This window comes from Nocardiopsis sp. FIRDI 009 (assembly GCF_003386285.1).
Classification (GTDB): Bacteria; Actinomycetota; Actinomycetes; order Streptosporangiales; family Streptosporangiaceae; genus Nocardiopsis.
This window is the reverse complement of record NZ_QPNC01000006.1, coordinates 57,672-173,014: the sequence shown is the minus strand read 5'-3', so window position 1 is coordinate 173,014 and position 115,343 is coordinate 57,672. Positions and strand designations below refer to the sequence as shown.

Here is a 115,343-nt window from a genome sequence, read left to right as displayed (position 1 = left end):
ACCCGCGCCGATACCGATGGTCGGGATGCTCAGCTGCTCGGTGATCTGGGCGGCCAGGTCGGCGGGGACGCACTCCAGAACGACGGAGAACGCGCCCGCGCGCTCCAGCTCCTTGGCGTCCTTGAGCAGCCCGGCTGCGGCCTCCCCGCGCCCCTGGACCCGGTAACCGCCGAGGGTGTTCACCGACTGCGGGGTCAGGCCGAGGTGGCCCATCACGGGGATCCCGGCCGAGACGAGCAGCTCCACCTGGGGGGAGACCGCGTGGCCTCCCTCCAGCTTCACCGCCTGGGCCCGGCCCTCCTTCATGAAGCGGGTCGCCGCCTCCAGCGCCTGCTGGGGCGACCCCTGGTAGGCCCCGAAGGGCAGGTCGGCCACGACCATGGCCCGCCGGGTGGAGCGGGACACGGCGGCGGTCAGCGGAACCAGTTCGTCCATGGTCACCGGCACCGTGGTGTCGTAGCCGTAGACGACGTTGGCGGCGGAGTCGCCGACGAGCAGGACGGGAATCCCCGCCTCGTCGAAGATCCGGGAGGTGAGGGCATCGTAGGCGGTCAGCATCGGCCAGCGCTCGCCGCGCTTCTTGGCCGCGGCCAGGTCGCGGACGGTGACGCGTCGGCTGGTGACCCCGCCGTACAGGGTCTTCCCGTCGGAGGGGGTCTTGGTCGAGGTGGTCATGGTGTGTCTTCCTCCGTTGTCTCGAAGCACCGTGTGGTGTCCCCGGACGTGTGGATGAGATCGTCCCGCGCGGGCGCGCGGGGAGGCCCCGGGGGGCCGGGCGGTCCCGGGCGGGACCGTACCTGCGCGGCAACGGGGAGCCGCACCACCGTTCGGTGCGCGACCGGTACCGCACGCCAGCATCATCGCATGCCGCCGTTACGCCGTATTCCTCGGGATACAACCGGTTCGCGTCGTGGGATCATTCCCTGGAACCCTGGCACGGAGGTGGGATGTTGGACTCGCGGACGGCGTACCGGCGTAGGTGGGGCGCGCTCGCCGTGCTCATCATCTGTCTGTTGGTGATCGTCGCCGACAACACGATCCTCAACGTCGCGCTGCGCACGCTGTCGGACCCCGAGGCCGGAGTGGGGGCCAGCCAGTCGGAGCTGGCGTGGGCGATCAACTCCTACACGCTGGTGTTCGCCGGCCTGCTGTTCACCTTCGGGGTGCTGGGGGACCGGTGGGGACGTCGCCGCCTGTTGGTCTGCGGCCTGGTGGTGTTCGGCGCCTCGTCGGCGGCCTCGGCCTACTCCGGCTCGCCCGAGCAGCTCATCCTCGCCCGCGCGGCCATGGGCCTGGGCGCGTCCATGGTGATGCCGCAGACGCTGTCGATCATCACCCACGTGTTCCCGCCCGAGCAGCGTGGCCGGGCGATCGGGATCTGGGCGGGCTCGGTGGGCCTGGCCCTGGCGATCGGACCGACGGCGGGCGGCCTGCTGCTGGTGAACTTCTGGTGGGGGTCGATCTTCCTCATCAACGTGCCGTTCGTCCTGCTGGGGCTCGCCCTGGTGTTCCTCCTCATCCCGGAGTCGCGGGACCCCGACCCCGGGCGGCCGGACGTGCTGGGCGTACTGCTGTCCGTCCCCGGACTGGTGCTGCTCATCTACGGCATCATCACCGCGGGGGAGCGGGCGTCCCTGACCGACGTGGACGTGTACGGCGCGCTCGTCGCGGGGGCGGCCCTGATCGGGCTCTTCCTCCTGCACGAGTCGCGTACGCCCGACCCGTCACTGGACGTCCGCTTCTTCCGCGAGCCCCGGTTCAGCGTCGCCATGGCCATCATCATGGTGCTGTTCTTCAGCATGGCCGGGATCATCTTCTTCCTGAGCTTCTACTGGCAGAGCGTGCGCGGGTTCACGCCGTTCGTCGCCGGGATGCTGGTGCTGCCCTCCGCCGTGGGGCAGATGATCATGGCGCCGCTCAGCCCCACGCTCGTGCGCTGGGCGGGGCCGCGCAGGGTCGCGGCGGCGGGTGTCCTGGTGGCCTGCGGAAGCTTCCTGTTCTTCAGCCAGCTCAGCCAGGACACGCCGGTGCCGCTCATCCTGGTGGTCTTCTTCCTCCAGGCCGCGGCGATGGCGGGTGTGCTGACCCCCGCCACGGACGCGATCATGTCCGCGGTCCCGCCGGAGCGGGCCGGCGCGGCCTCCGCGGTGCAGAACACGGTCCGCCAGGTCGCCACCGCGATGGGGGTGGCGACCCTGGGGGCGGTGCTCTCCACCCGCTACCGCGCGGAGGTCGGTCCGGCCCTCGACGCGTTCGCGGAGGGGGAGGGGGCCTCCCGGGTCGGTTCGGAGGAGCTGCACGCGGCGGGGGAGTCGATCGAGGGCACCCTGGCGGTGGCCCGGAGCGTCGGAGAGGGCGGGCGTCAACTCGTGGCCCCGGCCAAGGAGGCGTTCATGTCGGGGCTGCACCTGGCCGCCCTCATCTCGCTGGGGATCAGTCTGCTCGGCCTGGTCGTCGTCCTCGTCTGGATGCCGCGTGAGGCGGGGCGGCACCAGCCCGCCGAGGGGCAGCAGGCGGTGGCGGGCGGTGACCGCCGCGAGGAGGAGACCTCCGGCTGATCCGGTCGGGGCGGGGCCCGGCTACCGTGGGAGCATGCGTCTGACCGCCTTCACCGACGTCTCCCTGCGGCTGGTCATGCGGCTCGCGGTGGCGGGGGAGGGCGAACTCCTCACCACCCGGACCGCCGCGGGCATGCTCGCCGTGCCCTACACCCACATGGCCAAGGCCGTGGCCCGCCTGTCCGAGATGGGGCTGGTGGAGGCCCGCCGGGGCCGGGGCGGCGGCCTGCTGCTGACCGACCGGGGGCGCCGTGTGTCGGTGGGGGAGATCGTCCGGGAACTGGAGGGGGACGGGGACCTCGCGGGCTGCGAGGACGATCCGCCCTGCCCGCTGCGGGCGGCCTGCCGCCTGCGCGCCGCGCTGCGCGAGGCGCGGGGGGCCTTCTACTCGTCCCTGGACGCCGTGACCGTGGAGTCCCTCGTGGCGCAGCCGACCCACGATGTCCTGACCCTGTTGTCCGGACCGGACAAACCGCTCTGACCAGCTGATCTTCGTCTTCTCCGCCCCCGGTGCGGGAGACCGTTCCGGCGGATTTAATATGCATTTCAGATACCAATTATCTGTCCCGGGAGACCCTGTTCCCGGGTGAGGGAGGACGCATGCTCTCCACCGAGTCAGCGGCGACGGTGCGGGCCACGATCCCGGCCGTCGCCGGAGCGCTGGACGCCATCACCGCCCGCTTCTACGAGACGATGCTCAGCGAGCGGCCCGAACTCCTCGACGGCCTGTTCAACCGCGGCAACCAGGCCTCCGGCGAACAGCGCCGGGCGTTGGCCGGGTCCATCGCCGCCTTCGCCACCGCCCTGCTGGAACACCCCGACGAGCGGCCGGACGCCCTGCTCTCCCGGATCGCGCACAAGCACGCCTCCCTCGGCGTCACCGAGGACCAGTACGTGATCGTGCACAAGTACCTCTTCTCCGCCATCGCCCACGTCCTGGGCGAGGCCGCCACCCCCGACGTGGTCGCCGCCTGGGACGAGGTCTACTGGCTGATGGCCGGCGCCCTCATCGCCCTGGAGTCCCGCCTGTACGCGGAGGGCGGCCGCGCCGGAGGGGACGTCTGGCGTCCCTGGCGCGTGGTCGGACGGCACGCGCAGACCCCCGACACGGCCTCCCTCACCCTCGAACCGGAGGGCGACGACCCCGCCCCGGAGTTCCGACCGGGCCAGTACGTGAGCGTGCGGGTGCGCCTGGCCGACGGCGTCCGCCAAGCGCGGCAGTACTCCCTGACCGGCGCGGACGGACGGCGGCGCCGGATCACCGTCAAGCGGCTGCGCGCGGGGGAGGGGCCCGAGGGGGAGGTCTCCGCGTTCCTGCACGACACCCTCCGACTCGGGGACACCCTGGAGGTGTCCGCCCCCGCAGGAGACGTCGTCCTCGGCGCGGGGAACCGCCCGGTCGTGCTGGCCTCCGCCGGGATCGGCTGCACCCCCCTGGTGGCGATGCTGCACCACCTCGCGGAACGGGGCGGCGACCGCCGCGTGCTCGTCCTGCACGCCGACCGCTCACCGCGGGACCACGCGCACCGCGAGGAGACGGAGGCCCTCGTCGCCCGGATCCCCGGAGCCGAGCACCACGTGTGGTACGAGACCGGTGACGGGGAGGGGACCGCGCACCGGGGACGCATGGACCTGGACGGGATCACCCTTCCCGAGGACTGCGAGGTCTACCTGTGCGGTCCGCTGCCGTTCATGCGCGACGTGCGCGCGCGGATGCTGGCGGCCGGAGTCCCGGCCCGGGACGTCCACTACGAGGTGTTCGGCCCCGACCTGTGGCTGGGCGCCGACTGAGTCCCCCGGGGGCGGAGGCGGCCCGGCCCCGGGCCGCCTCCGCCCCCGGCACTCCGTACCGCGCCACCGACGCACCCGCCATACTGGGCGGCATGGTGGACCAGGAGCACCCCCCGGCCCTCGTGGGCAGAGACGACCACCTCGCCCGGCTCGCCGACGACGCACACCGCGCCCGCGAGGACGGCGCCCGCGCGGTGCTGCTCCGCGGAGACGCGGGGGTCGGCAAGACCCGGCTCATCGACGAGTACCTGCGCCGCACCCCGCTGGCCCGCACCGCCGTGGGCGGCTGCCTCGAACTGGGCACGGACGGCGTCCCCTTCGCCCCCTTCACGGCGCTGATCCGCCACCTCGCCCGCGGGGAGGGCGCCCCGCCGTCCGCCGAGCACGCCCGCGAGCTGTCCCGGCTGGTCCCCGAGCTCGGCGCCCGGCCCGACCCCGCCGACGAGAGCCGGGCCCGGCTCTTCGAGTCCGTCCTGACCTTCCTGGAGGAGCGCGCCGAGCCGGACGGCCTCGTCGTGGTCGTCGAGGACCTGCACTGGTCCGACGCCTCCACCCGCGACCTGCTCGTCTTCCTGCTGCGCAACCTGGGCGCGGTCCCCCTCCACCTGCTGGTGAGCGTGCGCACCGACGACCTGCACCGCGCCCACCCGCTGCGCCGCCTGCTCCCCGAACTTCAGCGCCTGCCCCGGGTCGGGCGGCTCGACGTCGGCCCCCTCACCCGCGACGAGGTCGCCGCCCAGGCGGCCGGGCTGCGCGGCCGCGCGCTCGCCCCCGACGACGTCGACCTGCTCTACGAGCGCAGCGGCGGCAACCCGCTCTTCGTCGAGTCCCTCCTCGCCGCCCCCGACCCGATCGGGGGCGGCCTCCCGGACGGACCCCGCGACCTGCTCCTGGCCACGGTCGAGACGCTGCCCGACACCGCCCGCCGGGTGCTGGGCCTGGCCGCCGCGGCGGGCGAACACGTCGAGCACACCGTCCTGGCCGCGGTGGCGCGGCGCGCGGGCACCGCCGAGGAGGAACTCGACCAGGCCCTGCGGCAGGCCACCGACGTCCAGGTGCTCCGACCGACCGCGACCGGCTACTCCTTCCGCCACGCCCTGCTCGCCGAGGCCGTCTACACCGACCTGCTGCCCGGCGAGCGCGTCCGCGCCCACCGCCGCTACACCGAGGCGCTCGAACGGGCCGTTCCGGGACTGTCCGAGAGGGAGAGGGCGATCCAGCTCGCCCACCACGCCCACGAGGCGCGTGACCAGCCGCTGGCGCTCACCTCGGCCTGGCGGGCCGCCGACCACGCGGCCGACGCCGCCGCCTACCCCGAACACCTGCTGCTGCTCGAACGCGTCCTGGAGCTGTGGGACCGGGTCCCCGACGCCGCCGCGCGCATCGGTCAGCCGCGCGGTGAGGTGCTGCGCCGGGCCGCCGAGGTGTCCCTCGTCGCCGGTTCGCTGCGCCGGGCCGTCGCCCACGCCACCGACGGCCTGCGCGAACTCGGAGTCGACGGCCACCACGACCCCCAGGGGCCCCGTCCGGCCGAGGGGGAGCTCATCAGCGGGCTCCGGCACGTCCGCGCCCAGGCCCTGAAGGAACTGGGGCGGGACGGCGCTCTGGAGGACCTGGCCGACGCGTTCGTCGTCCTGCCGGACGGACACCCGGGGCGTGCCGCGATCGGAGCCACCTTCGCCGCCACGCTGATGATGCGCGGGCACGCCGACCAGGCACGACGATCCGCCGCTCGTGCGCTGTCCCTGGCCCGGGACGTGGGCGACCGGCGCAGCGAGGCGGACGCGCTGATCACACTCGGCTGTGTCACGAGATTCGACGACCGTGGCGGTGGCCTCGACCTGCTGGACCGGGGCATCGCGCTCGCCCGCGAGCACGGGTTCGTCATGGTGGAGCTGCGGGGGCTGGTCAACAGGGGCGGCGCGCTCAAACACCTGGGGCGGACGGAGGACTCCTTCGCCAACGCGGTCGAGGGGTTACGGCGCTGCGAGGAGGCGGGACTGGCGCGCACCCAGAGCGGACCGTTCTTCTACGCGATGGCGGCGCTTCACCTGTCCCAGGGGCGGCTGGACGAGGTGGAGCCGTTCCTGGACCGGATCACCGGTGACTCCGTCGTCCAGGCCAGGGCGTTGACCGTGGCGATGGAACTCGCCTTCCACCGCTGGGACGTGGACCGGCTGCGCGCGGCCATGTCCGAGTTCCGGCGGTTGCTCCCCGAGAACAGCAGTTCGCCGACCGAGTACCTGCCGTTCCACCTGGCCACGGTGCGGCTCGCCGTCCATGAGGGACGCCCGGCGGAGGCGTTCGACCTCGCCAGGGATCTCCTGGACCGGGCGGTGGCCGGTCTGTGGCGGCTTCCGGAGGACCTCTACGCGGTCTCGCTTCCGTCCCTGGCGGAGTTCGCGATCGTCCTCGCCGAGGAGCCGGACCGGAGGGAGGCGGCGCTGGAGTTGCGCGCCCGGGTGCGCGAGGCCCTCGACCAGTTGCGGTCGGCGGCGGACCACCCCGGTCGGCGTCAGGTCGTCCAGCACCTGACGGGCCTGGTCGCCCAGGACCCCGAGGAGGCCCTGGCCGCCAGTGAGGCAGCTCTGCTTCTGGCCCGGGACCAGGGCCGAACGGTCATCCACGCCGAGATCCTGCTGACGGCCGCACGGGCCGCCCTGCGCGTGGGCGACCGCGACCGTGCCGCCGCCCACCTCGCCGAGGCGGACGCGGCGGCGGCACGGCACGGTCTCGCCTTCATCTGCCGTCAGGCGGCCCTGCTGCGGGTCCGCCACGGGCTGGCGGAGGAGGCACCGCCCGCCCTGGAAGCCGCCCCCGAGGCCGCCCGGACGCGTTCGCCCGCCGGGCTCACCCGACGTGAGACCGAGGTGCTCGCCGAGGTCGCCAAGGGCCGTACCAACCGGGAGATCGGCCAGGCGCTGTCCATCTCGGCGAAGACGGTGAGCGTGCACCTGACCAACCTCATGGCCAAGCTCGGGGTGTCCAACCGCAACGCGGCCGCCGTGCGCGCCCGCGACCTCGGTCTCGGCTGACCCCGTGCGCCGCCGGGGCGGTGGCCGACACCGCTCACGCGGTTCCGGCGGCCCGACCGGCGGCGCGGCCGATCCGCGCCAGTGCGGCCTCGACGTCGATCGCCTCGCGGGGCCGGTTGTAGGGCAGCTTCGTGAGCAGCGTGCCCATCGCGCAGGTGTCGGAGAGGGCCGCGAAGGTGAGCCCGGCGCCGATGAAGGCGGCGATCCACACGGCCGGGGGCCACCACAGGCTGGCGACCACGGAGGTCAGGACGATGCTCCCGGCGACCAGGCGGACCTGCCGCTCCAGGGCCCAACGTTCGCGACCGCGGACGACTGGGGCGCCCGCCGCGGTCCAGGCGGCCATGCCTCCGCTCAGGACCACGGCGTCGGTGCGCCCGGTCCCGGCGAGAACGGCGCGGCACCGCTCGGCGCGCGCCCCCGACTGGCAGACGAGGACCAGGCGTCCGCGGGCGGCCGTGACCCGATCCAGGTGGCGTTGGACCAGCTCCAGGGGCAGGTTGACGGATCCGGCGATGTGGGCGCTCTCGTACTCGGCCGGGGTGCGCACGTCGAGGAGCAGGGCGTCGGGTTCGGTGTCGACCAGGGCACGCGCCGACGCGACGTCGAGGGTGTCGGTCATGGGGTTCTCCAGGTCGGTGGGGTGTGGGGCAGGTCCGGGGCGGGAGAGGACGGCTCCCGTTCCGGAGGATGGATACAGGGGGGAGTGTGTGACGGGTGGGTGCGCGCCGCCCCTCCCTCGGTCAGGCGGCCACGAGTCGATAGCCGTTGTACCCACCGATCGGGTCGGACACGTCCCGGCGGGCGTGCGAACTCGGGCGGTGGGCGGCGACACCACGCACGCCCGGCGGTGTCGCGCACGGCGACCGCAGCGGCCGGTGCTCCCGCCTCCGTCGAGGCAGGAGGCCCGGGGGCGGCCCGGGTGGTCCCGGGCGAGGGCGCGGCGCCTCCTTCACGGTCATACACACCCGGGGGTGTATGCGGAAGGCAGGCGCACGCCGCGACACGTGAGAAGCAGGGGGTGGTGTCCGCCTCCGCGGACACCGGCCGGGGCGCTCCCGCCCGTCAGGCGAGGGCCAGGAAGAGCCGCTCCAGTTCCTTCTCGGTCATGGGCGGTTCCTCGCCGCGCTCGCGCGCGGCGTTGCAGTGGCGCATGCCCGTGGCCACGATCTTGAACCCGGCCCGGTCCAGCGCCTTGGACACCGCGGCGAGCTGCTGCAACACGTCGACGCAGTCCTCGCCCTCCTCGATCATCGAGATCACTCCGGTCAGCTGCCCCTGTGCGCGCCGCAGCCGGGTGAGGGCGTCCTTGATCATCTCTGGCTTGAGTTCCACTCTGGACCACCTCCGTTGGCCACAGCATACCCCCACCCGTACCGATAGGAGGAGTGCCACATGAGGGCCACCCCTGGCACCGGACACACCGGGGCCCGGCGGTCCCGCGGAACCGCCGGGCCCCGGTGTCAGGCGGCCGGGGACTCACAGCGTGGGCAGGTACCGCTGGAGCTCGTACGGCGTCACCTGGCGGCGGTAGGAGTGCCACTCCGCCTTCTTGTTGCGCAGGAAGAAGTCGAAGACGTGCTCGCCGAGCGTCTCGGCGACCAGCTCGCTGTTCTCCATGATGCGCAGCGCCTCGTCCAGGCTCTGCGGCAGCGGACGGATCCCCAGCGCGCGGCGCTCGGCGTCGGTCAGCGCCCACACGTCGTCCTCGGCGCCGGGGGGAAGCTCGTACCCCTCCTCGATGCCCTTGAGGCCGGCCGCCAGGATCACCGCGTAGGCCAGGTACGGGTTGCAGGCGGTGTCGATGGAGCGGATCTCGATCCGGCTGGAGTTGGACTTGCCGGGCTTGTACATCGGCACCCGCACCAGGGCGGACCGGTTGTTGTGGCCCCAGCAGATGTAGGCGGGCGCCTCGCCGCCGGCGCCGGCGGAGGCGGCCGGGTCGTCCCACAGCCGCTTGTAGGAGTTCACCCACTGGTTGGTCACGGCGGTGATCTCGTCCGCGTGCCGCAGCAGACCCGCGATGAACCCGCGCCCCACCTTGGAGAGCTGGTACTCCGAGCCCGGCTCGTAGAAGGCGTTGCGGTCACCCTCGAACAGGGACAGGTGCGTGTGCATGCCCGACCCCGGGTACTCGGTGAACGGCTTGGGCATGAACGTGGCGTACACGCCCTGCTCCATCGCCACCTCCTTCATCACGAGCCGGAAGGTCATGATGTTGTCGGCGGTGGTGAGCGCGTCGGCGTAGCGCAGGTCGATCTCCTGCTGGCCCGGGCCGCCCTCGTGGTGGCTGAACTCCACGGAGATGCCCATGGCCTCCAGCATGTTGATGGCGTTGCGCCGGAAGTCGTGCGCGCTGTTGTGCGGAGTGTGGTCGAAGTAGCCGCCCGAGTCGTTCGGCTCGGGGAACTCCCCGTGCTCGGGGAACTTCTTCAGCAGGTAGAACTCGATCTCGGGGTGGGTGTAGAAGGTGAACCCCAGATCCGAGGCCTTGCCCAGCTGCCGCTTGAGCACGTGCCGGGGGTCCGCCGACGACGGCGAGCCGTCCGGCATGAGGATGTCGCAGTACATGCGGGCGGTGCCGTGCGGCTCGTTGCGCCAGGGCAGCACCTGGAACGTCGAGGGGTCCGGCTGGGCGAGCATGTCCGCCTCGTACACGCGGGCGAAGCCCTCGATCGCCGAGCCGTCGAAGCCGATGCCCTCGGTGAAGGCGGCCTCCAGTTCGGCGGGCGCCACGGCCACGGACTTGAGGTACCCGAGCACGTCGGTGAACCACAGCCTCACGAACCGGATGTCGCGCTCCTCCAACGTGCGGAGCACGAATTCCTGCTGTCGATTCACGATCAACCTTCCTCGATGCCGGTCAGTCCCGATCCCGGCCCGCCGAGCGCGGAGCCAAGCCGGACGCAGTGTCCCAGACCCAGTCTGCCGTGCGCATATTTCCGGGGTATTTCCGCACGTGCCAGCCGGGGCGGTGACATCGCGCCCCCACACTCGCATTATGACCGCTCACGGAGCCGGAGAACCGTTGTCCACAGGCGTAACACACGGCGACTACCCTCGAAGACGTGGCACAGCTGAGAATCGCACTCGCCCAGATCAACCCCACCGTCGGCGATCTGGCCGGGAACCGCCGCCTGGTCGTGGCCGCCGCCCGGCGGGCCGCTGAGGAGGGCGCCCACCTGGTGGCCCTGCCCGAGATGGTCGTCACCGGATACCCCGTCGAGGACCTGGCGCTGCGCAACTCCTTCGTGTCCGCCTCCGTCCGGGCCACCCGCGAACTCGCCACCGACCTGGACCGCGTGGGCCTGGGCGACCTCCCGGTCGTCGTGGGCCACCTCTCCCGGCGGGAGGGGGCGGTGCCCACCGGGTTCGCACCGCACGGCGGGCTGCCCGCCGGAGCCCCGCAGAACGCGGTCGCCGTCCTGCACCGGGGCCGGTCCGTGCTCACCTCCGCCAAGCACCACCTGCCGAACTACGGGGTCTTCGACGAGTTCCGCAACTTCGTCCCCGGCGACACGCTCCCCGTCCTGCGCGTCCACGGGGTCGACGTGGCCCTGGTCGTGTGCGAGGACCTGTGGCGGGAGGGCGGACCGGTCGCCGCCGCCCGCGCCGCACGCGCCGATCTCGTGGTCTCCCTCAACGGCTCGCCCTACGAACGGCACAAGGACGACGTGCGCCTCGAACTGTGCCAGCGCCGGGCCCGGGAGACCGGCGCCGCGCTGGCCTACGTCAACATGGTCGGCGGCCAGGACGACCTCGTCTTCGAGGGAGACTCCCTGGTCGTGGACGCCGACGGCGAACTCGTGGCGCGCGCCCCCCAGTTCGACGAGACCCTGCTGGTCGCCGACCTCGACCTGCCCGACCGGACCGACCCCGGCGTGCCCGACGGCACCGAGGTCGACGGGCTGCGGGTGGTCCGCCACACCCTCTCCGACACGCCGGTCACGCCCTACCCGCCCCGGGAGAACACCGTCACGCCCCGGCCCGACCCGCTCTCCGACACCGGAGAGGTGTACCACGCCCTGGTCGTGGGGCTGCGGGACTACGTGGCCAAGAACGGGTTCGCCTCCGTCCTGGTCGCCGTCTCCGGCGGCATCGACTCCGCGCTGGTCGCGACCATCGCCGTGGACGCGCTGGGCGCCGACCGCGTCCACGGCCTCCTCCTGCCCAGCGCGCACTCCAGCGGGCACTCCGTCAGCGACGCGGAGGAACTCGCCAAACGGCAGGGGTTCGCCACCCGGACCGTGTCCATCGCCCCCGTGGTCGACGCCTTCGAACAGGCGGCGGCGGACGTCGGCGCCCCGCTGGGCGGACTGGCCGCCGAGAACCTCCAGGCGCGGGTGCGCGGCACCCTGCTGATGAGCCTGTCCAACCAGGAGGGCCACCTGGTCCTGGCCACCAGCAACAAGAGCGAGTCCGCCACCGGGTACTCCACCCTCTACGGCGACTCCGTGGGCGGGTTCGCCCCCATCAAGGACTGCTGGAAGACCCTCGTGTGGGACCTGGCGCGCTGGCGCAACGCCGACGCCGAACGCCGCGGCCAGGTTCCGCCGATCCCGGAGAACTCCATCGCCAAGCCGCCCAGCGCTGAGCTGCGCCCCGACCAGCTCGACAGCGACTCGCTGCCCGACTACGACCTCCTCGACGCGGTCCTGGACGCCTACGTCGGCACCGACAAGGGCGAGGCGGAACTGGTCTTCGCCGGGTACGACCGCGAACTCGTCCGCCGGGTCATCCGCCTGGTCGACCGCGCCGAGTACAAGCGCCGCCAGTCCGCGCCCGGGACCAAGATCAGCTCCCGCAACCTCAGCCGCGACCGTCGCCTGCCCATCACCAACCGCTGGACGGTCTGAGGGCCGGTTCCCCGCGCCGGCCGGATTCCGGATGACTTCCGGGGTTGCCTCCCCCCACCCGTAACGCCGCGCCGGGTCCGGACACGTGTGGTGGTGAAGGACGCACCACCACCAACGAAAGAGGGGCGCGTTGCCCCGACAGCACCCGGCCCGGTCCAGACACGCGGCCGTCGCGCGGTTCGAGCAGCTCTGCGACGCCGCCGCCGTGTGGACGCGGATCGACGACGTTCCCTCCGGCGACCAGGCTCGGCCGTGGGTCTTCGGCGTGGCGCGCAACGTGCTCGCCAACCACCGCCGCGGCGCTCGGCGACGCGACGCGCTGGCCGCCCGACTCCGGGCCGACCTGCGCTTCGTGCCCGCCTCGCCCACCGTCGTGGGCAACCTGGTGTACCTCGACTCCGACGTCACCAGTCAGGGAACGGACGACCGTGACGTGGAGGTCGTCGACTCCCCGGAGCAGTGCACCCTCCAGGGCGGGGGCCGCCCGGTCGGCGTGAGCATCCCGGAGGGCTACTCCGACCCGATCGAGCTGGTCTTCGGCCGTGAACCCGAACCCGGTGAGGCGTACGACACCACGAACTCGGCGACCGCGCCCGGCGAGGCTCTGGAGGGTGTCGACCTCACCGACATGACCGTCGGCGAGCTGCGCCGGATCCTGGCCGACCGGGACCAGGAGACCGTGGAGTACCGACAGACCGTGTCCGTCGAACCCCCGCCGTCCGAGGACGGCGACTCGGGGGTGACCGGCTCGGACGAGTCCCCGGCTCCGGCGGACGAGATGGAGTTCGGGCGGACCGACGTGATCGACGGCGACGAGGCCGGCGACGACTGGCTGGTCGAGCACGTGATCCTCTGGGCGCCCGGACAGGTCGCGATCAACGCGATTGAGCCGAGCTGACCCGATCCGGGCGGGGGCGGGCGTGTGCGTCGGCCCCGGCACCACCGTCCGGCGTGCCTCCGAGGAGCCCGGCGGGACGCGAACCGGAGGAGGCGGTGGGCGGCTCGCCGCCCACCGCCGCGTGTGCGGTCGACACCGGACCGTCAGACCAGGCCGAGTTCGCGGGCGCGCACCCCAGCGGCGGTGCGGTTGGCCACCCCCAGTTTGCCCAGGATGTTGGACACGTGCACGCTCGCCGTCTTGGGCGTGATGGACAGCGCCTTCGCGATCTGCGCGTTGGTGCCGCCCACGGCGAGCAGGCCGAGGACCTCGGTCTCCCGCGCGGTGAGCCCGGCCGGGGCGGCGGGCGGCGTCGCGGCGCCGCCCAGCGGAGCCCCGATCCGGTGCGCCAGCCCGGCCGCGGCCCGTGCCAGCCGGGCCGCGCCACACCCGACGGCCGCCGCGTGCGCCTCACCCACCCACGTGCGCGCGGTGGGTCGGTCGCCCGCCGTCAGGGCAGCCCGCGCGGCGTCCGTCCGGGCCGCGGCCAGGTGGAGCACCATGGGGGTGCGCTCCCACCCCGTGACCGCCTCGCCCCAGGCCCCCAGCACCCGCTCGGGCGTCCCGGAGCCCTCGGCCAACCGGGCCCGGACGGTGGATCGGAACGCCGCCTGCACCGGACCGTGGACGGGCATGGTGGCGAGGGCGTCGTCCAGCCGGGCCCGGACGGGACGCCCGGCGCCGGAGCCCCCGCCGGCCTCCCGGCGTACCGCCTCCGAGATGAGGTCCAGCACCGCCCACCCGTACCCGGGCGAGTCGGCGAGCGGCAACCGGTCGAGGACCTGGGCGGAGTAGTCCAGCGCGGTGGTGTCGTCCCCCTCGGCCAGGAGCAGATCGAGCCAGGCGGTCACCGACTGCTGTGCCTGGTCCAGGCGTTCCATGCTCAGCACCGCCGCCCGGTCCACCCGGGCGATGCCGGAGCGGGCCGCCGCCAGATCGTCGTGCGCCGATCCGGAGCGGGCGGCGGCGAGGTCGCCCTGGGCGATCGCCGCGCGGTTCCAGGGCACCAGGAGGAACACCCGGTGCATGGGTGAGGCACTGCGGTGCAGGGCCTCGTCCACGATGGAGCGGGTGCTGTCGAGGCGGCCGAGTTCGAAGTGGATCTCGGCGCGGTTCTGGTGCATGAAGCTGCTGTGCACCCCGCTCCGACCCCAGGCCCGGTGTTCACCGAGCAGCCCGTCCAGGAGTTCGAGCCCCTCCCGGTGCTCGCCCCGTTCCCGCAGGAAATGGGCGAGGTTGTTGACACCGCGCGCCTCCATGGCCGTGTCGCCGATCTCCCGCGAGACCCGGATCGACCGTTCGATGATCGCGCGGCCCTCCCGCAGGTCACCCCGGCTCATCCGGACGGACCCCAGGGTGACCAGTGCCGCCGCCTCGGCGGAGCGGTCGCCGGTCCGCTCGGCCACGTCGAGCGCCCGTTGGGCCAGGTCCGTGGAGGAGGCGCCCAGGTGCAGCTGTTCCCTCGGCCGGAACATGGTCTCCCGAGCCAGGATGGACAGCATCACACCGTATCCGGGCATGTGCGGGGGGTGGACGCGCAGGGCCTCCGCGAGGTCCTGGACCGCGCCCCTGTCCACGCAGTGGGTCCTGGCCTGACCGCGGCAGCGGAGCAGCACCGCGCGCACCGTCCTGGTGTGGTCGTCCTCCGCGTCGGGCAGATCGGCCAGGGCCTCGTCGCACAGCTCCCACGCCCGGCGCGGTCGGCCGGCCGCCAGGGCGGCCAGCCCGGTGGCCGAGAGCACCTCCGCCCGGGAGCGACCCCCGGTGCGCTCCACCGCGTCGGGTACCTGGTCCCACAGGCCCAGGACCCGCTCCAGCATCGTGAGCTGCTCGGCGTGGGCGAGGGACGCCCCCGCGCGTTCCGCGGCCGACCACGCGGCCTGCAGGGCCCGGGGCAGGTCGTGCGCGGCCTGGTAGTGGTGGGCCTGTTCGGCGGCGCGGCGGTCGGCGGGGACCGATTCGGGGGACTCGTCGATGAGCTGTGCGAAGCGTAGGTGGAGCCGGGCGCGCGGGCCGGGCAGCAGAGCGTCGTGCACCGCCTCCCGCAACAGGGCGTGTCGGAACCGGTAGCCGGTCCCGTGCACCCGGAGCAGGTTGGCGTCGACCAGGGTGTGCAGGGCCTCCTCGGCCTCGGTCTCCGCGAGGTCGCAGGCGTGGACCAGGGACGTGTGCCCGATCTCCCCGGAGACCGCGCCCACCGAGGCCACGCGCAGTACCCGGACCGCCGTCTCGGGCAACCCGTGCAGGGCGGCCAGCAGGAGTTCGCGGAAGTGGTCGGGTACCGCGTCGGATCCGATCGCGCGGTTCTCCCCGGAGGCGGCGAGCGCCTCGACGAAGAGGGGGATGCCGTCGCTGCGCTCGTACAGGTCGTCCAGGCGTGTGGAGGTGAGCGTGGTTCCGGTGATGGCGGTCACCTGCGCGGCCACCTCCTCCCTGGTGAGCGGCGCCAGCTCCAGGCGGGTGACCTCGGGCAGCCGTTCCAGCTCCGGCAGCAGCCGGCGCAGCGGGTGGGTGCGGTGCAGGTCGTCGGACCGGTAGGTGGCGATGATCTGGACACCCGGCAGGTCGAGGTTGCGGACCAGGTAGACGAGCAGGTCGCGGGTGGCTCCGTCGGCCCAGTGCAGGTCCTCCAGCACCAGCGTGACCCCGTGTTCCCCGGCGACCCGTTGGACCAGGCGCAGGACCTGCTCGAAGAGGATGCCGCGCGCCTCCTGGCGGCCCTCCGGCGGGTCACCCAGTTCGGGGAGGAGCCGGGAGAGCTCTCCGGCGCCGCCCGGGAACGACTCCTCGACGATGGCCTGACCGTGTTCGCGCAGGAACTGGCGCAGGAGCGCCGTGAAGGGTGCGTAGGCGAGTCCGTCCACGCCCAGTTGCAGACAGTTGCCGAGGAAGACGGTTCCGGCGGGGCGGGTTCCGGCGAACTCGGTGACCAGCCGTGTCTTGCCCACCCCGGCGTCCCCGCCGACGAGCACGGTCCCGGAGGACGCCGACCACGATCGCTCGACGTGTTCCGCCAGGAGCCGGAGTTGCTCCTCCCTGCCGATGACGACGGGACTGGTACCGGCGTGGTTGGACATGCCGTCCATTATGCCGAGCGGGGGACGGGTCTCCCGGCCGGAGGTCACGCAGCCCGACCGAAGCGTCCCCGGTGCCGCTGCCCGTTCGTGGAACGCGCCTGGCGCGCCCGGTCGCGTTCCTCCCGGCGTCGGCTCCGCTCCTCGGCGCGGGCCCGACGGGCGGCGTGCAGGTGTTCGGACTCGCGCAGCCGCTCCTCGGTCAGGGCCTGTGCGTGCGCGGTCATGAGTTCGCTGTGGAACACGGTGATCCTCTCCCTGTCGCGGCGGAACTCCCTGTCCCGCCGTCTGCGACCAACCATCGCGCTAAGACCCGGGAGGACACATGGGGAGGAATCCCAGTCTTGAACCCCCGGACGGGGGCGACCCGCTCAGAGATGCCTAAGACCCGGGACGGTACGGCTAAGAACGCGTCGGGAGCCGCGGGTCAGCCGCGTAGGCGTGTCATCCGATGTCCTTACGCGGTCGCTCGTAGTTGTCTTGTTCTGACAGTGCGTGAGAGCGGAGGGGGAGCCATGAGCGGTGTCGCGCGGGGGATCAGGGGGGTCGCGGCGGTCGCGGTGCTGGCGGCCGCGGGGACGGGGGTGGCGCCGGGATGGGCCGACGAGGGGGTTCCGGGCGCGGGGGTCGAGCCCGCCGTGGCCGGGCTCGACCGGTCGGGGTCGGTCGGCCTGGCGCTGATCGCCGACGACCGGAGTCCGATGCCGGGGGAGGAGGCCGTGTTCCGCGCGACCGTGGTCAACGACGGGGGGACCCGCGTGAAGGGCGCCCTGCTCGCCCAGCACGTGTCCGAGGAGCTGGAGATCGTGGAGGCGGGTGAGGGGGTCCTCGCGGGGGGTGTCGTGAACTGGCGGGTCGACCTGTCCCACGGGCAGGAGGCCGAGTTCGCGCTGCGGGTCCGGGTTCCGGCGGGGGCCGTCGCGGGGGACCGCCTGACGAGTACGGCGTGCCTGTTGCTGGACCGTGACGCCGATCCGACGTCGTGCGCGAGGGACACGCTGGTGGTGGGTGAACCGACCGTGATGTCCAGGGTGGAGGCGTTCGTGGGTGCCGGGTCGGTGCGGGTGGCCGGGGCGGCGCTCGGCCTGACGCTGGTCTGGCTGCTCTGGCGTGCGCGAAGGACGGGGTGCCCCTGACCGGGACGCTCGGGGTATCGTTACGTCGGTGTGTCATGAAAACGCGCTCGAAAACTACACGCCGTAGTAGTCTGGCCTCATGGACATCTTCTACTCCGCGCTCGTCTTCCTGCACATGATCGGCCTGGCCGGCATCGTCGCGGGCTTCCTCATGCAGGTCATCACCGGCAACGCCAAGTCGACGAAGGTGCTGCTGCACAGTTCCCTCCTCCAGCTCGTCACCGGACTGGCCCTCGTCGGCGTGGCCGAGATGGCCGGCGACCCGGAGATGAACCACGTCAAGGTGGGCGTCAAGCTCGTGATCGCCCTGGCCGTGGTGATCCTGGGGGTCCTCAACCTCCGCAAGCCCGCGAACCGGCTGGCCACCGCGGCCGGTGTCCTCGCGATCGTCAACATCGGCGTCGCGGTGTTCTGGTAGGGGCCGGGGCGGATCCGCGGCCGCCCCGATCCGCGCGGCCACCGGTGTCGGTGGGGTTCGACCCCCGTCGGCACCGGTTTTTCTTGCGTTTTCTCAGATCTCTTGCGTGAATCCTTCGCCCCCTTGCGAAGGGTCGACCCGCAGGTCAGGGCCCTCGTGTCCGAATCCACGCGTCCCGCCCTCTACCTGTCGTTCGCCCTGTTCTCGCATGTGAAAGCGGAGTTAATCGCACCGTGTGACAGCGGAAACGCGGAGGGAACCTCCCGTTCACAAGCGCCTGGGGTTCTGTTACGTTCGTCACCTCCACGCAAACTCTTGCGTAAAGTGCAAGAGCGTGACGGTGTGGCAGCGCGGCCCCACCGTGAAACTCCCCCAAGGAGCGCGTATGAGCTCACGACGACACAGGGCGGGCGCAGCGCTGTCGGCCCTCGTCCTCGGTACGACACTGGCGGCACCCGTGCTGTCGACGGCACCCGCCTCGGCGGCGGCCCCCCAGGCCCCGGTCCCCCACTCCTCGACCGCCACGGTCGAGGCCAACGGTGAGACGATCGTCCACCTCTTCGAGTGGACCTGGGACTCCGTCGCCACCGAGTGCGCCGACTTCCTCGGCCCCAACGGCTTCGGCGGCGTCCAGGTCTCCCCGCCCCAGGAACACGTGGTCATCCCCGCCGCCGAGGGGGCCGAGTACCCCTGGTGGCAGGACTACCAGCCGGTCTCCTACCGGATCGACAACACCCGGCGCGGCACCGCCGAGGAGTTCCAGGCGATGGTCGACACCTGCCGTGACAACGGGGTCAGGATCTACGTCGACGCCGTCATCAACCACATGACGGGACCCGGCTCCGGCGTCGGGAGCGCGGGCACCGACTGGGAGTACTACGACTACCCGGACCTGTTCGGTGACGGGTCGGCCGCCTACGAGCACGGCGACTTCGAGCCCTGCTACGACACCATCTCCGACTGGGGCGACAAGTGGGAGGTGCAGAACTGCCAGCTCCTGGAGCTGTCCGACCTCGACACGGCTGACCCCCGGGTCCGCGGGAACATCCGGCGGTACCTCAACGGCCTGGTGGACATGGGTGTGGCGGGCTTCCGCGTGGACGCCGCCAAGCACGTCCCCGAGGCCCACGTCCAGGACATCTTCGCCAACCTGAACGACGTGCCCGGGTTCGGGGGCAAGCCGGACGTCTACTACGAGGTCTACGGCGACGCGACCATCCCCTACACCCAGTACACCTTCGACGGCGGCCGCGCCACCAACTTCGACTACCAGCGCGACGTCGCCGGGAAGTTCGCCGACGGCACCATCTCCGGGCTGGCGAACCTGCCCGACTACGGCGGCCTCTCCGACGACCAGGCCACGGTGTTCATCGACAACCACGACACCCAGCGCTCGGCCCCCACTCTCACCCACAAGGACGGTGACCGCTACTACCTGGCCACCGCGTTCATGCTCGCCCACCCCTACGGGCAGCCGAAGGTGATGTCGAGCTACGACTTCCACGAGGAGGCCCAGGGGCCGCCCAGCATCGGTGAGGTCGACGGCAACCCCGCCGGATGGATCACCGAGGACGCCGACTGCTCCAGCGCCGCATGGATCTGCGAGCACCGCGACCCCGCCGTCGCCGGGATGGCCGCCTTCCGCAACGCCACGGGCGACACCGCCGTCATCCAGCGGGCCACCGACGGAAACTCCCGCCTGGCCTTCGACCGCGGCGACCGCGGGTTCGCCGCCTTCAACGCCGGCGCGGGCACCTGGGACCTGACCACCGACACCAACCTGCCCGACGGCACCTACGAGAACGCTGCGGGAAGCGGCGCGTTCACCGTCTCCGGCGGTCGGGTCACCGTGACCGTCCCCGCGAACGGCGCCGTCGCGCTGCACGTCGGCGGCGTGTGCGACGACCCCGAGGAGTGCGACGACGACGGAGGCGAGACCGGCACGCTCTCCGCCACCGTCCACACCGACTACGGCCAGGAGGTGTACGTCGTCGGATCCACGCCCGAGCTCGGCTCCTGGACCCCCCGGGACGGAGTGCGGCTGACCACCGACGAGAGCTCCTACCCCGTCTGGACCGGCTCGCCCGAGATCGCCTCGGCGGCCGAGTGGAAGCTGGTGAAGATCGACGGGTCCGGGAACGTCCTCTGGGAGGAGGGCGCCAACCGCGTCGGTCCCCCCTCCGGCGGCGTGACCTGGGGATCGAGCGACGACGGCGGCTCCACCTGCACCACGGTGGCCACGGAGTTCAACGTCCAGGCCGAGACCCACTACGGCCAGGAGGTGTACGTCGTCGGATCGATTCCCGAACTCGGCTCCTGGGACCCGGCCAGCGGTCTGCGGCTGAGCACCAACGAGACGAGCTACCCCTGGTGGGGCGGTTCCACCGGCCTGCCGGTCGGCACGGAGTTCGAGTACAAGTACGTCAAGATCGACGGGTCCGGGAACGTCGTCTGGCAGGAGGGCGACAACCGCGTCGCGACCGCCGAGGACAGCGGCGGTGACTGCACACAGGCGTTCACCGACCACTGGAGCTGACCCCCATCGGTGAACGTCCCCCGCGGGACCACTCCCCCCGGTCGGGGCACCTCCGCGCACACTCCTCCGCGCGGAGGTGCCCCTCAGTCGTCGTAGAAGACCCGCTCCATCACCGACCGCGCCCGCCGGGTGGTGCGCAGGTAGGTCTCCGTCAGCTGCTCGGCGGGCCCCTCCGACACCTCATCGCCGTCGTCCGTCTCCGCGCCGCTGCGGAACCCCATCGCCTCCGCCAGGGCGGCCCGCACCCGCAGGTCGGTCGGCAGCGAGTCGCCGCCGCGCCCGCGCACCAGCATCACCATGCCGCGCACCCGGGACGCCAACCGCCAGGCCCGCTCCAGCTCCGCCCCGTCGTCGGCCGCCAGGAAGCCGTGCGCCACGGCCACCTCCAGCGCCTTCAACGTCCCCGTCGTCCGCAGGTCCGGGAACTCGTGCGCGTGGCGCAGCTGGAGGAGCTGGACCACCCACTCCACGTCCGACAGCCCGCCCCGGCCCAGCTTCGTGTGCAGGGTCGGGTCGGCGCCGCGCGGCAGCCGTTCGGCCTCCATCCGCGCCTTGAGCTTGCGGATCTCCAGGACCGCGGCGGCGTCGATACCGCCCTCCGGGTAGCGGATGGGGTCGATCAGGGCGGTGAACGCCGCGCGCAGCTCCGGGTCGCCCGCGATCGGCCGCGCCCGCAGCAGCGCCTGGCTCTCCCACACCTGGGACCAGCGACCGTAGTACGCGGCGTAGGACTCCAGCGTGCGCACCACCGGCCCGCTCCGACCCTCCGGCCGCAGGTCGGTGTCGACCTTCAACGGCGGTTCCGCCGCGGGCATCTCCAGCAGACGCGCCAGCTCCCGCACGATCGCCAGCGCCTGGCGCGTCGCCGCCCCCGTGTCCACCCCGGGCAGGGGGTCGTGCACGTACATCACGTCCGCGTCGCTGGCGTAGGTCAGCTCACCACCGCCGAACCGGCCCATCGCGACCACGCACACCCGCGTGAGCGGCTCGTCCCCGGACGCGGCGACCACCCGGTTGCACGCGACCTTCAGCGCCGCCTCGATGGTGACCGCCGCGATGTCGGTCAGGGCCGCGCCCACCTCCTCGACCGACGACACCTCCAACAGGTCGGCGGCGGCCGTCCGCAGCAGCTCACGGCGGCGCAGCGCGCGCACCGCCGACACCGACTCCTCGGACCAGTCGTAGCGCCGCAGCGCGGCCTCGGCCTCCCCGGCCAGCACCTTCGGATCGCGGCGCGCCAGGTCGGCGTCGTCGGCCAGCGCCGCGACCGCGTCGGGGGCGCGGAGCAACAGGTCGGTGACGTACCGGCTGGTTCCCAGCAGCCAGGCCATCCGCTCGGCCACCCGTACGTCGTCACGCAGCAGCCGCAGGTACCACGGGGTCGTGCCCAGGGCATCGCTGACCTGGCGGAACCCCAACAGCCCCGCGTCCGGGTCCGGAGCGTCGGAGAACCAGCCGAGCATCACCGGCAGCAGCGTCCGCTGGATCGCCGCCCGCCGTGACACCCCCGAGGTCAGCGACTCCAGGTGCCGCAGGGCCCCGCCCGGGTCGGCGAACCCCAGCGCCTCCAGCCGCGCCCGCGCCTGGTCCGGCGAGAGTCGCGCCTCCTCCTCCGGCAGCCGCGCCACCGCGTTGAGCAGCGGCCGGTAGAACAGCTTCTCGTGCAGCCGCCGCACCTCGGCCGACACCCTGCGCCGCGCCTCGGTCAGCTCGCGCACCGGGTCGGCCATGTACCCCAGGGACCGCCCGAGCCGCCGCAACTGCCCCGGCCCGTCGGGGCTGGCCGGATCGGGCATCATGTGCGTGCGCCGCAACCGCTCCAACTGCAACAGGTGCTCCACACCGCGCAGGAACCGGTAGGCGTCGGCCAGACCCGCCGCGTCCCCGCGTCCCACGTACCCGTGCTCGGACAGGGCCGCCAGCGCGTCCAGGGTGTTCTGCGACCGCAGCCGCTCGTCCGTGCGCCCGTGCACCAGCTGCAGCAGCTGGACCGAGAACTCGATGTCGCGCAGCCCGCCCGGCCCCAGCTTGAGCTCCCGCTCCGCCTGGCCGGCCGGGATGTGCGCCACCACCCGGCGGCGCATCGCCTGCACGTCCTCCACGAAGTCCGGGCGGCCCGCGGCCTCCCAGACCATCGGCGAGATCGCCGCCTGGTAGGCCGCGCCCAGCTCGGTGTCGCCCGCGATCGGGCGGGCCTTCAACAGCGCCTGGAACTCCCACGTCTTGGCCCAGCGCTCGTAGTAGGCCAGGTGGCTCGCCAGCGGGCGGACCAGGGGGCCGTTCTTCCCCTCCGGCCGCAGGGCCGGGTCCACCTCCCACAGCACGCCCTCGGCGTCGGTCTCCGAGGGGATGCGCATCATGGCGGTGGCCAGGCGGGTGGCCGCGCGCATCGCGGCCTGTTCGTCCACCGGTTCCCCGCCCTCGGCGGGCTCGGCCACGAACACCACGTCGACGTCGCTGACGTAGTTCAGCTCGCGGCCGCCGCACTTGCCCATGCCGATCACGGCCAGACGGCACAGGGCGGCGTCCTCGGGGTGCTCGGCGCGCGCCACGGCCAGCGCGGCGTCGAGGACGGCGGCGGCCAGGTCGGCCAGTTCGGCGGCGACCTCCTCGACCCCGCACACCCCGGTCAGGTCCCGCCCGGCCAGGCGCAGGACCCGCCTGCGGTAGGCGACGCGCAGGGTGTGCCGCAGGCCGTCCAGGGAGCCCCCGTCGAACACGGCGGCGGTCGGAGCGGGCGAGTCGGGGTCGGCGCCCACGGTGTGCAGCAGGCCCCGGCGCAGCTCCTCGGGGCCGGGGGAGCGGGCGGCGTCCGCGCCGCGCAGCTCCCGCCAGTCGCCCGGATGCCGGACCAGGTGGTCGGTGAGCGCGGTACTGGTGCCCAGGACCGCGCACAGCCGGACGCGGAGGTCGGAGTCCTCGCGCAGGACCGTCAGGACCTCGTCGGCGTCCGAGGCCGCCTCCAGGACCCGGATCAGTCCGAGCAGCGCCTGGTCGGGGTCGGGCGCCTCCGCGAGGGAGTCGATGACGTCGGTGTCGGACCGGGGATCGAGACCGGCCGCCTCGACCAGTCGCAGGGCCCGGGTGCTGTCACTGAAGCCACGCCTGGCCAGCGCGCCTGCTGTCATGTTGGTCTTTCCGTCCCTTGCCACGCGTCAACGGTAGCCGGGTAGGCCCCGGAACCGGGTCGGGGCCGGTATCCGAGCGGATACCGGCCCCGAGGAAGGGGTGCGCGGGGGGAGCGTCACCCCTGGGAACGTCCCGACGACCTAGATGTCGTAGTAGAGCTCGAACTCACGCGGGTGCGGGCGCAGCCGCAGGGAGTCGATCTCCTCCGTGCGCTTGAAGTCGACGTAGGTCTCCAGCAGGTCCTTGGTGAAGACGCCGCCCTCGAGCAGGAACTCGTGGTCGGCCTCCAGGGCCTCCAGGGCCTCGTCCAGCGACGCGGGCACGGTCTTGATGGCCTGCGCCTCGGCCGGGGGCAGCTCGTAGAGGTCCTTGTCGACCGGCTCCGGCGGCTCGATCTTGTTCTTGATGCCGTCGATGCCCGCCATGAGCATCGCGGAGAAGGCCAGGTACGGGTTGGCCGACGGGTCCGGCACGCGGAACTCGATGCGCTTGGCCTTCGGGTTCGATCCGGTGAGCGGCAGGCGGATGCAGGCCGAGCGGTTGCGCTGGCTGTACACCAGGTTGATCGGGGCCTCGTAGCCCGGCACCAGGCGGTGGTAGGAGTTCACCGTCGGGTTGGTGAAGGCGAGCAGCGCCGACGCGTGCTTGAGCAGACCGCCGATGTAGTAGCGGGCGGTGTCGGAGAGCTGGCCGTAGCCGGACTCGTCGAAGAACAGCGGCGCGCCGTCCTTCCACAGGCTCTGGTGGCAGTGCATGCCGGAGCCGTTGTCACCGAACAGCGGCTTGGGCATGAAGGTGGCCGTCTTGCCCGCCGCGTTGGCGACGTTCTTGACGATGTACTTGTACAGCTGCACGCGGTCGGCCTGCTGGAGCAGCGTGCCGAACTTGATGCCGATCTCGGCCTGGCCGGCGGTGCCGACCTCATGGTGCTGGAGCTCGACCTCCAGACCGGAGTCGATGAGGGTGCGGACCATGTCGGAGCGCAGGTCGCTGTAGTGGTCGACCGGCTCGACCGGGAAGTAACCGCCCTTGTAGCGCGGACGGTAGCCGCGGTTGCCGCCCTCGATCGCCGAACCGGTGTTCCAGGCGCCCTCGATGGAGTCGATCTCGTAGAAGCCGGTGTTGGCCCGGGTCTCGAACTTGACGTCGTCGAAGATGTAGAACTCGGCCTCGGGACCGAAGAAGGCGGTGTCGGCGACACCCGAGCCGCGCAGGTAGGCCTCGGCCTTGCGGGCGACGTTACGCGGGTCGCGGCTGTAGGACTCCAGCGTGAGGGGGTCGTGCACGAAGAACGTCATGTTCAGCGTCTTGTGCTTGCGGAACGGGTCCAGCACGCCGGTGCTCAGGTCGGGGAGCAGCAGCATGTCGGACTCGTGGATGGCCTGGAAGCCGCGGATCGAGGACCCGTCGAACATCTGGCCATCGGTGAACGTCGACTCGTCGACGTTCTCGGTCGGGAGGGTGACGTGGTTCACGCCTCCGAACAGGTCCGTGAACCGGACGTCGAGGAACTTGACGTCCTCGTTTCGGATATAGGCGAGCACCTCGTCGACGCTGCTGAACAAAACGAACCTCCGTGCAGGTGGCTGAGGCGACCGGCTCCGATCCGCTCCGTCGCGGACCCCTCGGAGCGCACGCCGCCTCCCGGCTTCGTCATCGAAGCTAGGAGCGGGTGGTTTCCACGCCATGTCTCGATTGTTTCCTGCATGTTACGGAGCCCGTCGTTTTTGCAGACCAACCCGCGTTAACCGGTGATTCCACCACGCAACGGGAGGAATCAGGGCGCCCGCCAGGGGTTCTCCGTGACCGGAACCACTCCGGCGCGCCCGCTGGAGGCGGCCCGTCCTGCTCCGGTCCCGGCGCGGACGCGTGGCCCGGGCCGATACCGTGAAGGGTATGAGCGACGAGAGGCGCAGCGGCGCGGCCGCGCCCGAGGACGACTTCCGCTACCGGGGCAACCGCCTGGGCCTGCCGGAGAGCGGTCCCGGCTCGGTACCCGGTGTCGGCCGCCGCCTCGCCGGGCTGGCGCTGGACTGGATCCTGGCGATGCTGCTGGCCCTGGCCGCCTACCGTACGGGGCTGGTCGGTGCCGGGGCCGCCACCCCGGCGGAGATCCCCCCGCTGATCAGCAACACGGCCCTGGTCGTGTACGCCGCGCTCAGTATCGCGCTGCTCACACTGTTCGGCACCACCGTCGGCCGCCGTCTGGTCGGGGTCGGGATCACCGCGACCGGTGAGCGCTCCTGGCCGTGGTTCGTGTCCATGACCGTCCGCACGCTGCTGCTGTGCCTGGTCATCCCCGCCGTCATCTACGACCGCGACACCCGGGGGCTGCACGACCGCGCCGCGGGGACGGTCGCCACCCGTTTCTGAGGAGCCCGTCCGGGAACCCTCCGCGTCACCGCCCCGCGGCCCGGAACGGAGCGGGACACACCCCTTCTTAGCTGCTGTTAACATCCGTTCATTACCCTCCCTGGGAACATTCTTGACCCAAGGGCTCCATCGCCCCGCCCCACGACGGGTCGCAACGCACCATTCCGAAGGTTCGTATGGCTGGTAGACGCTCCGCCCCCCGCTCCTCGCGCGTGTTCGACCGTGGGCGACTGTCCTCCGGTCAGTGGGTGGCGTGCGTGGCCACCGCGCTGGCCATCATCGCCAGCCTCGGCGGATACGGCTGGTACCAGGGGATCGTCGGGAACATCACCACCCACCAGGTGAACACCGACGAGTGGGATCGGCCGGTGAGCGTCGAGGGCGTGATGAACCTGCTCATCATCGGCTCCGACATCCGGTCGGGGGAGAACGCCGACTACGGCGAGGCCGAGGGCGAGCGCCCCGACACGATGCTCATCGCCAGCATCAACGTCGACAACGGCACGGCGACCCTGGTGAACCTGCCCCGCGACCTGGTCGTGGACCTTCCCGGCTGCGAGCCGACCGAGGGCTACGAGGGGATGAACCCCCACACGGGCATGCTCAACTCGGCGATGACGTTCGGCGGCGTCGGCTGTCAGTGGAACACCGTCGAGCAGGTGACCGGCGTGCACCTGGACCACTTCGTCATGATGGACTTCACCGGTTTCAAGGAGATGGTGAACGCCATCGGCGGCGTTCAGATGTGCATCCCCGAGCCGATCGAGGACCCCAAGGCGCACCTCGAACTCGACGCCGGACTCCAGACGCTCAACGGCGAACAGTCGCTCGGCTACGTCCGTTCCCGCTACGGCCAGGGCGACGGCAGCGACCTGTCACGGATCGGGCGCCAGCAGCAGTTCATGGGCGCGATGCTGCGCGGCGTCCTCAGCAGTGAGGTGATGACCAGCCCGGTCACGATCACCAACTTCCTCGGCGCGGTGACCGACTCCATCTCGACCGACGAGGACCTGACCGTCGACACCATGACCGACATCGCCATCTCCATGCGCGAGGTCGACCTGGCCGACGTCCAGTTCCTGACCGTCCCCAACGGCCAGGCGCCCAACGACCACAACCGGCTCATCATGCGCCAGCCCGACGCCTCCGAGCTCTTCGAGGCGATCAACTCCGGCGCCGACCTGACCGGCGGCGACGAGGAGGAAGAAGCTGAGGGCTCCGGTGACTCCGGCGGGGACGAGGACGCTCCCGACCCCTCGGACATCACGGTCGACATCCGCAACAACACCGGGATCACCGGTCTGGCGGGCGAGGCACGGGTACAGCTGGAGGCGGAGGGGTTCGCGGTCACCAACACCGGCAACCCCCAGGTGCGCTTCCCCGGCGTCACCACCGTCTACCACGCGCCCGGCCAGGAGGCCGCGGCCTCCGTCCTGGCCGACGCCCTGGAGCAGGCCGTGACCGAGGAGGCCGAGGGGTTGGCGGCCGACCTCGAACTGGTCCTGGGCGCGGACTGGGGCGGCGTCGCGGGAGGCGGCTCCACCGAGTCGGAGCCCTCGATCACGGAGGACCTGGGCGGTATCACCGCGGAGGCGGCGGAGGACAGCCCCTGCTGAGCCGTTCCCCGGGCACGGCCTCGGGGAGGTCCCGGTGTTTCCGGTACGATCCGGGCCGACGCGTCCGTCTCCGCGTGTTCCGAGCACCGTGCCCCCGTCGGACACCCCCGCCTGACACAGAACGGATCGGTGCCCCTTGACCCGCGAGAAGACACCCTCCCGCCGCCGGGTCCGGCGTTCGCTCATGAGCGCGGGACAGTGGGCGGCCTGCGTTCTGACGGGTGTGCTCATCGCCGCGAGCCTGACCGCCTACGGCGCCTACGCGTCCGCGTTCGACATCCGGACCGAACAGATCGACACCGACACCTGGGGTGACCGCCCCGACCGTGTCGAGGGAGTCCACAACATCCTGCTCCTGGGCGTGGACACCGAGTCGGGGGGAGACCGTCCCGACGTCCTGGTCATCGTCAACGTCAACGTCGACGCGGGTGCCGTGACGATGGTGAACGTGCCGCGCGACCTCGTCGTCGACATCCCGGCCTGCGATCCGGTCGGTGATTCCCCCGGGTGGTCCGGCGGCCGGGACCAGATCAACCACTCGATGATGTACGGCGGGTTGAACTGCCTGGGCGACACGATGGAGAACACCACCGGCATCCACCTCGACCACATGGTGCAGGTGGACTTCGCCGGCTTCGAGGACATCGTGGACACCGTCGGCGGGGTGGAGATGTGCATCCCCGCGCCGATCGACGACCCCAAGGCCGACCTCCGTCTGGAGGCCGGTCGACAGCGGCTCGACGGGGCCGAGGCCCTCGGCCTGGCGCGGTCCAGGGCCAGCACCGAGTTCGGGAGCGACCTGGGCCGCATCCAGAGCCAGCAGCGGCTGATCGGCGCGTTGGCGCGGGAGGTGACCGGCGGTGAGTTCCTCTCCAGCCCGACCTCGGTCTACTCCCTCCTCGACTCGGTCACCGACAACCTGGTCACCGACGACGCGCTCACCGTGGACAGGATGGCCGAACTGGTCATCGCCGTGCGCGACGTGAACCTGGACCGGATGAACATGGTGATGGTGCCGGTCGTGGACTCGCGGGAGTTCGCGTACAAGGTGGAGGTCCGGGAGCCCGAGGCGAGCGAGCTGTTCGCGGCCGTCGCCGCCGGGGAGCCCCTGGCCGAGGAGGACGGGGGAGAGGACGACGTCGGCGACGGCGCGGCCGGGGAGGACGTCGACCCCTCGGACGTCTCCCTCCGACTGCTCAACGGCACCGCGACCGACGGCCTGGCCGGTGTGGTCCGGCCGCTGTTGGAGGCCGAGGGCTTCACCGTCACCGACATCGGCAACCCCGAGCAGCGACCCTCGGAGGTGACCACCGTCTACCACGGCCCGGGCCGGGAGACGCAGGCCCGGGTGCTGGCCGACGCGCTCGACACCGCCCGGGTGGAGGAGGCCGCCGACCTCGGCGACGAACTGGAGCTGGTGATGGGCGCCACCGACTGGAAGGGGCTGGCCACAGAGGGCTCCGGAGGAGACGGCGCCGACCCCGGGGACGGCGGCGATCCGCTCGACGGGCTGGAGAGCCGTTCCGCCGCCGACACCGTGACGTGCTCCTGACACCGCGGTCCGACGGCGTGGACGGCGGGGGAACACCGTCAGGGGGTGGACGGCGGGGGAGGGGGACCCCCGTCCCACGGGGACTCCAGGCCGGGAGCCGGATCTGCGGGCGCGTGGACGACCTGGGGCGCGGGGTTGCGCTTGACCATCAGCCGGAGGACGTCCGGGCGCGAGTAGCGCCCCACGGGATCGGCCGCGGACTCGGCGATCGCGATGAGTTCGGGGTCGAGGTCCGCGTAGAGAAGGCCCTCCTCGTCCTCGGGCGGCGGCTCGGCCAGCGATGACCCGTCCGGCCCGTAGACGCGGGCGGATCCGCCGCTTGGTCTCGGGCTCGCAGAAGAGCTCCCGCGCGCGGGCCCCCACCACCGAGCACGGAGCCACGACGAACGTCTGCCCCTCGACGGCGTACGTCAGGCTGGCGGCGGTGTTCACCTCCGGGCCGAGCGCGTGGGCCGACCCCCGGTACAGCGAGAAGGCGGGCCACGCGCCCACGTGGATCTCCTCGCCGAGCCCGTACATCGCGTACTTGGTGAGCGGCTGGAGAGGCTCCCAGCAGTTGAGGGCGCCGACCTTCCCGAGCGGGGTGTCGTGGACCTGGAGGTCGTTTCCGTCCCCCTCGCCGAACACCGAGCGCTCGACGTGGGTCGGCGTGAGCTTGCGCCGTACCGAGACCGGTTCGCCGGTGTCGGGCACGAACGCTTGGGCCATGTACGGACTCCCGCCCGAGCGTTCGCTGAACCCGAGGACGACGTGGATCCGGTGGCGTGCGGCCGCCCCGCGGATCCGGTCCATCTCGGCGCCGTCGCGCGTCATCGAGTTGGTCCGGTAGTCGGCGGTGAACGCCATTGAGGCGGCCGGGGAGTCCGACCAGATCCACCACGGGTACCCGGGGACGAACGCCTCAGGGGAGGCCACCAGCCGCGCGCCGCCGGCGGCGCGCGGCTGGTGGCCTTGTGGTGGCGCGCGATCATCGCACGGGGGCGCCGGACGAGGTGGCCGTGGGACGCCATGACGGACATCCCGATGTCGCCCGCCGACACGTGCTCGATCCTTCCGCCGAACCGCCCGTCGCCCACCGGGTCCGCGGCCAGACGCACGAACGTCGCGCAGATGATGTCCCGCCGGTACGCGAACGCGTCCCGGTCGGGCACGGACGCGGTGGTCAGTTCGGTGCTCGTGGGACACTCCGGCGGTGCGGACACGGGTCGAGCGTCCTCCCGCCGCCGCGCGGGAGCCAAGGCCGTGGGGCGTTCGACGACGCAGGGGTTATCGTTTATCGTTATTATCGAAAAACGATACGAAAGAGGTCGAACATGCCCACCCGCCCCCGCCTCGCCTGGTCCAAGGCGGACGACGTCGTCCTCCGGGGCCTCCTCATCGCGGGAACCGCGGCCACCGCCCTCACCGGGCTCTTCCTCCTGGTGTGGACCGCACCGCTCCTGCCCGCGGACGTCGTCGGAGATCTCACCACGATCACCGTCCACGCGCCCGCGGGCCTCCCCACGCCCCCGGTCGAGACCCCCGTCACCGGCGAGAATGTGGACGTGCGCGCTCCCGAGTCCCTGGCGATCACCTTCCACGACCCCACGCCCGCGGAGCGGCTCCTGCTGGCGCTCCCGACCCTGGTCGGTGTCGCGGCCACCCTCCTCGTGCTCGTCACCCTGCTGCGGATGGCCCGGACCCTCGCCCAGGGGGACCCGTTCGTCCCCGCCAACGTGCGCCGGATGTACGTCGTCGCGGCCACCGTCGCCGTCGGCTCCCTGGCCGTCCCGCTGGTGCGGGTCCTCACCGAGGCCGAACTCCAGTCCCGGGCACTGGACCCCGACGGCCTGGTCCTGGTCGAGTCCACCGTCGGACTCGGCGAGGTCCCCTTCCCCCTCCTGCTCGTCGGCTTCGCCCTGGCCGCCCTGGCCGAGGTGTTCCGCCGCGGCACCCGCCTCCGCGACGACGTCGAGGGGCTGGTCTGATGCCGCCCGAGGAGGCCACCGGCATCCGGATCCACCTCGACGCGCTGCTCAGCGACCGGGGGATGACCCTGACCGAACTCGCCCAGCGGGTCGGGGTCACCGTCGTCAACCTGTCGGTCCTCAAGAACGGTCGCGCCAGGGCCATCCGCTTCTCCACCCTGGCCGCCCTGTGCCGTGAGCTGGACTGCCAGCCCGGCGACCTCATCGGATACGAGCAGGACTGACCGCGTACGCGAGAGGGGCCGCCCCGACACCGGGGCGGCCCCTCGATCGTGTGCGGCGCGGCTAGCCCATGCGGCCGCGCATGCCCTTGGGCAGCTTCGCGCCCTTGGGCATCGGCCCCTTGGGCATCTGCATGGCGGCCGGGAGCGCCTTGAGCCGGTAGTTCAGCTCGGCGACGTCCGGCTTGTCCAGGAGCTTGGGCAGCTTGACCAGCGTGCGCTGGAGTTTGTCGATGGGCACCTGGCCGTCGCCGTTGCCGACCTTGTAGTCGTAGATGTGGATGTCGTGCGCCACGCGCGCGACGCGCTTCTTCTCACCGGCGATGAGCGGACGGAGGCGACCCGGGTCGCCCTCACCGACCAGGATCACGCCGGGACGCCCCACCACGCGGTGGACGACGTCCATCTGCTTGTTGGCGGCCACACCGGGCTCGACCACCCAGTTGCCGCGCATGTTCTCCAGGACCGCCATCCCGGCGCCGAGGCGGCCGTCCAGCATCTTGTACTGAACGCGCTGGGCCGACCGGGTGAAGATGATGAAGCCGACCAGGAAGGCCACCGGGAGGCCGGTGAGCGTCCACAGCAGCCACGACCCGGTCCAGGCGCCGATCCCCACGGCGACGGCGAGGATGACGACCGCGACGGCAGCGGCGATCGGGATACTGCGCGGGCTCTGCTGGTGGACGACCTTGGCGACCATGCCGATCTGCTTGAGCCGACCCGGCTGCTTCTCGTCCCGGCCCTTGGCGGGGGTCGTTTTCTCGGAACCCTTGGGCTTCTTCGCCATCGTGCTCTCAGGCAGCGAGCGCCGACTCCGTCGGCAGGGAACGGCGTCCCCGGGCTGCCTTGCCTCCTCTTCGCGGTCGACCTACGTGCGGCGCCATCCGGCGCCGCCAGCGGGGCGCCTCTCCCCACCAGGATAGGCGGGTCGCCCCACACCTGCGGAACGGTGACCCGAGGGCCACCGTTCCAGCTTGGTTACGACTGGGGTGTCATGTCCTGACGCGAGACGTTCACCCCGGAAGCGGCCTCGGCGTCCCGCTTCTCCCGGGCCTGCTTGTACAGGCGCCCGGCGCGGTAGGACGAGCGCACGAGCGGCCCGGACATGACCCCGGCGAAACCGATCTCCTCGGCCTCCTCGCCCAGCTCGGCGAACTCCTGCGGCTTCACCCAGCGGTCGATCGGGTGGTGCAGCTTGGAGGGACGCAGGTACTGGGTGATGGTCAGCAGGTCGCACCCGGCCTCGTGCAGGTCCCGCATGGCCTCGCTGATCTCCTCGCGGGTCTCGCCCATGCCCAGGATCAGGTTGGACTTGGTGACCAGACCGTCCTCACGGGCGCGGGTGATGACCTCCAGGGAGCGCTCGTAGCGGAAGCCCGGGCGGATGCGCTTGAAGATCCGCGGCACGGTCTCCACGTTGTGCGCCAGCACCTCGGGCCGCGACCCGAAGACCTCGGCGAGCTGGTCGGAGTCGGCGTTGAAGTCCGGGATGAGCAGCTCGACACCGGTGCCGGGGTTGAGCTCGTGGATCTTGCGGACCGTCTCCGCGTAGAGCCACGCGCCGCCGTCCTCCAGGTCGTCGCGGGCCACGCCCGTGACGGTGGCGTACCGCAGCCCCATGGTCTTCACCGAGTTGGCGACCTTGGTCGGCTCCATCCGGTCCAGCGCGGTGGGCTTGCCCGTGGCGATCTGGCAGAAGTCGCAGCGGCGGGTGCACTGGTCGCCGCCGATGAGGAAGGTGGCCTCCCGGTCCTCCCAGCACTCGTAGATGTTGGGGCACCCGGCCTCCTGGCAGACCGTGTGCAGGCCCTCCTTCTTGACCAAGGAGTGGAGCTCGGTGTACTCGGGCCCCATGTGCGCCTTGATCTTGATCCACGGCGGCTTCTTCTCGATGGGGGTCTCGCTGTTGCGCGCCTCCACGCGCAGCAGCTTGCGGCCCTCAGGAGCGACGGTCAACGTGAACCCGTTCCCTTCTGTGCCCCGTGACGGGGACGACTCCGCCCCTCGTGGGGGCACTGGGTCCCGGTGGGGGACCGGTGGCTGATGTGGGTGGTCATCCTCGGGCGGCGGCGTCGGCGAGGAGCGCGGCGCCGTCGGTGTGGCTGTACCCGTCCGCACCGAGGACGTCCGCCAGGTGTCGTTCCATGTGCGGCCGCACCTCGCCGACGGTCACGTCACGCCCGACCTCGGCCGTGAGCGTGGTGACGCCGGCGTCGGAGATACCGCACGGGACGATCCGGTCATACCACGACAGATCATTATCGCAGTTCAACGCGAGCCCGTGCATCCCCACCCCGCGGGCGATGCGGCAGCCGATCGCGGCGATCTTGCGTTCGATGAGCCCCCGCTCCGGCGCGGCGTCCAACCAGACCCCGGTCCGTCCCTCGACCCGCTTCCCGGTGAGGCCGTACTCCGCGATGGTGCGGATGATGGCCTCCTCCAGCATGCGGACGTAGGCGATCACGTCGATGGGGTCGCGCAGCCTGACGATGGGGTACACCGTCAGCTGGCCGGGACCGTGCCACGTGATCTTCCCGCCGCGGTCGATGTCGACGACGGGGGCTCCGGGGTCGGAGGTGGGACGATCCCACCTCCCGGTGCGCTTACCCGCCGTGTAGACGGGTTCGTGCTCCAGCAGGAGGACCGTGTCGGCCACCTCGTCGGCGACGCGGCGCTCGTGGAGCCGCTTCTGGAGATCCCAGCCCTGGTGGTACGGGACTGGCGAGTCGCCCATCCATGCGTAAACGAGATCACTCACACCCACACCTTACGCCCCGCCGCGGCGGGCGGGTCTGGCCAGGATGTCGGATAACGCACTGTCGATGGTGGGGAACGTGAAGGAATATCCCGCGTTCACAAGGCGTTCGGGAGCGGCTCGCAGGTCCAGCAGCGCGGTCTCCTCGGCGAAGTCCCCCAGGGCCGCCCGCAGCGCCGTCGCCGGGACGGGCAGCGGGGTGGGTCTGCCCAGCGCCCGCCCCAGCGCCTCGGTGAAGGCCGCGTTGCTCACCGGCTCGGGCGCGCACAGGTTCACCGGGCCGGTGATCTCGGGGCGCTCCAGCAGGAAGCGCGTCGCCCCGACATGGTCCCGCAGGGCGATCCAGCTCATGTACTGGGCCCCCGACCCCAGCCGTCCGCCCAACCCCGCCCGGTACAGGGGCAGCGCCGAGCGCAGCAGGCCGCCGGAGCGGTCCAGGACGACCGCCGTGCGCAGGTGCGCCACCGACACCCCGGCCTCCTCCGCCGGCGCGGTGGCGGCCTCCCACGCCTGGGCGACCTCGGAGAGGAAACCGGTCCCGGGCGGCGCGGCCTCGGTGGCCACCGTCCCCCCGGTGTCCCCGTAGAAGTTCATCCCCGAAGCGCTGAGCAGACGAGGGGGAGGGGTGTCCATGGCGGCGATCGCCCGGCACAGGATCCGTGTGCCGCGGACCCGGCTGCGCCGGATGAGCGAGCGCCTGCGCCGGGTCCACGGTGCGGTACCGATCGGCGCGCCGGCCAGGTGCACGACGGCGTCGGCGCCGTGCAGCGCCACGGTGTCCACCCTGCCCTGCTCCGGACGCCACTCCGCCTCCTCCCACCGGGTGGTGCGTTCCGCGCGCGGAGGGTGGCGCACCATCCGCACCACCGAGTGGCCGTCCGCCAGCAGGGACGCGGTCAACGCACCGCCGATGAGCCCCGAAGCTCCCGTGATAGCGACTCTCATGCCCTAGGGCCTACCCGCTGACGGTCACACGCGGACCACGGCGGACGCCCGCTCGGGCGGCCGGCGAATTTTTCCCGGCCTTTTTCGCCGAAAGTCCTGCGCGAGGTGCCGAGGTCTTCTAGGTTGAGGGTGGGACATGGAACTCCGCGTCAGCGCGAGGCTACCGTGGGCGACGCACCGCCGGGTCGGCTGTGCTCGCCCGTCCACAGACCTTTGATGATGGGGATCATCAGGGGATGGTGATTGGTGGGGTAAGAAGGCGGGGCGGTGCCATCGGCGCCGCCCCGTCCCCGTCCCCCGGGTTCCCCCGGACGGGCCGAGGCGAAGCGGAGGCCCGGAGCGGGCACGTCCTACGGACGACCGGGGTAGGGCTCGCTCTCCCTGGCGGCCCTGAGGGCCCGGGCCCACCACAGCAGTTCGTCGAACAGGGTGGTCACGGCCGCCTCCGCGCCGGACATGTCCTCCTTGGGGGAACCGTCGGCGGTGAACAGCGTCTGCGCGTTGTGGAAGCTCACGGTGTCACGCAGGGTCGCGGTGTGCAGCTCGCTGAAGACCAGCCGGAGTTGCTCGACCGCCCTCAGGCCCCCGGAGAGACCGCCGTAGGAGACGAAGCCGACCGGTTTGGCGGCCCACTCCCGACGGGCCGAGTCGATCGCCGCCTTGAGCGGGCCGGGGTAGCCGTGGTTGTACTCGGGGGTGAGGACCACGAAGGCGTCGGCGGCGTCGATCCGGGCGGCGAAGTCGGCCACCGGAGTGCCGTGGCCCTCGGCGCCCGCGAGGTCGGCCACGTCCAGGACGTCGAGTTCGGCGCCCCCGCGCCCCCGCGCGCGGTCGAGGAACCAGCGGGTGACCGCCGGTCCCGTCTGGCCGTTGCGGTTACCACCCAGGATGACCGCGATACGAAGGTTGTGCATGTACGTCCTCGTGTCCGCGGATCGACGGCACGCGCGTCGCGCACGGCCGCCGACCTCCGTGTGCCGGGCCGCCCCTGGGGGAGGGACGGCCCGGCCGCGTTCGTTCGTCGGGGGGAGTCCGTCCACGGTAGAACCTCGACCTGACTTGAGGTCAAGTCGGGGTGCCTCCCCCCGGACGTGACGACGTCGGGCCGGGCGCCGCGCTCGGCGCCCGGCCCGACGGGGCGGGAGAACGGGGTCTACAGACCCAGCTCGGACTCGAAGGCGCCCTCCTCCAGCCGCTCCTTGACGGCCTGGAGGAAACGGCCCGCGTCGGCGCCGTCGATCAGGCGGTGGTCGTGGGACAGCGACAGGTACACCATCGACCGGACGGCGATCACCTCGCCGCCCATCGCCGGGTCCTCCACCACGACGGGCCGCTTGACGACCGCGCCCGTACCGAGGATGGCCACCTGCGGCGTGTTGATGATCGGCGTGCCGAACAGGGCGCCGGTGCTCCCGGTCTCGGCGATCGTGAACGTACCGCCGCCGAGCTCGTCCGGGCCGAGCAGGCCGGTGTGCGCCCGCTCGGTCAGCGCCGTGATGCTGCGGGCCAGGTCGGTCAGGCCCAGGCGGCCGGCGTCGCGGATGACCGGGACGAGCAGGCCGCGGTCGGTGTCCACGGATATGCCGAGGTTCTCGACGTCGTGGTAGTTGACCTCGTCGTTGTCGCTGTCGATCACCGCGTTGAGCTTCGGGTTGGCCTTGAGGGCCTCCACCGCGGCCAGCGCGAAGAACGGGAAGAAGTCCAGCGCCACGCCCTCGCGCTGGGCGAAGTCGGCGCCCGCCTGCTCGCGCAGACGCGCGATCTTGGTGACGTCGACCTCGATGACCTGCGTGGTCTCGGCCGCGGTGTTGAGCGACTCGACCATGCGGTCGGCGATCGACCGGCGCAGGCGGCTCATCTTCTCGCTGCGGCCACGAAGGGAGGTGTCGGTGGCGCCCTTGCGCACCGTCGAGGACGGCGCGGCGGGCGCGGCGGCGCGCGCGGCGGCCGCCTTCTGCTCCTCCGCGGCCCGGAGCACGTCCTGCTTGCGGATCCGGCCGCCGACGCCGCTGCCCTTGACACGGCTCAGGTCGACCCGGTTCTCCGCTGCCAGCTTGCGGACCAGCGGTGTCACGTACGCCTCGGTGACGGCGTCGGTGCCGGAGGCCTGACCGGTGCCGCTGAGCGTCTCGATGTCCACCCTGGGGACGTCGGCCTCCCGCTCCGGGGCGGGAGCCGGGGCGGGCGTCGGAGCCGGAGCGGGCTCCGCCGCGGCCTCGGGCTTGGCTTCGGGCTCGGCCTGCGGTGCGGGGGCCTCGGGAGCGGCACCCTCGCCGCCGATGACCGCGATCTGGGCGCCGATGTCGACCGTCTCGTCCTCGTCGACGAGGATCTTGGTGAGTACTCCCGCGACCGGGGAGGGGATCTCGGTGTCCACCTTGTCGGTGGAGACCTCAAGGAGTGGTTCGTCCACCTCGACGGTGTCGCCCACGCTCTTGAGCCACTGGGTGACGGTGCCCTCGGTGACGCTCTCACCCAGGGCGGGCATCGTCACCGGGGTCTCCTCGCCGCTGGGCGCGGACGGCGCCTCGGTGGACGGAGCGGGAGCCGGGGCGGCGGGCTCCGTCTCGGGTTCGGCCTCCGCCTCGGGCTCCGGGGTCGGCTCCGGCTGCGCGGACTCGGCGCTGGGAGCGCTCTCGGCCTCGTCGGCGCTCTCCCCCTCGCCGCCGATGACCGCGATCTCCGCGCCGATCTCCACGGTCTCGTCCTCGTCGACGAGGATCTTGGTGAGTACTCCCGCGACCGGGGAGGGGATCTCGGTGTCCACCTTGTCGGTGGAGACCTCAAGGAGTGGTTCGTCCACCTCGACGGTGTCGCCCACGTTCTTCAGCCACTGGGTGACGGTGCCCTCGGTGACGCTCTCACCCAGGGCGGGCATGGAAACGGAAGTCGGCATGGGTTCCTCGTTGGATCTGGGCGCGGAATCTGCCCAACGCCTTGACTGGGCAGCGCGGATGTGGCGGGGGCGGGCCGCGTAGGCCCGCCCCCGGGTGGTGCGGTCAGTCGTGGACGTGCAGCGGCTTGCCCGCCAGAGCCAGGTGCGCCTCGCCCAACGCCTCGGACTGACTCGGGTGCGGGTGGATGAGCTGGGCCACCTCGGAGGGCAGCGCCTCCCAGTTGTAGATCAGCTGACCCTCGGCGATGAGCTCGCCGACGCGGCTGCCGACCATGTGGACACCCAGGACCGGGCCGTCCTTCTCGGCGATGACCTTCACCGCGCCCTGTGTCTGGAGGATCTGGCTCTTGCCGTTGCCCGCCAGGTTGTAGTTCATCTCGACCACGTCGTGGCCGCGCTCCTTGGCCGCCTTGCTGGTGAGGCCGACCGAGGCCACCTCGGGCTCGCAGTAGGTCACGCGCGGGACACCGTCGTAGTCGATCGCGGGCGGGTTGAGCCCGGCGATGTGCTCGGCGACGAAGATGCCCTCGGCGAAGCCGACGTGGGCGAGCTGGAGGGTCGGGATCAGGTCGCCGACCGCGTAGACGTTGCCCACACCGGTGTGCAGGTTCTCGTCCACCTTGACGAAACCGCGCTCCAGGGTGATGCCCTGCTCCTCGTAGCCGAGGCCCTCGGAGACCGGGCCGCGGCCGATGGCGACGAGCAGCACCTCGGCGTCGAGGGTCTTGCCGCCCTGGAGCGTGACGGTGACACCGGTGTCGGTGGTCTTGACCGACTCGAACGGCGTGCCCAGCTCGTACTTGATCTTGCGCTTGCGGAAGGCCCGCTCCAGCAGCTTGGAGCTGGACTCCTCCTCCACGGGGACCAGGTGGGGGAGGGCCTCGACGATGGTGACGTCGGCGCCGTAGGAGCGCCAGACGCTGGCGAACTCCACACCGATGACGCCGCCGCCCAGGACGATGACCGACTCGGGGACGCGGTTCAGGCCGAGGGCCTGGTCGCTGGTCATGACCTTCTCGCCGTCGATGTCCAGACCCAGGGTCTTGGGCTGGGAACCGGTGGCGAGCAGGACGTTGCGGCCCTTGTAGACGGTGCCGTCGACGGTGACCTCGTCGGGACCGGTCAGGCGGCCCTCGCCCTCGACGACGGTGATCTTGCGGGACTTGACCAGCCCGGTCAGGCCCTTGTGCAGGCCGCTGATCACCTTGTCCTTGTACTTGTGGACCGCGTCGATGTCGATGCCCTCGAAGGTGGCCTTGACACCGAAGTTCTCGCTCTCCTTGGCGGAGTCGGCGACCTCGGCCGAGTGCAGGAGCGCCTTGGTGGGGATGCAGCCGCGGTGCAGGCAGGTGCCCCCCAGCTTGTCTTTCTCGATCAGGACGACGCTCATGTCGAGCTCCGCCGCGCGCAGCGCCGCCGCGTAGCCGCCGCTGCCGCCGCCAAGGACGACGAGGTCGAATGTGCCGCCGCTCTCACTCACGGGAACGAACTCCTTGTTCAGTGGCTGGTGATTCCGGGTGGTGGGCCGCGGGACCGGCACGTGTGGGGGGACGGCGCCCGGTCCGCGGGGACCGGGGAGGGGCGGCGCTCCGGCTCACGGGACCGCCGTCCCTCCCCCGCGTCCTACTTGTTGGCGTACTCCTCGGCGATGCGGACCAGGGTGCGCGTGCCCGCACCGGTTCCGCCCTTGGACGTGTAGCCGTGTGGTCCGCCCTGGTTGAAGGACGGCCCCGCGATGTCGAGGTGCGCCCACTTGACGCCGTCCTCGATGAACTCCTTGAGGAACACGCCCGCGGAGAGCATGCCGCCCCAGCGCTCCCCGGCCACGTTGGCGATGTCGGCGACGGAGGAGTCCAGGCCCGCGCGCAGCTCGGAGGGCAGCGGCATCGGCCAGGCGGCCTCACCGGCGGCGCCGGCCGCGGCGACGACCTCGTCGCGGACGGTGTCGTCGTTGGACATGACCGCGAACACCCGGGTGCCGAGCGCGACGAGCTGGGCGCCGGTCAGCGTGGCGATGTCCACGATCAGGTCCGGCTCGTCCTCGTGGGCGCGGACGAGGGCGTCCGCCATGACCAGGCGGCCCTCGGCGTCGGTGTTGAGGACCTCGACGGTCTTGCCGCCGTAGATGCTCAGGACGTCGGAGGGGCGCTGGGCGGTGCCGCTGGGCATGTTCTCGGCCACGGCCAGGTAGGCCACGACGTTGACCTTCAGCTCCAGCGCGGCGATGGCGCGCATGGCGGCGAGCACGGAGGCGGCGCCGGCCATGTCGGACTTCATCCAGTCCATCGAGCCCGCGGGCTTGAGGGACAGGCCGCCGGAGTCGAACGTGATGCCCTTGCCGACGAAGGCGACGGTCTTGGCGGCCTCAGGGTGGCTGTGGGCCAGCCGGACCAGGCGGGGCGGGTTCGTGGAACCCTGGCCGACCCCGGTCAGACCGCCGTAACCGCCCTCGGCGAGGGCCTGCTCGTCCAGGACCTCGATCTGGAGACCGGACTGGCGGGCCGTGTCCTGGGCCACCGCCGCCAGGTCCTCGGGGACCAGGTCGGCGGGGGCGGTGTTGACCAGGTCGCGGGTCAGGGAGACGGCCTCGGCCAGGACCCTGGCGCGCTCCACCGCCTCGGCGGCGCCGGAGGCGGTGGAGACCACGGTCAGGGCGGTCGTCCCCTCGGCGCGCTTCTGCGCCTTCTCGCTGGTGCGGTAACGGTCGAAGGAGTAGGCGCCCAGCTGGGCGCCGAGCGCCACCGCGGCCGCCTCGTCGGCGGTTCCGGCGGGCAGGGCCAGGACGACGCGGCCCGCGCCCTCGGGGCGCGAGGACAGCGAGCGCAGGGCCGCTCCGGCGGCGCGGGAGAGGATGTCGGAGTCGACGGGACCGTCGGCGGGCGCCGGGCCGAGACCGACCGCGACGACGACCGGGGCCGTGACGGCTCCGAGGGAGGCAAGGGTGTGCACCTCCTCGGGTTCGCCGCTCGCTCCCAGGAGCGACAGGGTCGAGCCGAGGCCGCCGGAGAAGGCGGCGTCGACGTCACGAGCGCCCGACGCGGGCTCCGGAGCATCGCCTCCGGAGTGGTAACCGACGACAACCGCGTCGGCGTCGAGCGAACTGGGGGACTCCGTATGTACTGACAACGACGTGCTCACGCCCCCGATGCTAGTCGCCTCGTGAACACGGCGGCGACGCGGCACCCCGCACCCTCCCGGGCGCTGACGGGACACTCCGCGCGCGGCGGGAGCAGGGGTGTTCCCCGGGGCGGCCACACCCACCCCACGCTGGGAGGCGGGCTCTGGCCGCCGGTGGGGGGTGCCGTACGGGATCGCCCGGGGCGGTCGGTGCTGCCCACGCGGGCGGTGCGCGAAACTCCGTGTGAAAAAATGTGATGCTGGTGACATCGGCCCGTGGTCCGCTTGGAGATTGGTACGAGGTGGGGCCGGGCCACGGCCGGACCGGTCACGCCCAGGCGGTGACGGCCGCCGCCGTGACCAGTGTCGCCGCCGTCGCCGACTCCACCAGGGCACCCAACACGTCACCCGTGATCCCACCGAGGCGCCGTACCGCGCGCCGCAGCAGCGCGCCCGCCACGAGAAGGCCGGCCGCGGCCCCGACCGCGCAGCCCGCGGCCGAGAGGGGGGAGTGGAGCCAGGCCGCCGCGCACACCGCGGCGACGACCCCGCAGCCAGCCACGGCGAGGCGGACACCCACCGTGCCCGACACCAGCGCGCCCAGGCCCTCGGGCCGGGCCGAGGGCACCCGTGGCGTACACGCCAGGGTGACCGCCAGCCGCCCCGCCGCCCACGCGGCGGCCGCACCGGCCAGGGCGGCCCCGGGGGACGTCCCGACCAGTTGTCCGAGCGCCAGCACCTGCGCGGCCAGCACGACCACCAGGGTGACGACGCCGAACGGGCCGATGTCCGACCGCCGCATCACCTCCAGCGCACCCGCGGCGGGCCGGTTGCTGCCGAACCCGTCGGCGAGGTCGGCCAGTCCGTCCAGGTGCAGTCCCCGGGTGAGCAGCGCCCCCAGGCCCACGGCCAACAGCGCGGCCAGCGGGTCGGACAGGCCGAGGGCCGCGCCCGCCACGGCGACGGCTCCGAGGAGGGCGCCGAGCACCGCGCCCAGCGGCGCCGCCCAGAACATCGCCCACCCGGCGGCCGCGCGGTCCACCCGCCCCACGTGCACGGGAACGACGGTGAACGTGCCCAGGGCCATACGCGCGCCCGCGGCGGCGTCCCCGCTCACGGCAGGTCCAGGACGCGGCCCGCCGTCACCAGGACGACCTCCTCGGACTCGGCCCCCACCCACTGGTTGAGCCTGCCCAGGTGGTCGCGGAACAGGCGCCCGGCGGGCGTCGCGGGGACCACGCCCGCGCCGACCTCGTTGGTCACCGCCACCACGTAGGCCTGGGTGGTCCGCCACGCCTCCAGCAGGTCGTGGATCTCCGCCTCCACCCGTTCCGGGGCGTCCTGGCCGGGCGGGTCGGCCCACATCCCGTGCCGGTCCATGACGTCGGTCAGCCAGGTGCCCAGGCAGTCGACCAGGACCGAGCCGCGCACCCCCTTGAGCAGGCCCACCAGGTCGGAGGTCTCCTCGGTCCGCCACCACCAGGGACGGCGGTTGGCGTGCGCCGCGACCCGCTCCGCCCACTCGGGGTCCTCCGCCGGGTCGGGCACGGGGCCGGTGGCGGCGTAGACCACCTGGGGCTCGGCGAGCAGCCGGAGTTCGGCCTCGGTCGACTTGCCGGAACGGGCCCCGCCGGTGACCAGCACGCGGTGCGGGCCGCGCGGCCGGGACTCGGGCCACACGGCGGGCGGGCACGACATCACGTGACCGTCGCCGGGGGCGAACGCCCCCCACAGCCGCGCCCTGCGGGCGAACTCCCCGGGGGAGCGGACCCGGTGGTCACCGCCGACCGCCACGACCGCGGTGGTCACCCCGATCACCCCCGACCGCCGCAGCTCGCCGATGACCTCCGGCCGCTGCGCCACGTCGACGATCACCATGTCCACCTGCTGGGGCGGCGCCGCCGACGCGTAGCCGGAGGCGTCGTCGCGGTCGGACTCGACGGGGGGCACGCCCGGCAGCGGCCCCGGCGCGGAGCGCGCGAACATCAGACGTCCGCCGTCGGGCCCCTCGACCAGGACGCCGTCCGGGGTGCGCGTGACCGTGTACCCCGGGGGCACCGGTCCGGCCGCGCCCTCCGCCCGGAGCCGGAAGCGGTCGTCGACGGTCACGCGCAGCGGCAGGCGGCGCTCCGCCTGGGCCTGGTTGCAGGAGGCGCAGGTGCACTGCGGGGCCGGCCAGCCCGCGTGACCCGCTGTCCCGAGAAATCGGATACGCACCCGAAGAAGTAAACAACATGACGCGCCAAGCCTTGGTTAAGCTCGGGGCAGGAGCCGGTGACGGACACCGGGAGACCCGTGACGAAGGGCGGCCGGACATGGCGTGGACCTGGCGGTACATCGGGGCCGACGACGGTGCGCCCCGGGGCGCGGACCTGCCTGAGGAGGTCTTCACCTCGCGGGGCGACGCGGAGAGCTGGCTGGGGGAGCACTGGAGGGAGCTCTCCGAGTCCGGTGTGGAGCGGGTCGCGCTGATGGACGGCGACCGGGAGAGCTACGTGATGTCCCTGGACGAGGCCGGGTAACCCCTCCCCGCCACCACGTGGAGCTGCGCGGGAGACCTGCCCCGACGGGACGATCCGGTACCCGGCCTCCGCGTCCTCGCGGTGCCCGAACTCGTCGACCTCCCTCAGTCCGTCCCCCGGGGCGCGTCGACCGCTTCCGCTTCAGGCTCTCCCACCGGACCGCCCCGGCGCCCGTGTCGGGCGCCGGGGCGCGCGTCCGGTCCGGCTAGAGGTCGCGGACGTCCTCGGGGCTGCGGGTGAGCGCGGGGTCCCGTCGGACGCTGTCGCCCAGGATCTCGTCGATGCGGGCGACCAGCGCGTCGTCGAGTTCGACCCCGGACGCGCCGACGTTGTCGCGCACCTGCTCCGGCCGGGAGGCGCCGACGATCGCGGCGGACACGTTCCGGTTGCGCAGGACCCAGGCGACGGCCAGCTGCGCCATGCTCAGACCCGCCTCGGCGGCGAGCGGCTCCAGTTCGGCGACCTTCCGCAGGAGCGCCTCGTCCTCGGTCATGTCCCTGACGAAGTGGCTGCTCTTCGGGTCGGCCCCGCGCGAGCCGCTCGGCGCGGCCTGACCCGGGCGGTACTTGCCGGTGAGCACCCCGCCCGCGATGGGCGACCACACGATCTGGCCGATGCCCTCGCGTTCGCACACCGGCACGACCTCGGACTCGATGACCCGCCACACCATGTTGTACTGCGGCTGGTTGGAGACGATGCGGTCGAACCCCATCTCGTCGGCGATCTTCAGCGCCCGCTCGATCTCCTCGGCCCGCCACTCGGAGACGCCCACGTAGAGGACCTTGCCCTGGCGGACCAGGTCCTCGAAGGCCCGCATGGTCTCCTCCAGCGGGGTCGTGTAGTCGAACCGGTGCGCCTGGTACAGGTCCAGGTAGTCGGTTCCCAGCCGGCGGAGGGAGTCCTCCGCGCCGCGGATGATGTGCTTGCGGGACAGCCCCTTGTCGTTCTGCCCCTCGCCCATGGGCCAGAACACCTTGGAGAAGATCTCCAGCCCGTCGCGGCGCTCGCCCTTCAGCGCCCGGCCGAGGACCTCCTCGGCCCTGCCCTGCGCGTAGACGTCCGCGGTGTCGAACGTGGTGACACCCGCGTCCAGCGCCGCGCGCACGCAGGCGGCGGCGGTCTCCTCCTCGACCTGAGAGCCGTGTGTGATCCAGTTCCCGTAGGCGATCTCGCTGACGACCAGACCGCTGTTGCCCAGATGCCGAAACTTCATGCGGAGCACTGTAGCGGGGGAGCGCGCCGGTGTGCGAGGCCGCCGGAACCGGAGTGGGATCGCTCCCATGAAGGGTCGAGCGAAGGGCCGGCGCACGCACCGGCCCCGCTCACCGTTCGCGGCCGCCCGACCTCAGCGCGCGTGGCGCGGCGTGGGGTCGTCGCGGACCTTCAACCGGGGCTTGGGCAGGCGCAGGCGGCGGAACTGGATCTGCCGCATCGCCGCGTACCAGCCCGCGCCCTTGACCAGCGGGTCGTCGGGGAAGTACTCGGCGGCACGCTTCTTGACCGTGCGGCCCACGATGACGCCCTCGGTGACGATCGTGACCATCATGAGCACGAACAGCGGGTACACGGCCATCTGCACGAGGGGCACGCTCACCAGGGACAGCGCGAGGATGAGCACGGACAGCGGGAGGAAGAACTCGCTGACGCAGCGCCGGGAGTCGACGAAGTCGCGGGCGAAGGCCCTGGCCTCACCCATGTCCTGCTGGCGGAAGTAGCGCTCCTCGCCCTTGGGAGCGCCCGCGTTTCGGGCCTTGCGTCCACGCTGGCGGTCGAGGCGCTCCTGGTAGGCCCGGTAGGCCTCCTTGCGCGACTGCGGGACGTTGAGCGGCCTGCGCAGGTCACGTTCGGATTCCTTGCGCTTTGGGGTGGGGACACCCTTCTTAGGGGTATATCCCTTAGGTTGGGTGGCCTCAGTGGCCTCTTGGCTGGTGGATTCGGCACGCTTCGAATCCGTGGCTGCGGTGGCGGAGCGACGTCGGAACACACCTTCAGGGTAGCCGGTCACAGCTTTATGGCGACCGCGGGCCAGACCGCGTAGGGTTGGGCGAAGCGCCCGCTGGGAACAGCCGATGTACGCACCGAGAAGGGGACGGCCACGCCGATGAGCGTGTTTCAGCGACTTTCGATGATCTTCAAGTCCAAGGCCAACAAGGCCCTGGACTCGGTCGAGGACCCCAGGGAGACACTCGACTACTCATACCAGAAGCAGCTTGAGCTCCTGCAGAAGGTTCGGCGCGGCGTCGCGGACGTCGCCACCTCCCGCAAGCGCGTCGAGTTGCAGATCCAGCAGTTGGAGCAGCAGTCCGAGAAGCTGGAGAACCAGGGTCGCGCGGCTCTCGGCCAGGGCCGTGAGGACCTGGCCCGTGAGGCCCTGACCCGGCGCTCCGGTCTGGCGAGCCAGATCGAGGGCCTGCGTGAGCAGCACGCCAACCTCCAGGGCGAGGAGCAGAAGCTCACGATGGCGGCCCAGCGCCTCCAGGCCAAGGTGGACTCCTTCCGCACGCGCAAGGAGACCATCAAGGCCACCTACACCGCCGCCCAGGCCCAGACGCAGATCAGCGAGGCCTTCTCCGGGATCTCGGAGGAGATGGGCGACGTCGGCATGGCGGTGCAGCGCGCCGAGGACAAGACCGCCGAGATGCAGGCGCGCGCGGGCGCCGTCGACGAACTCCTGGCCTCCGGGGCGCTCGACGACGTCACCGGCACCGCCAAGGACGACATCCAGGCCGAGCTGGACCGGATGGCCAGCACCTCCGGTGTCGACGCCGAGCTGGAGCGCATGAAGATGGAGCTCGGACAGGGCAACGGCGGTGCCTCGGCCCCGCAGATCGAGGGCGGCAACAACCGGGAGGGCTCGTGATCGTTCGCATCCTGGGTGAGGGGCAGCTCGACCTCACCGACGCCGACCTCGACGTCCTGAACTCCGTCGACGCCCAGCTGGAGGCGGCGATCGAGTCCGGTGACGAGGCCACGTTCCGTCAGGCCCTGCACGACCTGCTGGCCAGGGTGCGGCAGGACGGCAAGCCGTTGCCGCCCGAGGACCTCAAGCCCTCCCAGGTGATCCTCCCGCCCGCCGACGCCACGATGGCCGAGGTGCGGGAGATGCTCCAGGACGACGGCCTCATCCCCGGCTGACCCGACCGGCCGGGTACGCCGCCCTCCGTCCAGGCGGTCCGTCCGGCCCACGACAGCGGTGCGCGCGGACCGGTGAGGCCGGTGCGGCGCGCCCCGCGACAGCGTGCGCGTGCTTCGTCCACGGCCGCCGTGACCCTTGGGCGTCACGGCGGCCGTGGTGTGTCTGAAACCCTTTCCGACCTGGGCGAACTAGACTCCGAACCACGGGTTGGGAGGAGTCGTCATGGCGGGTTCGAAGTTCAGGCCGGACCGGGGGCTCACCACACGGATGGTGACGACCATGGGCCTGCTCGCCCTGGTCTACGTCGCCTTCGTCGTCGGCCTCGTCCTGGTCGGCATGAGTATCTGGCTGGTCCTCCTGGTGGTCGGGGGGTTCGCGCTCTTCTCCTACTTCGCCTCCGACAAGATCGCCATGTTCTCCATGGGCGCGCGCGAGGTCGGTCCCCAGCAGGCGCCCGAGCTGCACGCCGTGATCGACCGGCTGTGCGCCATGGCCGACATGGCCAAACCGCGCGTCGGGATCGCCGACTCCGACGTGCCCAACGCCTTCGCGACCGGGCACAGCGAGAAGAGCTCCGTGATCTGTGTGACCACCGGGCTCCTCCGGCGCCTGGAGGGCCGGGAGCTGGAGGCGGTCCTGGCGCACGAGCTGTCCCACGTGGCGCACCGCGACGTCATGGTCATGACCGTCGCCGGGTTCCTCGGCATCGTCGCGGGCTTCCTGACCCAGGCGGGCCTGCGCTTCGCCGCGTTCAGCGGGGCCGCCGGGGGGCGGAGCAACAACGGCGGGCCGGCGCCCGCGGTGATCGCGCTCCTGGTGGTGCTGGTCAGCGCGGTCGCGTGGGCGCTGAGTTTCCTGCTGACCCGGGCGCTGTCCCGCTACCGGGAGCTGTCGGCGGACCGCTCCGCCGCCTACCTGACCGGTCGTCCGTCGGCGCTGGGCAGCGCGCTCACCAGGATCACCGGTGACATGGCCCGCATCCCCACCCGGGACCTGCGGCAGGCCGAACCGTTCAACGCCTTCTTCTTCGCCCCCGCCCTCACCCGGAAGGGCTTCAGCATGAGCCGCCTGGTCGCCACGCATCCTCCGGTGGACCAGCGCCTGGCCCAGCTGGCCGAGATCTCCCGGCAACTCGGCCAGGGGTCCTGACCACCACTCCACGACACCGAGGCGAGGCACCCGTGAAGAGACTCTGGCGTGCGATCCTGGGCCGGTCCGAGCCCGCGCGCCCCGACCTGGACGCGCTGTTCGGGCTGCCCTCGGCGGCCCTGACCCTGCGGGCGTCGGCGGGTTTCTCGCCCACCGGCACCGGGTCGGTGGCCTTCCGGTCGGCGGAGGGCGCCGCCTTCGCCGACCTGGAACGGGACGTGACCGCGCTGCTCGGCGCGGGCGGCGGGTCGCCCGTGGAGCAGGTGGCCGACGACTACGGCTACACCTGGCTGGTCATCCGCGCGGCGGACGCGCGACCGGGGGAGGGCGAGGTCACCGACCCCGACATCTCCGGTCTGGTCACCGACCTGCACGCGGTCAACTCGACGCTGGAGGCGAACGGCTACGGCCCCTCGCTGCTGTGCTCGCTCGTGGGGTTCACCGACACGCGGCGCCGCGCGCTGGGGCTGGTCTACCTGTACAAGCGCGGCACCTTCTACCCGTTCGCGCCGTTGGGCGGGCAGCGGCGGGACAACGCGCTCGAACTCCAGGTCGAGGCCGCGATCGGCGCCGACCTGCCGGTCGAGCGCGACCGGTCCCGCTGGTTCCCGGTCTACGGGGCGCCGGGGCTGCACCCCTAGAACAGAGATTCCGTTATGTGGAATCAGAAATCCACAAAACGGATAAATTTGCTCCGAAGGTCTGGTGTGGCCGAGGGACGACCGGCACAATGGCCACGTGCGTATCGTCATCGCCCCAGACAAGTTCGCCGGAACCCTCTCCGCGGTCGAGGCCGCCCAGGCCGTCGCCGAGGGGTGGCACCGGACCGACCCCTCCGCCACGACCGAACTGCTCCCGCTCTCCGACGGCGGCCCGGGTTTCGTCGAGGTCCTGCACGCCGCCCTGGGCGGCAAGGTGTACCAGGCCCGGGTCACCGGCCCCCTCGGCGCGCCCGTGACAGCCGAGTACCTTCTGGACACGGAGACCGCCACCGCCTACGTGGAGAGCGCGCAGGCCTGCGGGCTCCACCTGGTCCCGGCCGCCGACCGTGACCCCGGTCGGACCACCAGCCACGGTGTCGGCGAACTCATCGCTCGAGCGGTCGACGCGGGCGCCACGACCGTCGTCGTCGGTCTGGGCGGCAGCTCCACCAACGACGCGGGGGCGGGCATGCTGGCCGCCCTCGGCGCCGGACCGGCCGCCGCGCTCAGCCACGGCGGCGGCCCCCTCGTGGACACCCCCGAGGGCATCGACCTCGAACCGGCCCGCCGCGCCGTGTCCGGGGTCCGCCTCATCGCCGCCACCGACGTCGACAACCCGCTCCTGGGCATCCACGGGGCCAGCGCCGTGTTCGGTCCGCAGAAGGGAGCCGATCCCGACCAGGTCCAGCGCCTGGACGCCGCCCTGACCGCGTTCGCCGGCCGGGTCGACCCCACGGGCGCGATCCGCGACACCCCCGGTGCCGGAGGGGCGGGCGGCCTCGGCTTCGGCCTGCTCCTGCTGGGCGGCACCGTGGAGTCCGGCGTCCGGCGCGTCCTGGGCGCGGTCCGCCTGGCCGAACGCCTCTCCGACGCGGACCTCGTCATCACCGGGGAGGGCTCCTTCGACTCGCAGTCCCTGCGGGGCAAGCTCCCGCACGGAGTCGCCAGCATGGCCAGTGAGTACGGGGTCCCGTGTGTGGTGACCGCCGGCGTGGTCAAGGTCGGCCGGGCCGAGGCGGCCGCGGCCGGGATCACGGAGACCTACTCCCTGGTGGAGTCGGCGGGTTCGGTGGAGGCCGCGATGGGCCGCTCGGCCGAGGAGCTGCGCTCGATGGCGGCCGACGTCGCCCGCCGCTGGTCGCGCTGAGGCGCCTCCGCGGCCGACGGATGACGGGCGAGGGGTGGGAGGGCTACCCTGGAACCGCACACGGACACCGTGTGCAGCCGTGGCCACTCCACGACCAGGGGCCACGGCGGCAGGGAGAACACAGCCGCCGCGCGGCGGAATGCGGTATCGGCCCCGGACGTTGACACCCGTTGAGGAGGACCGGACCCGTCGAGACGGGCCCGTCCCGTACGCCACCCGGGGTGGCCAGGCAGCCGCGACCCCTTTCCAGAGGAGCTTTACAACATGACGGTTCAGAGCGAGGTCACCGAGGGGATCATCCTCACCGACGAGGCGTCCGCCAAGGTCCGGGCGCTCCTGGAGCAGGAGGGCCGTGACGACCTGCGTCTCCGCGTCGCCGTTCAGCCCGGCGGCTGCTCGGGGCTGCGCTACCAGCTCTACTTCGACGAGCGCGACCTCGACGGGGACGTGGTCTCCGACTTCGGCGGGGTCGAGGTCGTCACCGACCGGATGAGCTCCCCCTACCTCGTCGGTGCCACGATCGACTTCGTCGACACCATCGAGAAGCAGGGGTTCACCATCGACAACCCCAACGCGACCGGCTCCTGCGCCTGCGGAGACTCCTTCAACTAGGCACCACGCCACACGGCGATCCCCCTGCCCCCGGCACCGGTCGGGGCGCGGTACCCGAGGGGAGGGCGGTCACGACCGCCCTCCCCTCCGCCGTGTCCGGTTCCGGCCGGTCTCCGTCCGAGAACGGTGGGTCGCTGTATACCCTGGGGCAGTCCGAACGGGCGCGACCGCGCCCACCAAGTCGACACCGACTGACGCCTCCCCAGCAAGGAGCCCTCGTCCCGTGCGTATCGCGGTTGCCGGATCCATCGCCACCGACCACCTGATGACCTTCCAGGGTCGGTTCTCCGAACAGATCATCCCCGACCAGATCCAGCAGTTGTCCCTCTCCTTCCTCATCGACGAGCTGGACGTGCGACGCGGCGGGGTCGCCGCCAACATCTGTTTCGGCATGGGCGGTTTCGGCCTCAACCCCGTGCTCGTGGGAGCGGCGGGCGCCGACTTCGAGGAGTACCGCGCCTGGCTGGACCGTCACGGTGTCGACACCTCCGCGGTCCACATCTCCGAGCTGCGGCACACCGCCCGCTTCATCTGCACCACCGACCTCGACCAGAACCAGATCGCCTCCTTCTACGCGGGCGCCATGTCCGAGGCCCGCAACATCGAACTCCAGCCCATCGCCGACCGCGTCGGGGGTCTCGACCTCGTCCTCGTCGGCGCCGACGACCCGGCCGCCATGGTCCGCCACAGCGAGGAGTGCCGGTCGCGCGCCATCCCGTTCGCGGCCGACCCCTCCCAGCAGCTCGCCCGTATGGAGGGCGACCAGGTCCGCTCCCTGATCGAGGGGGCGGCCTTCCTGTTCAGCAACGAGTACGAGAAGGCGCTCGCCGAGCAGAAGACCGGCTGGTCGGACGAGGAGGTCCTCGACCGGGTCGGCACCCGCGTCACGACCCTGGGCGCCAAGGGGGCGCGGATCGACCGCAGGGGCGAGCCGAGCGTGCACGTCCCCTCCGCGGTCGTCGGCGAACTCGTCGACCCCACGGGGATGGGCGACGCCTTCCGCGCCGGTTTCCTCGCGGCCCACTCCTGGGGTCTGTCCCTGGAGCGCGCCGCGCAGGTCGGCAACGCGACCGCCGTGCACTGCCTGGAGGCGGACGGCCCCCAGGAGTACTCCCTGACCGCCGCCTCCCTGACCGAGCGACTGGAACGCTCCTACGGTTCCGAGGCCGCGGCCGAGGTCGCCCCGTTCCTGTGATCCGGGCCGACCGGACCGCGCCGTCCTGGTCGGGGCGGTGTCCGTGAGCCCGTAGAGTAGTAAGCCGCGACCCGCACGACCCGGTCCCGAACCGGGCCGCTGCCCGACGGTCGGCCTCCGCCGACCCGCACGGGGAGCCCCGTGCCACCCGGTGCGCTGAAACGCGTGCCGGGGTCTTCCGAGCCCAAGCCGTCCGCGCGGGGTCGCCGCGACGGTGGGAACCCGTCCAGCCGCACCACCGGCGGGACTCGGGCGCCGCAGGCGCCTCCCAGATCTAGGCCAGCCTTACCTGGGATTCCCTGATTCACTGTGAAAGGACTACGCATGCGCTACACCGGACCGAAGGTGCGGTTGTCCCGGCGCGCCGGCACCCCGCTGACCCGTAAGGCGGTCAGCTACTTCGAGAAGCGTCCGTACCCGCCCGGTGAGCACGGCCGCCGTGTTCGCCGCAACAGCAGCGACTTCGCCGTCCGTCAGGCGGAGAAGCAGAAGGTGCGCTGGTACTACGACCTGACCGAGAAGCAGCTGCTGCGCGTCTACGAGAACGCCAAGAAGCGCTCCGGCCGCACCGGTGAGGAGATGCTCGCCGAGCTGGAGCTGCGCCTGGCGACGGTCGTGCTGCGCGCCGGTTTCGCCGCCTCGATCTACGCCGCCCGCCAGTTCATCAACCACGGCCACATCACCGTGGACGGCAAGAAGGTCGACATCCCCTCCTACCAGGTCAAGCCGGGCCAGATCGTCAGCGTGCGGGAGAAGTCCCGCCAGATGGTCCCGTTCGTCGAGGCCGCCGAGGGCGTCCACGCCGACGACAAGATCGCCGGCCACCTCGCCGTGAGCCACCAGGACCTGCGCATCGCGGTCGTCGACCGCCCCAAGCGCGAGCAGATCCCGGTGCCCTTCGACGAGCAGCTCGTCGTCGAGTTCTACGCTCGCTAGGCAGCGCCTGTTCCGGGCCCTCGCCTCGCGGCGGCCCGAACGACGACGCGGCGGCCCCTGCGGGGCCCGAGTCGGACAGAGGCCGCGCGGACGTTCACCGTCCGCGCGGCCTCTGGCGCGTCCACGGCGTGGTGTGCGCCACCCCCCCCCCCGGCCCCGGAGGGCCCCACATCGTTATCGCAACGCAACCGCGACCGCGTCCGGTCTTTCAGTACCTGCGGCGGATGTGATAAGCGCTACCCCGGGCCAGGGGCTCCTCCGTGACGAAGTCGTGCATCTTCATCCGGCACCAGGCGGGGATGTCCGCCTTCGCGGCGGGATCGTCCGCGGTGACGGCGATGACGGAGCCGATGGGCACCTCGTGCAGCCGCTGCGCGAGCATGAGGATCGGGATCGGGCACTTGCGGCCGACCGCCTCCACGGTCACCAGAGGCCGCTCGTTCGGGTACTCGGGCACGGTCATCCCCCGTGGTGTTGTCGTCCTGTGTCCCAATCTTGACCCTTCCCGCCGGCTAAGGCGAACCCGGTTAAGGGTGTCGTAAACCCAGCGATACGCTCACCTTGGTTCCGCCTCGCGCACCGCGCGCCGGTCGACGGCGAACGATCGCGGACGGAGGCCCGGGGGGACGCGCCGGGCCGCGCCTCGTAGCCAGCCGGGAGGATCATCCTCCGAGGGCGAACGGGCCCGGCTCCGCGTGCCGCCGCGCGTCCCGTATGGGTTGTCCGGCAACACGCTGACCAGGTCAGCCCGTGAACAGGACGCTGGACGGTTCGCGATAATGTTTCCCCCTGACAAGCTTTGGATACTTAGGCCGCCCGCGGACGATCCGCGGGCTTCACCGCTGGGAAGGCAATCCGTGAGTCCGACCCGCCAAGAGAATCGGCGCTCCAAGACGCGCCGATGGGCACCACGCGGCGCCGCGCTCGCCGTGCTGGGGCTGGCCGCGACCGGCTGCGCGTCGAACGAGCTCACTCGTTTGGGCATGCCGGAGCCGATCACCGAGCAGGCCGAGCGGGTTCTCTCGCTCTGGCAGGGCTCCTGGGTGGCGGCGTTCGCGGTCGGCATTCTCGTGTGGGGACTGATCATCTGGTCGGTCATCTTCCACCGCAAGCGCTCTGAGCAGTTGCCGCCGCAGGTGCGGTACAACATGCCCATCGAAGCGCTCTACACCATCCTGCCGATCGTCGTCATCTCGGTGCTCTTCTACTTCACCGCGCGCGACCAGGCCTACCTGCTGGAGACCGACGAGCCGGCCGACGTCCACGTCGAGGTCGTCGCCTTCCAGTGGGCCTGGCAGTTCAACTACCTGGACGACACGCTGGACAACGGCGGCGAGGTGCAGTTCTCCGAGGTCGGCACCCCCGACCCGGCCGGCACCGCCGACCCCTCGACGCAGCCCACCCTCGTCCTTCCCGAGGGTGCGGTCGTGCACTTCGACCTCCGGGCGACGGACGTCATCCACTCGTTCTGGATCCCCGAGTTCGCGTTCAAGATGGACGTCATCCCCGGCCGGGACAACGCCTTCCAGGTCCAGCTCCAGGAGGGCACCACCGGAGAGTACGTCGGTCGCTGCGCCGAGCTGTGCGGCGCCGACCACACCCGCATGCTCTTCAACGTCGAGGTTCTGTCCCAGGAGGACTACGACGCGTGGGCCGCGGAGCAGGCCGCCCTGGCCGAGCAGGAGACGGCCGAGCTGGAGGAGGCCGCCGCGCAGGCCGAGGCCGCGAGCGCTGGCGAGGCCGCTGAGGGCACCGAGGCCGCCGAGGAGGAGGCCGAGGCGACCGACGAGGGTGACGAGGCCGAGGTGGAGGACACCGAGGGCGACACCGGGTCGGCCGACTCCGAGGAGAATGACGAGTCATGACCACGACCGTAAGTAAGGCGCGCACCGACGCTCAGGCACCGTCGCGCAAGGGGTCGATCATCGTCAACTGGTTGACGTCGACCGACCACAAGGTCATCGGGTACATGTACCTGATCACCTCGTTCGGCTTCTTCCTCTTCGGCGGCGTCCTGGCGCTGCTCATGCGGGCCGAGCTGCTCTACCCGGGCATGCAGCTCATGACCAACGAGCAGTTCAACCAGCTGTTCACCATGCACGGCACGATCATGCTGCTGATGTTCGCGACCCCGCTGTTCGTCGGGTTCTCCAACATCATGATGCCGCTGCACATCGGCGCCCCGGACGTGGCGTTCCCGAGGATGAACCTGTTCGGGTACTACCTGTACCTGTTCGGCAGCCTCATCGTCGTCAGCGGGTTCCTGACCCCCGGCGGCGCTGCGGCCTTCGGCTGGTTCGCCTACACGCCGCTGTCGGACGCGGTCCGCTCCCCGGGTCTGGGCGGCGACCTGTGGATCCTCGGCCTGGCGGTGTCCGGTCTGGGCACCATCCTGGCGGCGGTCAACTTCATCACCACCGGCCTGTGCATGCGCGCCCCCGGCATGACGATGTTCCGCATGTCGATCTTCTCCTGGAACACGATGCTCACCAGCGTCCTGGTGCTCATCGCGTTCCCGGTCCTGACCGCGGCCCTGATCGCCCTGGGCGCCGACCGCATGGTCGGAACACAGGTCTTCAACCCCGAACACGGCGGCGCGATCCTCTGGCAGCACCTCTTCTGGTTCTTCGGCCACCCCGAGGTCTACATCATCGCGCTGCCGTTCTTCGGCATCGCGACCGAGATCCTGCCGGTGTTCAGCCGCAAGCCGATCTTCGGCTACAAGAGCCTCGTGGGCGCGACGATCGCCATCGCCGGCCTGTCCGTGACCGTGTGGGCGCACCACATGTTCCCGACCGGCGCGGTGCTGCTGCCGTTCTTCTCGTTCATGACCTTCCTCATCGCGGTCCCGACGGGGGTGAAGTTCTTCAACTGGATCGGCACGATGTGGCGCGGCCAGCTCAGCTTCGAGACGCCGATGCTGTTCACCATCGGCTTCATGGTCACCTTCCTCTTCGGCGGGCTGACCGGGGTGCTGCTGGCCTCCCCGCCGATCGACTTCCACGTCACCGACTCCTACTTCGTGGTCGCCCACTTCCACTACGTCGTGTTCGGCACGGTGGTGTTCGCGATGTTCGCGGGCTTCTACTTCTGGTGGCCCAAGTTCACCGGCCGGATGCTCAACGAGAGGCTGGGCAAGGTGCACTTCTGGCTGCTGTTCCTGGGCTTCCACGGCACGTTCCTGGTCCAGCACTGGCTCGGCGCGATGGGCTTCCCCCGCCGCTACGCCGACTACCTGCCCACGGACGGCTTCACCGACCTGAACCAGTTCTCCTCGGTGTCGTCGTTCGTGCTGGGCGCCTCGACGCTGATCTTCTTCTGGAACATCTACGTCACGGCCAAGAAGGCGCCGAAGGTGACCGTCGACGACCCGTGGGGCTACGGCTGCTCCCTGGAGTGGGCGACGTCCTGCCCGCCGCCGCGGCACAACTTCACGTCGCTGCCGCGGATCCGCTCCGAGCGCCCCGCGTTCGACCTGAACCACCCGCACGCCGCCGCCCCGGGCGCCGTCCCGGTGGGCGTCACGAAGGAGTAGGGCGAGCTCACGATGAAGATGCAGGCCTATCTGTTCATGGGCGTATCGACCTTCTTCGGTCTGGCCGCCCTGCTGTACATGTACTGGTCCTACCAGGACACGGGCACCATCGAGTGGACCGGTTCGACCGCCCTGGTGGTCTCGATCGGCTTCGGCTGGATGATCGGCTTCTGGCTCTGGCAGGCGGCCCGCCGCAGCGAGCACTTCCACGGTCTGCCCGCGGAGGAGCGGCTGGACGGCGAGATCGCCGAGAACGCCGGCGAGTTCGGCTTCTTCAGCCCGCACAGTTGGTGGCCGCTGTTCGTCGCGCTGGCCATCGCCTTCATGGCGGTGGGCGTGGCGATCGGCTGGTGGATGGTGTTCATCGGCGCCCTGGCCGTCACCCTCACCGCCATCGGCTGGGTCTTCGAGTACTACCGCAAGGAGTTCCAGCACTGATGTCCTGACCCGCCCGGATGATCACCTTCTGTACTTGGATCATCTCCGAGGGTAGGATATAGAGGTCGCCGCCCCGGTGGCCGGAGGGTTCCGTGTCAGCGGAACCCGTCCGGCCACCGGGGTTCGCCTTGTGCGGCGGCGTTGCGGCGACCCCTTCGTGAGGCGGGAGGTCCTGGCGTGAACGGTCGAGTTTCCGGGGCGGCGGTGCGTCGACCGCCAGGGCGCGCACGGTGCGCCGCGCGCGCCCTGGCCGCAACGGCGTTGGCCGTCCTCGTGGCGACGGCCTGCACCACGGGGGGAGGGGCCGGAGAGCGACCCGGCGCCGGAGGCGGGCCGCGGATCACCGTGACCCCGGCCCCGGGGGAGACCTCCGTGCCGCCGAACACCCCGGTGCGCGTCTCGGTCGAGGACGGGACCGTGACCGACGTGCGGATCGAGCAGGTCGCCCACGAGGAACTGGCCGGGTCCGGGACCGCGCGGACGGTGTCCGCGGGTGACGGGGAGGAGACGTCCGCGGCGGCCGAGGGGGAGTTCGGCGCGGACCGGACCCTCTGGGTGAGCGACTGGAACCTGCGCCCCGGCGCCCTGGTGCGCGTGTACGCCACGGCGGAGGACGGGACGGGGCGCGAGACCGAGGTGGTCTCCCAGTTCTCCACCGCGGACGTGGACGGGGAGCACCGGCTCGAACTGGCCGCGAACCTTCCCCGGACGGGTGACGTCGTGGGTGTGGGCATGCCCGTGGTGGTCACCTTCGACCAGCCGGTCGAGTACAAGCGGCAGGTGGAGAACTCCATGGAGGTCACCTCGGAGGAGGTGACCGAGGGCGCCTGGAACTGGCTCGACGACGAGACCGCCGTCTTCCGGCCCCGCGAGTACTGGGAGCCCCACCAGAGCGTCAGCGTCGACCTGCGCCTGGCGGGCGTGGAGGCGGCGGAGGGGGTGTACGGGACGCGTGACCGGCGGATCGAGTTCGAGGTCGGCCGTGAACTGGTCGCCACCATGCACGTGCCCGACCACCGCATGGAGGTGGCGGTGGACGGTGAGACCGTGCGCACCATCCCGGTGAGCAACGGCAAGGGCCTGCGCCGCTTCAACACCACCACGTCCGGCATCCACGTGACCATGGAGAAGTACGCGACGCTGGTGATGGACTCGGCCACGGTCGGCATCCCCAAGGGCTCGCCCGGGTACTACCGCCTCGACGTCGACTGGGCGGTGCGCACGTCCAACAGCGGCGAGTTCGTCCACGCCGCACCGTGGAACGCCGGCAACCTGGGCCGGGCCAACGCCTCCAACGGCTGCACGAACATGTCGGTGGCCGACGCCCGGTGGTTCTACGAACGGTCCCTCATGGGCGACCTGCTGGTGACCACGGGAACCTCCCGCGAGCTGGAGTGGGACAACGGCTGGGGGTTCTACCAGCGCTCGTGGGAGGAGTGGCTGGAGCACAGCGTCACGGGTGAACCGCAGGTGACCGACGGCTCCGGCACCCCGGGCTCCGTCCACGGCGACGACCTGTAGCTGTGTTTTTCGGGGCCTCCGCTTCGCTTTGGCCCGTGTTCGGGCGCCCCGAAGGCAGGGATGCCTGCCCGCCCGTCGCCCTCCACCACCCTCAACGGACGCCTACGGCGCGGTTCTTCTTTCGGCTGCGCCTGTCGCTCGTTCCTCGCTACGCGGCTTGCCTCGACTTGCGGCACCCTGCCAGCGCCCGAACGGGCGACCCCCTGGGACCTCCGCTGTGCGGCCCCGGGGATCAGGGGGCGCTCAGCAGCGTGTCGAGCCGCTGGGAGATCCGCTCCCAGCTCCACTCCCGGGACACCCACTCCCGGCCGCGCACGCCCATCCGGGCGGCCCGGTCGGGGTCGCGCAGCAGGCGGATGAGCGCCCGGGCGGTGGGCCCGGGAAGGGAGCCGTCGACGACGTACCCTGTCTCACCGGTCAGGACCGCGTCCGGAGCCCCGCCGGAGTCACCGGCGACGACGGGCAGCCCGGTGGCCGACGCCTCCAGGTAGACGATGCCGAGCCCCTCGACGTCCAGACCGCCGCGCCGGGTCCGGCACGGCATGGCGAACACGTCGCCCGCGTCGTAGTGGGCGGGCAGCTCCTGCGCGGGCACAGCGCCGGTGAGGACCACCGAGTCCATGCCGCGCGCCGCCGACCGCAGCCGCCCCGCGTCGGGTCCGTCCCCGACGATGAGCAGCGCGGCGTCGGGCACGTCCGCCAGGATACGCGGCCAGGCACGCAGCAGCGTGTCCTGACCCTTGCGCCGCACCAGCCGCGACACGCACACCACCACCGGTCGCCCGCCCAGCCCGTGGCGGGCGCGGATCTCCTCGCCGCCCGCTCCGGGGTGGAAGCGCGCGGTGTCCACGCCGGGAGCGAGGCGGCGCATGCGGTCGGCGGCGCTCGGGGACAGGGCGCGGGCCAGTCGGCGGCGGGTGTACTCGCCCAGGTAGGTGACGGTGTCGGTGGTGTCGCCGATCCGCCGCAGCGCCTCACGGGCCCCCGGCAGCGCCGACCAGCCGGACTCGTGGCCGTGGGTGAGGGCCACCTGGCGCCGCACGGTGCCGTGTCCGCGCAGGGTGTCCGCGATCAGGCCGAGAGGGGCGGCCGCGCCGTACAGGACAGCGTCGCACCCCTCCAGATCGGCGATGGCACGGGCCCGCGCCGCCACCCGGGGGGTGGGCAGGAGGACGCGGGCGGTGTCGCGCACGACGGGGAAGGGCTGGCGCAGGTCGAAGTCGGGGTCGGCCCGGGCGTCGCGCTCGGCGGGGGAGGAACAGTACACGACGACCGAGTCGTCCGGGCGGCGCAGGGCCAGTTCGTGGACGAAGGACTCGATCCCCCCGGGGCGCGGCGGGAAGTCGTTGGTGATGATCAGGGTTCGCGGCACGGAGGCGAGTCTAGGGTCGCGGCTCGCTCCGCGCCGCGGGGGCGCACCCGGTCACGGGCGGACCGCGGTGTAGAAGATCGACCTGTAGTGGCTGCCGAGGCTCACCTCGGAGATGGTGCTGTTCGAGTTCGGGGCGTGCACCATCATGCCGTCGCCCGCGTACATGCCCACGTGTGTGGGGTTGGGGCCCCGGAAGAAGATCAGGTCACCGGGCTGCATGTTGTCCCAGGAGACCCGGGTGCCCGCGTTGACCTGGTCGTAGGTGGTGCGGGGGAGACGCACGCCCGCCGCCCCCCAGGCGGCCTGGACGAGCCCGGAGCAGTCGTAGCCGCCGGGGCCGGTACCGCCCCAGACGTAGGGTTTCCCGATCTGGTCGTAGGCGAAGTTCAACGCGGTGCGCGCGTTGCCGGAGGCCGGACCGGTGTAGGTGGCGCCGCCGCCGGACGAGCCCGTGCTCCCTCCGCCGGACGAGCCCGCTCCGCCGCTGACGGTGTTCTGGGTGGCCTCGGCGCGCTGTTCGGCGGTCAGCTCCTCCAGGAGCGCCTCCTGCTCGGCGATGGCCTCCTCGGCCTCCTCCTTGGCCTCCTCGGCCTCCTCCAGAGCCTGGGCGGCCTCCTCCTCGGTCGCGACGGCTTCGGTCTCCAGCGACTCCAGGTACTCCAGTTCCTCGACGTAGGCCGCCAGGTCCCGGTCGTTGTGCTCGGACAGGTAGGCCAGATCGGCCTCGTGCGCCAGGACGCCCTCGGGGCCGCGAGCCCCGAGGAGCTGCGTGGGGGAGGTCAGGTCGACGCCCGTGTAGGTGAGGTTGGCCAGCGCCCGCACACTCCGGCCGAGCTCGTCGACGGTGTCGCGGGTGTTCTCCAGGTCGTCCCTGATCTCCTCGAGCCGCGCCTCGGCGGCCTCGTGGGTCTCCTGCGCCTCGTTGTAGTCGGAGTTGAGACGGCCGAACTCCTCGTCCAGGGCCTCGATCTCCTCGCGCACGTCCTCGACGGACGGCTCGGCGAGGGCGGCGGTGGGAACGAGGAGGACGGAGGCGGTGAGGGAGGAGACGATCGCGACGCGGCGGCCGCTGGCACGAGGGGAACCAGACACGATGGGGACACCTTTCTCCCCTCGGCCCCGTTCGTTCGGGGGACCAAGGGTTGAACCGGGCGGGTCTCGGGCAGTGAACGGCGCCAGCCGAAACGGTGTGGGGGTGTGCCCGACCAGGACGCGGTCGTCACCACCAGGGGGCGGTGAAGAGGAGCGACCGCGCTCGGCGATGAACACTAGTGCATTCGTCGTCCCACTCTCAACTGATTCGTTACCTTCTAGCGGATCACGATGAGTGTCCGAAATATGCTGCGGTGGACCGCAGCACGGACGACGCGAGGGCCGCCACCCGGAGGAACGGGTGACGGCCCTCGCGGAGGACCGGGGACGCCGTCAGGGACGGACACCGAACTGGAACTCACTCGCCCAGTAGTTGGCCAGGTTCACGACCTCGACCTGCTTGCCCGAACTCGGAGCGTGCACCATCTGGCCGTTGCCCGCGTAGAGGCCCGCGTGGCCGAGGTGGCCGAAGAAGAAGATGATATCGCCGGGCTGGAGCGCGCTCATGTCGTAGATGCGCTGGCCCGCGTTCGCCTGCGTGTAGGTGGTGCGCGGGAGGTTCACGCCGCCCTGGCGCCAGGCGGCCTGGATGAGCCCGGAGCAGTCCCACACATCGGGGCCGGTGCCGCCCATCACGTAGTTGTCGCCGATCTGAGCGTAGGCGAAGTCCAGCGCGGCGCGCGCGTTGCCCGAGGCCGGGCCGGTGTAGGAGGTACCGGGGTTGCTGTTGGAACCCTCGGCCGCGGGGTTCGCACCGGGGAAGGTGGCCAGCAGCTCCTCCTGCTCGGCGAGGGCCTCCTCGGCCTCCTCCTTGGCCTCCTCGGCCTCCTCCAGCAGTTCCTCGGTCTCCTCCAGGGCCTTCTCTGCCTCGTCCTTGAGCGAGAACAGGCGTTCGGAGGACTCGCCGAACTCGTCCAGCTGGGCGAGCTGCTGCTCCGACAGGTAGTTCAGGTCGTCGTTCTGCTCCAGGAGGGACTCCGGACCCTCCGAGGTCAGAATGTTGGCCGTGGAGTCCAGGTCGCCCGACTGGTAGGCGGCGCTGGCGAACTGCTGGACGCGCTGGCGAAGCTCCTCGTAGCGCTCCTCCTCGTCGCCTACCTGCTCGTCCAGCTCCTCGTACTGGGTCTTGGCGGTCTCGTAGTCCTCCTCGGCCTCGTTGTAGGCCTGGACCGCGGCGTCCGCCTCCTGGGTGAGCTCCTCGATGCGGTCCTCGACCTCCTCCTGGGTCGGCTCCGCGTGGGCGGTTCCGGGGGAGATCAGGGTTCCGGCGACGACCACACCGAGGCCGGTCGTCGCGAGTCGGCGAGCCGTACGCCGACCACCGGGGTTCTTCATGGCGGTCCACGCTCCTTGGGGTAGGGACATCCGCACGGGGTGCTGGGAAGACAACGGGGGAGACCGCCCGCGCGGGGACGCGGGCGCGCGTGAGTGGGGGATCGGGCCGGGCCGCGGGCACAGGTGTCGCGTTCTACCCGGTAGAGCACTCACGCTCCGGGAAGAACCTAGCGGACCGTACCTCCCCCCTCAACCACCGGGCCCGGTGCACACGGAACCGCGCACGCGGCCACCCGAACCTCACCAGCGGTGTTGTTCCAGGCAGACACACGCGCGCGGATCGCTGTCACGAAAGGGTAACGAACCTGTGCGGTCGTCGGAACGCCGTCGACCCCGTCAGCCCCGCCGCTCCAATCCGCGCAGGAAGATCGGTGAGGGCACCGCCCGCGCCCCGGCCGCGCGCACGGCCGTCACGATCTCCCGGTCCGAGGTCACGACCGCGATCGGCCGCCCCGGGGGCTCGGCGCGCACCAGCCGCACGATCAGCTCGTCGGCGGTCTCCCCCGACGCGCTGAACAGCACCCGCACCCGGCGCGGTTTGGCGATGACCGGCGGTGTGTCGACGTCCGCGCCGTCGAACACGCACGTGATCTCGGCCTTGGTCCGGCTGGCCAGCCCCTCCAGGGAGCCCAGCAGACGGGTGCGCTGGTCGGCCAGCGGCAGTGTCCCGTATCCGGTCTTGGTGACGTTGTAGCCGTCCACCAGCAGGTGCACGCGCGGCACGGTCAGGAGGTGCTCCAACAGTCCCGGGTCGTCGTCGGGCAGCCCGACCAACGGCGCACGGCGCTGTTCCCGACCGGCCTCGGTGACGTGGTCGGCGGGGCTGTCCAGGGACGTGGGCAGGGCCAGCTCGCGACGCAGCCCGTGCGAGGCCTCCACCAGCACGTCCAGGAGCACGCGCAGCCGCGCCTCGTCGGCGTTGCGCTCCGAGCGCACCGCGCGGCGGGCGCTCTCCACCTGGGCCTCGGCCTCCGCCAACCGGGAGCGCAGCCGCCGGTTCTCCGCCTCCAGGGCACTGACCTGTGTCGCCGACTCGCTCTCCCGGTCGGCGGTCTCGGTCAGGGCGCGCTCGGCCCTGGCCACGGCCTCCTTGGCGCGCTGGCGCTCGGTGTGGACCTTGCGTCGGAGTTCGGAGATCTCGGCGCGCTGATCCCGGATCTGACCGCGCAGCCGCTCCAGGTCGGCCTGATGGCTGTGCCTGGTCTCGTCCAGCTGCCGACGCACCGAGTCCAGCGCCTCGACGGCCTCGTCGGCCTCCTTCACGCTGCTCTGGCGCTCCAACTCGGCGTGGACGCCCTCGATGATCTCCGACCACCCCCGGGGGCGCAGCAGGTAGGCGCAGGCCGCCACCGCCACGGGGTCGGCGGCGGGCGGGACGACACCCGAGCGCAGCCCCTCGGCCAGCTCGGGCCAGACCTGGTCCACACGGGCGGCCACCCGTCCGCGGAAGTCGTCGTCGGTCTCCAACTGCGCGGCGATCTGCGGTCCGGCCAGCCGGGCACGGCGGCGCGGCTCGAACCGGGCCACCCGTCGCAGCAGCGGGGGCAGCTCACCCGCGGGCATGCCGCCGAGCACGTCGGAGCCGTACTCGACCACCCTCGCCCGTACCTGCTCGGGCAGGGGTCTGCGCAGCCGCTCGTCCTCGGCGCGGTCCCGCCCGTCCTGGGCCGCCCCCTCATCCGGGCCGAGCGGCTCCGCGGCGTCGGAGTCGCCGCCCGTCTCCGGGCGGGCGCTCATGCCCGACCCGTCGTACCCTCGGCCGAGGACTCGGGGACCGAGCTGTCGGCGTCGGGGCGGGGGACGATCTCCACGCTGTCCGTGGCGCCGCACCAGCGGCACCGGACCCGCTCCACCGTCTCGGTGAGCACCGAACGCTCCTCGACCAGACCCCGACCGGCCAGGTCCTGGTGGACGAAGTCCTCGGAGCGGACCGTACGGGTCACGTCGAACCGCGTGAGGTTGCCGCACCCGGTGCACCGCCACCGCTCACTGTCACCCGGCATCGCGATCCCCACGGTTTCCTCCTTCGATCGTGCTCATCCCGGGACGCAAGGGCACTTCCGCCCCTTCACCCCCATCTTTCCATGTCGGGCAGGTCAGGCCGTATTCGTCGGCCGTTCGGTCGGTGGCTCCGACTACCCTGACCGCGTGGTTCCACAGTCAGCGGCGTCCACCGGCGTCCAAACGAGCATCGTCGACCTCGGCACCCCGCTGGCCGCGACGACGTTCGTCGTGGTGGACCTGGAGACCACCGGCACCAGCGCCACACGGTCCCGCATCACCGAGATCGGCGCCGTCCGCACGCGTGGCGGGAAGGTCCTGGACGAGTACTCCACGCTGGTCGACCCCGGCACCCTCATTCCGGCCAACATCACCCTCCTGACCGGCATCACCCAGTCCATGGTGGCCACGGCCCCCTCCCTGGAGGAGGTCCTGCCCGACCTGCTGGCCCTGCTGACCGCCGACCCCGACACCGCGTTCGTCGCGCACAACGCGGCCTTCGACACCGGCTTCCTCCGCGCCGCCTGCGAACGGCTGGGCCAGCGGTGGCCCGACCCCCCGGTCGTGGACACCCTGCGCCTGGCCCGTGCCGTGCTCGACCGCGGCCAGGTCCGCAACCACCGCCTCGGCACGCTCGCCGCGTACTTCGGCGTGGCCGCCACCCCCACCCACCGAGCCCTGGACGACGCCCGGGCCACCGTCGGCGTCCTGCACGGGCTCATCGACCGCCTCGCCCCCGCCGGGGTGCAGAGCCTGGAGGAGCTGCGCGCGGTCACCAAGCCCGCCAGCCGCGCCCAGCGGGCCCGGCGCCACCTGGCCGAGGACCTGCCCGAGGAACCGGGGGTGTACGTCTTCACCGACGCGCGCGGCGCCACCCTCTACGTCGGCAAGAGCGTCAACCTGCGCCGTCGTGTGCGGTCGTACTTCACCGCGGCCGAGAACCGCCAGCGCATCCGGGAGATGACCGCGCTCGTGGAGGGCGTCACCCCCATCGTCTGCACGACCGAGCTGGAGGCCGCGGTCCGGGAACTGCGCATCATCGCCGAGCGCAAACCGCCCTACAACCGCAGGTCGCGCAACCCCGAACGGGCCTTCTGGGTCAAACTCACCACCGACGCCTACCCCCGGCTGTCGGTGGTGCGCGCGGTCCGCGACGACGGGGCGGCCCACGTGGGCCCCTACGCCTCCGCCAAGGAGGCCGAACGGGCCAGGGAGGCGCTCCTGCACGCGTTCCCGCTGCGCCAGTGCACCCACGTGTTCACCCCGGTCCCCGGTGGGCGGCCGGTGGCCTCCCGCACCGGGGAGCGGCTGGTCGAGCCCTGCGTCCTCGCCCAACTCGGCCGGTGCGGCGCCCCGTGCGACGGCACCGAGAGCCACGCCGACTACACCGTCCACGCCGACGCCGTCCGCTCCGCGATGACCGGAGACCCGGGCGCCGTCGTGACCTCCCACACCGCCCGCATCACCGAACTCGCCGCCGACCTGCGCTACGAGGAGGCCGCCACCCACCGCGACCGGCTCGCGGCGTTCCTGCGCGGGGCCAGGCGCGCGCAGCGTCTGTCCGCCATCGCCGCCGTCCCGCACCTGGTCGCCACCCGCCCCGGCGGCACCGGATGGGAGACCTGCGTGGTCCGCCACGGCCGCCTGGCCGCCAGCGCCGTCCTCCGACCCGGTACCGACCCGGCGGCCTTCCTGACCTCGCTCACGGCCACCGCCGAACGCGTCCCGGCCGGTGTCGGCCCCACACCGCGGGCCACCGCCGAGGAGACCGAGCTGATCCTCGACTGGCTCGCCCACCCCACCGCCCGTTTGGTCGAGATCGAGGGTGAGTGGACCTGCCCGTTGCGCGGCGCGGAGGCCCACACCGGGATGACACACTGGGCGCATGGCCGCGCTTCCGCTGAATGACGACTACCCGGTCCGCCGCGCCCCCGTGGTCGCCTACACGCTGATCGCGGTGAACGTGCTCGTCTACCTGGCGTCCCCGCTGGCGATGACCGCGGTCTGGTACCCGGTCGAACTCGCCGAGCGGTTCTGCGCGATCGACCACTACTTCATGCGCTGGGGCGCGATCCCCGACGAGATGCTCGGCCGCACCGACCTGGCGCCCCCGATGACCCCCGAGTGCGGCGGACTCGACGGCAAGTCCGTCTGGCTCTCGGTGTTCACCGCGATGTTCGTCCACGGCGGCGCGGCGCACCTGCTGGGCAACATGGTGTACCTGTTCGTCTTCGGCCCCGTGGTCGAGGACCGGATCGGCCGCGTCCGCTTCCTCGTCCTGTACCTGGTCACCGGCCTGGCCGCCGCCTACGGGCACGCGCTGGTGGACACCGGGGGCACCATCCCCATGGTCGGGGCCTCCGGGGCGATCTCCGGCGTGCTCGGCGCCTACCTGGTCGTGCAGTTCCGCAGCAGGGTGACCACGCTGGTGTTCGTCGTCATCCCGATGCGGTTGCCCGGGTGGGCCCTGGTGGGCAGCTACTTCGCGGTTCAGTATCTTCTCTACGTCACCACTTCCACCACCCCGGGAGGCGGGTCCAACGTCGCCTACGCGGCGCACGTGTACGGATTCCTCGCCGGGGTGGCCGCGGGACTGGTGGTCTACCGGTTGCGATGGCGCTCCGGGACGCGGCTGTCCGACGTCTACTGATGGTGCGCCCCCGACCGGGGCCCGTCCCGCGCCGACCCGCCAATGGAGGCACCGTGATCACCGCGATCGTCATGATCAAGGCCGACGTCCACCGCATCCCCGAGGTCGCCGAGGCGATCGCCGACATCGACGGCGTCAGCGAGGTCTACTCGGTCACCGGCGGCGTCGACCTCATCGCCATGGTGCGGGTCCGCCGCCACGAGGACCTGGCGGAGGTGATCCCGGGGCGGGTGAACAAGGTGCCCGGCGTCATCTCCTCCGACACCCACATCTCCTTCCAGACCTACTCCAAGCACGACCTGGAGTCCGCCTTCGCCCTGGGCTGGTAGCCCCGGGAGACGCTGGGGGCGCGGATCCGGCACCGGCCGGTTCCGCGCCCTGTTCACACGGCCTCGCGGGCTCGGCCGGGGCTCGGGGCGCGGGGAACGGGGTTCTTCATCCTCGGCGGCGCCTGGCTCGTTCCTCGCTGGCGGCTTGCCTCGCCCTGCAGAACCCCGTACGCCCCTCGCTGTTCACACGGCCTCGCGGGCTCGGGCGTGGGCTCTAGAGCTGCTTGGCCAGGCCCTGGCTGGTCTCCACCCACGCGGCCAGCGCCCGCTCGGCGGCCCCGCTGTCCACGGCGGCGGCGGCACGCTCGTAGCCCGCACGCACGGACTCCACCAGGGAACCCCGTACACCGTCCACGGCCGCCAGCGCGGCGCCCGCGTTGAGCAGGACCGCGTCCCGCACCGGACCCCGCTGACCCGCGAGCAGGTCGCGCACGGCCTGGGCGTTGAACTCCACGTCGCCCCCGCGCAGCGCGTCCGGCGCGGAGCGCTCGATCCCCAGCTCCGCCGGGTCCAGCCGCTCCCGCCGCGTCGCACCGTCACGGACCACCCAGACCGTGGAGGTGGTCGAGGTGGTCAGTTCGTCCAGGCCGTCGTCACCGCGGAACACCAGCGCCGAGGCGCCGCGACCGGCGAAGACCCCCGCGATCACCTCGCACATGCGCTCGTCGAACACCCCGATCGCCGAGGTGGTGGGCTGCGCCGGGTTGGTCAGCGGACCCAGGAAGTTGAACACCGTCGGCACGGCCAGCTCACGCCGCGGCTTGGCCGCGTAGCGCAGCGAGGGGTGGAACAGCGGCGCGAAGCAGAAGGTGATGCCCGCCTCCTCGGCCACCCGGGCGGTCAGCTCCGGCGGCAGGTCCAGGACCACGCCGAGCCGCTCCAGGACGTCCGCGGTCCCGCAGGAGGAGGAGGCCGCGCGGTTGCCGTGCTTGACCACGCGCGCGCCCGCCGCCGCCGCCACGATCGCGGCCATCGTCGACACGTTCACGGTGTGCGCCCGGTCACCGCCGGTCCCGACGATGTCCAGGGTCGGTCCGGGGACGCTGATGCGGACGGCGTTGTCGAGCATGCCCCTGGCCAGGCCGGTCACCTCGGACACGCTCTCGCCCTTGGCGCGCAGCGCGACGGCGAACCCGGCGATCTGGGCGTCGGTCGCCGAACCGGACATGATCTCGTTCATCGCCCAGGTCGTGTCGGCGGCGCTGAGCGTCACCCCGCCCAGGAGGGCGGTGATCAGGTTGGACCAGGTCCGCTCGGTGACGGCGGACCGGTCGTCGGAGGGGTGGGCGGGGACGGTGTTCATCTTCTCTTCGGCTCCACGGTGCGGGTTCGGGCGTGGGGGCGTGCGGGGACGGCGGCGCGCGACGGCGGCCGACCGGCGCTCAACGCCCCAGGGGACGGGACAGGGCGTGGCCACGCCATCGCCCGGTGTCCGCACCGTGGTTGAGTGCTCCGTGCACGACGGAACGCCGACGCATCTCCCTGTCGGCGTTCTCGCGGTCGCTCAGAGTCGTGGGGGCGCCCACCGGGGTCACCCGCTGAGGGCTGCGGCGCGCTGACGCATCAGCTCCGCCAGGGACTCGGCCAGCGCGACGGGGTCGATGGGGTGGCTCACCACCTGCTCGGCCCGGGACCAGGTCGCCAGCCAGCCGTCGTCGCGGCGGCCCACCAGGAGCAGGATCGGCGGGCAGCGGAAGATCTCGTCCTTGAGCTGGCGGCACAGGCCCATGCCGCCGACCGGGGCGGCCTCGCCGTCGAGGATCGCCACGTCGATGCGCTCGGCGGGGTCGGTCGACTCCAGCCTGCGGATCACGACGGGGGCGGTCGCGCACTCGACCAGCTCCACGCGGGGCACGTCGGCGGCCGGGCGGCGGCCGACGGCCATGCGCACCTGCTCGCGGGTCTCGGCCTTGTCGCTGTAGACCAGCACGCGCATCCGGGCACCCGTGTCCGTACCGCTGACCACCATCGCGCAACCGTCCCATCACGTCGGTCCTCGGCCGCCGTCGAGGGGGCGCGGCCGGGCGTTCGTTGGTTCTCTCGTCGTCGACTCTATTGCCTCGCGGTCCCGGTGCCCAGAGCCTCCACGGGATCGGAGCGCGGGGTTGAGACCTTCGACACTCCCAGGATGCCAGCACTTCCGAGGGGTGCGCCCACCGGCCCCGCGCGCGGCGTTGTGCAACGGTGACCGTTTCGATACCTGCGCGTTGGCCGAGGTGGGTTGAGGGGGTTTCCGCCGGGGTACGGATCGCCTCAGCCGCCCAGGATCACGCCTGTCGGCGGCTGTGGGCGGGTCGCTGGCGCGCGGCCGGCGGCCGAGTCGGTACAGTAACGCCCGAGTCACGGTGAACGCCCCGGTCCGGGGCGCTTGGTTGGTTGAAACCGGTACTGATCCGCCCCCTTACGGGGGGTCGAGTACGGGTCTCCGCGAGATGCCGTAATAATGCTCCCGTGGCGACAGCAACCGCGAACCTCAAAACAACACCGACACCAGAGCATGGTGCGGCAAAGCGTCCTGACCTGGTGAGCGTTGGCACCATCGTGTGGTTGGCCAACGAGCTCATGTTCTTCGCAGCGCTGTTCGCGATGTACTTCACCATCCGATCGGTGACCAACGGGAACCCCGAACTGGGGCCGTGGCCGGACACGCACCTCAACGTGCCGTGGGCGACCGCGATCACCGTGGTGCTCGTGGCTTCGAGCTTCACCGCGCAGGCCGGCGTCTGGGCCGCCGAGCGCGGTGACGTCAAGAAGCTGCGCGCGTGGTTCTACCTGACGTTCTTCATGGGCCTGTTCTTCGTTCTCGGACAGGCCTACGAGTACTACGTGCTCATCGCGCACGAGGGCCTGACTCTCCAGTCCAGCGCCTACGGGTCGATGTTCTACCTGACCACGGGCTTCCACGGGCTTCACGTCACCGGTGGGCTGATCGCGTTCCTCATCATGCTGGGACGCACGTACGCCGCGAAGCGCTTCACCCACCAGCAGGCGACCAGCGCGATCGTCGTGTCCTACTACTGGCACTTCGTCGACGTGGTCTGGATCGCTTTGTTCTTCACCATCTACTTCATCCAGTAACCCGAAACGGGGAAACCGTGAAATGGATTACCGCGCGGCGACGGCATCCCCTGGCGGGGTATGTCGTCGTCATCCTCGCGCTAGCCCTGTTCGGGGTGGGGTACGCCGCACTGGCCCCCACCACCGACCAGGCGCAGGCGCAGACCCTCGCCGCTGACGCGCCGTCCCCCGAGGACGTCGACGTCGCCGAGGGCCGCAAGATCTTCGACCAGACGTGTGCCACGTGCCACAACTACGACGGCTCCGGCATGAGGACCGAGGACGGCCGCGTCATCGGTCCGGACCTGCGTGAGGTCGGTCCCGCGGCGGTCGACTTCCAGGTCAGCACCGGCCGGATGCCGTCGGCCAACCCGGACGCGCAGATGCCGCGCAAGCCCATGGCCATGTCCGAGGAGGACCTGGTCAACCTGATCGCGTACTACAACGCGGAGATCAGGGAGGGCCGGAGCGGCGCGGACATCCCCTACGACGTTCCGGACACCGCCCCCCAGCGGGACGAGTTCAGCGTCAACCGCGCCGACTTCGACTCCGAGGAGGAGTACCACGAGGCCGTCGAGGAGGCCGAGGCCGAGTACGAGGCCGCGCTCGAGGAGTACGAGGCGGAGTACGAGGCCTACATCGCCGGTGCCGAGGACACCGAGATGGGCATGAAGCTGTACCTGACCAACTGTGCGCACTGCCACAGCTGGTCCGGTGGCGGCGGCGCCCTCACCGACGGCCGCTGGGCCCCCGAGATCCGCGACGCCAGCCCTCGTGAGATCTACGAGGCCATGGTCAGCGGCCCCGGCGCCATGCCGATGTTCGCCGACACGGTCATCGAGCCCGACGAGAAGCAGGAGCTCATCTCGTACGTGAAGACCCTGCAGGACGAGCCGAACGCCGGTGGCGTCTTCGACCTGGCGCGCGTCGGACAGGTCGCCGAGGGCTTCATCTCGTGGACCATCGGCCTGGCACTGATCATCGCCTGCGCGATCTGGATCACCGCGAAGCAGCGTGCACATGACTGAGAACAACAACAACGACAACACCGAGGCCGGAACGGGCGGTCCCGAGCGCGTGCTCGGCACCCCGTCCTCCGAGGCCGAGGAGAGCGTGGTCTCCAGCGCCTCCACCGAGGCCGAGCACGAGGGCCCCTACCCTGCCTCCGAGACCCACGCGCACCCGGAGGAGGTCCAGCGCCGGGGTGAGAAGATCGCCTCGCTGTGGTTCGTCATCGCCTTCCTGGGCGGTATCGGATTCCTGGTCTCCTACTTCCTCTTCCCGCCGAACGCGGAGGACGTCCCGGCGATCGCGGACCCGCAGATCGGCCAGTACTCGAACATGCTCCTCGGTGGCACGCTCACCATCGCGCTGTTCGGTATCGGCGCCGGTATGACGGTGTGGGCGCGCAGCGTCATGCCCCACTACGAGGTCGCCTCGCCCTACGACGAGCTTCCCTCCAGCGAGGAGGAGAAGAGCTCCTTCGGCGCCTTCTTCATGAAGGGCGCAGACGAGAGCGGCTTCACCAGGCGCCCGCTGATGCGGCGGACGCTCATCGCCGCCATGCTCCCGCTGGGCCTGGCCCCGATCGTGCTGCTGCGCGACACCGGCCCCCTGCCCGGGGACAAGCTGAAGAACACGGCCTGGGAGAACGGCGTCCGCATGGTCGTCGAGGGCACCCACCGCTTCATCAAGGCCGAGGACCTGGAGAACTCGCCCAACGGCATGATCACCGCGCTGCCCTTCGTGCCGCACGGTGACGGCCACGGCGAGGGCGAGGAGGGGGAGTACACCGAGGAGGACTTCCACCTCAGCCTCAACGAGAAGGCCAAGTCCGTCATCATGCTGATCAAGATGCCGGACGGCGACTTCAAGTCGGGGATGAACGAGGTCGTCGAGACGGTCGACGGCGAGGAGCGGACCCGGCTCAACTGGACGCACAACGGGATCGTCGCCTACTCGAAGATCTGCACCCACGTGGGCTGCCCGGCGGCGCTGTACGAGCGCACGACGCACCGCATCCTGTGCCCGTGCCACCAGTCGACCTTCGACGCCTCCAACGCCGCCGAGGTCGTGTTCGGTCCGGCGCACCGTCCCCTGCCCCAATTGCCGATCGGCGTCGACGACGAGGGCTACCTCATCGCGACCGGCGACTTCCCCGAAGCGCCCGGGCCGACGTTCTGGGACTACGCGAAGGACTAGTCGATGAGTAAGACCACGCAAGCACCCAAGGCGCTGCGCGGCGTCGGCAACTTCATCGACGACCGCTTCCACCTCGCCAAGACCGGTGAGAAGAACCTGCGCAAGGTCTTCCCGAACCACTGGTCGTTCATGCTCGGCGAGATCGCGCTGTACTCGTTCATCATCCTGCTCGTCACGGGTGTCTTCCTGACCCTGTGGTTCAAGCCGAGCATGGCGGAGATCGTCTACGACGGCTCCTACGAGCGCCTCCAGGGCGTCGAGATGAGTGAGGCCTACGCCTCGACCCTGTACATCGACTTCGATGTTCGCGGCGGGTTCCTCGTCCGGCAGATCCACCACTGGGCCGCGCTGATCTTCGTGGCCTCGCTGGTGGTGCACATGCTCCGTGTGTTCTTCACCGGTGCGTTCCGCAAGCCGCGCGAGATCAACTGGCTGATCGGCGTCGGCATCTTCACGATCGCCATCGTCGAGGGCCTGTTCGGCTACTCGCTGCCGGACGACCTGCCCTCCGGCATGGGCGTGCGCATCCTCCAGGGTGTGATCATGGCCCTGCCACTGGTCGGGACCTACATCTCGATGTTCCTGTTCGGCGGGGAGTTCCCCGGCGACGTGATCATCACGCGCCTGTACATGCTGCACATCCTGCTGCTGCCGGCTCTGCTGCTCGCGCTGATCGTGGCGCACTTCATGATCCTGTGGCACCAGAAGCACACCCAGTACCCGGGTACGGGCAAGACGAACAAGACCGTGGTGGGAACGCCCATGTTCCCGGGCTTCGCGGTCAAGGCGGGCGGGTTCTTCTTCTTCACGTTCGCGGTGTCCGCCGGCCTGGCCGGGTTCGTGCAGGTCAACCCGATCCACCTGTTCGGGCCGTTCACACCGACCTCCATCACCTCCGGTCTCCAACCGGACTGGTACATGGGCTTCCTGGAGGGGTCGCTGCGTATCTTCCCGAACACGTTCGACCTCTCGCCCTTCGGGTACGCGATCCCGACCGCGGTCCTCGTGCCCGGTCTGGGCGTGATGGGCCTGCTCTTCGGCGGCCTGGCCGTGTGGCCGTTCCTGGAGGCGTGGATCACCGGGGACAGGCGCGCGCACAACGTGGCCGACCGGCCGCGCAACGCCCCTGTCCGCACGGCCCTGGGCGTCGCCGGTGTCACGGCCTACGGTGTCATGTGGCTCGCCGGGTCGAACGACATCCTGTCGGAGACGTTCTCCATCGACCTGTACCTGACGACGTACATCTTCCGTGCGTCGATCATCGTCGGGCCGATCATCGCGTTCATCGTCACCAAGCGGATCTGCCTGGGTCTGCAGCGGCGTGACCGCGACACCCTGGAGCACGGCTACGAGAGCGGCGTCATCCAGCAGCTGCCCAGCGGTGAGTTCATCGAGGTGCACAAGGAGAGCTCGCAGGACACCGTGGACGCTCTCCTGAGCAAGCCGACGATCACCTCCACCGTCCTGGAGGAGGAGGTCGACGACAAGGGTGTGGAGAGTCCCCACAAGCGCAAGCCGATGGGCAGGCTCCGCCGCGCCCTGGCGCACTGGTACACGAAGGACAACGTGTCCTTCGAGGGTGTGGAGCCGCACAGCGGCCACCACCTGCACCACTCCGCCGAGGAGAAGGAGTCCGCCGTCCACTGACGACGCGCGTGCCCGATGGTGACGGGCCCGGCCGTGCTTCTGCGGCCGGGCCCGTCGCGTGTGTCCGGGCGTCCCCGGCGGCACACGGGCGGGCGGAACCGGGGGAGCGGGCCGGACCGGGGCGGGGAGGCACGTGGGCGCGACGCCGCCGGGGAGGGGACCGCACCCACGAGGAAGCCGGCCGTCCCCGCGCGCGGGGACGGCCGGCTTCCTTCAGGAGGAGGGGTCACACGTTGTAGATCTCGTCGATCTCCTTGCTCCAGTTCTTGCTCACCACGTGCCGCTTGACCTTCATGGAGGCGGTGAGCTGGCCGCTCTCCTCGGTGAAGTCGCTGGGCAGGATGCGGAACTTCTTGATGGCCTCCGCCTTGGACACGGCCTTGTTGGCGTTGTCCACGGCCTCCTGGATGGCCGCGTTGAGGTCCGGGTCCTCGGTGAGGTCGGCGATCTCACCGGTCTTGCCCTTGTCGGACTTCCACTGTTCGAACGACTCGGGGTCGATCGTGATCAGGGCGGCGATGAACTTGCGGTTGTCGCCGACGACCATGCACTGGCTGACCAGGGCGTGGGCCCGGATCCGGTCCTCCAGGACCGCGGGGGCGACGTTCTTGCCGCCCGCGGTGACGATGATCTCCTTCTTGCGGCCGGTGACGCTGAGGAAGCCGTCGTCGTCGAGGGTGCCGAGGTCGCCGGTGTGGTAGAAGCCGTCCTCGGTGAAGGCCTCCTTGGTGGCCTTCTCGTTGTCCCAGTAACCGACCATGATGTGGTCGCCCTTGACGAGGATCTCGCCGTCCTCGCCGATCCGCGCGCTGGTGCCCGGCAGGGGCTGGCCGACCGTGCCGATCTTGTTGAAGGCGGGGCTGTTGACCGTGGTGGGCGCCGTGGTCTCGGTCAGGCCGTAGCCCTCGATGATGGTCAGGCCCGCGCCCCGGAAGAAGTGGCCCAGACGGTCGCCGAGGGCCGAGCCGCCGGAGACGGCGTACTCGCACTGGCCGCCCAGGCGGTCCATGAGCTTGCCGTAGACGAGCTTCTTGAACACGGCGTGCTTGAGCTTGAGGCCGAAGGGCACCTGGCCGGTGGCGAGCGCCTTGCTGTAGTCGATCGCGGTGTTCGCGGCGGCGGTGAAGATCTTCCCCTTGCCCTCGGCGGTGGCCTTCTGCTCGGCCTTGGTGTAGACCTTCTCGAACACGCGCGGGACGGCGAGGATGAAGGTGGGCTTGAAGACGGAGAACTGGTCGATCAGCTCGGGGCCGGCTGTCGAGAAGTGGCCCAGGATCGCCTTGCCCTCGATCACCATCACCTGGACGAAGCGCGCGAACACGTGCGCCAGCGGCAGGAAGAGGAGGGTGGAGGCGTTCGACCGGTCCGTGTCCTGGAGGATCTGCTTGGCCGGGCCCTCCAGTGCCGAGTGCGCGATGAAGAGGAAGTTCCGGTGGGTCAGCTTGCAGCCCTTGGGACGGCCGGTGGTGCCGGAGGTGTAGATGAGGGTGGCGAGGTCGTCGACCTTGACCGCGGTGCGGCGCTTGTCGAGGGTCTCGTCGTCGACCTCGGCGCCGCTGGCGCGCAGGGAGGCGAGGTCCTCGCCGTCGAACCGCCACACGTTGCCCAGGTCGGGGGTGTTCGCGCGGACCGACTCGACCCGCTCGGCGTGGGCGTCGGTCTCCACGAAGGCGGCCTTGGCCCCGGAGTTGGAGAGGATCCACTCGACCTGCTCGGCGGAGGAGGTCTCGTAGATCGGGACGGTGACGCCGCCGACGGACCAGATCGCGTAGTCGACGACCGTCCACTCGTAGCGGGTGCGCGACATCAGGGCGACCCGGTCACCGTGCTCGATTCCCGCGTTGATCAGCGCCTTGGCGTACGCGGTGATGTCGCCGTGCAGCTCGGCGACGGTGACGTCGCGCCACTGTCCGGACTCCAGTCGGCGGGCGGCGACGGCGTTGGGCTCGCTGGCCGCGCGCGCGTAGAGCGTGTCGGTCAGTCGCGCGTCGTCGGAGATCTCAGCTTTCGCGGGAGAACTGTATTCGCGCACGTTGTGGCTCCTGGGCATGTACGGGGTTTTGATGTGCGGGGACGTGACGACCGTAACAACACCATGCTACTCGTGAGTAGAACGGTGAGCCGTTCGGTATCCAACGGTGACCGAACCCGGTGTCTGACGTGGGTGGACGCGTGGGGCGGACGGTTCGTCCCGACTCCTCCTCCCGCGCACGCGACACTATCGCCTGCGTGGTGTTCGTGCACCCGACGTGAAGAGCGCGTGAAATGTCGTTTTCTCCGGCCCGGAGGCCCGGCTGCGCCTGCGGCCCCGGGGCACCCCTGGTTCATCCCTGATTCGGCCCACAGGGCCCTGTGGGCCGGCTCCGGGCCCGGTTAACGTGAAGCCGACGGCAAGCCGGTTCCAAGGAGGTCTGACATGACGGAGAACAACGGTCGGGGCGAGGGGGCTTCCGACGGCCGCGCGCCCGCGCCCGACCTCGTCGACGACGCGCTGCGGCTGGTCGACGGCCTCCAACGCAAGCTGCTGGCGGCCGGAGTTCGGCGCGGGGTCAGCGCGGTCACCGCGCCGCCCGCCAGGGAGGACGTGTGGTCGGAGGCGATCCGGCTGGAGACGGAGTCGGAGCGCCGACCGCTCAGCGAGGTCCTCGACATCGTGCGCACGAGCGCGCCGGAGCTCGCCGGGCACCTGGGTCGGGCGGGGCTGGTCGTGGCCGACGCGCTCGGGCGCACCTGGGACGTGGTCGAGCGCTCCCTGGAGCAGACCCGTAACGACGCTCCGGGGTCGGAACGTGGCGGATCCGCCACGTCTGGTACGGACAAGCAGGTCACAGGGGGCGGAGCGGGCTAGATCCACGGGTTTCGCCGAAGGGGTGTTCCCAGGGGTTGCGGGCTGGTTTAATCGAATGGTTTGTACCCCATTTGCAAGATCTCTGTCATGAACCTTGTTACTTATGTCAGAGTTCGGGCGTAAGTACGGAGGAGTCGCCCCCATGCTCACCATCGGCGTAGACATCGGTGGGACCAAGGTCGCCGCCGGGGTCGTCGACCTCGACGGGAAGATCCTGGACAAGGTCAAGTACCCCACCCCGGCCGATGACCCCGAGGCCCTCGCCGACGTCGTCGCCCGCGCCGTCCGCGAACTGCGGGACCGGAGCCCCGAGGAGGACTGCGGGGCGGTCGGCGTGGGGGTGGCCGGGTTCGTCGACGAGGACCGCGCCACGGTCCAGGTCGCCGTCAACCTCGGCCTGCGCGACCACCCCCTCCGGGACCGCGTTCAGGAGCGCGTCGGGCTGCCCGTCGTGGTCGAGAACGACGCCAACGCCGCCGCCTGGGCCGAGGCCCGCTTCGGCGCGGGGCGCGGCAGCGGCCACATCGTCTGCGTGACCCTGGGCACCGGTATCGGCGGCGGCCTGGTCCTGGACGGCGCCCTGTACCGGGGCCGCTTCGGGGTGGCCGCGGAGGTGGGCCACTACCGGATGGTGCCCTTCGGCCGGCGGTGCCCCTGCGGCAACCACGGCTGCTGGGAGCAGTACGCCAGCGGACGCGCCCTGGTCGCCGAGGCCCAGGACCGCGCCCGTACCGACCCCCGGAAGGCGGAGCGCATGCTCAAACTCGCCGACGGGAGCGTGGAGCGCCTCCAGGGACCGATCGTCGCCCAGGCCGCGCTGGAGGGCGACGCGGCCGCCCTGGAGTGCTTCGCCGCGGTCGGCGAGTGGGCGGGGCTGGGACTGGCCGACCTCGCCGCCATCCTCGACCCGGAGTGCTTCGTCCTCGGCGGCGGTGTGTCCGACGCGGGGGCGATCCTGCTGGACCCGGTCCGCGCCTCGTTCGCCCGCCACGTGTCCGGGCGCCCCAACCGCCGCCTGGCCGAGGTGCGCCTGGCCGAGCTCGGCGGCGAGGCGGGGATCGTCGGCGCCGGAGACCTCGCCCGCCACTGACCCGGATCCCCGGCCGGGGCGGCTCCCCGAGAGAGTTGCGTCCCGGCGCCGCCGAGGAGGAGGAATCCCCGGTTCCCGGGCGCCCGGACACGGTCCGAGGCGAAGCGCGGGCCCGAAGCGAACGGGGCGCGGCCGCGGTGATCACCGCGGCCGCGCCCCTCGTGTGCGGGCGGGTCTCAGTCCTCGGAGTCCGGGGACTGCCCGCCCTTCTTCGCGCGCTCCTTGGCGGCCCTGCGCTCGGCCCGCTTCTGCTCCCTGCGGGCGCGGCGCTCCTCCTTGCGCTTGGCCCGCTCGGCGCGCCTGCGGTCCTTGTCACCGGCGTGCTGCTCGCGCCGTGCCTCCTTGGCCTCGGCCTCCAGCTCCGCCTTGACCGACTGGGCGTACCGGTCCACGTACTCCTGGCCGGACAGCGACATCAGCGCGTACATGATCTCGTCGGTGACGGCGCGCAGCACCCGGGGGTCGCGTTCCATCCCGTGGTAGCGGGAGAAGTCCAGCGGCTCGCCGAACACCACCTTGGGACGCACACCCAGCTTCGGGATGGTCCGGCCGGGCGGCATGATCTTCTCCAGGTTGATCATCGCCATCGGCACCACCGGCACCTTGGCCTCCAGGGCCAGGCGCGCCACACCCGTACGGCCGCGGTAGAGGCGGCCGTCGGGGGACCGGGTGCCCTCGGGGTAGATCCCCAGCAGGTCGCCGCGCTTGAGCACGCGCAGACCCGTGCGCAGCGCCGCCTCACTGGCCTTTCCGCCGGAGCGGTCGATCGGGATCTGACCCACGCCGGTGAAGAACGCCCGGCTGACCAGCCCCTTGACCCCGGTTCCGGTGAAGTACTCGGACTTGGCGAGGAAGGTGATCTTGCGCGGCAGCGGCAGGGGCCCGAAGAAGTGGTCGGAGAAGGACAGGTGGTTGCTCACCATGATCGCCGCGCCCCGCCGCGGCACGTTCTCCACGCCCTCGGCCCGCGGCTGCCACAGAACGGCCAGGATCGGCCCCAGGATCGCCTTGACCACCCAGTAGAACATCGTTGAGATCACCCCTGCACACGCGGGGAGTCCTGGGCAGGGTCTGCCACGGCTCACTGTCCCGCTCGGCCAACAAGGTCGCGAACGCCTCCGCCCGACGGGGGCGGAGGAGCGTTACCTGACGTGCGCCATCCTCCCATCGCACGGGGGCAACTGCCAAAGCGCCGCCAAACGGACGGCGACGCCCGGCCCGGTAAAGGATACCGTTCCCGCGTGATCGGCCGGTGTCGGCCGAACCACACGAAACCGGCCGCACCCCCCGCCGCCCGTGAACACGCTGACGAACAGCGCCGACACACGGCGCCACGGCTGTGCGCGGGCGGGACCCCGGCGCGCGTCCGCCAGGACACGGGACGGCGGGGCGGACCCTCGATGGCGAACGGAACGGTGAACGACTAACCTCACGCCTGAAGCCGGGGGCCTGCCGTCACCCGCGCCCGTACCGCACGAGCCCCTGGAGCCGCTCCATGAGACCGACCGCCGCCACCCCCCTGCTGCCGGGCGCCGAACCGTACAGCCACCGGGGGTCCGAGGTCGGTGTCCTCCTCTGCCACGGCTTCACCGGGTCGCCCTACTCCATGCGGCCCTGGGCGGAGCACCTGGCGGCCGCCGGGCACAGTGTGGAGGTTCCGCTGCTGCCGGGTCACGGCACCACCTGGCAGGACATGAACCTCACCACCAGCGACGACTGGTACGCCGCCGTCGAACGGGCGCTCCTGGACCTGGCGGCGCGGTGCGAGGAGGTGTTCGTCATGGGGCTCTCGATGGGCGGCGCCCTGACCCTGCGCCTGGCCCAGGAACATCCCGACCTCGTGCGCGGCGCGGTGCTCGTCAACCCCTCCCTCGTGGTGGAGGATCTCCGGCTCCCGATCGTGGCTCCGTTCCGCGGGCTGGTCAGACGGGTCATGCCCTCCACACCGGGACTGACGAGCGACGTGGCCAAACCGGGGGAGAGGGAGGGCGGATACACGCGCACGCCCACGGCCGCCGCCGCGACACTCCCGAAGCTGTGGCGCACGGTTCAGGAGGGCATGTCCGCTTTGCGAGCGCCGATCCTGGCCTACCGGAGCACCCAGGACCATGTCGTCGGACCGCGGAGTCTGCGTATGCTCGCCAGGAGGGCGGTCAACGCGTCATTGACGATCCACCTGCTCCACGACAGTTACCACGTGGCGACGCTCGACCACGACGCCGCCGAGATCTTCGACGGAAGCCTCGCCTTCGTGCGAGAGCAGAGGAGAAGCGGGGAAGGAGCCGTCCGATGACACAGCGTCGGGGCAACGGCCTGCTCGCCGATGCCTACGTCCCCCTGGTCCTGCTCGCGCCCTCCCACGCCGACCGGATGCTGGAGGCGCTGCGTCGCAGCGGTATCGCCGCCTACGCCGTGCCCCTGGAGGAGGACGTCCTCGAACCGGGCGGCGGGGGAGAGACCGAGGACCCGCCCACGGACCACCTGTACGTGGACGCCGAGGAACGCGCCGCGGCCGAGCGCGTGCTGGGATCGGAGCTGCCCGACCTCGGCGGTCGGAGCGGCGCCGTTCCCGCCGCCGAGACCCCCGACCCACCGCGCGGCGGGGACCTGTTGGAGGGGCCGCCCGCCCACGGCGACCCCGACGCGCCCCCCGCGGAGCCCCCGAACGAGGACGAGGTCTGGGACGATCTGGTCGCCCGGTTCTACGAGGGAGAGGGCGACACCGCCGCGGCCCGGCGCCGGGCCGCCTGGCCCGACGCGGAGAACCTGAGCGTCCCCGACGGGCGGGACGAACCACCGTTCGGCGACCTGCTCGCGGACGGGCCGCCGTTCGACCGCGGTGACGCGCTGGCCCGCGAGGCCGCCGAGGAGGAGGCGCGCCGCAGGGCCGAGGCCGACCGCGAGGGCCACTACGAACCCCCGCCCCCGCCGCCCCTGCTCCAGGGCGACCGTGTGGGCATCGCCGCCTGGTTCGGCCTCCTGGGCGGACCGGCCCTGCTCTTCGGGGCCGCCTTCGCCGGGATCACGCTGCCCAACTGGCTGATGTTCGTGGCGATCGCCGCCTTCCTCGTCAGCTTCGTCGTACTCATCCTGCGGATGACCGACAGCAGGCCCGGAGGCGACGGTCCCGACGACGGGGCGGTGGTCTGAACCCTGGTCGGGAGCTGTTCCCCGTCGTGCCGGTCACCCTCCGGCCGTGTCCGAGCGAACCGTCCCGCCGCCCCCAGCTCCTTCGCCGCCGTGGCTTCGCGCGTCGGCGGCGATCGGACGGCGCGCCCCAGGGCGCGCGGGACCACGGGCCCACGCGGGACACCGGGCACACCCGTCAGGGGTGGCAGGACCCGGCTACGCCCGCGCGGCCAGCTCGTGCCGTCCCACGGCCCCGAAGCCCGTTCGCGGGGCCGCCGGCACGGACCGGCTCAGAGTGAGAGGGTCGAGCATGGCCGACACCCGTAGGAGCGGTTTCGACGTCCCCCTCTGGCGCGCGATCGCCGTCTTCCGCGCCGCCTCCCTCGTCTACTCCGTCGTCCTGGTCGTGCAGCACCACGCGTACCTGAGCCGTCCCTGGGTGGCCTGGTCGGTGCTCGCCCTCATGATCGTGTGGACCGCGGTGACCACCCGCGCCTACGCCCGGCCCGCGCGGCGTACACGGCGCCTCCTGGCCGCCGACCTCGGCGTGGCCTTCACCTGCCTCTTCGCCACGGCCCCGGCCGCCACCGCCCACTACCTCACCCAGGCCCCGCCGCTGAGCGGCTACTGGTTCGCCGGGGCCGCGCTGTCGGCCAGCGTCATCCGGGGCCGCCGCGGCGCGGCCGCGGTCGCCCTCCTCTACGGCTTCGCCGACATCACCCTGCGTGTCCTCATGGGCGCCGCCGTGACCGACGCGACCGTCCGGGGCGTGGTGCTGCTCCTGCTCACCGGACTGGCCGTCGGCTACATGGCACAGGTGGCCGAACGCGCCGAGGAGCGCCTGGCCCGGGCGGTGGCCCTGGAGGCGCGCATCCGCGAGCGCGAACAGCTGGCCCGCTCCGTGCACGACTCGGTGCTCCAGGTGCTGGCCCTGGTGAGCAGGCGCGGCGCCGAAGCCGGGGGAGAGGCCGCCGAACTGGGTCGGATGGCCGGAGAGCAGGAGGTGCGGCTGCGCTCCCTGTTCACCGACGGGCTCGTCGACGACGGGGCCGCCGGGGGTGCGGTGGGCGCCGCCGCGGCCGGAAACCCCGGGGCCGGGAGTGCGGACGGGGCCGGCACGCTCGATCTGCGCGACCTGGTGCGCCGAGGGGAGTCGGTGCACGTGTCCGTGTCCGCGCCCGCCACGCCGGTCCTCCTGCCGAGCCGGGCGGCGCGGGAGCTCGCCGCGGCCGTGGCGGCGGCCCTGGACAACGTGGCGCTGCACTGCCCCGAGGGCACCCCCGTCTGGGTCCTGGTGGAGGACGAGGGCGACGCGGTGACCGTGTCGGTCCGGGACGAGGGGCCCGGCATCGCGCCGGGCAGACTCGAGGAGGCGCGCCGGGAGGGCCGACTGGGCGTCGCGCAGTCGGTTCTGGGCCGGATGCGCGACCTCGGCGGGACGGCCGGGGTCGTGAGCGAACCCGGTGAGGGCACCGAGGTCGAACTGCGGCTCCCCCGCGACCGTGCGCGGGGGAGCGCCTGACCGGCGCCGCCCTACAGCGGCGGGCCGTGCCCGGGCTCCTCCTGGTAGGAGAACCGCTGCTCATTCCAGGGGTCGGCGCGGTTGTGGTAGCCGCGCTCCTCCCAAAAACCCCTCCGGTCCTTGGTCATGTACTCCACGGCGCGCAGCCACTTCACGCTCTTCCACCCGTACAGGCTGGGCACCACCAGCCGCAGCGGGAAGCCGTGTTCCGGGGCCAGCGGCTCACCGCCCCGGTGCGTGGCGAGAACGACGTCCTCACCGAGGAAGACGTCCAGTGGCAGGTTGGCGCTGTAGCCGTACTCGCCCCAGGCCATCACGTGCGTGACCTCGGGCCCGGGCGGCGCCACCCGGACCAGGTCCACCGCGCGCACCCCCCGCCAGCGCACGTCCGGGACGCTGAAGCGCATGACGCAGTGGAAGTCGCTCACCGAGTCGGTCACGGGCAGCCGTCCGAACTCCTCCCACGTCCACCGGTGGCTGCCGAGCGTCTCGGTCGCCCCCATCACCCGAAAATCCCACCTGTGCGGCCGGAAGGTCGGCACTGGCCCGTAGTGCAGGGCCTTGTGCTCGCCCCGCAGCGCCTGGCCCGGCGGCAGCCGGGCCGCCCGCGTGTCCCCCCGGTCACCGTCCCCCGTTCCGTCGGACACACCGTCCTCCGTTCGTCTGGTTCCGGCCTGTCGGCCCCGCTCTCGTGTCCGCCCCTGGTGGGCGGGTCCTCCCGTCCTGTGGGGAAAGGTCGACATCTGGCCATCCTGCCAGGCCGACACGAGAGCTACGTCACTCCCCCCGGTTGTGTGGCGGATCGCCGGCTGTGCGCTATAGTCGCTCACATGCAGCGGAACTTCTGGCGCTTTTATGGCTACCGGCCCGATCCTCGGACGGTCGCCTGTCGAGCGCTGCGCTGACAGAGAAGACCTCACAAGGAGCCCCGGGCCGGATGGTCCGGGGCTCCTTGGCGTTCCGGACCGGCCACCCGGTGAAGCGCGTCCGCCGCGCGGCTCAGTCACCCATACGACTAGCAGGGACAACGCACATGGTCATCGTGATGGCACCGGACGCCACCTCCGACAACATCGACGATCTCGTCGAACTCGTCTCCGCCGCCGGGGGCGAGGCCTACGTGACACGCGGCGTGAGCCGTACGATCATCGGCCTGGTCGGCGACGTCGAGCGCTTCCAGGACCTGGGACTGGCCGCCAAGCCTGGGGTGAGCGACGTTCTGCGCATCTCCGCCCCGTACAAGCTGGTCAGCCGGGAGAACCACAGCAGCCGGTCGGTGGTGAGCGTGCGCGGCGTGCCCATCGGCGGCGACCACATGACGGTCATCGCGGGCCCGTGCGCCGTCGAGACGCCGGAGCAGACCCTGGAGGCGGCGCGCATGGCGCTGACCGCGGGTGCGTCCCTGCTGCGGGGCGGCGCCTACAAGCCGCGCACCTCCCCGTACGCCTTCCAGGGGCTGGGCGAGGACGGCCTGCGGATCCTGGCCGACGTGCGCGAGGAGACCGGGCTGCCGATCGTGACCGAGGTCGTCGACGCCGCCGACGTCGAGCTCGTCGCCTCCTACGCCGACATGCTCCAGGTCGGCACCCGCAACATGCAGAACTTCGCCCTGCTCCAGGCGGTGGGTGACGCGGGCAAGCCGGTCCTGCTCAAGCGGGGCATGAGCGCCACTATCGAGGAGTGGCTGATGGCCGCCGAGTACATCGCCCAGCGCGGCAACCTCGACATCGTCCTGTGCGAGCGCGGCATCCGCACCTTCGAGAAGGCCACCCGCAACACCCTGGACATCAGCGCGGTCCCGGTCGCGCAGAGCCTGTCCCACCTGCCGGTGATCGTGGACCCGTCGCACTCGGGCGGCAAGCGCGAGCTGGTCCTGCCGCTCTCGCGCGCGGCCATCGCGATCGGCGCCGACGGTGTCATCGTGGACGTGCACCCGGACCCGGAGAACGCGCTGTGCGACGGTCCCCAGGCGCTCCTGGAGGAGGACCTGGCCGAGCTGCGCGACGTGGCGGGCACCCTGGCCGCCCTCGGCGGCCGTGAGTTGACCCCGGCCCCGGGCCGTCAGCTCGCCGCTCTCTGAGCCTCGGCCGAGGCGCGGGCCGGACCATCGTCACGGGGACGGTCCGGCCCGGGGGTCGCCGGTCAGCCGGTCAGGCGCTGGTGGTGACCGTCCGGCCCGTCACCCGGGCGGGGGCCTCCTCGCCCAGGAAGCTCGGCTTGTGGAGCTGGGCGGTGCCGACCAGGTACTCGGCCAGCTCCTCGGCGTCGAGCCGCTTCTCGATCTGCCGCAGGTCCGGGATCTTGGCCGCGGTCTCCACCTGGCGCGGCGTCAGCATGGTGCAGCAGTCCTCGTCGGGCAGCTCCGAGATGGCCAGGGTGCCGATCCGGCGGGCCTGGTCCATGATCTCGGTCTTGTCCATTCCGATGAGCGGGCGCAGGATCGGCATGTCCACCGCGTCGTCCAGGGCGGTGATGTTGGTCATCGTCTGGCTGGACACCTGGCCGAGCGCGTCCCCGGTGATCAGGCACTCGGCACCCAGGTCGTCGGCGAGGGCCTCGGCGGTCTTGAGCATCAGCCGCCGCTGGGCGACGATCTGGAGCCGCTCGATCCCGGAGCTCTTGAGCTGCTGCTGCGCCTTGCCGAAGGGCACGACGAACAACCGCGAACCCACCTGGAAGCGGTCGAGCTGGCGCACGAGGCTGTACGCCTTGTAGATGGACTCGGGGCCGGTGAACGGCATCCCGGAGAAGTGCAGGAAGTCGACCTTGAGCCCGCGCCGGATCATCCGGTGCGCGGCGACGGGGGAGTCGATCCCGCCGGACATCAGGACCAGGCCGCGCCCGCTCATCCCGGCGGGCAGGCCGCCCTGGCCGGGGACGCCGTCGGTGAACACGAACGCCTCGTCCTTGTCCACCTCGACGTACAGGGTGTTGTCGGGGTGCTTGAGGTTGACGGTGTACCCGTGCGCCTCGATGATCTTCGAGCCGAGGTAGCCGGCCAGCTCGGCGGAGGTCATCTCGAAGCGCTTGTCGCGGCGGCGGGCCCGCACGGCGAAGGTCCCGTCGCGGTCGGCCATCGAGCGCACCGCGACGTCGGTGACCGCGTCCAGGTCCTTGGCGACCCGGCGGACCAGGTGCACCCACACGACACCCATGACGTTGGCCATGCGGTCGGCGATCTCGGCGACCTCGATGTCGGAGGCGCCGGGCTTGCGGACGATGATCACGCCGGAACCGCGCTGGGAGAGCCGGATCTCGCCGAGATCGCGTACCGAGTTGCGGATGTTGTTGTGCAGCCGCCGCTCGAACAGCTTGCGATTGGAGCCCTTGAGGACGATCTCCCCGAGCTTCATCAGAACGCAGAGCTCGCCCAGTCCGGCGTCGGCTCCGGCCGGGTTTGCGGGGAGCGGCGCGGACTCAAGCGACGCGGACATGGTGCTACCTCCGGTGGATGCGCCCCGGTGCGACGTGGATGCGACGGCGGCGGGACCGGGCACACCCGCCGTCCCCCTCCAGTATCGAACACCGGGCCCACCGCTCCAGCCGTTTTCCGGGGGGTACCGGCCACACGGGGGCGCGGACGCCCCGCCCGCCGCGCCACGGGGCGACGGCGGGCGGAGCGGTCTCCTCCGGCGCCGGAACGGTCCCCGGTCAGCCGAAGAAGGTCTCGGCCTCCTGGTAGCGCCCGGCCGGGACGGTCTTGAGGGTGTCGGTGGCCTCGGCCAGGTCGACGCGGACGATGTCGGTGCCCCGGAGTCCGACCATCTTCCCGAAGGCGCCGTCGGCGACGGCGTCGATCGCGTGCAGGCCCAGCCGGGTGGCCAGGACGCGGTCGAAGGCCGTGGGGGTGCCGCCGCGCTGCACGTGGCCGAGCACGACCGAGCGGGCCTCCTTGCCGGTGCGGTGCTCGATCTCGTCGGCCAGGCGCTGGCCGATACCGCCCAGGCGGACGTGGCCGAAGGCGTCCTTCTCGCCGGTGGCCAGTTCCATCTGCCCCTCCTTGGGGTGGGCGCCCTCGGCGACGACGATGATCGGCGCGTACTGGGTGCGGAACCGGCTCTCGACGTGCTTGACGACCTCGTCCATGTCGAACGGGCGCTCCGGGACGAGGATGACGTTGGCGCCCGCGGCCATGCCCGAGTGCAGCGCGATCCATCCGGCGTGGCGGCCCATGACCTCGACCACGAGCGCCCGGTGGTGCGACTCCGCCGTGGTGTGCAGGCGGTCGATCGCCTCCATCGCGATGTTCACGGCGGTGTCGAAACCGAACGTGTAGTCGGTCGCGTTGAGGTCGTTGTCGATGGTCTTGGGCACGCCCACCACGTTGACGCCGCGGTCGTGGAGCTGGCGGGCCACACCCAGGGTGTCCTCGCCGCCGATGGCGACCAGGGCGTCCACGCCCAGACCGGCCATGTTGTCCTTGACCCGCTCGACGCCGCCCTCGATCTTCATCAGGTTGGTGCGCGAGGAGCCGAGGATGGTCCCACCACGGGGCAGGATGCCGCGCACGGCCTCCACGTCCAGCGTCATGGTGTCGCCCTCGAGGGGGCCGCGCCACCCGTCCCGGAAGCCGACGAACTCGTAGCCGTGGTCCTTGATGCCCTTGCGCACCACGGCGCGGATGACCGCGTTGAGACCGGGGCAGTCTCCACCACCGGTCAGAACACCGACTCGCATGCGACTTCTCCTCGACATTGTGGGTCTGGACGGCGCCTGCCGCCATATGGTCTAGACCATAGTGTCCGGACGGAGCCCAGGCCAACCCCGTGCGGGAATTCACCGTCCGTTCAATCGTCGAGACCCTGGTCGATGGCGTATCGGACCAGTTCGACACGGTTGTGCAGGTGCAGCTTGGTGAGGGTGTTCTGGACGTGGTTCTGGACCGTCCGGTGGGAGATGGACAGCCGTCGCGCGATCTGCTTGTAGGCCAGCCCCTTGGCCACCAGCCGCAGGACCTCGGTCTCGCGGGGGGTCAGCACCGGCGGACCCGTGTCGGCGGTGCCCGGGGACCCGGTCGACGACAGGCGCCGGTACTCACCCAGGACCAGGCCCGCCAGCCCCGGGGTGTAGACCGCCTCACCGGTGTTCACGCGGCGCACCGCGTCCAGCAGCTCCTCCCGGCCCGCCGACTTGACCAGGTAACCCGTCGCGCCCGCCTTGACGGCGGCCAGGACGTCGTCACCGGCGCCGCTGGCCGAGAGCACCAGGACGCGCGGCGGCTCGGCCAGGGCCACCAGGCCCGAGGTGAGCTCCACCCCGGTCATGTCGGGCAGGTTGAGGTCCACGACGGCCAACGTGGGCCGGGCGGCCGGGGCGATCCGCAGCGCCTTGGCGCCGTCGCCCGCCGTCCCCACCACCTCGAACCCCGCCTCGTCGAGATCGCGCGCCACCGCGTCACGCCACATCGGGTGGTCGTCCACCACCAGTACCCGGACCGCCTCGCTCGCCATGCGGGCGAGCCTATCCCGGACGGGGGCACGCGAACGAAGGGGCGGGGGGTGCGCGCACCCCCCGCCCCTTCGTTCGGTCGGCCGTCAGTCGTCGTCGAAATCGCCGAAGTCACCGAAGTCGATGCCGCCGGGCGTCGCGACGATCTCGATCTCCGTGCCCTCCGGGGCCTCCCCCGTGTGGGACTGCCGGGCCACGGTCCGCCCCCCGGCGATGCGCTCGACCTTCACCTTGAACCCGGCCTCCTCGAGTTCCTTGCGGGCCTCGCCGACACGCATGCCCAGGACGTCGGGGATCTCGATCCCGGGCGGTCCGGTGGACACGGTGAGCGTGACGGTGGCGTTGGCGCCCACCGTGCTGCCGTTGTCGGGGTCCTGGGTGATGACCACGCCCTCGTCGACGTCCTCGCTCTCCTCCTCGACGACCTCGACGGTCAGGCCCAGCTCCTCCAGGGTCCGCTGTGCCTCCTCCAGCTCCTGGCCGGCCACCGCGGGCACCTGGATACCCCGGCTGACCTGGATGGTGACGGTCTCCTCGCGGTCGGCGTCCTCCCCGGCGGCCGGGTCGGTGGAGATCACCTGGCCGGGCGGCACGTCCTCGGCGTCCACGACCTCCTCCTGGAGGTTGTCGGGGCCGAAGCCGAGCTCCTCCATCGCCGCCATCGCGTTGGTGCTCTCCTCGCCCACCAGGTCCGGCATCTCCACGACCCGCGGCCCCTGGGACACGTACGCCGTGACCTCGTCCCCCGGCGACAGCCGTTCCCCGGCCCCCGGCTCGGTCCGGGCGACCGCCCCGGCCTCGAAGTCGCTGTAGACGGGTTCGGCCGCCTCCACCAGGATCAGGCCCTCGGCCCGGACCGCGGCGCGGGCCGCGTCGACGCTGTCGCCCCTCACGTCGGGAACGCTCTCGAAGCGGCCGAGGAACAGCCACCACCCGGCGACGCACACGACGATCGCCACGATCGCGCCGCCGATCCCGAGCAGGAGCCTGCGCCGTCTGCGCAGCGCGTCGGCGTCGTCCTCGACGTAACCGTCGTCGTAGCCCCCGTCGTCGTATCCGCCGCCGTCCAGGTCCGCGCCGCTCATGTCCACGACCATCGTGGCGTTCTCCGTGCCCGGGCCCGCGCCGCCCGCGATGAGCTGCGGAGCGGTCACGGCGGCCGTCGCGGCGCCCGGCTGGGCGACCGGGGACAGCGGCCCCCCGGCGGGCTCCCCGTCCTCGGGCAGCCGGTTGAGGACCTCCAGAACCTTGGCCAGGTACTGTCCGGCGTTGCTCGGCCGGTACCTGGGGTCGCGCTCGGTGGCCTTGGTGACCAGGTCGTCGACCTCCGGGGGCAGTCCCGGCAGGAAGTGCGAGGGACGCGGGACGTCCTCGGTCACGTGCTGGTAGGCGATGGCGATCGGCGTCTCACCGGTGTGCGGCTGCCCGCCGGTGAGCAGCTCGTAGAGCATGATGCCCGCGGCGTAGACGTCGGTGCGCGCGTCGGCCACACCCTGCTCGATCTGCTCGGGCGCGAGGTAGGCGGCGGTACCCATGAGGGTGCCGGTGCGGGTGAGGCCCTGGTTGGACTGCTCCACGGCCCGGGCCAGCCCGAAGTCGGCCACCTTGACCATGCCCTCCTGGGTGATGAGGACGTTCTCCGGCTTGACGTCCCGGTGGATCATCCCCGCCTGGTGGGCGGCGCCCAGCGCGGCCAGCACCGAGGCCATCACGTGCAGGGCCTCACGCGGCCGCAGCCGCCCGGCGGCCCTCAGCCGGTCGCGCAGGGTCAGGCCCGGCACGTATTCCATGGCCAGGAAGACGTGGCCCTGGTCCTCGCCCTGGTCGAAGACCTGGACCACGTTGGGGTGGGAGAGTTTGGCGACGGAGTGGGCCTCGTTGATGAAGCGCTGGACGAACGTGGGGTCCTGCGCGAGCGACGGGTGCATCACCTTCAGCGCCAGTCGCCGGTCGAGCCTCAGGTCGTGGGCGACGTAGACGGTCGCCATCCCGCCACCGGCGATCCTGGACTCGACGAAGTAGCGTCGGTCCAGCGTCGCGCCTACGAGGGGATCGGAAGTCGTCATGTCCACGGCGGAGTAGTGTCCTTGCTGCGGGGAGCGCGGGCGTTCGCGGCCGGAGGCGCGTACCCGACACCGGGTGTCGAACCGACACGATAGCGGAAGCTCGTGCCCGGACCGCCCCGCGGATCGCTGTGGCGCCGCCCCGCACCGCCGGTGCGGGAGGCGTTCGCGCCTGGGTCGTCGTCAGTCGTGCGGTGCCGCTCCGGGCGCACCGCTCACCCCACCACCGTACGTGACGCCGCCGGAGGCCCCGGCGGCGCCCACCGCGCGTCGTCAGTCGATCGCCGGGGATGACGCCTGGGCGTGCCGGCGGACGGGGATCCGCCCCGCCAGACGCGCTCCGCGCCCCGCGCGCACGGCGTCGCGCATGGCCGCCGCCATCCGCACCGGATCCTGGGCACGCGTCACGGCCGTGGCGAGCAGGACGGCGTCGCAGCCGAGTTCCATGGCCAGGGCGGCGTCGCTGGCGGTGCCGATCCCGGCGTCCACGATCACCGGCACCCCGGCCTGCTCGACGATCAGCTCCAGGTTGTGCGGGTTGCGGATGCCCAGACCGGAGCCGATCGGCGCGGCCAGCGGCATGACCGCCGCGCACCCCAGCTGTTCCAGACGGCGGGCCAGGACGGGGTCGTCGTTGGTGTAGGGGAGCACAGTGAAGCCCTCGTCGACCAGCCGCTCCGCCGCCTCCAGCAGCTCCACCGGGTCGGGCAGGAGCGTGTGCTCGTCCGCGACGACCTCCAACTTCACCCAGTCGGTGCCCAGGGCCTCCCGCCCGAGCCTGGCGGTGCGCACGGCGTCGGCGGCGGTGAAGCAGCCCGCCGTGTTCGGCAGGGGGCGGATCTTGTTCCGGGTCAGGACGTCCCACACCGACCCCTGGGTCCCGGGCGCGACCCTGCGCATCGCCACGGTGGTCAGTTCGGTACCCGAGGTGAGGAGGGCCTCCTCCAACACCTCCAGCGACGGGGCGCCGCCGGTGCCGGTGATGAGCCGGGAACCGAAGGAGGTGCCGGCGATGACCAGCGGGTCGTCGACGATGTCGGTCATGGTCAGCCTCCCTGTACGGCGGTCAGGACGTCCACCCGGTCTCCGGTGTTCAGGCATGTGTCCGCCCAGACGGCGCGCCGCACCACCTCGTCGTTGACGGCCACCGCGACACCGCCCGGGACCTCGCCGTCCCCGGCGCCGGTCAGGTCGCGCACGACCGCGGCCACGGTGGTGTCCTCGGTGACCTCGCGCCGGTCACCGTTGATGATCAGTTCCACTGCTTCTCCCACGTGCTCGTGTGGTCGCCGCCCGGCTCGCGGTCGGCGGCGAAGGGGCGCGCGTACTCCGGCAGCGTGCCGTCGGCGAGGACCTCGCCCATGACCTCGCCGGTGACCGGGGTCAACAGGACGCCGTGCCGGTAGTGTCCGCCCGCCAGGTGCACCCCGGGGATCCGGGTGGGACCCAGGAGCGGTTCGTTGTCGGGGGAACCCGGGCGCAGGCCGACGCAGGTCTCGGTGATCTCCAGCTCGGTCACCCCCGGGACGAGTTCGCGCGCGTCGCGCAGGACCTGCCAGAGCCCCCCGGCGGTCAGCGCGGTGTCGTAGCCCAGCTCCTCCTGGGTGGCGCCGACGATGACCTCGCCGTCCTCGCGGGGCACGAAGTAGACGGGAAACCCCCGGACCAGCCCGCGGACCGTGCGGGAGACGATCGGCGGCTCGCCCGCGGGTGGACGCATCCGCAGCAGCTGGCCCTTGACCGGGCGCAGGTGCGGCACCACCGGCTCGGGGAGCGCGATCCGTTCGCTCCAGCAGCCCGCGGCCAGGACCACCTGGTCGGCGGGGAGGACGTCGCCCCCGGCCAGGCGCACGCCCAGCCGGGCGTCGCCGGTGGAGCGGTCGACCTCCTCGACCCGGTCGCCCACCTCGGCCACGCCCGCCCGGGCGCCCGCCGCGGCCAGGGCGCGCAGCAGCAGCCGCGGGTCCACGGAGTGGTCATCGGGGGCGAGCAGGCCGCCCCGCACGGACGGGGCGAGCATGGGCTCCAGACGTCGGCACTCGCGGCTGGTCAACCGCTCGCCGGTGACGCCGATGCGCCGCTGCAGGCCGTGGAGGTCGTCGAGGACGGCCAGGTCGTCCCGGTCGAAGGCGACCAGGAGGGTGCCGGTGGCGCGGTGGCCCACCGAAACGCCGCTGGCCTCCTCCAGCTCGGCCACGAAGTCGGCGTACAGCCCGGCGGAACGGACCCCGAGCTCCACGAGCCGCTCCTCCCCGAACGCCGCCTCGGTGGCGGGGGTGAGCATGCCCGCGGCGACCACCGAGGAGGCCCGGGCGCGCCGCGGCTCGTCGACGGGGTCGGGCTCGACCAGGGTGACGGACAGTCCGCGCTGGGCGGCGCGCCAGGCGGTGACCCGTCCGACGAGACCTCCGCCGACCACGACCACCCGGTCGCCGGCATTGGTAGGACGACTCGTCGCGGGGTGGGGATCGCTCGATGTGCGCATGGCGCCGGGTTCCACTCCCTTCGCCGGTATGACCCGGATCAGGTTCGTGCGGTCGGAGGCCGGACCAGCCTCCCTCTCAGCCGGGTCCACCCGGCTCCCGCGGGACGTTTACTTCCGTGTTCATCCTAGATGACCCCGCCTCGGGGGCGGTGACGGGGATCTCCCCGGCGGCGCGGGGACTCGTGCCGCGACGGTGTCCGCACCCCACGTCGGTGTGGCAGATTAGTGGTGTGACACGACACGAACCCGACATCGACGCCCTGGTCGGCGAGTGGCTGACCCTCAAGGAGGCGGCGGCGCCGCTGGGCGTGAGCCCGAACCGGATCAAGCAGCTGATCCGCGAGAACCGCATGATGGGCGTGGTCCGCTCCGGGGAGCTGTCGATCCCGGCCGCGTTCCTCGACGGCGACGACCTCGTCAAGGGCCTGCCGGGGACCCTGGTCCTGCTCAGCGACGCGGGGTTCTCCACGGAGGAGGCTCTGCGCTGGCTGTTCACGCCCGACGACTCCCTGCCGGGGACGCCGATCCAGGCGATGCGCGAGAACCGGGGCACCGAGGTCCGCCGCCGGGCCCAGGGGCTGGCCTTCTGACCCGTGTTCGCCGGTGGGCCCCGCCGCGCCGACGCCCGTGTCCGGGGCACGCCGCCGTGGGGGGTTCCCCTTGGGTGACCCACAGCACAGGCCCTAGGGTGGGCACCGTGAGGACCAGCCACGGAACCAGCCTGCGCAAGCGCCTGGACGCATCCCTTCTGTACCTGTGCACCGACGCCCGGCGTGGGCGCGGCGATCTCGCCGAGTTCGCCGACGCCGCCCTCGCCGGGGGCGTGGACATCATCCAGCTCCGCGACAAGGACCTGGAGGCCCGAGAGGAGATCGCGGCCCTGGAGGTGCTCCGGGAGGTCTGCGAGCGGCACGGCGCCCTGCTCGCCGTCAACGACCGCGCCGACATCGCCCGCGCGGTACGCGCCGACATCCTGCACCTGGGCCAGCGCGACCTGCCCGTCCCCATGGCCCGGGACATCATCGGAGCCGACCCGATCATCGGCCGCTCCAACAACGACATCGAGGCCGCGTCCGCCTCCGCGGCCGAGCTCGGCAGCGACTACTTCTGCGTCGGCCCGACCTGGGCCACCCCGACCAAGCCGGGACGGCCCGCCGCCGGACTGGAGCTGGTCGAACGGGCCGCGACCCTGGACACCGACAAGCCGTGGTTCGCCATCGGCGGCATCGATCTGTCCAACATCGACCGTGTCCTGGACGCCGGGGCCCGCCGGGTCGTGGTCGTTCGCGCGATCACGGAGGCGGAGGATCCCCGGGCGGCCGCGGCCGAACTGCGCGCCCGGCTGACCGCCCGCGCGTAGCGGTGTCCTCCCCGGGGCGCCACCCGGGGAGGGTCACACGGCCACGTGCGACAGCGCGCTCGGGTGGCGCCGCAGGAAACCCTCGATGGACTGGGCCGGGTGCCCGGTCAGCTTCGGCACGGTGGGCGCGACCACGTCCATCTCCCCGGTGGCGATCGCCGCGTACGACGACGCCCACCCCTCGATCGCCCACTCGGGCGCCCCCCCGGCACGGCGCGACTCCAACGCCTCCTCCCAGGTCTCGGGCACGTACCGGATGGTGCGCCCGGTGAGCGAGGACAGCCGGTCCACCGTGGCGCCCAGGGTCAGCGCCTCCGGTCCGGTCACGTCGTAGGTCGCGTTCGACGCCACCGCGACCACCGCGGGGTCGGTCAGCACGGCGGTCGCCACGTCCGCCACGTCGTCGCGGGACACCCAGGCGACACGGCCGTCACCGGCGGGCCCGCGCACCACACCGTGCTCGTCCGCCCAGCGCGGCAGCAGGTCCAGGTACAGGCTGGGTCTCAGGAACGTGTGCGTCACCCCGGACAGTCGGATGTGCGCCTCGGTGAAGAAGTGGGTCCGCGCGAAGGTGAAGGTGGCCGCGGGACCGGCGTTCAGGAAGGACAGGTAGACGATCCGCGACACCCCCGCCCGCACCGCCGCGTCCACCGCGCTCGTGTGCGCGTCGATCCGGTCCTCCGACTCGGTCGCCGACACGAGGAACAGCGTGTCCACCCCGCGGCAGGCCCGTTCGAAGCCCGTGGTGTCCTCGTAGGCCGCCATGGCGGCGCTGCTGCCGGGGTACTCGGGGGCCCGGTTGATGTCGCGGACGATGAGCCGCTGCGTCAGCCCGAGTCGTGCGATCCGGGCCGCGACGCGGCCACCGATCGCCCCGGTCGCCCCGGTCACCCCTATGGTGTGGTTTGTCATGTGATCGTCGCCCATGACACCCCATCCTGAGGGATGGGAGCGGGCCGGGCGCCGAACGGCACGCGCGTTTTTGCGGCTTCCGGTCAGCGGGTGGTGCGCTCTTGGTCCGTGCCGTCGGAGGGCCCCGCGGCCCGCCCTCGGAGGGGGCGCCGGTAGGACAGGCGGCGCAGCAGGACCTCGGCCGGCCCGCGTCGGCCCGCGCGCTCCAGCGCGTAGGCGAACACCACCGTCACCAGCCACACCCCGACGGCGAACAGGAACATGCTCCACGAGGTCAGGGACGCGCCCAGGCCGAGCCCCCAGGCGGCGAGCAGCGGCGCGCACAGCACCGACTGCGCGAGGTAGCAGGAGAGGGAGCGCCGCCCGGTGGCGGTCAGCGCGGTCAGCGCCACGCCCGGCTCGCGACCGCGCCGCTGGATCCGGTGGGCGATCAGCGCGATCAGCGCGACGTAGCCCAGGCCGCACGCCATCCCCGTGGTCAGGTCCAGGAAGGCCAACGCCTCCCCCGACGACGTGTCCCAGACCCCGATCTGCGCCAGGGCCGTCGGCGCGCCGCCCAGCCAGCCCACGGGGATCCCGACGTAGGCGACCAGACGGAGCAGGGGGAGGTGCCGCCCGGGCTCCTCCAGGATCCGGCGGCGCGCGGCCCAGAACCCGAACAGCATCACCGTGGGGACCACCAACCCCAACAGCCCCTGGCCGAGCACGACCACGGGCCAGACCGTGACGCGGCCCAGGGCGGCGCCGAGCACGAAGGGGTTCTCGATGTTGCCGGCCAGCTGGTCCATGAAGTCCGCGGTCGAGGCCCCCGCGCCCGGATCCGACAGCACGAGCCCCAGCAGGCCGACCGCGGACGACAGCACCATGATTCCGGTGAGCGCCCCGGCCCACACCAGCAGTGTGGTGTCCCTGCGGCGGAGGAACAGCCAGCACAGCACCAGACCGGCCAGCCCGTAGGCGCCCAGGACGTCGCCGAACCACAGCAGGAGGGCGTGGACGAAGCCGAAGGCCAGCAGCCACAGGTTGCGCCGCCGCAGCAGGGCGGACACGTCCTTCGGGGCGGCCCCGGCCGCCTCCTGGCGGGTGGCCAGCTGCACGATGCCGTACCCGAACAGGAACGCGAACATCGGGTAGCTGCGCGAGTCCACGGCCACCACGGTGAAGAACTGCGCGGCCGAGTCCAGCGGTCCCTCGGGCTCCGGGTGGGCGGTCAGGTCGCCCACCGGAGCCGCCCACAGGTACCAGACCGTGTTGGCGAGCGCGATGAACAGCAGCATGAAACCGCGTGCCAGGTCCGGCGCGAGCGCACGCTCACCCGCCCCCGTCGGCCCCCTCGACGCGGTTCTCGCGGACATGACGACGCCTCCCCGTGCGCGTGGTACGACTGCCGCCGATTCAACCGGGGGGACAGGCGTGGGGACAACCCACTTTCGTCCAGTCCGTCCCTGACACGCGTCCCGGGGACCGCCCCGAGACGGTCAGTGCGTCCGGGACGTGGCGGCCACCACCAGCCGGCGCAGCGGCTCCCGGGCGGCGGCGTCCAGCTCGGGGCTCTCCAGGGCCTCCAGGGCCTGTCCGGCGTACTCCTCGATGAGGGCCTCACACGCCTTGAGCGCTCCGGAGTCCGTGATCAGCGCGCACATCCACTCGACCGACTCCGTCGACAGCTCCGGTGTGCCCAACAGCGAGCGGAACCGGTCGGCGTCGGCCCTCCCGGCGCGGGCGAGGGTCTCGGCCACGACCAGGGTGCGCTTGCCCTCCCGCAGGTCGTCCCCGGCGGGCTTGCCGGTGGTGCCGGGGTCGCCGAACACCCCGAGGACGTCGTCACGCAGCTGGAAGGCCACCCCCAGGGGCAGGCCGTAGTCGGTGTAGACGCCCTCCAGCGCGTCGAGGCGTCCGGCCAGCGCCGCGCCCAGGTGCAGGGGGCGCTCGATCGTGTACTTGGCGGACTTGTAGCGCATCACGCGCAGCGCGGCCTCTCGGGTGCCGGTGCCCCGCACCTGCTCCAGGGTGTCGAGGTACTGTCCCGCCATCACCTCGGTGCGCATCGCGTCGAAGGGCGGCCGACCGGCCTGGAGGGTCTCCAGGCCGAACCCGCTCGCCTGGTACATCTCGTCGGACCAGGCCAGGCAGATGTCGCCGATGAGGATCGCCGCGCCCTGCCCGAACCCCTCGCTGTCGCCGCTCCACCCCTGTTCGGCGTGCAGGGCGGCCAGCCGCCTGTGCGTGGCGGGCAGACCCCGCCGGGTGTCGCTGCGGTCGATCACGTCGTCGTGGATCAGCGCGCACGCCTGGAGGAACTCCAGGGACGCCGCGGCGCGCACGATCCGCCCGTCGTCCTCGGCGCCGCCCGCGCCGCGCCACCCCCAGTAACAGAAGGTGGGGCGCAGGCGCTTGCCGCCGGAGAGCATCGCCTCCAGGGCGTCCATGGCCGGGGCCAGCTCGGCGCCGATCTCCAGGAGCCGCGCCCGGTGCGTGGCGCAGAACGCGGTCAGCTCGCCGTCCACGGCGGAGCGGATCACGGAGACGGGCGAGACGGACGTGGCTGAGGAAGGGGAAAGGGCCATACCCAGCACACTAGTGGCTGGTCGGAACGGGCGGTCCGCTTTCGCGGGATCTCCCGCCGGCCTGCGCTCAACGGACCTTCGCGACGCGCTCCTCCGCGCCGCCACGGGTCCGGTGCCAGCTGGCGACGAGGACGAAGGACACCGTCACCAGCAGCGCCCACGCGCCGAGCTTGGCGACGTGGACGAACTCCCACCCCTGCGCCTGGTGCGGGTAACGCCAGGCGTCGAACAGGGTGGACACGTTCTCCGCCACCCACAGGAACACCCCGATCAACAGGAACGACAGGGACAGCGGCAGCCGGTAACGCGCCTCACCCACGGTGAAGTGCACCCACGTCCCCCACGTCACCGCGATGAGCGCGACCGTCAGCAGCACGCGGAAGTCGGGGAGCCAGTGGTGGGTGAGGAAATTGAGGTAGATCGCGATCGCCACCGCGGTGGTGGCCCGGGCCCGGTAGTCCACCAGCGACAGCTCCAGCAGACGCCACGCCCGCACGATGTAGGAGCCCACGGCCGCGTACATGAACCCGCTGTACAGGGGCACGCCCCACAGCACCGTCCACGCCTGCTCGGGGTAGGACCACGACCCCAGGCGCACCTTGGCCAGTTCGAAGGCCAGCCCCACGACGTGGAACCCCGCGATCGCGGCGATCTCCCGGCCGCTCTCCAGCCGCAGCCCCCAGAACACCGCCGTCACGGCCACGGCGTACAGCAGCAGCGCGTCGTAGCGGGGGAGGGGCAGGGGCACCGCCGTGGACGCCGCCATGCCGGCGAACATGCACACCGCGAAGGCGCACGCCCGCGCCTGGAGCCAGGCGAACCGCAGGAGCTGGGAGAGCAGGTGCCGGGGTGGGGGGAGTGTGGTCGCCATCGGCCGATGATCGCAGGCGTGGCGCCGTCGGGCGCACCCGGGTTCGGGAGGGTGCGCCCGGACACATTTCGCGTTCGCCGTCTCACGGAGTGGGATCCTCTTCCGAGGGGTGAGGGGGGCTCACCTAAGGTTGTACGCATGCTGGCAGCACCGACACGCCCCGCGGGGCTCCGAAACCCGGCCACCCGGCCGCGTCAGATCCGGGAACTGCTCGACTCGGGCGAACCGATGTTCTCCTTCGAGTTCTTCCCCCCGCGCGGGCCCAAGTCCCAGGCGCGGCTCTGGCGCGCGATCCGTGAGATCGAGGCTCTGGGCCCCTCCTTCGTCTCGGTCACCTACGGCGCGGGCGGCGGCACGCGCGACCTCACGGTGGAGACCACCGAGCGCATCGCGACCGACACCACCCTGCTGCCGGTCGCGCACATGACGCTGGTCGACCATTCGGTGGCCGAGCTGCGGCACCTGATCGGGCGGCTGTCCGACGCGGGCGTGTCCAACATGCTGGCCGTGCGCGGCGATCCGCCCGGCGACCCGACGGGCGAGTGGGTCCGGCACCCGGAGGGGCTGACCTACGCCGAGGAACTGGTCCGGCTGCTCAAGGACAGCGGTGACTTCAGCGTCGGTGTGGCGGCCTTCCCGTACAAGCACCCCCGGTCGGCTGACATCGAGACCGACACCGACTACTTCGTGCGCAAGTGCGAGGCCGGCGCCGACTACGCCATCACGCAGATGTTCTTCGACGTCGAGGACTACCTGCGGCTGCGCGACCGCGTGGCCGCGCGCGGCTGCGAGGTGCCGATCATCCCCGAGGTGTTCCCCGTGGTGAAGCTGGCCTCGATCCCGCACTCGGAGAAGCTGTCCGGGGCCCCCTTCCCGCCCGAGCTGGCGCGGCGGTACGAGAGCCTCGGCGACGACCCCGAGGCCGTGCGTGCCTTCGGTATCGAGTACGCCCAGCGCATGTGCGAGCGGCTGCTCGAGGAGGGTGCGCCGGGCATCCACTTCATCACCTTCAACCAGTCCACCGCCACCAGGGAGATCTACCGGGAGGTCGCGCCCCGGAGTTCCGCAGGGGCAACCGCGCGGCCATGATCGAGAAGGGCTGATCCGGGCTGCCGGGGAAGGAGAGGTCCGCCAGCAGTTCGGTGAACCCGCACGAGCGGTACAGGTGGCGCGCCGCGGTCGGGCCCCGGCGTGTGGACAGCACCGCGGTGCGCTCCGGCCTGCCTTCGCACAGGGCGTGCAGCATCGCCCTGCCGACGCCCTGGTTCTGCGCGTCCGGGTGGACGTGGACCTCCGCGATCTCCAGGGGGTCGGACAGGTACCGGCGGGCCAGCCGGGTCCGGCCGCGGGCGTGCAGCGCGTCGGTGACGACGTCGTGCCACCACTGGCCGTCCTGGCCGTGGAACCCGTAGGCGAAGCCGATCGGGCGTTCCCCGCGGACCGCCACCAGTGAGCGGAAGCCGGGGTAGTGGGCGTGGCCGTTCATGACGGAGGCCCGGCCGGGCAGTTGCTCGGTCGGGGGGTGCATGGCCGCCTCGTACACCTCCAGGAGGGCGGGGACGGCGTGCGTGAAGGCCGCTGGGGCGAGTTCGCGCAGTTCGGTGTCGGCTACCACTCCGTAAGCCTAGTGCCGGGGCGCCCGAGACGCTTGACGCGTTCTGCGGGCTGGGGTTAACTGGTGTTCGATCGAACTGGTGTTCGATCTCGGTCCGCCGAATCGTCCCGGCGGTCGGCGGCGCGGCCGGGTTGGGGAGGGGAAGCCCCATGCCCGGCCGCGCCGCCCTCGTCCGGGGTGGCCCGCCGGACCGGTCGCGGGCGGTGCGAGGGACCCGGACACACAAGAAACCGGCGTCCCGTGGATCGCCGGTTCTCGTGCGTGCCCGGTCGGGCGGTGCGTCGGTTCCTAGAAGGCGTCGACCGCGCGGCGCGCCTCGGGGTCCAGGACGCCCCAGTTGATGAGCTCCTCGGTCAGGTCCGACGGCGACTTGTCGTAGATGACCGCGAGTGAGCGCAGGTCCTCCTGGCGGATGGACAGCACGCGGCCGTTGTAGTCGCCGCGCTGGCTCTGGATGGTGGCCACGTAGCGGGAGAGCGGGCCCGCCTTCTCCTGCGGCAGCTGCTGCATGCGCTCCAGGTCGATGACCAGCTTGGGCGTCGGGCCGAGGGGGGTGGGGGCGGCGCCGCCGGGCAGCAGCTCCGACATGGGAACGCCGTAGAAGTCGGCCAGTTCGGCGAGCTTCTGGACGGTGACGGCGCGGTCGCCACGCTCGTAGGAGCCGACCACGACGGCCTTCCAGCGTCCGTGGGACTTCTCCTCCACCCCGTGCAGGGACAGGCCCTGCTGGGTGCGGATGGCACGCAGCCGCGCACCGAGGGACTTCGCGTATTCGGATGGCATTTTCTGTCGCTCCCGGCCGTGACGGTGGCTGGCGTGGTGGGGGAGACGTCCGCTCGTCCTCGGCGGGCCGCCGAGGCGGTCCATCGGTGGTCACGGGGTGCAACCCCACCCGGCAATGGTTACAGACAGTGACGCTAGGGGGGTCTGGCTTCCAGGTCAAGCCGTTGGTGTGAAACGCGACGAATCAGTGGCCAAACCGTGCGTAAGTGAGACACCTCTCATCTCTGTACTGATCGGTGCGAGTGGGGCAGATCAGGTGGCCGAAAAGCCCGATCTGACAGGCGTTTTCACGTTTTGCCTACTCATGGGGCCAATCCGGTCAGTCATGAAACGGTCACCCTTGGGTGATTAAGCGCCCACTCTTGATGTGATGAGAGTCACATTCGTGACCGGCTGGTGTCGGACGCCTCTGGAGGGTTCCCGGTCGTCGCTGGTAGCGTGAGCCCGATCGACATCCTTTAACGACCTGTCCCGTGAGGCAGGGAAGGGGTCACTACTTTGCGTGCGCAGAACCAGACGAGGGGTGACGCCGGGTCCATCGACCCCGCGGCGTCCCCCGACACACCCGAGGGCGGCCGGGCCGTCCTCGACGGGGCCGAGATCAACCGGGCCCTCACCCGTATCGCCCACGAGGTGCTCGAACGCACCAAGGGCGGCCACCACGTCACCCTGCTGGGCATCCCCTCGCGCGGCGTCCCCCTCGCTCAGCGCCTGGCCCAGCGGATCGAACGCGTGGAGGACCTGAGGGTGCCCACGGGGTCCCTCGACATCACCATGTACCGCGACGACCTGCGGATGGCCCCCGCACGCGCGCTCGGCAGGACCGAGATCCCCGCGGGCGGCCTCGACGACCGCGTCGTCGTCCTGGTCGACGACGTCCTCTTCTCCGGCCGCACCGTGCGCGCCGCCCTGGACGCCCTGGGCGACCTCGGCCGCCCCCGCGCCGTCCAGCTCGCCGTCCTCGTCGACCGGGGTCACCGGGAACTGCCCATCCGCGCGGACTACGTCGGCAAGAACCTGCCGACCTCCCTGCGCGAGAACGTCACCGTCCGTCTGACCGAGACCGACGGTCACGACGCGGTCCTGCTCGGCCCCGCGCGGCAGCGCCCCGGTACGACGGAGGGGAACTCCTGATGCGCCACCTGCTCTCCACCGGAGACCTCACCCGCGACGAGGCCACGCTCGTCCTGGACACCGCCGAGGAGCTCGCCCAGGTCAGCGACCGGTCGGTCAAGAAGCTGCCGACCCTGCGCGGACGCACCGTCGTCAACCTCTTCTACGAGGACTCCACCCGCACCCGCACCTCCTTCGAGCTCGCGGCCAAGCGCCTGTCCGCCGACGTCATCAACTTCTCCGCCAAGGGGTCGAGCGTCTCCAAGGGCGAGAGCCTCAAGGACACCGCCCTGACCCTCCAGGCGATGGGCGCCGACGGCGTCGTCATCCGCCACAGCGCCTCCGGCGCCGCCCACCGGCTCGCCAACTGGGTCGACGGCTCCGTGCTCAACGCGGGCGACGGCACCCACGAACACCCGACCCAGGCCCTCCTGGACGCCTTCACCATGCGCTCCCGCCTGGGCCGCCTGGAGGGGCTGCGGGTCGCCGTCGTCGGCGACATCCTGCACAGCCGCGTCGCCCGCTCCAACGTGCTCCTGCTGACCACCCTCGGCGCGCACGTCACCCTGGTCGCGCCGCCCACCCTGCTGCCGGTCTCGGTGCGCACGTGGCCCTGCGAGGTCTCCTACGACCTCGACGGGGTCCTGCCCAAGTCCGACGTGGTGATGATGCTGCGGGTGCAGGCCGAGCGCATGACCGAGTCCTACTTCCCGTCCGTGCGCGAGTACAGCCGCAACTACGGACTGGACGGCGAACGCCTGGCGCGCATGCCCGAGGACGCCATCGTCATGCACCCGGGCCCGATGGTCCGCGGCATGGAGATCTCCGCCGAGGTCGCCGACTCCCCGCGCTGCACCGTGACCGAACAGGTCGCCAACGGCGTGAGCCTGCGCATGGCCGTCCTCTACCTGCTGCTCGGCGGCTCCTGACCGCCGCCCCACGGCTCCTGACCGCCGCCCTACGGCGCCTGACCGGTGCCCGCAGGGCCGCGCGCCCGCGCTCCGCCGCGCCCGCGCTCCGCCGCGCCCGCACACCTGCCTTCCGCACACCGAACACGAGGAAATCCACACAGCGATGCCCGACACCCACGGACCGCACCTGATCCGCCGCGCCCGCGCGCTCGGCGGCGACCCCGTCGACATCCTGCTCGCCGACGGTCGCATCGAGGCCGTCGGCCCCGACCTGGCCGCCCCCGAGGGCGCCGAGACCGTCGACGCCGACGGCCTCATCGCCCTGCCCGGCCTGGTCGACCTCCACACCCACCTGCGCGAACCCGGCCGTGAGGACGCCGAGACCGTCGCCACCGGCTCCCGCTCCGCCGCGATGGGCGGCTACACCGCGGTCCACGCCATGGCCAACACCGACCCCGTCGCCGACACCGCCGGGGTCGTCGAGCAGGTCTGGCGCCTGGGCCGCGAGGCCGGGTACTGCGACGTGCGCCCCGTCGGCGCCGTCACCGTCGGCCTGGCCGGTGAGCGCCTCGCCGAGATCGGCGCCATGGCCGACTCCGCCGCCCAGGTCCGGGTGTTCTCCGACGACGGCGTCTGCGTCTCCGACGCCCTGCTCATGCGCCGCGCCCTGGAGTACGTCAAGGCGTTCGACGGCGTCGTCGCCCAACACGCCCAGGAACCCCGTCTGACCGAGGGCGCCCAGATGAACGAGGGCTGCGTCTCCGACCGTCTGGGCCTGCCCGGCTGGCCCGCGGTCGCCGAGGAGGCGATCATCGCCCGCGACTGCCTCCTCGCCCAACACGTCGGCTCCCGCCTGCACGTGTGCCACGTCTCCACCAAGGGGTCCGTCGACATCATCCGCTGGGCCAAGGCCCGCGGCTGCGACGTCACCGCCGAGGTCACCCCCCACCACCTGCTGCTCACCGACGACCTGGTGGAGAGCTACGACCCGGTCTACAAGGTCAACCCGCCGCTGCGCACCGCCGAGGACGTCCAGGCGCTGCGCGAGGGACTGGCCGACGGCACGATCGACATCGTGGCCACCGACCACGCCCCCCACCCCGTGGAGGCCAAGGAGACCGAGTGGTCGACCGCCGCCATGGGCATGGTCGGCCTGGAGACCGCCCTCGCGGTCGTCCAGCGCACGATGGTCGACACCGGCCTGCTCACCTGGGACCAGGTCGCCGACCGCATGTCCGCGGCGCCGGCCCGCATCGGCCGCGTCCACGGGCACGGCCGCACCCTGGCCGCCGGGGAGCCCGCCAACGTCGTCCTGTACGACCCGGCGGCCCCCATCGAGGTCGACGGCGCGGCCATGGTCACCAAGAGCAGCAACACCCCCTTCCGCGGGATGACCCTGCCCGGTCGGGTCCGCGCGACCTTCCTGCGCGGGGTTCCCACCGTCCTGGAGGGGAAGATCAGTTGAACACAACAGCGAACACCCAGGTCAACACTGGTTCGGTAGAGGGGGAGAACGTGTCCGAGGAAACCGGCGGACCGGCGATTCTGGTGCTTGAGGACGGCCGCGTCTTCCACGGCCGCTCCTTCGGCGCCACCGGGGAGACCTTCGGCGAGGCCGTCTTCAACACCGGCATGACCGGGTACCAGGAGACCCTCACCGACCCCTCCTACCACCGCCAGATCGTCGCCATGACCGCGCCGCACATCGGCAACACCGGCGTCAACGACGACGACCCCGAGTCCGGCCGGATCTGGGTCGCCGGGTACGTCGTCCGCGAGCCCGCGCGCATCCCCTCCAACTGGCGCGCCCAGCGCACCCTCGACGAGGAGCTGCGCCGCCAGGGCGTGATCGGCATCGCCCTCAGGGGCACCCGCGCCCTCACCCGCCACCTGCGCGACCGGGGCGCCATGCGCGCCGCGATCAGCACGGTCGAGACCGACCCGAAGGCGCTGCTGGCCCGCATCCTGCAGCAGCCGCCCATGGCCGGGTCCGCCCTGGCCGCCGAGGTCAGCACGGACGCCCCGTACGAGGTCCTGCCGCCCGAGGGCGTCCAGACCCGCTTCCACGTGGCCGCCGTCGACCTCGGCATCAAGGCCATGACGCCCCAGCGCCTGGCCGAGCGCGGCTGCCGCGTCACCGTGCTGCCCGCCACCGCCACCGCCGAGGACATCCTCGCCCTCGACCCCGACGGCGTGTTCTTCAGCAACGGTCCCGGCGACCCCGCCACCGCCGACGGCCCCGTCGCCGCCATGCGCGGCGTCCTGGACGCCGGCAAGCCGCTCTTCGGCATCTGCTTCGGTAACCAGATCCTGGGCCGCGCCCTGGGGCTGGGCACCTACAAGCTGACCTTCGGTCACCGGGGCGTCAACCAGCCGGTGCGCGACACCCGTACCACCAAGGTCGCCATCACCAGCCAGAACCACGGGTTCGCCGTCGACGCTCCGCTCGACGCCCCCTTCGACACCCCGTACGGCCGGGCCGAGGTCAGTCACGTCGGCCTCAACGACCAGGTCGTCGAGGGCCTGCGGCTGCTGGACCGCCCCGCGTTCAGCGTCCAGTTCCACCCGGAGGCCGCCGCCGGCCCCCACGACGCCGCCGGACTCTTCGACGAGTTCTGCGACCTGATGTCCGCCCAGCCCGCACCGGCTGCCAAGCAGTAGTAGAGGAAGAGCATGCCGCGCCGTAGTGACCTTTCATCCGTCCTCGTGATCGGCTCCGGCCCGATCGTGATCGGGCAGGCGGCCGAGTTCGACTACTCGGGCACCCAGGCCTGCCGGGTTCTGCGGGCCGAGGGCCTGCGGGTCATCCTGGTCAACTCCAACCCGGCCACGATCATGACCGACCCGGAGATCGCCGACGCCACCTACGTCGAGCCGATCACCACCGAGATGATCGAGAAGATCATCGCCAAGGAGCGCCCCGACGCCCTGCTGCCCACCCTGGGCGGGCAGACCGCGCTCAACGCCGCCGTCGCCCTGGACGAGGCGGGCATCCTGGACAAGTACGGCGTCGAGCTCATCGGCGCCAACATCGAGGCCATCCAGTCCGGGGAGGACCGCGAGACGTTCAAGGAGATCGTCGAGCGCATCGGCGGCGAGTCCGCGCGCTCGCGGATCTGCCACACCCTCCAGGAGTGCCTGGACGCCGCCGAGGAGCTGAACTACCCGGTCGTGGTCCGGCCGTCCTTCACCATGGGCGGCGCCGGCTCCGGCTTCGCCCACGACGAGGCCCAACTGCGCCGCATCGCCGGTCAGGGCCTCGCGCTCTCCCCGACCACCGAGGTGCTCCTGGAGGAGTCCATCCTCGGCTGGAAGGAGTACGAGCTGGAGCTGATGCGCGACGCCAACGACAACGTCGTGGTCGTGTGCTCCATCGAGAACCTCGACCCCATGGGCGTGCACACCGGTGACTCCATCACCGTGGCCCCCGCCATGACCCTGACCGACCGCGAGTACCAGAAGCTGCGCGACATCGGCATCGCGGTCATCCGCGAGGTCGGCGTGGACACCGGCGGCTGCAACATCCAGTTCGCCGTCCACCCCACCACCGGCCGGATCATCGTCATCGAGATGAACCCGCGCGTGTCGCGCTCCTCGGCGCTGGCCTCCAAGGCCACCGGCTTCCCGATCGCCAAGATCGCCGCCAAGCTCGCCGTCGGCTACACGCTCGACGAGATCCCCAACGACATCACCCAGGAGACCCCGGCCAGCTTCGAGCCCACGCTCGACTACGTGGTCGTCAAGGTCCCCCGGTTCGCCTTCGAGAAGTTCCCGGGCGCCGACCCGGCCCTCACCACCACGATGAAGTCCGTCGGCGAGGCGATGGCCATCGGCCGCTCCTTCCCCGAGGCCCTCCAGAAGGCCATGCGCTCGGTGGAGAAGGCGGGCGTCGGCTTCACCTGGGCGGGCGAACCCGGGGACAGGGACGACCTGCTGCGCCGGGCCGCCACCCCGACCGAGCACCGCCTGCGCCAGGTCCAGCAGGCCCTGCGCGCCGGCGCCACCGTCCAGGAGCTGCACGAGGCCACCCGGATCGACCCGTGGTTCCTCGACCAGATGCTCCGCCTGGAGGAGACGGCCCGCGCGCTGGCCGCCGCGCCCAAGCTCGACGCGGACCTGCTGCGCGAGGCCAAGGGGCTGGGCTTCTCCGACGTCCAGATCGGCGAGGTCACCGGCAAGCGCGAGGACGTGGTCCGCGAACTGCGCCACGCCCTGGGCATCCACCCCGTCTACCTGACCGTGGACACCTGCGCCGCCGAGTTCGCCGCCCGTACGCCCTACCTCTACTCCAGCTACGACGAGGAGACCGAGGTCCCCGTCGGCGACCGGCCCAAGATCATCATCCTGGGGTCGGGCCCCAACCGCATCGGCCAGGGCGTCGAGTTCGACTACTCCTGCGTCCACGCCTCCTTCGCGCTGTCCGAGGCCGGGTACGAAACGGTGATGGTCAACTGCAACCCGGAGACCGTCTCCACCGACTACGACACCAGCGACCGGCTCTACTTCGAGCCGCTCACCCTGGAGGACGTCCTGGAGGTCGTCCGCGCCGAGCAGGCCACCGGACCGGTCGCCGGGGTCATCGTGCAGCTGGGCGGACAGACCCCGCTCGGCCTGGCCCGCCGCCTCAAGGCCGCCGGGGTCCCGATCATCGGCACCAGCCCCGAGGCCATCGACCTGGCCGAGGACCGCGGCGAGTTCGGCAAGGTCCTGGCCGAGGCCGGGCTGCCCGCGCCCAAGCACGGCACCGCCTACTCCTTCGAGGAGGCCAAGGCCGCCGCGGACGAGATCGGTTACCCGGTCATGGTCCGCCCGTCCTACGTGCTCGGCGGCCGAGGCATGGAGATCGTCTACAGCGAGACGATGCTCGCCGACTACATCCGGCGCAACGCCGAGGTCAGCCCCGAGCACCCGGTCCTGATCGACCGCTTCCTCGACGACGCCATCGAGATCGACGTCGACGCGCTCTACGACGGCGCCGAGCTGTACCTGGGCGGCGTCATGGAGCACATCGAGGAGGCCGGGATCCACTCCGGCGACTCGGCGTGCACCCTGCCGTCGGTCACCCTGGGCAGTGAGGACATCGAGCGGATCCGCTACTCCACCGAGGCCATCGCCCGGGGGACCGGCGTGCGCGGCCTGCTCAACGTCCAGTACGCGCTCGCCTCCGGTGTCCTGTACGTGCTGGAGGCCAACCCGCGCGCCTCCCGCACCGTGCCGTTCGTGTCCAAGGCGACCGCCGTGCCGCTGGCCAAGGCCGCGGCCCGGGTCATGGCGGGCAGCACCATCGCCGAACTGCGCGCCGAGGGCCTGCTCCCGGCCGAGGGCGACGGCGGCGACCTGCCCGCCGACGCGCCGGTCTCGGTCAAGGAGGCCGTGCTGCCCTTCAACCGGTTCATCGACAAGCAGGGCGAGGGCGTCGACACCATCCTCGGCCCCGAGATGCGCTCCACCGGCGAGGTCATGGGCCTGGACGTCCAGTTCGGCTCCGCCTACGCCAAGTCGCAGCTGGCCGTCAACGGGCAGCTGCCCTCCAGCGGCCGGGTGTTCGTGTCCGTGGCCAACCGCGACAAGCGCTCGATGATCTTCCCGGTCAAGCGCCTGGCCGACCTGGGCTTCGAGATCCTGGCCACCGAGGGCACCGCCGTCGTCCTGCGCCGCAACGGGGTGCACGCCACCGTCGTGCGCAAGCACAGCGAGGGTCCCGGTCCCGACGGCGAGCCGACCATCGTGCAGCTCATCCACGACGGCGGGGTCGACCTCATCGTCAACACCCCCTTCGGCAGCGCCGGGCAGGCCGGACCGCGCCTGGACGGGTACGAGATCCGCACCGCGGCCGTCGTGCGCGGCGTGCCCAGCGTGACCACGGTCCAGGGGTTGGCCGCCGCGGTGCAGGCGATCGAGGCGCGCGTCCGCGGCGACGTGGGCGTGCGCTCCCTCCAGGAGCACGCGAGCACCCTCGACGCCAGCCGGGCGTAACCGGGCCGGACACCGGGCTCGGACGCAGTAGAGTGCGTTCGCCGCGGGCCGCGTGCCCGCGGCGAACGCACGGCCGAGGCGAGGAAGGCTCCAGGACACCATGAGCGACAACGGACCGGTGCAGATCAGGTGCCCCGTGCTGAACGTACGCAGGGTGGACGCCTACTACGCCATCACCGTGGTCGCGCCGGGCATAGCCGAGCGCTTCCGCTCCGGGCAGTTCGTCGCGGTGGGGGTGGGCGGCGACCACTCCAGCACCCTGCTGCGCCGCCCCTTCGCCATCCACGACGTCAAGCCCGACTACGGGGGCACCGTCGAGTTCCTGTTCGCCGTGCGGGGGACGGGCACCGCCTGGCTGTCCGAACGAAGATCGCGCGACCTGCTGGACGTGGTCGGACCGCTGGGCCGCCCCTTCCCGCTGCCGCGTGACCCGGTCAACTGCGTGCTCGTGGGCGGCGGGTCGGGCGGCGCCCCGCTGTTCCCGCTCGCCCAGGCCCTGCGCAGGCGGGGCTGCCGCGTGGACTTCGTCCTGGGCGCGGCCTCCTCCGACCGTGTGTTCAGCGCCATCACCGCCCGCCGGGTCGCCGAGACGGCCGTCTTCACCACCGACGACGGCTCCTTCGGCACACGCGGCCGGGTGACCGACGTGCTCGGTCGGGTCATCGAGGAGGCCCGGTCCGACGCGGTGTACGCCTGCGGTCCCATGCCCATGCTGCGCGCGGTCACGGCGGTGGCGGGCGCGCACGGGCTGCCCGTCCAGGTGTCGGTGGAGGAGACGATGGCGTGCGGCACGGGGATCTGCATGACCTGCGTGATCCCCGTCGTGGGCGAGGACGGCGTCACCCGCATGGTGCGCTCCTGCGTCGACGGCCCGGTCTTCCGGGGTGAGCGGGTGCGTTTCGACGACGTCGGCTCCATCCCCTTCGACGCCCTGGGCGCGCCGGGCTGGAAGGGCTCCAAGGTCGCCCGCGCGGCCGAGTCCGCGCGCGACATCGCCTGAGTGACACGCACCTGGAGGGTGGGAACCCGACCGCTCCCCTTTCCGAAGGAAGGAGACCCTTGGCTGAGTCCCCTCCCGCCATGAGACGCGCGGGGATTCCTGGCTCAGGCGGCCCGAACGTCCTGCGGCCGCTCGGCTCCTGTGCCCTCGACACCGGCCGGGCACAGACCCGCCCGGTCCGGTATCACGTGTGCGGAGTTCCTGGTCCGTGTACGGGCGGTGCCCCGGCGTTGCCGGGCCTCTCGCCCCTCTGCCGTGGTGCCGTCGCGTTCGGCGATCTGGCGGGAACCCACGACAGAGGAGGGGAGCTTTGACCTGTGTGAGTCATCCCGTCCCGGGCATGGGCGGACGACGCGCCGCCCGAGGGCGGTCCGGCCGCCGTCCTCCCGTGGACCGGGGGTTCCGATTTCCTCCCCGGTCCGAGGACCGGGGCGTCCTGCAGGAGATGACGTGAACACGGACCTGAGGATCCTGCTCGGCGCCGCCGAGCTGCCCAACCCGGTGGTGACGGCCGCCGGGTGCGCCGGAACCGGTCGCGAACTGGCGCGCTTCTTCGACGTCTCCACGATCGGCGCGGTCACCACCAAGTCGGTGATGCTGGAACCGCGTGCGGGGCGCCCCGCGCCGCGGATGGCCGAGACGCCCAGCGGGATGCTGAGCACCACCGGCATGCAGGGGCCCGGGATCGACGTCTTCCTCCAACGCGACCTGCCCTGGCTGCTCTCCCACGGCGGACGGGCGATCGTGTCCATCGCCGGGACGGGCATGGGTGAGTTCGGGGAGTTGGCCCGACGCGTCTCCGAGGCCGACGGCGTCATCGCGGTCGAGGTCAACCTCGCCTGCCCGGACCCGGCCGACCCGGCCGGGCGGTACTTCGTCGACGACCCCGCGAGCGCGGCGGCGGTGGTGAGCACGGTGCGCTCGCACGCCCGGTCGGACGTCCCGGTCCTGGCCAAGCTCTCCGTCGACGTGCCCGACGTCGTGGCGCTGGCCACGGCGTGCGTGGAGGCCAGGGCGGACGGACTGTCGATGATCAACACCGTGCGCGGTATGGCGATCGACACCCGGACGCTGCGCCCCGCCGTGTCGGGCGGGATCGGCGGGCTGTCGGGTCCGGCGATCCGCCCGCTCGCGGTGGGCTGCGTCTACCGGGTGCACGAGGCCCTGCCCGACGTGCCGATCGTGGGCATGGGCGGGGTGCGCACGGGCGAGGACGTGGTCGAGTTCATGGCGGCCGGGGCGAGCGCCGTCGCGGTGGGCACGACCAACTTCTCCGATCCGTCCGCGTGCGCGCGCGTGCTCCGGCAGTTCACCGAGGCGCTGGAGGCGCGCGGGGTGGAGCGGGCCGCCGACCTGGTCGGCGCGGCCCACGGGGCGGGGATGGGGGCCTGAGGCCCGGCACGGGCCGGGTGCGCACCGCCCCGACCGGGCTGGACGGCGCTCAGACGGCGTTCTCCGGCCGGGGGAGCGCATCCGGCACTCCGCGATCCGATCCGGAGAAAGGCCCGCTCACGGCCGTCTCGGCAGCCGTTACGGGGAAGTGACATGACTGGGGCGCATGAAGCGCCTCATCCGGGGAATCGCACACTTTGGTGTGTGCACATGACAGTGAACGTGCATTGGCTAGTGCTTTCGTAAGCACATTCGTAAGCACAGGTGCAGGTGCTGACACCGACTGTACGGTGTCGGACGAAGAGGGGAAACCGACATGACCGCGCCCACCGCGCCCGCGCCGATCGCCGTCGCGATCGACGCCGACGACATCGAGACCGCCGCCACCTGGGCCTCCGCCGTGGCACCGCACGTGAGCACGGTGAAGGTGGGGTTGGAGCTGTACCTGAGGTACGGCCCCGAGGTCGTCAGTGCGGTACGCGGCGCCAACCGTGTCGGGGTCTTCCTCGACCTGAAGCTGCACGACATCCCGGCGACGGTGGCGGGTGCGGCGCGCAGCGTCGCGGGCCTGCGCCCGTCGATCCTCACGGTGCACGCCAGTGGGGGAGCGGACATGGTCCGGGCGGCGGTGGAGGCCGCCCCGGACACGAGGATCGCCGCCGTGACGGTGCTCACCTCGATGAGTGAGAAGGATCTGGAGCAGGTGGGGCTGCTCGGTCCGGCTCGCGACGCGGTGCGGCGTCTGGCGGCGATGGCGGTGGGCGCCGGGGCCCGTGCCCTGGTGTGCTCGCCGCAGGAGGTGGCCCTGGTGAGGAACGAGGTGGGTCCGGGCATCACCCTGATCACGCCGGGCGTGCGCCCGGCGGGGGCGGACAGGGGTGACCAGTCCCGGGTGGCCACCCCGGAGGAGGCCGTCGCGGCCGGGGCGGACCTGTTGGTCGTCGGTCGGCCGATCACCAGGGCGGCGGACCCCGGCGCCGCCGCGGCGGCGATCGCCGCCGCGGTGCGGCGCGCCGGGGTCCGTTCCTAGTGGAGGGAGGTGCGGGCGGGATGTCGCAGTGATCCCATCACGCGCAGTTGCGGATCACAGACGGTCACCAATTAAGTGTGACCGAAAATAGGATCGTGAAGCCGAGAGTGACGTGCGTCACCCCTGTGTGACCTGCACTGGTGGCATGGTTTTCGGGTCCCTTAATCGGGACCAAGGTCCTGGTTTTCGTCTCCGACCGCAATGGAATAGTAACTCTCCGTAGTTCCTTCAATGAAATAGCCGCTGAAGGGCCACTTTGCGTTGCCTAAGAGGGGTCAGACCTACTAACTTGCGCAGGCGTCCGCCCTCTACAAACGAGTAGAAATCCGAGGTGACCCGGCGTGGCCCTTCCTCCCCTCACACCCGAGCAGCGCAGTGCCGCTCTTGAGAAGGCCGCCAAGGCCAGAAAAGAGCGCGCGGAGGTCAAGAACAAGCTCAAGAACGGCGGCATCTCGCTGTCCGAGGTCCTCTCGAACGGCCTCAAGGACGACGTCATCGGCAAGATGAAGGTTTCGGCTCTGCTGGAATCCCTGCCCGGCGTCGGCAAGGTCCGTGCCAAGCAGATCATGGAGCGGCTCAACATCGCTGAGTCCCGCCGTGTCCGAGGTCTGGGCACGAACCAGCGCGCCGCTCTCGAGAGCGAGTTCGGGGACCTGACCAAGTAGGTCCCGTAGTGCACCGGCCCGTCCGCGTCCCCCACAGTCGCGGCGGAGACCGTTCCCGACCACGCGGGAGCGGCGGCGCGCCACAGTGGCGCCGAACCCCCGGTGAGGCTTGACCCGCGCCGCGGACGGCGGACGCACGGCCCCAGGTCGGCGCGTCCTCCGTACCGCGGCGCGGTGGTATAAATGGAGCTTCCCGCGACCGCGGAGACCTCGAAGGGAAGCCCGATCCACCCATGCCAGACGCGTCCGGAGCCCAGACCAGCCCGCAGGAGAAACGGCTGACCGTCCTGTCCGGCCCCTCGGGCGTGGGAAAGAGCACGGTGATCGACGCCATCCGCCGCGACCACCCCGACGTGTGGCTCTCGGTGTCGGTGACCACCCGCGCGCCCCGGCCCGGTGAGCGCGAGGGCGTCCAGTACCACTTCGTCTCCGAGGCGGAGTTCGACCGGCTCATCGCCGACGACGAACTGCTGGAGTGGGCGGAGTTCGCGGGCAACCGCTACGGCACCCCGCGCACCCCGGTGACCGAGCGGCTGACGGCGGGGATCCCCGTCCTGCTGGAGATCGAGCTCCAGGGCGCCCGCCAGGTGCGCGCGTCCATGCCCGACTCCCTGCACGTCTTCCTCGCGCCGCCCTCCTGGGAGGAGCTCGTCCGCCGGTTGACCGGTCGCGGCACCGAGTCCGAGGAGGTCGTCCAGCGCAGGCTGGACGCGGCCAGGGTCGAGCTCGCGGCGGAGAAGGAATTCGACACCACGCTGGTCAACACGTCCGTACGGGACGTATGCGACGAGCTGCTAGCGTTGATCAGAGCGCCCAAGGCGTGATACCGCCGCCCGCGGGCGCCCACCTGTCAATCACGTCACGGCTTCCGACGAGCCGGAGACCGTCCCTGGGGGGATACGAAGTGGCTGGTACCGAGCCCGTCGCCGAAGGCATCACCAACCCGCCGATCGACGACCTGCTGGAGTGCGTCGACAGCAAGTACAGCCTGGTCACCATGGCGTCCAAGCGCGCCCGCCAGATCAACGCCTACTACGCCCAGCTCGGCGAGGGCCTGCTGGAGTACGTCGGCCCGCTCGTGGAGACCCACGTCCAGGAGAAGTCCCTGTCCATCGCCCTGCGCGAGGTCAAGGCCGGCCTGCTGACCGCCGAGCCCTACGAGGGGAACTGACCGCGTTTGTGCGTGCCCGCGGGCTCGCACGGGGCTCGGCGCGTGGAGAACCGGGATTCTTCGTCGTCGCCCTCGCCTGGCTCGTTCCTCGCCGGCGGCTCGACTCCTCCCGCGGAACCCCGTACGCCCCTCGCGGTGTCCGGGTCGGCACCTGGTAGAACTCCTCTCGTGAGTGAGACAGAACCCGCCCGCGCGCCCCAGGTGGTCCTCGGCGTCGGAGGCGGCATCGCCGCGTACAAGATCTGCGAGCTGCTCCGTCGACTGACCGAGTCCGGTCACCGGGTCCGGGTCGTACCCACCGCCGACGCGCTGCGCTTCGTCGGCGAGCCCACCTGGGCGGCGCTGTCCGGACAGCCCGTGGCGACCGCCGTCTGGGACGACGTGCACGAGGTGCCCCACGTGCGCATCGGCCAGTCCGCCGACCTCGTGTTCGTCGCCCCGGCCACCGCCAACATCCTGGCCAAGGCCGCCGCGGGGCTGGCCGACGACCTGCTGACCAACACGCTCCTGACCGCCCGGTGCCCGGTCGTGTTCGCCCCGGCGATGCACACCGAGATGTGGGAGCACCCCGCCACCCAGGCCAACGTCGCCACCCTCCGCCAGCGCGGAGCGATCGTGCTCGACCCGGCCGAGGGGCGCCTGACCGGTGCGGACACCGGCAGGGGCCGTCTGCCCGAGCCCGCCGAGCTGTTCGACGCGGCCCGTATGGCCCTGCGCGGGGGGACCGCCGACCTCACCGGTCGGCGCGTGGTGATCTCCGCCGGGGGCACGCGTGAGGCGATCGACCCGGTCCGCTTCATCGGCAACCACTCCTCGGGCAAACAGGGGTACGCCCTGGCCCGGACCGCCGCCGCCCGCGGCGCCGAGGTGACGCTCGTCGCGGCCAACGTCGCCCTGCCCGACCCGGCCGGGGTCCGTGTCGTCCGGGTGGAGTCCGCGCTCGACATGGCCGAGGTCATGGCCGCCGAGCGCGTCGCGGCCGACGCCGTGGTCATGGCCTCCGCGGTGGCCGACTTCCGTCCCGCCGCCAGCGCCGGGAGCAAGATCAAGAAGTCCGGCGCCGCGCCCGCGCCGATCGACCTGACAGAGAATCCCGACATTCTCGCCGGGCTGGTCGCCTCCCGGGAGGCGGACGGCGTGACGCAGACCATCGTGGGCTTCGCCGCCGAGACCGACGACGTGCTCGCCCACGGGCGCGCCAAGTTGGCGCGCAAGGGCTGCGATCTCCTCGTGGTCAACCAGGTCGGCGGCGGTCGCGCCTTCGGCACCGAGGACAACCAGGCGGTGATCCTCGCCTCCGACGGCGCCGCCGTGGACGTACCGTTCGGGCCGAAGGAGGACCTGGCCGACCGCGTCTGGGACCTCGTGGTCGAGCGCCTGCCGTAAATCGCCACGGTGTGGGGCTGGATTCCTACCTCCGAGTACGCCACACTTCCTTCGGGAACCCGTGATCTTCCGACCACGGGATTTCCGCCCTCATCGGTCCCGTTACAGTGGAGCGACAACCAACCGCGCTGGTCGGCCCCGTGCCGGCCGGTACATGTCAGCCAGCAGCCGCTGCAAGGAGTCAGGCAACGTGTCCCGCCGCCTTTTCACCTCCGAGTCGGTCACCGAAGGCCATCCCGACAAGATGGCCGACCAGATCAGTGACTCGATCCTCGACGCGATGCTCGCCAACGACCCCACGAGCCGGGTCGCGGTCGAGACGCTGATCACCACCGGTCAGGTCCACATCGCGGGTGAGGTCACCACCCAGACCTACGTCGACATCCCCGCCATCGTGCGCGAGCGCATCCTCCAGATCGGTTACGACTCGTCCGCCAAGGGGTTCGACGGTGACTCCTGCGGGGTCAACGTCTCCATCGACGCGCAGTCCCCGGACATCGCCCAGGGCGTCGACACC

The 115,343-nt window shown here is 71.8% G+C and carries 100 protein-coding genes, 2 pseudogenes and 1 riboswitch (2 of these 103 cut by a window edge); of the genes and pseudogenes, 57 read left to right on the top strand and 45 right to left on the bottom strand.

What is annotated here, in order from left to right:
• A protein-coding gene (gene panB, locus DVR05_RS04065; protein WP_116244450.1) for a 3-methyl-2-oxobutanoate hydroxymethyltransferase crosses the window boundary here: on the bottom strand, positions 1–675 show its 5' portion. It extends 180 nt beyond the left edge of the window; the window shows 675 of its 855 coding nt (coding positions 1–675); it begins with the start codon at positions 673–675; its stop codon lies beyond the left edge, outside the window.
• A 272-nt stretch (positions 676–947) separates the two neighbouring features.
• Here panB and DVR05_RS04060 point away from each other — a divergent pair, with 272 nt between their 5' ends.
• From DVR05_RS04060 to DVR05_RS04045, 4 genes are all read left to right on the top strand, one after another.
• Positions 948–2,558, top strand: a complete 1,611-nt coding sequence (locus DVR05_RS04060) for an MFS transporter (RefSeq protein WP_116244449.1) — start codon at positions 948–950, stop codon at positions 2,556–2,558.
• 34 nt (positions 2,559–2,592) lie between these two features.
• Entirely contained in the window at positions 2,593–3,039 is a 447-nt protein-coding gene (locus DVR05_RS04055; RefSeq protein ID WP_116244448.1) for an Rrf2 family transcriptional regulator, read from the top strand.
• Between the two features lie 119 nt (positions 3,040–3,158).
• On the top strand, positions 3,159–4,349 hold the full coding sequence (locus DVR05_RS04050; protein WP_116244447.1) for a globin domain-containing protein: 1,191 nt from the start codon (positions 3,159–3,161) through the stop codon (positions 4,347–4,349).
• Positions 4,350–4,441: 92 nt separating this feature from the next.
• Positions 4,442–7,384 carry an AAA family ATPase gene (locus DVR05_RS04045; protein ID WP_116244446.1) on the top strand — a complete coding sequence of 981 codons (2,943 nt, stop codon included), beginning with the start codon at positions 4,442–4,444 and terminating at the stop codon, positions 7,382–7,384.
• Between the two features lie 34 nt (positions 7,385–7,418).
• Here DVR05_RS04045 and DVR05_RS04040 read toward each other — a convergent pair whose 3' ends face one another.
• From DVR05_RS04040 to glnA (DVR05_RS04030), 3 genes are all read right to left on the bottom strand, one after another.
• Positions 7,419–8,006 (bottom strand): rhodanese-like domain-containing protein, encoded by a 588-nt coding sequence (locus DVR05_RS04040; RefSeq protein WP_116244445.1) that lies wholly within the window; start codon positions 8,004–8,006, stop codon positions 7,419–7,421.
• 443 nt (positions 8,007–8,449) lie between these two features.
• The gene (locus tag DVR05_RS04035) at positions 8,450–8,701 is read right to left on the bottom strand and encodes a metal-sensitive transcriptional regulator (protein WP_198659041.1); all 252 of its coding nucleotides are present in this window, start codon (positions 8,699–8,701) and stop codon (positions 8,450–8,452) included.
• 162 nt (positions 8,702–8,863) lie between these two features.
• On the bottom strand, positions 8,864–10,225 hold the full coding sequence (gene glnA / locus DVR05_RS04030; RefSeq protein WP_198659030.1) for a type I glutamate--ammonia ligase: 1,362 nt from the start codon (positions 10,223–10,225) through the stop codon (positions 8,864–8,866).
• Positions 10,226–10,452: 227 nt separating this feature from the next.
• Here glnA (DVR05_RS04030) and DVR05_RS04025 point away from each other — a divergent pair, with 227 nt between their 5' ends.
• Entirely contained in the window at positions 10,453–12,240 is a 1,788-nt protein-coding gene (locus DVR05_RS04025; RefSeq protein ID WP_116244442.1) for an NAD+ synthase, read from the top strand.
• Positions 12,241–12,370: 130 nt separating this feature from the next.
• Complete coding sequence (locus tag DVR05_RS27875) at positions 12,371–13,138, top strand: hypothetical protein (RefSeq protein ID WP_369974494.1); 768 nt, start codon at positions 12,371–12,373, stop codon at positions 13,136–13,138.
• 143 nt (positions 13,139–13,281) lie between these two features.
• On the opposite strand, the gene DVR05_RS04015 is transcribed toward DVR05_RS27875, so the two are convergent.
• Together DVR05_RS04015 and DVR05_RS04010 are read right to left on the bottom strand one after the other, a co-directional pair.
• A complete protein-coding gene (locus DVR05_RS04015; protein ID WP_369974493.1) occupies positions 13,282–16,254 on the bottom strand; it encodes an AAA family ATPase in 2,973 nt (990 codons plus the stop codon).
• 44 nt (positions 16,255–16,298) lie between these two features.
• On the bottom strand, positions 16,299–16,496 hold the full coding sequence (locus tag DVR05_RS04010) for a hypothetical protein (protein ID WP_116244440.1): 198 nt from the start codon (positions 16,494–16,496) through the stop codon (positions 16,299–16,301).
• 270 nt (positions 16,497–16,766) lie between these two features.
• Between DVR05_RS04010 and DVR05_RS04005 the strand changes: the two genes are divergently transcribed.
• From DVR05_RS04005 to DVR05_RS27260, 4 genes and pseudogenes are all read left to right on the top strand, one after another.
• Positions 16,767–17,387, top strand: a complete 621-nt coding sequence (locus DVR05_RS04005) for a hypothetical protein (protein ID WP_116244439.1) — start codon at positions 16,767–16,769, stop codon at positions 17,385–17,387.
• Between the two features lie 79 nt (positions 17,388–17,466).
• Complete coding sequence (locus tag DVR05_RS04000; protein WP_116244438.1) at positions 17,467–17,805, top strand: hypothetical protein; 339 nt, start codon at positions 17,467–17,469, stop codon at positions 17,803–17,805.
• A 385-nt stretch (positions 17,806–18,190) separates the two neighbouring features.
• Positions 18,191–20,002: pseudogene (locus tag DVR05_RS03995) on the top strand (carbohydrate-binding module family 20 domain-containing protein); the annotation flags it as partial.
• The gene (locus tag DVR05_RS27260; protein WP_232831976.1) at positions 19,994–20,341 is read left to right on the top strand and encodes a carbohydrate-binding module family 20 domain-containing protein; all 348 of its coding nucleotides are present in this window, start codon (positions 19,994–19,996) and stop codon (positions 20,339–20,341) included. The pseudogene DVR05_RS03995 and the gene DVR05_RS27260, both read left to right, overlap by 9 nt.
• 83 nt (positions 20,342–20,424) lie before the next feature.
• On the opposite strand, the gene DVR05_RS03990 is transcribed toward DVR05_RS27260, so the two are convergent.
• Together DVR05_RS03990 and glnA (DVR05_RS03985) are read right to left on the bottom strand one after the other, a co-directional pair.
• Positions 20,425–23,469, bottom strand: coding sequence for a bifunctional [glutamine synthetase] adenylyltransferase/[glutamine synthetase]-adenylyl-L-tyrosine phosphorylase (locus tag DVR05_RS03990; protein WP_116244436.1), 3,045 nt, complete (start codon positions 23,467–23,469; stop codon positions 20,425–20,427).
• A gap of 141 nt (positions 23,470–23,610) precedes the next feature.
• On the bottom strand, positions 23,611–25,035 hold the full coding sequence (gene glnA, locus DVR05_RS03985; protein ID WP_116244435.1) for a type I glutamate--ammonia ligase: 1,425 nt from the start codon (positions 25,033–25,035) through the stop codon (positions 23,611–23,613).
• Between the two features lie 331 nt (positions 25,036–25,366).
• Here glnA (DVR05_RS03985) and DVR05_RS03980 point away from each other — a divergent pair, with 331 nt between their 5' ends.
• The 3 genes from DVR05_RS03980 (at position 25,367) to DVR05_RS03970 (ending at position 29,011) form a co-directional block, all read left to right on the top strand.
• Complete coding sequence (locus DVR05_RS03980; protein WP_116244434.1) at positions 25,367–25,843, top strand: RDD family protein; 477 nt, start codon at positions 25,367–25,369, stop codon at positions 25,841–25,843.
• A gap of 176 nt (positions 25,844–26,019) precedes the next feature.
• Positions 26,020–27,459 (top strand): LCP family protein, encoded by a 1,440-nt coding sequence (locus tag DVR05_RS03975; protein ID WP_116244433.1) that lies wholly within the window; start codon positions 26,020–26,022, stop codon positions 27,457–27,459.
• Between the two features lie 184 nt (positions 27,460–27,643).
• Positions 27,644–29,011 carry an LCP family protein gene (locus tag DVR05_RS03970; protein ID WP_116244561.1) on the top strand — a complete coding sequence of 456 codons (1,368 nt, stop codon included), beginning with the start codon at positions 27,644–27,646 and terminating at the stop codon, positions 29,009–29,011.
• Positions 29,012–29,380: 369 nt separating this feature from the next.
• On the opposite strand, the pseudogene DVR05_RS27870 reads toward DVR05_RS03970, so the two are convergent.
• Positions 29,381–30,196: pseudogene (locus tag DVR05_RS27870) on the bottom strand (nitrilase-related carbon-nitrogen hydrolase); the annotation flags it as partial.
• A 128-nt stretch (positions 30,197–30,324) separates the two neighbouring features.
• Here DVR05_RS27870 and DVR05_RS03960 point away from each other — a divergent pair.
• Together DVR05_RS03960 and DVR05_RS03955 are read left to right on the top strand one after the other, a co-directional pair.
• Entirely contained in the window at positions 30,325–30,978 is a 654-nt protein-coding gene (locus DVR05_RS03960; protein WP_116244432.1) for a DUF2975 domain-containing protein, read from the top strand.
• Complete coding sequence (locus DVR05_RS03955) at positions 30,978–31,202, top strand: helix-turn-helix transcriptional regulator (protein WP_116244431.1); 225 nt, start codon at positions 30,978–30,980, stop codon at positions 31,200–31,202. The genes DVR05_RS03960 and DVR05_RS03955 overlap by 1 nt, the downstream gene beginning before the upstream one ends.
• Before the next feature lie 61 nt (positions 31,203–31,263).
• Here the strand turns inward: DVR05_RS03955 and DVR05_RS03950 are convergent, their stop codons facing one another.
• From DVR05_RS03950 to DVR05_RS03905, 10 genes are all read right to left on the bottom strand, one after another.
• Positions 31,264–31,986, bottom strand: a complete 723-nt coding sequence (locus DVR05_RS03950; protein ID WP_116244430.1) for a DUF4191 domain-containing protein — start codon at positions 31,984–31,986, stop codon at positions 31,264–31,266.
• 191 nt (positions 31,987–32,177) lie between these two features.
• A complete protein-coding gene (gene lipA / locus DVR05_RS03945) occupies positions 32,178–33,155 on the bottom strand; it encodes a lipoyl synthase (RefSeq protein ID WP_116244429.1) in 978 nt (325 codons plus the stop codon).
• A gap of 97 nt (positions 33,156–33,252) precedes the next feature.
• Complete coding sequence (gene lipB / locus DVR05_RS03940; RefSeq protein WP_116244428.1) at positions 33,253–33,957, bottom strand: lipoyl(octanoyl) transferase LipB; 705 nt, start codon at positions 33,955–33,957, stop codon at positions 33,253–33,255.
• A gap of 9 nt (positions 33,958–33,966) precedes the next feature.
• A complete protein-coding gene (locus DVR05_RS03935; protein WP_116244427.1) occupies positions 33,967–34,899 on the bottom strand; it encodes a TIGR01777 family oxidoreductase in 933 nt (310 codons plus the stop codon).
• A 350-nt stretch (positions 34,900–35,249) separates the two neighbouring features.
• Complete coding sequence (locus DVR05_RS03930; protein WP_116244426.1) at positions 35,250–35,813, bottom strand: NADPH-dependent FMN reductase; 564 nt, start codon at positions 35,811–35,813, stop codon at positions 35,250–35,252.
• Between the two features lie 239 nt (positions 35,814–36,052).
• On the bottom strand, positions 36,053–37,795 hold the full coding sequence (gene sucB / locus DVR05_RS03925) for a 2-oxoglutarate dehydrogenase, E2 component, dihydrolipoamide succinyltransferase (RefSeq protein ID WP_116244425.1): 1,743 nt from the start codon (positions 37,793–37,795) through the stop codon (positions 36,053–36,055).
• 103 nt (positions 37,796–37,898) lie between these two features.
• Complete coding sequence (gene lpdA / locus DVR05_RS03920) at positions 37,899–39,275, bottom strand: dihydrolipoyl dehydrogenase (protein ID WP_116244424.1); 1,377 nt, start codon at positions 39,273–39,275, stop codon at positions 37,899–37,901.
• A gap of 143 nt (positions 39,276–39,418) precedes the next feature.
• The gene (locus DVR05_RS03915) at positions 39,419–40,933 is read right to left on the bottom strand and encodes a leucyl aminopeptidase (protein ID WP_116244423.1); all 1,515 of its coding nucleotides are present in this window, start codon (positions 40,931–40,933) and stop codon (positions 39,419–39,421) included.
• Positions 40,934–41,240: 307 nt separating this feature from the next.
• Positions 41,241–41,999: an adenosylcobinamide-GDP ribazoletransferase gene (locus DVR05_RS03910; protein WP_116244560.1), complete on the bottom strand. Its 759-nt coding sequence runs from the start codon at positions 41,997–41,999 to the stop codon at positions 41,241–41,243.
• Between the two features lie 26 nt (positions 42,000–42,025).
• Positions 42,026–43,021, bottom strand: coding sequence for a bifunctional adenosylcobinamide kinase/adenosylcobinamide-phosphate guanylyltransferase (locus tag DVR05_RS03905; protein WP_116244422.1), 996 nt, complete (start codon positions 43,019–43,021; stop codon positions 42,026–42,028).
• Between the two features lie 206 nt (positions 43,022–43,227).
• Here DVR05_RS03905 and DVR05_RS03900 point away from each other — a divergent pair, with 206 nt between their 5' ends.
• Complete coding sequence (locus DVR05_RS03900; protein ID WP_116244421.1) at positions 43,228–43,434, top strand: hypothetical protein; 207 nt, start codon at positions 43,228–43,230, stop codon at positions 43,432–43,434.
• A gap of 205 nt (positions 43,435–43,639) precedes the next feature.
• On the opposite strand, the gene DVR05_RS03895 is transcribed toward DVR05_RS03900, so the two are convergent.
• On the bottom strand, positions 43,640–44,647 hold the full coding sequence (locus DVR05_RS03895; RefSeq protein WP_116244420.1) for an aldo/keto reductase family protein: 1,008 nt from the start codon (positions 44,645–44,647) through the stop codon (positions 43,640–43,642).
• 132 nt (positions 44,648–44,779) lie between these two features.
• Positions 44,780–45,418, bottom strand: coding sequence for a DUF3043 domain-containing protein (locus DVR05_RS03890; RefSeq protein ID WP_232831966.1), 639 nt, complete (start codon positions 45,416–45,418; stop codon positions 44,780–44,782).
• Positions 45,419–45,535: 117 nt separating this feature from the next.
• On the opposite strand from DVR05_RS03890, the gene DVR05_RS03885 reads away from it, so the two are divergent.
• The 8 genes from DVR05_RS03885 to rpsD all read left to right on the top strand — a co-directional run bounded on the left by DVR05_RS03885 (position 45,536) and on the right by rpsD (position 52,310).
• Positions 45,536–46,294 carry a PspA/IM30 family protein gene (locus DVR05_RS03885; protein ID WP_116244418.1) on the top strand — a complete coding sequence of 253 codons (759 nt, stop codon included), beginning with the start codon at positions 45,536–45,538 and terminating at the stop codon, positions 46,292–46,294.
• A complete protein-coding gene (locus DVR05_RS03880) occupies positions 46,291–46,569 on the top strand; it encodes a hypothetical protein (RefSeq protein ID WP_116244417.1) in 279 nt (92 codons plus the stop codon). The genes DVR05_RS03885 and DVR05_RS03880 overlap by 4 nt, the downstream gene beginning before the upstream one ends.
• A 223-nt stretch (positions 46,570–46,792) precedes the next feature.
• Positions 46,793–47,719: a zinc metalloprotease HtpX gene (htpX, locus tag DVR05_RS03875; RefSeq protein WP_116244416.1), complete on the top strand. Its 927-nt coding sequence runs from the start codon at positions 46,793–46,795 to the stop codon at positions 47,717–47,719.
• Between the two features lie 32 nt (positions 47,720–47,751).
• Positions 47,752–48,360 (top strand): hypothetical protein, encoded by a 609-nt coding sequence (locus DVR05_RS03870; protein ID WP_116244415.1) that lies wholly within the window; start codon positions 47,752–47,754, stop codon positions 48,358–48,360.
• A 97-nt stretch (positions 48,361–48,457) separates the two neighbouring features.
• Positions 48,458–49,567, top strand: coding sequence for a glycerate kinase (locus DVR05_RS03865; protein ID WP_116244414.1), 1,110 nt, complete (start codon positions 48,458–48,460; stop codon positions 49,565–49,567).
• Between the two features lie 264 nt (positions 49,568–49,831).
• The gene (locus DVR05_RS03860) at positions 49,832–50,179 is read left to right on the top strand and encodes an iron-sulfur cluster assembly accessory protein (protein WP_028649670.1); all 348 of its coding nucleotides are present in this window, start codon (positions 49,832–49,834) and stop codon (positions 50,177–50,179) included.
• 223 nt (positions 50,180–50,402) lie between these two features.
• Complete coding sequence (locus DVR05_RS03855; protein WP_116244413.1) at positions 50,403–51,374, top strand: carbohydrate kinase family protein; 972 nt, start codon at positions 50,403–50,405, stop codon at positions 51,372–51,374.
• Positions 51,375–51,698: 324 nt separating this feature from the next.
• A complete protein-coding gene (gene rpsD / locus DVR05_RS03850) occupies positions 51,699–52,310 on the top strand; it encodes a 30S ribosomal protein S4 (protein WP_116244412.1) in 612 nt (203 codons plus the stop codon).
• Between the two features lie 208 nt (positions 52,311–52,518).
• Here the strand turns inward: rpsD and DVR05_RS03845 are convergent, their stop codons facing one another.
• Positions 52,519–52,773 carry a sulfurtransferase TusA family protein gene (locus tag DVR05_RS03845; RefSeq protein ID WP_116244411.1) on the bottom strand — a complete coding sequence of 85 codons (255 nt, stop codon included), beginning with the start codon at positions 52,771–52,773 and terminating at the stop codon, positions 52,519–52,521.
• 520 nt (positions 52,774–53,293) lie between these two features.
• On the opposite strand from DVR05_RS03845, the gene coxB reads away from it, so the two are divergent.
• The 4 genes from coxB (at position 53,294) to DVR05_RS03825 (ending at position 57,804) form a co-directional block, all read left to right on the top strand.
• The gene (coxB, locus tag DVR05_RS03840) at positions 53,294–54,175 is read left to right on the top strand and encodes a cytochrome c oxidase subunit II (protein WP_116244410.1); all 882 of its coding nucleotides are present in this window, start codon (positions 53,294–53,296) and stop codon (positions 54,173–54,175) included.
• Complete coding sequence (ctaD, locus tag DVR05_RS03835) at positions 54,172–55,845, top strand: cytochrome c oxidase subunit I (protein WP_116244409.1); 1,674 nt, start codon at positions 54,172–54,174, stop codon at positions 55,843–55,845. Before coxB ends, ctaD begins: the two co-directional genes overlap by 4 nt.
• Before the next feature lie 12 nt (positions 55,846–55,857).
• On the top strand, positions 55,858–56,283 hold the full coding sequence (locus tag DVR05_RS03830; RefSeq protein WP_116244408.1) for a cytochrome c oxidase subunit 4: 426 nt from the start codon (positions 55,858–55,860) through the stop codon (positions 56,281–56,283).
• A 204-nt stretch (positions 56,284–56,487) separates the two neighbouring features.
• Entirely contained in the window at positions 56,488–57,804 is a 1,317-nt protein-coding gene (locus DVR05_RS03825) for an Ig-like domain-containing protein (protein ID WP_369974497.1), read from the top strand.
• Between the two features lie 232 nt (positions 57,805–58,036).
• On the opposite strand, the gene DVR05_RS03820 is transcribed toward DVR05_RS03825, so the two are convergent.
• The 5 genes from DVR05_RS03820 to DVR05_RS03800 all read right to left on the bottom strand — a co-directional run bounded on the left by DVR05_RS03820 (position 58,037) and on the right by DVR05_RS03800 (position 63,618).
• On the bottom strand, positions 58,037–59,176 hold the full coding sequence (locus DVR05_RS03820) for a glycosyltransferase family 4 protein (RefSeq protein ID WP_116244407.1): 1,140 nt from the start codon (positions 59,174–59,176) through the stop codon (positions 58,037–58,039).
• 51 nt (positions 59,177–59,227) lie between these two features.
• Positions 59,228–60,268, bottom strand: a complete 1,041-nt coding sequence (locus DVR05_RS03815) for a C40 family peptidase (RefSeq protein WP_116244406.1) — start codon at positions 60,266–60,268, stop codon at positions 59,228–59,230.
• A 333-nt stretch (positions 60,269–60,601) separates the two neighbouring features.
• The gene (locus DVR05_RS03810) at positions 60,602–61,603 is read right to left on the bottom strand and encodes an NlpC/P60 family protein (protein WP_116244405.1); all 1,002 of its coding nucleotides are present in this window, start codon (positions 61,601–61,603) and stop codon (positions 60,602–60,604) included.
• A gap of 336 nt (positions 61,604–61,939) precedes the next feature.
• The gene (locus DVR05_RS03805) at positions 61,940–63,340 is read right to left on the bottom strand and encodes an NYN domain-containing protein (RefSeq protein ID WP_116244404.1); all 1,401 of its coding nucleotides are present in this window, start codon (positions 63,338–63,340) and stop codon (positions 61,940–61,942) included.
• A complete protein-coding gene (locus tag DVR05_RS03800; RefSeq protein WP_116244403.1) occupies positions 63,337–63,618 on the bottom strand; it encodes a hypothetical protein in 282 nt (93 codons plus the stop codon). The genes DVR05_RS03805 and DVR05_RS03800 overlap by 4 nt, the downstream gene beginning before the upstream one ends.
• A gap of 133 nt (positions 63,619–63,751) precedes the next feature.
• Between DVR05_RS03800 and DVR05_RS03795 the strand changes: the two genes are divergently transcribed.
• Genes DVR05_RS03795 through DVR05_RS03785 form a run of 3 tightly spaced genes read left to right on the top strand, consistent with a single transcriptional unit; the run spans position 63,752 to position 66,583 of the window.
• Entirely contained in the window at positions 63,752–65,512 is a 1,761-nt protein-coding gene (locus DVR05_RS03795) for a DEDD exonuclease domain-containing protein (RefSeq protein WP_116244402.1), read from the top strand.
• Complete coding sequence (locus tag DVR05_RS03790; protein ID WP_116244401.1) at positions 65,490–66,254, top strand: rhomboid family intramembrane serine protease; 765 nt, start codon at positions 65,490–65,492, stop codon at positions 66,252–66,254. The genes DVR05_RS03795 and DVR05_RS03790 overlap by 23 nt, the downstream gene beginning before the upstream one ends.
• 53 nt (positions 66,255–66,307) lie before the next feature.
• Positions 66,308–66,583, top strand: a complete 276-nt coding sequence (locus DVR05_RS03785; protein WP_075925011.1) for an Lrp/AsnC family transcriptional regulator — start codon at positions 66,308–66,310, stop codon at positions 66,581–66,583.
• A gap of 214 nt (positions 66,584–66,797) precedes the next feature.
• Here the strand turns inward: DVR05_RS03785 and trpD are convergent, their stop codons facing one another.
• Both trpD and DVR05_RS03775 read right to left on the bottom strand, forming a co-directional pair.
• Positions 66,798–67,886: an anthranilate phosphoribosyltransferase gene (gene trpD / locus DVR05_RS03780; RefSeq protein WP_116244400.1), complete on the bottom strand. Its 1,089-nt coding sequence runs from the start codon at positions 67,884–67,886 to the stop codon at positions 66,798–66,800.
• Between the two features lie 228 nt (positions 67,887–68,114).
• Positions 68,115–68,552: a hypothetical protein gene (locus DVR05_RS03775; protein ID WP_116244399.1), complete on the bottom strand. Its 438-nt coding sequence runs from the start codon at positions 68,550–68,552 to the stop codon at positions 68,115–68,117.
• 554 nt (positions 68,553–69,106) lie between these two features.
• Here DVR05_RS03775 and DVR05_RS03770 point away from each other — a divergent pair.
• The 4 genes from DVR05_RS03770 to DVR05_RS03755 all read left to right on the top strand — a co-directional run bounded on the left by DVR05_RS03770 (position 69,107) and on the right by DVR05_RS03755 (position 73,489).
• Positions 69,107–69,661 (top strand): heme-copper oxidase subunit III, encoded by a 555-nt coding sequence (locus DVR05_RS03770; protein ID WP_116244398.1) that lies wholly within the window; start codon positions 69,107–69,109, stop codon positions 69,659–69,661.
• Positions 69,662–69,756: 95 nt separating this feature from the next.
• Positions 69,757–70,668, top strand: a complete 912-nt coding sequence (locus DVR05_RS03765; RefSeq protein ID WP_116244397.1) for a cytochrome c — start codon at positions 69,757–69,759, stop codon at positions 70,666–70,668.
• A complete protein-coding gene (locus DVR05_RS03760) occupies positions 70,661–71,842 on the top strand; it encodes a ubiquinol-cytochrome c reductase iron-sulfur subunit (protein ID WP_116244396.1) in 1,182 nt (393 codons plus the stop codon). The genes DVR05_RS03765 and DVR05_RS03760 overlap by 8 nt, the downstream gene beginning before the upstream one ends.
• A gap of 3 nt (positions 71,843–71,845) precedes the next feature.
• Entirely contained in the window at positions 71,846–73,489 is a 1,644-nt protein-coding gene (locus tag DVR05_RS03755; protein ID WP_116244395.1) for a cytochrome bc complex cytochrome b subunit, read from the top strand.
• Between the two features lie 226 nt (positions 73,490–73,715).
• Here DVR05_RS03755 and DVR05_RS03750 read toward each other — a convergent pair whose 3' ends face one another.
• On the bottom strand, positions 73,716–75,521 hold the full coding sequence (locus tag DVR05_RS03750; RefSeq protein ID WP_116244394.1) for a long-chain fatty acid--CoA ligase: 1,806 nt from the start codon (positions 75,519–75,521) through the stop codon (positions 73,716–73,718).
• Between the two features lie 384 nt (positions 75,522–75,905).
• On the opposite strand from DVR05_RS03750, the gene DVR05_RS03745 reads away from it, so the two are divergent.
• Together DVR05_RS03745 and DVR05_RS03740 are read left to right on the top strand one after the other, a co-directional pair.
• The gene (locus DVR05_RS03745; protein WP_116244393.1) at positions 75,906–76,337 is read left to right on the top strand and encodes a hypothetical protein; all 432 of its coding nucleotides are present in this window, start codon (positions 75,906–75,908) and stop codon (positions 76,335–76,337) included.
• A 142-nt stretch (positions 76,338–76,479) separates the two neighbouring features.
• A complete protein-coding gene (locus tag DVR05_RS03740; RefSeq protein ID WP_116244392.1) occupies positions 76,480–77,427 on the top strand; it encodes an ROK family glucokinase in 948 nt (315 codons plus the stop codon).
• Positions 77,428–77,603: 176 nt separating this feature from the next.
• On the opposite strand, the gene DVR05_RS03735 is transcribed toward DVR05_RS03740, so the two are convergent.
• The gene (locus tag DVR05_RS03735) at positions 77,604–78,455 is read right to left on the bottom strand and encodes a 1-acyl-sn-glycerol-3-phosphate acyltransferase (RefSeq protein ID WP_116244391.1); all 852 of its coding nucleotides are present in this window, start codon (positions 78,453–78,455) and stop codon (positions 77,604–77,606) included.
• Positions 78,456–78,922: 467 nt separating this feature from the next.
• Between DVR05_RS03735 and DVR05_RS03730 the strand changes: the two genes are divergently transcribed.
• From DVR05_RS03730 to macS, 3 genes are all read left to right on the top strand, one after another.
• Complete coding sequence (locus tag DVR05_RS03730; protein WP_116244390.1) at positions 78,923–79,720, top strand: carboxylesterase; 798 nt, start codon at positions 78,923–78,925, stop codon at positions 79,718–79,720.
• A complete protein-coding gene (locus DVR05_RS03725) occupies positions 79,717–80,577 on the top strand; it encodes a hypothetical protein (protein ID WP_116244389.1) in 861 nt (286 codons plus the stop codon). The genes DVR05_RS03730 and DVR05_RS03725 overlap by 4 nt, the downstream gene beginning before the upstream one ends.
• A 289-nt stretch (positions 80,578–80,866) precedes the next feature.
• On the top strand, positions 80,867–82,078 hold the full coding sequence (macS, locus tag DVR05_RS03720) for a MacS family sensor histidine kinase (RefSeq protein ID WP_232831965.1): 1,212 nt from the start codon (positions 80,867–80,869) through the stop codon (positions 82,076–82,078).
• Positions 82,079–82,089: 11 nt separating this feature from the next.
• Here the strand turns inward: macS and DVR05_RS03715 are convergent, their stop codons facing one another.
• Positions 82,090–82,725 carry a molybdopterin-dependent oxidoreductase gene (locus tag DVR05_RS03715; protein ID WP_232831964.1) on the bottom strand — a complete coding sequence of 212 codons (636 nt, stop codon included), beginning with the start codon at positions 82,723–82,725 and terminating at the stop codon, positions 82,090–82,092.
• Positions 82,726–83,111: 386 nt separating this feature from the next.
• Here DVR05_RS03715 and aroF point away from each other — a divergent pair, with 386 nt between their 5' ends.
• The gene (aroF, locus tag DVR05_RS03710) at positions 83,112–84,158 is read left to right on the top strand and encodes a 3-deoxy-7-phosphoheptulonate synthase (protein WP_116244387.1); all 1,047 of its coding nucleotides are present in this window, start codon (positions 83,112–83,114) and stop codon (positions 84,156–84,158) included.
• Between the two features lie 70 nt (positions 84,159–84,228).
• On the opposite strand, the gene thiI is transcribed toward aroF, so the two are convergent.
• The 7 genes from thiI to thiO all read right to left on the bottom strand — a co-directional run bounded on the left by thiI (position 84,229) and on the right by thiO (position 92,074).
• Positions 84,229–85,512 carry a tRNA uracil 4-sulfurtransferase ThiI gene (gene thiI, locus DVR05_RS03705; protein ID WP_116244386.1) on the bottom strand — a complete coding sequence of 428 codons (1,284 nt, stop codon included), beginning with the start codon at positions 85,510–85,512 and terminating at the stop codon, positions 84,229–84,231.
• A 217-nt stretch (positions 85,513–85,729) separates the two neighbouring features.
• Entirely contained in the window at positions 85,730–86,755 is a 1,026-nt protein-coding gene (locus DVR05_RS03700) for a 6-phosphofructokinase (protein WP_116244385.1), read from the bottom strand.
• Positions 86,756–86,865: 110 nt separating this feature from the next.
• The gene (locus DVR05_RS03695) at positions 86,866–87,528 is read right to left on the bottom strand and encodes a response regulator transcription factor (RefSeq protein ID WP_116244384.1); all 663 of its coding nucleotides are present in this window, start codon (positions 87,526–87,528) and stop codon (positions 86,866–86,868) included.
• An 84-nt stretch (positions 87,529–87,612) separates the two neighbouring features.
• Positions 87,613–89,598, bottom strand: coding sequence for a Stk1 family PASTA domain-containing Ser/Thr kinase (gene pknB, locus DVR05_RS03690; protein ID WP_116244383.1), 1,986 nt, complete (start codon positions 89,596–89,598; stop codon positions 87,613–87,615).
• A 264-nt stretch (positions 89,599–89,862) separates the two neighbouring features.
• The gene (locus tag DVR05_RS03685; protein WP_116244382.1) at positions 89,863–90,633 is read right to left on the bottom strand and encodes a thiazole synthase; all 771 of its coding nucleotides are present in this window, start codon (positions 90,631–90,633) and stop codon (positions 89,863–89,865) included.
• A 2-nt stretch (positions 90,634–90,635) separates the two neighbouring features.
• Positions 90,636–90,851, bottom strand: coding sequence for a sulfur carrier protein ThiS (gene thiS / locus DVR05_RS03680; protein WP_116244381.1), 216 nt, complete (start codon positions 90,849–90,851; stop codon positions 90,636–90,638).
• On the bottom strand, positions 90,842–92,074 hold the full coding sequence (thiO, locus tag DVR05_RS03675; protein ID WP_116244380.1) for a glycine oxidase ThiO: 1,233 nt from the start codon (positions 92,072–92,074) through the stop codon (positions 90,842–90,844). Before thiO ends, thiS begins: the two co-directional genes overlap by 10 nt.
• Positions 92,073–92,185: riboswitch (TPP riboswitch) on the bottom strand. (Overlaps the previous gene by 2 nt.)
• Positions 92,186–92,304: 119 nt before the next feature.
• Here thiO and DVR05_RS03670 point away from each other — a divergent pair.
• Both DVR05_RS03670 and thiE read left to right on the top strand, forming a co-directional pair.
• Positions 92,305–92,664, top strand: a complete 360-nt coding sequence (locus tag DVR05_RS03670) for an Rv2175c family DNA-binding protein (protein ID WP_116244379.1) — start codon at positions 92,305–92,307, stop codon at positions 92,662–92,664.
• 107 nt (positions 92,665–92,771) lie between these two features.
• Positions 92,772–93,434, top strand: coding sequence for a thiamine phosphate synthase (thiE, locus tag DVR05_RS03665; RefSeq protein WP_116244557.1), 663 nt, complete (start codon positions 92,772–92,774; stop codon positions 93,432–93,434).
• Positions 93,435–93,467: 33 nt separating this feature from the next.
• On the opposite strand, the gene DVR05_RS03660 is transcribed toward thiE, so the two are convergent.
• From DVR05_RS03660 to DVR05_RS03645, 4 genes are all read right to left on the bottom strand, one after another.
• Positions 93,468–94,361 carry an SDR family oxidoreductase gene (locus DVR05_RS03660; RefSeq protein ID WP_198659028.1) on the bottom strand — a complete coding sequence of 298 codons (894 nt, stop codon included), beginning with the start codon at positions 94,359–94,361 and terminating at the stop codon, positions 93,468–93,470.
• Between the two features lie 68 nt (positions 94,362–94,429).
• Positions 94,430–95,701: a DUF418 domain-containing protein gene (locus DVR05_RS03655; protein WP_116244377.1), complete on the bottom strand. Its 1,272-nt coding sequence runs from the start codon at positions 95,699–95,701 to the stop codon at positions 94,430–94,432.
• 123 nt (positions 95,702–95,824) lie between these two features.
• Positions 95,825–96,913: a polyprenyl synthetase family protein gene (locus DVR05_RS03650; protein WP_116244376.1), complete on the bottom strand. Its 1,089-nt coding sequence runs from the start codon at positions 96,911–96,913 to the stop codon at positions 95,825–95,827.
• 67 nt (positions 96,914–96,980) lie between these two features.
• On the bottom strand, positions 96,981–97,784 hold the full coding sequence (locus tag DVR05_RS03645; RefSeq protein ID WP_116244375.1) for a DUF817 domain-containing protein: 804 nt from the start codon (positions 97,782–97,784) through the stop codon (positions 96,981–96,983).
• 228 nt (positions 97,785–98,012) lie between these two features.
• Between DVR05_RS03645 and metF the strand changes: the two genes are divergently transcribed.
• Positions 98,013–98,873, top strand: coding sequence for a methylenetetrahydrofolate reductase [NAD(P)H] (gene metF, locus DVR05_RS03640; protein WP_232831971.1), 861 nt, complete (start codon positions 98,013–98,015; stop codon positions 98,871–98,873).
• Here the strand turns inward: metF and DVR05_RS03635 are convergent.
• Entirely contained in the window at positions 98,794–99,399 is a 606-nt protein-coding gene (locus tag DVR05_RS03635) for a GNAT family N-acetyltransferase (protein WP_198659027.1), read from the bottom strand. The genes metF and DVR05_RS03635 overlap by 80 nt on opposite strands.
• Positions 99,400–99,687: 288 nt before the next feature.
• The gene (locus DVR05_RS03630; protein WP_017576791.1) at positions 99,688–100,182 is read right to left on the bottom strand and encodes a transcriptional regulator; all 495 of its coding nucleotides are present in this window, start codon (positions 100,180–100,182) and stop codon (positions 99,688–99,690) included.
• Positions 100,183–100,680: 498 nt separating this feature from the next.
• Between DVR05_RS03630 and pyrR the strand changes: the two genes are divergently transcribed.
• The 13 genes from pyrR to metK form a co-directional block, all read left to right on the top strand.
• Positions 100,681–101,316: a bifunctional pyr operon transcriptional regulator/uracil phosphoribosyltransferase PyrR gene (gene pyrR, locus DVR05_RS03625; protein ID WP_116244373.1), complete on the top strand. Its 636-nt coding sequence runs from the start codon at positions 100,681–100,683 to the stop codon at positions 101,314–101,316.
• Positions 101,316–102,224 (top strand): aspartate carbamoyltransferase catalytic subunit, encoded by a 909-nt coding sequence (locus tag DVR05_RS03620; RefSeq protein ID WP_116244372.1) that lies wholly within the window; start codon positions 101,316–101,318, stop codon positions 102,222–102,224. The genes pyrR and DVR05_RS03620 overlap by 1 nt, the downstream gene beginning before the upstream one ends.
• Before the next feature lie 145 nt (positions 102,225–102,369).
• Positions 102,370–103,671 carry a dihydroorotase gene (locus tag DVR05_RS03615; protein ID WP_116244371.1) on the top strand — a complete coding sequence of 434 codons (1,302 nt, stop codon included), beginning with the start codon at positions 102,370–102,372 and terminating at the stop codon, positions 103,669–103,671.
• A 50-nt stretch (positions 103,672–103,721) separates the two neighbouring features.
• A complete protein-coding gene (gene carA / locus DVR05_RS03610; protein WP_116244370.1) occupies positions 103,722–104,867 on the top strand; it encodes a glutamine-hydrolyzing carbamoyl-phosphate synthase small subunit in 1,146 nt (381 codons plus the stop codon).
• A gap of 12 nt (positions 104,868–104,879) precedes the next feature.
• A complete protein-coding gene (gene carB, locus DVR05_RS03605) occupies positions 104,880–108,182 on the top strand; it encodes a carbamoyl-phosphate synthase large subunit (protein WP_116244369.1) in 3,303 nt (1,100 codons plus the stop codon).
• A gap of 100 nt (positions 108,183–108,282) precedes the next feature.
• Positions 108,283–109,182, top strand: a complete 900-nt coding sequence (locus DVR05_RS03600) for a dihydroorotate dehydrogenase electron transfer subunit (protein ID WP_116244368.1) — start codon at positions 108,283–108,285, stop codon at positions 109,180–109,182.
• 450 nt (positions 109,183–109,632) lie between these two features.
• The gene (locus DVR05_RS03595) at positions 109,633–110,574 is read left to right on the top strand and encodes a dihydroorotate dehydrogenase (RefSeq protein WP_116244367.1); all 942 of its coding nucleotides are present in this window, start codon (positions 109,633–109,635) and stop codon (positions 110,572–110,574) included.
• 316 nt (positions 110,575–110,890) lie between these two features.
• A complete protein-coding gene (gene pyrF, locus DVR05_RS03590; protein WP_116244366.1) occupies positions 110,891–111,604 on the top strand; it encodes an orotidine-5'-phosphate decarboxylase in 714 nt (237 codons plus the stop codon).
• Positions 111,605–111,945: 341 nt separating this feature from the next.
• Positions 111,946–112,269: an integration host factor, actinobacterial type gene (gene mihF / locus DVR05_RS03585; RefSeq protein ID WP_017546565.1), complete on the top strand. Its 324-nt coding sequence runs from the start codon at positions 111,946–111,948 to the stop codon at positions 112,267–112,269.
• A gap of 233 nt (positions 112,270–112,502) precedes the next feature.
• Positions 112,503–113,093 carry a guanylate kinase gene (gmk, locus tag DVR05_RS03580; protein WP_116244365.1) on the top strand — a complete coding sequence of 197 codons (591 nt, stop codon included), beginning with the start codon at positions 112,503–112,505 and terminating at the stop codon, positions 113,091–113,093.
• Between the two features lie 80 nt (positions 113,094–113,173).
• Positions 113,174–113,440, top strand: coding sequence for a DNA-directed RNA polymerase subunit omega (gene rpoZ / locus DVR05_RS03575; RefSeq protein ID WP_116244364.1), 267 nt, complete (start codon positions 113,174–113,176; stop codon positions 113,438–113,440).
• 201 nt (positions 113,441–113,641) lie between these two features.
• Entirely contained in the window at positions 113,642–114,826 is a 1,185-nt protein-coding gene (gene coaBC, locus DVR05_RS03570) for a bifunctional phosphopantothenoylcysteine decarboxylase/phosphopantothenate--cysteine ligase CoaBC (RefSeq protein WP_116244363.1), read from the top strand.
• 190 nt (positions 114,827–115,016) lie between these two features.
• On the top strand, positions 115,017–115,343 hold the start of the coding sequence (gene metK / locus DVR05_RS03565) for a methionine adenosyltransferase (RefSeq protein ID WP_116244362.1). The gene runs 867 nt beyond the window's last position; only the first 327 of its 1,194 coding nucleotides appear in the window; its start codon is at positions 115,017–115,019; the stop codon falls past the right edge of the window.

Bases quoted from the DNA above. Each gene is read 5' to 3' on its own strand.
- ctaD (WP_116244409.1), top strand. From the start codon at position 54,172: ATGACCACGACCGTAAGTAAGGCGCGCACCGACGCTCAGGCACCGTCG.
- DVR05_RS03895 (WP_116244420.1), bottom strand. From the start codon at position 44,647: ATGAAGTTTCGGCATCTGGGCAACAGCGGTCTGGTCGTCAGCGAGATC.
- gmk (WP_116244365.1), top strand. From the start codon at position 112,503: ATGCCAGACGCGTCCGGAGCCCAGACCAGCCCGCAGGAGAAACGGCTG.
- DVR05_RS03970 (WP_116244561.1), top strand. From the start codon at position 27,644: ATGAGCGCGGGACAGTGGGCGGCCTGCGTTCTGACGGGTGTGCTCATC.
- DVR05_RS04015 (WP_369974493.1), bottom strand. From the start codon at position 16,254: ATGTCCAACCACGCCGGTACCAGTCCCGTCGTCATCGGCAGGGAGGAG.
- DVR05_RS03960 (WP_116244432.1), top strand. From the start codon at position 30,325: ATGCCCACCCGCCCCCGCCTCGCCTGGTCCAAGGCGGACGACGTCGTC.
- carB (WP_116244369.1), top strand. From the start codon at position 104,880: ATGCCGCGCCGTAGTGACCTTTCATCCGTCCTCGTGATCGGCTCCGGC.
- DVR05_RS03790 (WP_116244401.1), top strand. From the start codon at position 65,490: ATGGCCGCGCTTCCGCTGAATGACGACTACCCGGTCCGCCGCGCCCCC.
- htpX (WP_116244416.1), top strand. From the start codon at position 46,793: ATGGCGGGTTCGAAGTTCAGGCCGGACCGGGGGCTCACCACACGGATG.
- sucB (WP_116244425.1), bottom strand. From the start codon at position 37,795: ATGCCGACTTCCGTTTCCATGCCCGCCCTGGGTGAGAGCGTCACCGAG.
- DVR05_RS04050 (WP_116244447.1), top strand. From the start codon at position 3,159: ATGCTCTCCACCGAGTCAGCGGCGACGGTGCGGGCCACGATCCCGGCC.
- DVR05_RS04040 (WP_116244445.1), bottom strand. From the start codon at position 8,006: ATGACCGACACCCTCGACGTCGCGTCGGCGCGTGCCCTGGTCGACACC.
- DVR05_RS03805 (WP_116244404.1), bottom strand. From the start codon at position 63,340: ATGAGCGCCCGCCCGGAGACGGGCGGCGACTCCGACGCCGCGGAGCCG.
- DVR05_RS03630 (WP_017576791.1), bottom strand. From the start codon at position 100,182: ATGCCATCCGAATACGCGAAGTCCCTCGGTGCGCGGCTGCGTGCCATC.
- DVR05_RS03745 (WP_116244393.1), top strand. From the start codon at position 75,906: ATGACGGAGAACAACGGTCGGGGCGAGGGGGCTTCCGACGGCCGCGCG.
- DVR05_RS03735 (WP_116244391.1), bottom strand. From the start codon at position 78,455: ATGTTCTACTGGGTGGTCAAGGCGATCCTGGGGCCGATCCTGGCCGTT.
- DVR05_RS03755 (WP_116244395.1), top strand. From the start codon at position 71,846: ATGAGTAAGACCACGCAAGCACCCAAGGCGCTGCGCGGCGTCGGCAAC.
- DVR05_RS03725 (WP_116244389.1), top strand. From the start codon at position 79,717: ATGACACAGCGTCGGGGCAACGGCCTGCTCGCCGATGCCTACGTCCCC.
- DVR05_RS03645 (WP_116244375.1), bottom strand. From the start codon at position 97,784: ATGGCGACCACACTCCCCCCACCCCGGCACCTGCTCTCCCAGCTCCTG.
- DVR05_RS03685 (WP_116244382.1), bottom strand. From the start codon at position 90,633: ATGACCGACATCGTCGACGACCCGCTGGTCATCGCCGGCACCTCCTTC.
- DVR05_RS03695 (WP_116244384.1), bottom strand. From the start codon at position 87,528: ATGGCGAGCGAGGCGGTCCGGGTACTGGTGGTGGACGACCACCCGATG.
- aroF (WP_116244387.1), top strand. From the start codon at position 83,112: ATGGTCATCGTGATGGCACCGGACGCCACCTCCGACAACATCGACGAT.
- DVR05_RS03845 (WP_116244411.1), bottom strand. From the start codon at position 52,773: ATGACCGTGCCCGAGTACCCGAACGAGCGGCCTCTGGTGACCGTGGAG.
- trpD (WP_116244400.1), bottom strand. From the start codon at position 67,886: ATGAACACCGTCCCCGCCCACCCCTCCGACGACCGGTCCGCCGTCACC.
- DVR05_RS03650 (WP_116244376.1), bottom strand. From the start codon at position 96,913: ATGGCCCTTTCCCCTTCCTCAGCCACGTCCGTCTCGCCCGTCTCCGTG.
- metF (WP_232831971.1), top strand. From the start codon at position 98,013: ATGTTCTCCTTCGAGTTCTTCCCCCCGCGCGGGCCCAAGTCCCAGGCG.
- DVR05_RS04035 (WP_198659041.1), bottom strand. From the start codon at position 8,701: ATGATCAAGGACGCCCTCACCCGGCTGCGGCGCGCACAGGGGCAGCTG.
- DVR05_RS04005 (WP_116244439.1), top strand. From the start codon at position 16,767: ATGAGCGGTGTCGCGCGGGGGATCAGGGGGGTCGCGGCGGTCGCGGTG.
- DVR05_RS03730 (WP_116244390.1), top strand. From the start codon at position 78,923: ATGAGACCGACCGCCGCCACCCCCCTGCTGCCGGGCGCCGAACCGTAC.
- DVR05_RS04055 (WP_116244448.1), top strand. From the start codon at position 2,593: ATGCGTCTGACCGCCTTCACCGACGTCTCCCTGCGGCTGGTCATGCGG.
- DVR05_RS03775 (WP_116244399.1), bottom strand. From the start codon at position 68,552: ATGGTGGTCAGCGGTACGGACACGGGTGCCCGGATGCGCGTGCTGGTC.
- DVR05_RS03660 (WP_198659028.1), bottom strand. From the start codon at position 94,361: ATGGGCGACGATCACATGACAAACCACACCATAGGGGTGACCGGGGCG.
- DVR05_RS03740 (WP_116244392.1), top strand. From the start codon at position 76,480: ATGCTCACCATCGGCGTAGACATCGGTGGGACCAAGGTCGCCGCCGGG.
- DVR05_RS03975 (WP_116244433.1), top strand. From the start codon at position 26,020: ATGGCTGGTAGACGCTCCGCCCCCCGCTCCTCGCGCGTGTTCGACCGT.
- DVR05_RS03930 (WP_116244426.1), bottom strand. From the start codon at position 35,813: ATGCACAACCTTCGTATCGCGGTCATCCTGGGTGGTAACCGCAACGGC.
- DVR05_RS03990 (WP_116244436.1), bottom strand. From the start codon at position 23,469: ATGACAGCAGGCGCGCTGGCCAGGCGTGGCTTCAGTGACAGCACCCGG.
- DVR05_RS03700 (WP_116244385.1), bottom strand. From the start codon at position 86,755: ATGCGAGTCGGTGTTCTGACCGGTGGTGGAGACTGCCCCGGTCTCAAC.
- thiI (WP_116244386.1), bottom strand. From the start codon at position 85,512: ATGTCCGCGTCGCTTGAGTCCGCGCCGCTCCCCGCAAACCCGGCCGGA.
- DVR05_RS04060 (WP_116244449.1), top strand. From the start codon at position 948: ATGTTGGACTCGCGGACGGCGTACCGGCGTAGGTGGGGCGCGCTCGCC.
- DVR05_RS03600 (WP_116244368.1), top strand. From the start codon at position 108,283: ATGAGCGACAACGGACCGGTGCAGATCAGGTGCCCCGTGCTGAACGTA.
- DVR05_RS03885 (WP_116244418.1), top strand. From the start codon at position 45,536: ATGAGCGTGTTTCAGCGACTTTCGATGATCTTCAAGTCCAAGGCCAAC.
- DVR05_RS03830 (WP_116244408.1), top strand. From the start codon at position 55,858: ATGAAGATGCAGGCCTATCTGTTCATGGGCGTATCGACCTTCTTCGGT.
- DVR05_RS04045 (WP_116244446.1), top strand. From the start codon at position 4,442: ATGGTGGACCAGGAGCACCCCCCGGCCCTCGTGGGCAGAGACGACCAC.
- DVR05_RS03955 (WP_116244431.1), top strand. From the start codon at position 30,978: ATGCCGCCCGAGGAGGCCACCGGCATCCGGATCCACCTCGACGCGCTG.
- DVR05_RS03620 (WP_116244372.1), top strand. From the start codon at position 101,316: ATGCGCCACCTGCTCTCCACCGGAGACCTCACCCGCGACGAGGCCACG.
- rpsD (WP_116244412.1), top strand. From the start codon at position 51,699: ATGCGCTACACCGGACCGAAGGTGCGGTTGTCCCGGCGCGCCGGCACC.
- DVR05_RS03900 (WP_116244421.1), top strand. From the start codon at position 43,228: ATGGCGTGGACCTGGCGGTACATCGGGGCCGACGACGGTGCGCCCCGG.
- DVR05_RS03980 (WP_116244434.1), top strand. From the start codon at position 25,367: ATGAGCGACGAGAGGCGCAGCGGCGCGGCCGCGCCCGAGGACGACTTC.
- DVR05_RS04000 (WP_116244438.1), top strand. From the start codon at position 17,467: ATGGACATCTTCTACTCCGCGCTCGTCTTCCTGCACATGATCGGCCTG.
- DVR05_RS03935 (WP_116244427.1), bottom strand. From the start codon at position 34,899: ATGAGAGTCGCTATCACGGGAGCTTCGGGGCTCATCGGCGGTGCGTTG.
- DVR05_RS03810 (WP_116244405.1), bottom strand. From the start codon at position 61,603: ATGAAGAACCCCGGTGGTCGGCGTACGGCTCGCCGACTCGCGACGACC.
- DVR05_RS03655 (WP_116244377.1), bottom strand. From the start codon at position 95,701: ATGTCCGCGAGAACCGCGTCGAGGGGGCCGACGGGGGCGGGTGAGCGT.
- DVR05_RS03950 (WP_116244430.1), bottom strand. From the start codon at position 31,986: ATGGCGAAGAAGCCCAAGGGTTCCGAGAAAACGACCCCCGCCAAGGGC.
- DVR05_RS03860 (WP_028649670.1), top strand. From the start codon at position 49,832: ATGACGGTTCAGAGCGAGGTCACCGAGGGGATCATCCTCACCGACGAG.
- DVR05_RS03910 (WP_116244560.1), bottom strand. From the start codon at position 41,999: ATGGCCCTGGGCACGTTCACCGTCGTTCCCGTGCACGTGGGGCGGGTG.
- coxB (WP_116244410.1), top strand. From the start codon at position 53,294: ATGCCGGAGCCGATCACCGAGCAGGCCGAGCGGGTTCTCTCGCTCTGG.
- DVR05_RS03760 (WP_116244396.1), top strand. From the start codon at position 70,661: ATGACTGAGAACAACAACAACGACAACACCGAGGCCGGAACGGGCGGT.
- DVR05_RS03615 (WP_116244371.1), top strand. From the start codon at position 102,370: ATGCCCGACACCCACGGACCGCACCTGATCCGCCGCGCCCGCGCGCTC.
- thiO (WP_116244380.1), bottom strand. From the start codon at position 92,074: ATGCGCACATCGAGCGATCCCCACCCCGCGACGAGTCGTCCTACCAAT.
- pyrF (WP_116244366.1), top strand. From the start codon at position 110,891: ATGACCGCGCCCACCGCGCCCGCGCCGATCGCCGTCGCGATCGACGCC.
- macS (WP_232831965.1), top strand. From the start codon at position 80,867: ATGGCCGACACCCGTAGGAGCGGTTTCGACGTCCCCCTCTGGCGCGCG.